Below are 97,905 nucleotides of genomic sequence, written 5' to 3' on the forward strand. Positions count from 1 at the left end.
CTCAACCGAGGCGCGCATTCTACAGCGTCCTCTGTATCTGTCAAGCGGTTATTTCAACAAGTTTTCAAAGTTTCCTTTGCAACTTCAACCACTTGCGCTTCGATCAACTTCGCGTTGCTCGTTAGCGGGAGGCGGATTCTACAGCACCCGAAGGCAGTGTCAAACTCTTTCTCGAACCGCTATCGATCAGGCTGCGACCGAAGCACTTCCAAAGCCACTCCAGAACCTGATAAACATTTGTAAACTATTGATCTACAAGGCTTTTTCAGTTCCGTCTGCGCCGGAAGTGGGGCGAATTATAGAGACATTAAATCGCCCGTCAACCGTTAATTTGGTTTTCAGCAAAAACAACCTTCTCGAACACTTCTTCTATATAGAAAAGCGCTCCAGATGCGCAATATATTGCTCACCCGTCAATTATTGAGCATTATACTGCCCTCACCACCCCGATCACCCTGGATACACAACTGAAATGACCGATAAGCACCGCCTTGCTTCCATCATCTTTCCCTTGGGATTGCTGATGATTGCGATGGCTTCGATTCAAAGCGGCGCCTCACTGGCCAAAAGTCTTTTCCCAGCCGTAGGGGCACAGGGAACGACCACGCTCCGACTGGTCTTTGCCAGCCTGATCCTTCTGGTCATATTGCGCCCCTGGCGAGCACGCCTCACCGCAAGATCGCTACGCACAGTGGTCATTTACGGCATTGCCCTGGGCGGGATGAACTTCCTCTTCTATATGTCACTGCAAACCATCCCGCTGGGCATTGCCGTAGCCCTTGAGTTTACCGGGCCACTGGCTGTTGCCCTGCTCTCTTCGCGAAAAGCCATCGACTTCCTCTGGGTTGTGCTGGCCGTCATCGGTCTGCTGTTGCTCATCCCGGTCGGCCAGTCGAGCACCAGTATTGACCTGCTCGGCGCGGCCTATGCGCTGGGGGCCGGAGTGTGTTGGGCTCTTTATATTCTGTTCGGCCAGAGAGCCGGAGCAGACAACGGGATTCAGACCGCCGCACTGGGGGTCATCATTGCTGCAATCTTCATTGCTCCGATTGGAGTGGTACACGCCGGCTCGGCGCTGCTCGACATTTCGCTCATACCCGCCGCCCTGGGTGTCGCGATTCTTTCGACCGCGCTGCCTTACAGCCTGGAAATGGTTGCACTGACCCGCATGCCCGCACGGACTTTCGGAATGCTGGCAAGCCTTGAACCGGTCTTCGCCGCCTTGTCAGGCATCCTTTTCCTCAGTGAGCACCTGACCCTGGTTCAATGGCTGGCCATTTTGGCCATTATTCTGGCATCCATCGGCGCGACGCTCACATCAACCCCCGGCAACCCACAATTAGTACCTGCCGATTGAGCCTGTAAGAAAATGGACATTAATTTGCGCGACAGAGCACTAGCATTTGTCACGCGCATGAGCCATGTTTACGCCTTTGTGGTTTCCCGTTTCGCAGATACTGCCATCGGGACATCACGTTACGAAGTCATTATGTGATCACAAGAACTCAGGCCAGACGCTGGCTTTGAATAATGACCAGTTAAGGAAGGGCATGAAATACATCTTTATCGTACTAGCGTTACTCGCCGTGGCCGGATGCGCTGCAACATCCCCCCCTGTCAAGCAAGGCAAGCGCGGTATCCACATCAATTGCTCGGGCCTGTCTTCATCCTGGGAAAAATGCTACGAATTGGCGACCAACGCCTGTGAGTCCAAAAACTACAAGGTTATCGCCAAATCCGGCGACGCGGTAGAAGATCCGGGCGATTATCCATTCGGCCTGAACCCGGCAGGCTACACCAGCCGCAGCATGATCATCGTCTGCAGGAAAAGCTCGCCAATAGGCGAATCCGCGTCGAAGCCTTAAAGGCTTCGACACATCAACACAGATATCAGACCGCTGCCGTACGCACCTGTAGCCACTGAAGCGAAGCACCCTGCAACAGCGGGCTCAAGCGTTCATTGACGTGGGCATGGTAATCGTTGAGCCACTTGCGCTCATCCACACTCAGCAGTGAGATTTCCAGGCAGCGAGTATCGATCGGGCACAGGGTCAGTGTCTCGAACCTGAGGAACTCACCGAACTCGGTCTTGCCCGCTTCCTGGTTGATGACCAGATTCTCGATCCGCACTCCCCAACGCCCCGGCCGGTATGTACCTGGCTCGATTGACGTGATCATTCCCGGCAGCATTGCCGTCTGTGGCGTGGGGGCTGCCTGATAGGCAATAACCTGCGGCCCTTCATGCACATTCAGAAAATAACCGACACCGTGCCCGGTACCATGGCCGTAATTGACTTCGTCGGCCCATATCGGAGCCCGGGCAATGGAGTCCAGCAACGGCGACAGGATGCCCTTCGGAAAGTGCGCGCGTGACAAAGCAATCACGCCCTTGAGCACTCGCGTGCAATCCTGCTTCTGCTCGGCACTTGGCGTACCTACCGGCACCATGCGCGTAATGTCGGTAGTACCGCCCAGGTATTGCCCGCCGGAGTCAATCAGCAACAGACCGTCTCCCTCGATCTGCGCATACTCTTCTGCAGTCGCACGATAATGCGGCATCGCCCCGTTACCGTTGAATCCGGCGATGGTAGCGAAGCTGGGCGACACATAGCCGGGACGTCGCTGACGAGCTTCGGTGAGTTTCTCGTCGATGGTCAGCTCACTGATGGGCTCACGGCCGGAGGCTGCTTCAAGCCAGGCAAAAAACTCGCACAACGCCGCGCCGTCCTGCTCCATGACATGGCGGATATGCTGGGTGTCGGCTTCGGTTTTCTGTGATTTGAACAAGGTGCTCGGATTCAGCCCTTCAATCAGCGTCACTTCACTGTCCAGGTAATCGAGCAGGCCACAGGTCACACGCGCCGGGTCCACCAGCAGCCGCGCATCCTTGGGAACCTCACGCAATGCTGCACCGATCTGTGTGTACTCCAGCAGGTTGATGCCATCACGCACAAGGCTGAGGCGCACATCATTGCCCACCTTGTCCGAAGCCACGAACAAAGTGACGCTCTGCGGCCCGATCAGTGCAAAAGAGATGAAGACAGGATTATAGGAAACGTCTGTGCCACGCAGGTTGAACAGCCAGGCGATGTCATCCAGGGTCGCAATGAAATGCCAGTCGGCGCCACGCTCAACCATGGCCTGGCGCAATCGGGTCAGCTTTTCGCCACGGGGAATCGAGGCATGCGGAGGCAGATGCTCAAACACGGGATTCGCAGGCAAGGCCGGACGGTCTTTCCATAGCTCATTGAGCAGGTCCATGTCCGTACGCAACCTGGCTCCACGCGCATACAACTTGCTGGCCAGACTGCGGGAAGAAGCAACGGCCAGCACGGCACCATCGACTGCAACGACACTTTCAGAGCCAGCCTGTTCGGCGAGCCACTCCAGAGGGCCTTGCTGACCGGGAAGCAGCTTGACCAGTTCTATACCGCTGCCCGCCAACTCCTTGGTCGCCTGTTCCCAGTAACGACTGTCAGCCCAGACACCGGCAAAGTCCTGAGTGATGATCAACGTCCCCACGGAGCCATGGAAACCGGAAAGCCATTGCCTTCCTTGCCAGTAGCCGGGCAGATATTCGGAGAGATGGGGATCGGCCGATGGCACCAGATAGGCATCGATCTGTTCCCGACTCATCAAGGCGCGCGTCTGCGCCAAACGTTCTGCCACTCCTGTGGATTGCGTACTCATTGACTCTCCTGACCCGATTTAATCGCTATATCGGGTCAGATAATGGAGCACCAATCAAGACTGAGCAACCGCCCAGAATGCAGGCTGGATCAATGAAGCACGAATCAGCTCGGCAGCGCGGTCGATATCCTGCTCGCTGGTGAAACGCCCCAGGCTCAAGCGAATGGTCTGGCCCGCCGCCTGTGCGCTGTGCCCAAGCGCCAGCAGCACGTGCGAAGGTGTGTTCTTCGCGGAGTTGCAGGCCGACGTGGAAGAAAAAGCCAGGCCGTTGCCAAGGGCAGCAATATTGAGATCGTTCTTGCCGAAGGTCAGGCTCAAGGTGTGCGGGATACGTTGAGCAGGGCTGCCATTGATTCGTACACCCGCAATATCAGCCAGGTGATCACGCAGACGCAGGCTCAAGCGCTCGATATGGGCGATCTCCTCCTCAAGAGAGTCAGCCGCCAGCGCGAAGGCTGCGCCCATTCCGGCAATCTGGTGGGTCGCAAGGGTTCCCGAACGCAGGCCGTATTCATGGCCACCGCCATGGATCTGGGCCAGGACACGCTGCTCGGCACGTGGGCCGACATACAGTGCGCCAATACCTTTGGGGCCATAGATCTTGTGCGCCGAAAACGACATCAGGTCCACTGCAAGCCCGGCAAGGTTGATCGCCAGCTTGCCAGCGCCTTGAGCGGCATCGACATGAAACAAAGCTCCGTGCTCGCGAACCCGTTTGCCAATCTCGGCGATGTCGTTGACGGTCCCCAGCTCGTTGTTGACCAGCATCAAGGACACCAGGAAGGTATTGTCGCGCAGTGCCGCACTGACAGCCTCAGGGGTGATCAGGCCATCGGCGTCGGGCGCAAGGTAGGTGACTTCGTAACCGCCGGCCTCCAGTTGCTGGGCGGTATCGAGAATGGCTTTATGTTCGATCTGGCTGGTAATGATATGCCCGCCGGATCTTGCCGTGCGCAACGCATGCTCCTGGGCAACGCCCTTGAGCGCCAGGTTATTGGACTCGGTCGCACCGGACGTCCAGATAATCTGCCCGGCCTGCGCCCCTACCAGCCCAGCCACCTGCTCGCGAGCGTATTCGACTGTCAGGCGCGCCTGTTGGCCATATGAATGAGAACTGGAAGCAGGATTACCGAAATTGCCCGTTAGCCCCAGACACTTGACCATCACCTGAATCACGCGCTCGTCCACAGGTGTGGTGGCAGCGTAATCGAAATACAGCGCAGAATTTTGCATGTACAGCCCTCTGAATTGCCCAGCCCGGCATCCCGAACTGCTTACATGATCGACATATCCCTTCGATCCGGTCCAAACCCTGAGATGCCATTCTCAAAGCCCGCTACGTTACAGATCACGGGGTCCATGATGCATGAAAGCATATAGAACCAAAAATTATAAATTATTATTTATATATTCTTTTTAAGAATAAAAAGGTATAGCCTTCCAGATGCAGATTGTCCGAGACGACCTATGCTCAGCGCTTCGGTCAGCTCTGTAAAAACTTTACACCCTCTGTTCTGTAAACACGCCTAAAAAATGACACCGCCCCCTTATGAGGCACGTGCTGTTTTTTTGACCCTGTTTGAAATCAACAACTTAATTATTTCATGAAACTGTTTATCAACTATTTAACAGAAAGCTGACGAAATAATTTGACAGAATGGCTGACGCTACCAATATATAGGACTGTCAGACCCATCCTGGACTTTACGTAAATGCCACAGAGCAAAACGCAGGATCGGGTCAAGCCGTAACATCTGTTCTGCCCACACGACGTTAGTTGTTTCCACGGAGCCTTGTTCTGGCCCCGCTGGATGTCTGTTGACTCATGCCCTCCTTGAATTTACTGAACGTGTTCGGTGTGGCGGTAGCTTTGTCTGAAGCAATCGTTTCACTGGAACAGATTCGTTCAATCAGGCCAGCGTGGGTGTCATTTGCATCAGTACTCCAGCTCGAATCCACAGATTCGGGCGGTAGCGTGCCCAGACATCAAGTAACTCTACAAACCAGGCCAGCAGTTTCGCTTTTGGTTTTTCGCCACCACCTGAACAAAGGTGTAACTGAAATGCCACTTCTACCCGCATTCGATGCACAGCACGTTCAACAGTTGGCCAACGATATAGATGCAAATGGATTTACTACCCTCAAAAACATATTAAGCAGCACCGACCTTGAGCAACTGCGGGACTTTACCGACAGCCGGGCCGCGAAACACCCGGGCGAGTACTTCGCCTATCACGGTGAAACTGCACTGGGCGAAAGCTTGCTGGCCAGCCTCTGGTCAGACCCTGAATTCAAACAGCTGATGGCCGGCCTCTACCGGCATGCTGCCCGGCAGGAAAGCCCAAGCGAGCAGATATTCCCTGTATTGCGCTGCATCCAGGGCTCTCAGGGAATACGCGAGTCCAACTGTTTTCACTTCGACGCCAGCCTGGTCACCGCATTGATTCCGATCTACATCCCGGTCGACGGTGAAGAATGCGGCGACCTGATGCTGTTCGCCAACGCGCGCAAACTGCGCAGTAACGTCGCGCGTAATGTCGTCGAGAAAGCACTGTTGCAGAACCGCTTCAGTCGCTGGATGACCTGCATCGCCATCAATCGGGGCTGGCTCGCTCCGAAAGTGTTGAAACTGGAACCCGGCAATATCTATCTGTTCTGGGGCTATCGCTCCTTGCACGCCAACCAGCCATGCAGTCCAGGGTTGAAACGAGCCACAGCCATCCTGCATTTCGGCGATCCCCACAGCGGCAGCACAGCCACCCGCCTGATCCTGGGTATCAACCAGGGTCGGGCGGCACGTGTCAGCGCCCAGACCAGCGTCTCCCCTCCAGAAACGACCGCCCGCCAGCCCTGATGGCTGGCGCTCATGTCCGCAACATCACGATTCGACGAACAGACATGGAGGTTTCGATGATTAACGTAACCAAGACTTACCTGGGTGATATCGACAAGTTCAAGGCGTATGTCGAGGGTATCTACGCACGAGGCTGGCTGACCAATCACGGGCCACTGGTAGGCGAGCTGGAGAGCCGGCTCAAAGACTACCTGGGGGTCAAGCACATCATCCTGACCAACAATGGCACCCTGGCGTTGCAAGTCGCCTATCGCGCCCTTGGCCTGAGCGGCAGCGCCGTGACCACGCCTTTCAGCTTTGTCGCGACCACCAGCTCTCTGCAATGGGAAGGTATCCGGCCGATCTTCGCGGATATCGACCCCCATACCTGGAACATCTCGGCCCGGCACATCGAAAGCTGCATCACCGACGACACCAGCGCGATTGTCGGCACCCATGTGTTCGGCAACCCTTGCGCAGTCGATGCAATCGAGCAGATAGCCCGCAAGCACCGGCTCAAGGTGGTCTATGACGGCGCCCATGCATTCGCGGTGCGCCATGCCGGTCAGTCCGTGCTCAACCGGGGCGACATCAGCACCCTGAGCTTCCATGCGACCAAGCTGTTTCATACCATCGAAGGCGGCGCGATCATCACCAACGATGACGAACTGGCCAGACGCGCCTACCTGCTGTGCAACTTCGGTATCGCCGATGTCGACAAGATCGACGGCATTGGTATCAACGCCAAGCTGAATGAGTTCTCGGCAGCCATGGGGCTGTGCATTCTGGACAATATCGAGAACATCCTCGAAGAACGCGCCGAAATCGCCCATCGCTACAGCTCGCGCCTGGAAAGCTATCTGGATCTTCAGCAGCCCGAAGCCGATAGCGAGTTGAACCACAGCTACTTCCCGGTAGCCCTGCAGGACGAACAGCACCTGCTCAAGGTGCGTACTGCGCTCAACGCCCGCAGTATCAACCCGCGTCGCTATTTTTACCCGTCTCTGGACACCCTTGAATACCTTCAGCCACAACCAGGGCAACCCGTATCACGGGCCTTGAGCGAGCGAGTGCTGTGCCTGCCCATTTACCCAGGCCTGCCGCGTGACGATCAGGACAGGGTCATTCATACCCTGATCGAAGAATGCAGCCTGGGCAACGTGAGCTACCAAAGCCCCGCCATTGCTCAGGTCATCTGATGCCCATGTTCAGCAAACGCTCCGTCATCGGTAATACCGCGCTGAATTACGCCGGGCAGGCTTATGTGATGCTGGTGGGAATTCTGATCATGCCGTTCTACCTCGGCCATCTTGGCGCCGAGGCGTATGGCCTGATCGGTTTTTTCACCGTCATGCAGGCCTGGCTGCAATTGCTCGATGCCGGTCTTTCACCCAGCCTTGTGCGTGCCGTAGCCCAGCATCAGGGAGCGCCAGCCAGCGAAAGGCACCAAGGACGGATACTGCGCTCGTTCGAGATCATGTTTCTGCCGCTGGCGCTCCTGAGTGCCCTGGCTGTCTACGCCGCCAGCCCATGGATTGCGATGCACTGGCTCAATGCCCAGGAGTTGCAGCCCCAGACGCTCATCAACTGCATCGGCCTGATGGGCGTGGTCATCGCCCTGCGTCTGTATTCGACGCTGTACAAGAGTGGAATCCAGGGGCTTGAGCAACATGCCTGGCTCAATGCCGTAAACATCATCATCGCGACCCTGCGTTACTTCGGCGGGCTGTTGCTGGTGAGCAGCTTCTCTCAGGACCCGCAGGATTTCTTTGAGTTTCAGGTCGTTGTCGCCGCACTCGAAACCCTGATATTCGCTACCAGAGCCTGGCGTCAGATGCCGGTTGCACACTGGCTTACCGGCATCGACTGGCAACTGGTCAAACCGATCATTCCATTCGCCGCCAGCATCTCCCTGAGCAGCGTGCTGTGGATCGTGCTGACCCAGATCGACAAGGTGCTGCTCTCGGAAATACTGCCCCTGGATCAATACGGATATTTCTCGCTGGTGGCGCTGATTACGACCGGCATCATGATGCTGACCAACCCGCTGGTGCAGGCTTTGCTGCCGCGCCTGACGGTACTGGTGGCCGAAGATCGTCATCAGGACATGCATGCCTTGTTTCTGGCGGCCAACCGTTTTGTCTGCACGTTTCTGTTTCCGTTGGCCGCCATTGTCGCAGTGCATGCAGAACCGCTGATCTATGCCTGGACCGGCGATCAGGCCGCCGCTCAATGGGGGCGTTCGGTTCTGTGCTGGTACGCACTGGGCAGCGCAATCATGGCAGCCAGCGCTTTCCAGTTCTATCTGCAATACGCCTATGGGCAGATGAGATTGCACATCTGGTACAGCGTCATTTCCGCCGTGATCACGGTGCCCGTCATGTTTGTCGCGATTCATTACCAGGGAGCCTACGGCGCAGCGCTGGCCTTCTTTTCCCTGCGGGTCGTGTCGTTCGCGATCTGGCCAATGATCGTTCACCAGCATCTGGCCCCAGGCATTCATGGGCAATGGCTGCGCGACATCCTGCGAATCAGTGCGATGACCGCCATCGGGCTGATCTGCAGCGAGCCGGTGTTTCGCATGATCTCTGAGCAAAGCCGCACAACCGTGCTTCTGGGGCTCGCCGCCAGTGGCTTCATCACCCTGACGCTGGTAGCGGCAAGCTACAAACCGCTGGCGATGAGGATCTACATCTTGTTCAGCAAACCGAGTACATGAGCCATGGATGCCACTGTAAAAAATACGCGCCCTGCCAATGCCGAACCGTTATTGAGCATCATCTGCCCGGCTTACAACCAGGAAGCGTTCATCACCCAGACGCTGGATGGCTTCCTGTCTCAGCAGACGAGCTTCAGCTATGAAATCCTGATCAATGACGACGCCTCCACCGACGGTACCGCGCAGATCATTGCGCAATACGCCAAGCGCTACCCGACGATCATTCGCCCGTTTTATCAGGAGGAGAATCAGTACCGCCAGGGCAAACCCTGTGTCCCGGAACTGTTCGCCAAGGCTCGCGGCCGCTATATCGCCTATTGCGAAGCCGATGATTACTGGACCGATCCGCGCAAGCTGCAATTGCAGGTGGACTTTCTCGAAAGCCATCCCGATTACGTCATCACCTATCACGACGCCATAGCCTTCGATGAGCACGGCCAATATGGCATCCAGTTGCAAGGCAGTCTGCGGGCCGACGCCACGGCCCTAGAGTTACAGATGGCGCGGCGGATCTCCACGTTGACGGTCTGCTTTCGCAATGTGTTCTCCAGCATGCCGCCCGAACTCAAACCGCCGATTGCCCCCCTCAACGACCTGTGCTGGTGGTCGTTGCTGGGCGCTTTCGGCAAAGGCAAGTTCATCGCCGAGATCAAACCCGCCGCTTACCGGCTGCACCCCGGCGGGATCTTTTCCATGCGCACCAACAAGCGAAAGATCCACATGAGCCTGCTGACCTGTTCAAGCCTGGCCAACTACTACAACCGGCTGGGTAATCAGCAGTTGTATGAGCACTTTCTGATGCAAGTGGTCAGCCTTTCGCTGTCGGCTCTGGTGCCTCGCAACAAGTTTCAGGCGCTGCTGATGGTGGCACGCAACTTCATCGTCAACTTGGGCAAGAGGCTGATGCCTTCAAGCGGCAAGCACCATGTTCAGTAATGTGCTGGTGGTCTGCGTGGGCAACATCTGCCGCAGCCCCATGGCCGAAGCCCTGTTCCGCCACCGCCTCTCTTCACCCGGCGTACTGATCCATTCGGCGGGGATCGGCACGATGCCGGGCTCGTCCATCGATCCACTGGCAAAAACCGTATTGCAGGCTCATGGCGTCCCGACGCGCCGCCATGAAGCCCGTCAGGTGAGTCGGCAACTGCTGCGTCAGGCAGATCTGATCCTGCTGATGGAGCAGCCACACATTCTCAACATTCTGAAACTGGCGCCGGAAGTACGTGGCAAGACGTTTCTGATCGGCAAGTGGCAACAAAAGCAAGAAATAGCCGACCCCTACCGGGGGCCCCAGTCAGCCTTTGAAAAGACCTATGAGCATCTCTCGCGATGCGTCGACGACTGGCTTCCTTATCTTCAGTCAGGAGAAACAAGATAAATGACCGTCATGAACCGTTCTTCCCTGGATTACTACCAGGACACCCGGGTCGATTTGGCAACTATCTTGCGCATGCTGTTCGACCACAAGGGACTGATCATCTGGATCGTCAGCCTGTTCTTCATGGTCGGCCTGGCCTACGCGATTCTTGCCACACCGATTTACCAGGCCAACGCCATGATCCAGATCGAACCCAAGAAAGTCGGGATCGAAGGCACACCGGAGGTCAGCAACAAACCCATGTCGGTTTCCCAGGCCATGACTGAAATCGAGCTGATCAAGTCACGGGCATTGCTGGGCAAGGTCGTCGACGACTTGAAACTCAATCTGATCCAGAAGCCCAAGGTTCTCCCGGTATTTGGTCCTTACCTGTATCGCACCTTCAAACCGGAATACGAAGGTGCTCTGGCAGAACCTCTGCTGGGGCTGGATCAATACGCCTGGGGCGGCGAGAAGATCGACGTCTTTCAACTGGAGGTCCCCGAAGACCTGCTGGGCGAAGACCTGACGCTGATGGCAGGCAAGCCCGGCACCTTCTCTCTGTATGACAAAGACCACAACCTGTTACTCAACGGTGCCACCAATCGGACCGTCGAAGGCCACGGCGTAAAGATTCAGGTCGCGAATCTGCTGGCGCGTCCAGGCACGGAGTTCACCGTCTCACGGCTGCGGACTTTGAGTGCGGCACTGATTTACCAGAATCGCCTGAAGATCACCGAAGCCGGCAAGGACTCGGGGATCATTTACCTGTCCATCGAGGACGAGGACGCCAAACAGGCTAATGAAATCCTCAACGAAGTCAGCCGCCTGTACGTCCGGCAGAACGTCGAGCGCAGTTCGGCCGAAGCCGCACAGCGCCTGGAGTTCCTGCGCTCGCAGTTGCCGATGGTACGCAAGCAACTGGAAGAGTCGGAAGTGGCCTTGAACAACTTCCAGACCAGCGCCAAGTCGGTGGACCTGAGCATCGAAACCAAAGGTGTGCTCGATCAAGTGGTCAAGCTCGACTCGATGATGTCGGAACTCAAGCTCAAGCGTGTAGAGCTGGAACGGCTCTATACCCGTGAACATCCGACCTATCGCAGCCTGATGAGCCAGATGACCCAACTGGAGCAACAGAAACAAGGGCTGCTTAAAAAGATCGAAGCGTTACCCCTTACCCAACAGGAACTGCTGCGTCTGACCCGTGACATGCAGGTCACCAGCCAGACCTACACCCTGATGCTCAACAAGAGCCAGGAGCAGGACATTCTGCGTGCTGGCAGCATCGGTAACGTGCGAGTGATCGACAACGCCGACACCAACGTCGAAAAGCCGGTCAAGCCGATGAAAAAGCTGATCGTGCTCATCGCTACGCTGCTCGGGGCACTGGTGGCCATCACCATCATATTTGTTCGCCAGGCGTTCTATCGCGGCGTGGAAAGCGCAGAGTTCATCGAAAACATCGGCATGCCGGTCTACGCCTCGCTCCCCTACTCCCGCCAGCAGGAACGCCTGGAGAAAAACCTGCAAAGCCGCTCCACCAGCAAGGAATCGAAGCTGCTGAGCATCGCCGCACCGACCGAACTGGCCATAGAGTCTCTGCGCAGCCTGCGTACCAGCCTGCACTTCGCCATGCTCGAAGCCCGCAACAACGTGCTGATGATCTCCAGCCCGTCTCCCGGCGCAGGCAAGTCGTTTGTCTCAAGCAACCTGGCAGCGATCATCGCCCAGACCGGCAAGCGAGTGCTGCTGATCGATGCCGACATGCGCAAGGGTTATCTGCACCGGGTATTGGGCCTGCAACCCAAGCACGGCCTGTCCGACACCCTGGCTGCGCGCCTGCACTGCACCGAAGTGATCAACCATACCCAGATTCGTCATCTGGATTTCATTTCATGCGGGTTCGCAGCCCCCAACCCTTCGGAACTCTTGATGCATGACAACTTCAGCAAAATGCTCAACGAGCTTTCACCGCTGTATGACCTGATCCTGGTCGATACCCCACCCATCCTTGCGGTAACCGATGCAACCCTGGTGGGTCGCCAGGCTGGCACCTGCCTGCTGGTCGCGCGTTTCGGCCTGACCACGATCAAGGAGATCGAGGCCTGCAAACGCAGGCTGGGTCAGAACGGCATTCTGATCAAAGGTGCCATTTTCAATGCCGTGGTGCGCAAGGCATCGAGTTCCGATTACGACTGCGCCGCTTACGGCTACAGCTACAACCCGGTTCAAAAATGAAATAACCCAAGCAGCCCCATCACTCACGCCATCCACCTAAAGGAGTTACACATGGCCAGGACCATAGCAATGATGCAGCCATACCTGTTCCCCTATCTGGGTTACTTTCAGCTCATCGCAGCCGCAGATGTCTTCGTCCTGGGCGACGATCTGCAATATATCCGGGCAGGCTGGGTCAATCGGAACCGGATCCTGAGCAACGGCGAAGCCAGACTGATTACCTTCCCGCTGAAAAAGGACAACTTCGCGCTGCCGATCATGAAGCGTCATCTGGTCGATAACTTCAGCGACGAAGCCAACCGCATCATCAGCCTGATTACCCAGAGCTATCGCAAGGCACCCTACTTTGCAGAGGTGATGCCGTTGATCGAGCGCCTGATCCGCTTCCCGCAGCAGAACCTTGCCCTGTATGCCGAACACTCCATCCGCGAATTGTGCGCGTACCTGCAGATCATCACGCCGATCCTGCGCGGCTCCGATCTGAAGCTCGTGTCATGCACAGACAAGCAGGACCGGGTCATCAATATCGCGCACACCTTCTCGGCAACCACCGTCCTCAACCCCATTGGCGGCATGGAGCTGTACGACCGCGATCACTTCGCACACAACGGCTTGCTGCTGCGTTTTTTCAAGATGGACCCGATCGTCTATTCGCAGTCTGCCCACCCTTTCGTGGCCAATCTGTCGATCATCGATGTGCTGATGTTCAATAGCCTGGAGCGCATTCAGGAGTTGCTGAGACGTTACAGCGACAACGAAATCGTGGCCGCGAACGACCCTTACATCCAGATCGGGACGGAAGCGGTATCGACCCTGTCTCCACAACATGCAGTGGAGTGACATCATGCCTACATCCCAAAGCCCCGCACGCTGGTACCTGATCCAGACCAAACCCCGGCAGGAAGGCCGGGCGCAGGAGCACTTGCAACGCCAGAATTTCGAGTGCTATCGACCGCTGACCGCCAGCGACAACAGAAAGCGCATCGGCAAGGCCGAAGAAGAGTTGTTTCCGGGCTATCTGTTCATTCGCATGCATCAGGTGCATGACAACTGGTACCCGATTCGCTCAACCCGCGGAGTGGCGCGCATCGTGACGTTCGGAGGTCATCCGGTGCCGGTTCAGGATCATCTGATCGAACAGATTCGCCAGCGCCTGCTGATCCCCAAGCCCAGAGCGATGTATGCCCAGGGTGACCATGTGTTGGTGACCACTGGCGGTTTCTGTGATGTCGAAGCGATTTTCCTGGCCGCCGACGGGACCGAGCGTGCAGTGATCCTGCTCAACCTGCTGCAACGCCAGCAGAAAGTGGTGATCCCCCTCAGCAGCCTGTCGCCGATGCAGGCCAGGGCCTGAACCCAACCGCCGTCGCGGCCAAGGCCCCTCCCACAGAATGATGTGGGAGGGGCCTTGGCCGCGACAGGGCAAAACGGCATCGGCCGCCATCCCCCCCCCGACCAACCCCGGAACCTCACCATGATCAACCGAACCACACTGGTGACGCTCACCTATGGTGACCGTTTCAAATACCTGCACACGCTGGTCAGTCGCTCGCTGGAAAGCCCGCAGATAGAGCGTGTCATTATCGTCAGCAATGCTTCAGTGGCACCTCTGGAGTCCTTGAGCAACAAATGGCCCGGCCAGGTACAGGTGATCTATCTGCCCGACAACACCGGCTCGGCCAATGGTTATGCAGTGGGAATAAAAGCTGCGCTGGATGCCGGGGCCGAGTACATCTGGCTGATGGACGATGACAATGCTCCGACCATCCATGCCATTTCGATCCTGCATAAGTACCTGCATCAGCGTGAACAGATCGATGGCAAGGACAAGGCTGCGGTGCTGGGATTTCGTCCGACCCACCAGGCCGACATTGCCTCTGGGGTGCCGCAGCGTTTCGCCATCCAGCGGCGCTCGAGCTTTTTCGGTTTTCATATCGCGCAACTGCCCTACAAGATCTGGCGGCGCTTGCCCTGGGGCCGGCCTCAAGCCCTGCAAGGCACACCACTCATGGTGCAACTGCCCTTTGCAACCTACGGCGGCTTGCTGGCCCATCGCAGCCTGTACCAGAAGATCGGGCTGCCGCTGGATGCCTTGAAGCTGTATGCCGACGACAGCGAATACACCTGGCGCATCACGGCAGGTGGCGGGCGGATTTTCCTGGTGCCCGAAGCCTTGCTCGATGACCTGGAAGACTCCTGGAACATCAAGGCCCGCAGCAGCAATATCTATGAAAACTACCTGCTGGGCGGCTCGGACCTGCGTGCGTATTACGGTGCGCGCAATCAGGCCTGGTTCGACAAGAATATCTGGGCTTCCTCATCGCTGCTCTATCGGCTCAATCGCTGGATATTCTTCTGCCTGCTGAGGCTGATTGCCCGCCGCTGCGATGCCGAAAAACGCCTGAACCTGATCGAAAAAGCCATACGTGACGGAGAAGCCGGCGTGCTGGGCCTGAACAGGACGTATCCACTATGAAGATCCTGTTCATCAGCAGCCTTTATGCCCCGGATATCGGTGGTGGCGCCGAGATCATCCTGCAACGCATGGTCGAAGGCCTGCAGCAACGCGGCCATGGCGTGACAGTGCTGTGTACGACCGCCAAGGCCGGGCTGCACATGGATGCGCTCAACCAGATCAAGATTTATCGCGCAGGCCTGCACAACACCTACTGGCATTTCACGGCACAACGGCCAGGACGCCTGGCCCGACTTGGCTGGCACCTGCGTGATCGCTACAACCCCGGCATGCGCGACCATGTAAAGCGCGTACTGGAACTGGAGCAGCCCGATCTGGTGATGTGTCACAACCTTACGGGCTGGTCAGTCTCGGCCTGGGATGAAATCAGCCTGGCTGGTCTTCCGGTCGTGCAGGTCTTGCATGACATGTACTTGCTTTGCCCAAGCAGCACCATGTTCAAGAAAGGCCATAGTTGCCAAAAACAGTGCGGGCTCTGCACGCGGTTTCGCACAGGCCACGACGAACGCTCCTCGCAAGTGGACGCGGTGGTCGGCGTCAGTCGCTTCCTGCTCAACAGCATGCAGGAAAAGGGATATTTCAGGGGCGCTAAAAGCCATGTCGTCTATAACGCCAGCCCTTGCCCGCTCAATGATCCGCAAGCCCGTACAACTGAGCCCGATGCCCCGCTGCGCTTCGGTTATATCGGCACCTTGTCGGACCCCAAAGGCGTCGGCTGGCTGATCGATCAATTCCAGCACCTGCCGTTCAACGCCACCTTGCAGATCGCCGGGCGCGGGCAGATCAATGACGAGCAACGTTTCAAGGCGATGGCTACATCCCCGAACATCAGTTTTGTCGGTTACCAGAACCCCGAGGCGTTCTACAGCCAGATCGATGTCGCCATCGTGCCGTCCCTGTGGAACGAGCCGTTCGGCATGGTCGCCGTGGAAGCCTGTGCCCACTCCCGCCCGGTCATCGCCAGCCGTATGGGCGGTCTGACCGAGATCATCAAGGATCAGTTCAACGGCCTGCTGTGCAGCCCCGATGACCCGGACTCGCTGGGGCTGGCCATGCTCAAACTGCATCAGCAGCCCAGGCTGCTGGCACGCCTTGGCGCTCAGGCACGTAGCAGTGTCGCCGGTTTTCTGAGCCTGGAACTGATGCTGGACCAGTATGAAAGCATCCTGATCCAGACCCTGCAGGACCGGATCACATTGCCCCGGCTGCACTCCTTGCCCGATACCGCGTAGTGACATCCATCGGCCCGTGCCCCACTGAGCAAGTGCTCCGGACCGTGCCTCTTCATTGAGACAACCCATGTCAAAAACACCTGCATCCTGTTGGCGAAAACTGTTGATGGTTTTCCTGCCGTGGCTGCTGTCGATCCGTATTGCACAGGGAGAAGAGACTTTCATCATTGGTGTCGACACCCAGTTGATGAATGACAACGGCTCTTCGGCCAAGGTCTTGAGACTGCTGGAGGAAGCAGGGGTCAATTCGGTCAGGGACGACGCCTACTGGACCACGGTCGAACCCCGGCGCGGCTTTATGCGGATCGATCCGGCCTGGCGAGAGTACTTGAGCAAGACTCAGGAACACCACCTGAGACCCTTGCTGGTGCTGGGTTACGGAAACCCGTTTTACGAAAACTATGCCAAGCCTCGCCAGCCGCCCGTCAGCCTGGCATTCGGCAACTACGTCAGCTTTGTCAGCCGGGAGCTGGCCGACAGCGTCGATCTCTACGAAATCTGGAATGAGTGGGACCGGGACAACCCGGTCGATGCCTGGGCCACCAAGGACTACAACAATCTGATCGAAGAAACCGTCACACGCATCCGTAAACAGAAACAGCCGGTGACGATACTGGCCGGTGCGGTGACCAGCCTGGGCATGGACCTCGGGTTCGCCGACAGGCTGATCCAGAACGGCCTGCTGAATCAGGTCGACGGGCTGTCGTTGCATCCTTACGTGCATTGCCGCCACGAAGAACGCCACACGCCCGAACGCTGGATCGCCTGGCTGCGCTGGATCGATGCCGATCTCAGAACCCTGGCAGCGCGCCCCGTGCCGTTGTACCTGACGGAAATGGGCTGGCCCACCAATACCGGCAAATGCGGCATCAGCGAACAGACCCAGGCGGCCTTTCTGGCCCGAAGTTTTTTCCTGGCCCAGACCGTGCCGGACATCAAGGGGCTGTGGTGGTACGGCCTGATCGACAGCGGTCGGGACGGCAATGACCCGCAGCAGAACTTCGGCCTGCTCAAGTATGACCTGAGCCTCAAACCGGCCTACCTGACGCTCAAGGCCATCAGCAGCACGATTCTCGAATACCGCTATGACGCCGACAAAAGCCGCGAACTCGACAGCACCTATCTACTGAGATTCGCCAAGGGTGCAGAACAGATACTGGTGGCCTGGACCACCGGCGTACCGAGGCTGACCCACGTGGAAGCCAGCAGCATGCAGCACGGCACCGTGCGAATGATCGACAGTGGCCAGCCCGAAAAGGGCCAGTTCGACACCGATATCCCCTGGAACTGCAATGACTCGCGCTGTTCGGCCCAGGTTCCCATCGATGAGTTTCCAAAAATAATCAGTCTGGGCACAAGACCAGCGCTATTCGCTCACGACGCACACTGAAGGGATAAATCACTTTGTGGGAGGCAGCTTTCTGGCGACTTCAGACGCAGTTTATCTGCCGGTTTTCAGGCCTTTTTCGCCAGCAAGCTGCCCCCCACAGGTTTTGTTTGTGCCTCAACTGATCAGCATCAGTACGTCAAGCGAACACACACCACCCACTACCTTGCAGGATGCACTTAATGATTTTTATCAATGCCCGATTTCTTACCCAGGAAATAGGCGGGGTTCAGCGCTTCGCAGAGCAGTTATGCCTGGCACTCAAGGAAATACGCAACGATGTGGTTTTTGTCTCTCCGCACGGAATCAAGCGCCATGAAAGCGCCAAGGCGCTGGAAGTGCGTTGCATCGGTCGCAATAGCGGCCATCTGTGGGAGCAGTTCGACCTGCCGCTGTACCTGCGCCGCCAAGGCAGCCCGCTGTTGCTCTCGACCTGCAGCACCGGGCCGATGTTGTACAGCAATCAGATTGCAACGCACCACGACATCACCTATGCACGCTTCCCGCACAGCTACACGCGAATCTTCAGGACCGTCTACCGGATCATCACCCCGATCATGCTTTCGCGAATCAAGACCCTGGTGACCAGCAGCAGTTTTTCCAAGGGCGAGATTTCCAGGTTCTACGGCTTCCCGGAAAAGAAAATCCTGGTCCTGCCCGCAGCAGTCAGCGAGTCGTTCACACCTCAGCCTCCCACTGAAGACGTCGGTAAATACCTGCTGGCAGTCTCCTCCCCCAGTGCGCACAAGAACTTCCATCGCATGATCCAGGCCTTCATGAGCCTGCGCGGCCATGAAGATGTCCAGCTGCACATCGTCGGCGGTGCCCATGGTGTATTTGCAGACCCGGACCTGCAACGCCTGGCCTGCCGGGACCCGCGTATCCGCTTTCTGGGACGGCTCAGCGATGCCGAACTGATCAGTCAATATCAGGGCGCAACCGCCTTCGTGTTCCCGTCACTGTACGAAGGCTTCGGGATTCCACCGCTGGAAGCGCAAGCCTGCGGTTGCCCGGTGTTGGCAGCCAATGCCGCATCGATTCCTGAAGTGCTGCAAGCCAGTGCCCTGTATTTCGACCCTCTGGATGTCAGCCACATGGCTGCCGCCATGCAGCGTGTGCTGATCGATGAACCGCTGCGCAAGGCATTGCGTACCCAAGGCTTGCACAACGTGACGCGCTTTTCGTGGGAAAGCTCGGCCAAGCGTCTGTCACAACGCATCGATGCCCTGCTGGGCTCATGCCCTCAACACGCCGCCAATACCCGCTCCGTGTCGGAATCCCCTTCGGGAAAAAGCTGAATCTCAATAAAACTGCCACGCCAAGACGCGATCAGCCTGCGCCTGAAGTAGAGCGAGCTACAGAGCAAGGAATCTCCATGAGAATTGCTATCGTCCACGACTGGCTGGTGACTTATGCCGGTGCCGAGCGCGTGCTGGCTTCACTGATAAACATCTGGCCAGAAGCCGACCTGTTTGCGGTCATCGACTTTCTCAGCGACGAAGACCGCGCCCATCTGGGCGGCAAGGTCGCCAGGACCACCTTTATCCAGAATCTGCCAGGAGCCAGAACCCGATATCAGCGCTATCTGCCATTGATGCCGCTGGCCATCGAGCAACTGGATCTGTCGGAGTATGACTTGATCATCAGCAGCAGCCATGCCGTGGCCAAGGGTGTGCTCACCGGACCGGACCAGTTGCACGTCAGCTATATCCACTCGCCGATTCGCTATGCCTGGGACCTGCAGCATCAATACCTGCGCGAATCGGGCCTGAACAAGGGCCTCAAGGGCAAACTGGCGCGCCTGGTGCTGCACTACATACGTATGTGGGATCAACGCACTTCAACCGGCGTCGATGATTTCATCGCCAACTCCCGCTTCATTGGCGCCAGGATCCGCAAGGCGTACCGCCGTGAATCCACCGTGATCTACCCGCCAGTGGACACACAGAATTTCACCTTTCAGGAAGGTACTCGACAGAACTATTACTTCACCGCCTCACGCATGGTGCCCTACAAGCGTTTGCCGATGATCATCGAAGCCTTTGCCGCCATGCCGGACAAGCAACTGGTGGTGGTGGGCGATGGCCCGGACATGGCCAAGGCCCAGGCCATCGCCAGCAAGGCACCCAACGTCCGGCTGCTGGGTTTCCAGCCAGCGGCCGTACTGCTTGAACACATGCGCGCTGCAAAGGCTTTCGTGTTCGCGGCCGAAGAGGATTTCGGCATCAGCCCGGTGGAGGCTCAGGCCTGCGGCACACCGGTGATTGCCTTCGGCAAGGGCGGCGTGCTGGAAACCGTCCACGGGCTGGACCAACCTCACCCCACCGGCGTGTTCTATCGGCAGCAGAACGTGGCATCGCTGATCGCCGCCGTGGCCGAATTCGAGTCCGCGCAATCGCTCATCAGTGCCCAGGCCTGCCGTGCCAACGCCGAGCGCTTCTCGGTCCGGCGTTTTGAACAGGAAATGCTGTCGTTCGTCGAGAGCCGCCTGAGCGCCACGCAGTTGACCCAACTGCCGACCCGGCACTGGCTGAATCCGAACAGTGCGAGCCTGATCAACAGCGAAGTGTCGCCCCGAGTCGTTCCAGCCGAATCCGTTTGAGCGAGCCCACTAAATGCGCACCCCAGTCCGCGGCATCCTGCATGCCCACCAATCAGCCTTGTCAGTGGCTCATCGTCTGCTGGATCTGACAATCATTGTGCTGATCGGCTATTGGCAGAGTCAGCAACAACCGGCCGCCAGCAGCGCCGAAGTCTGGTTCCAGATCATCCTGGCCGTGCTGGTTTTCCATTGGCTGAGCGAGTTTCACCAACTCTATGGATCATGGCGCGGCGAACGCATCCTGCGGGAGCTGGCCAAGGTCTTCAATTACTGGGCACTGACGTTCGTTATTCTGCTGTCCGTAGACTATTTGCTGCTCAGCAGTTTCCGGATGCCCGATAACAGCCACATGACCTGGTTCGCGCTGGTATTGGCAGCCTTGTGCGGTTACAGGCTGCTGATTCGCAGGGTCCTGCACGGTTTGCGGCGTCACGGTTTCAATACCCGGCGCGTAGCGATTGTCGGCACCGGCCAGGTCGGAGCCCGTCTGGCACAGTCCATTTCCAGCGCGCCGTGGATGGGCCTGAATCTGCTGGGCTTCTACGACTCGCAACCCCGCCAGATGGAACTCAACAACAACGATCATCATGTACCGGTGCTGGGCAATCTCGAACAACTGGTCGACGACGCCCGAGAAGGCAGGATCGACAAGGTTTACATCACTCTGGCATTCAGCGGTGAGCCACACCTGCGTGAGCTGATCACAGGTTTGAGCGACACCACCGCCTCGGTGTACCTGATCCCGGATGTCTTCATGTTCGAGCTGCTGCACGCGCGCAGCGAAAGTATCAATGGCCTGGCCAGCATCAGCATTTTCGACTCGCCCATGGATGGCGCCTGGAGCCTGGTCAAACGGGCCGAGGATATTCTGCTGTCGATCCTGATTCTGCTGTTGATTGCCCTGCCCATGTTGCTGATTGCCATTGCGATCAAGCTGACGTCACCTGGCCCGATCCTGTTTCGCCAGCGGCGCTACGGCCTGGACGGGCGACCGATCATGGTCTGGAAATTTCGCAGCATGAGTGTTCAGGAAAACGGGGCAGTCGTGCGTCAGGCCACACGCAACGATGCGCGCATCACACCGCTGGGGGCTTTTCTGCGCCGGACATCCCTCGATGAACTGCCGCAGTTTCTGAATGTGCTGCGCGGCGACATGTCCATTGTCGGCCCCCGCCCCCATGCCGTCGCGCATAACGAGCAATACCGCAAGCAGGTCAGCGGCTACATGCTGCGGCACAAGGTCAAGCCGGGCATTACCGGCTGGGCACAGATCAATGGCTGGCGCGGCGAAACCGACACGCTGGACAAGATGCAGAAACGTGTCGAATTCGACCTGGAATACATCGAGCACTGGTCGGTCTGGCTGGATCTCAAAATCATCCTGTTGACCCTGTTCAAAGGCTTTCTCAACAAGAACGCCTTCTGACCGGTTCGACAGACCTTACCCCAAACGAAACGAAAGGATTCCGGGCGCCCATACCCGGAGGGAGGTATGTGCACGCACAAGACATGAACCCGCAGAGAAATGTTGAACAGGGATGCAATGAAATCATCGTGGTGCCAGACGCACCGTCAGCAAGGAACACTCATATGAATCGAAACCTGGTTGTTGTGCTGCTCTCCAGTCTGATCTTGCAGGGATGCGTGTTTGCCCCCGGCCAACACATGACCCCGGGCGATATCACGGCGGATGACCCGAATGGCCCCAAGGCTCAATTGGTCGATATCACCCCCAAAAGCCTGCAACAACAGCAGCAACGCATAGCGTCCAATAGCGTGACGTTACCCGCCGAGCTGCTGAACTATAAAACCCCGGAATATGCGGTCGGTCCGGGCGATACCTTGCTGGTGACGGTTTTCGAGCACCCGGAACTGACCGCTCCAGGTTCACAGGACCAGCTCGACGCCAACACGCGAGAAGTGCTGAGCGACGGTACGCTGTTCTTTCCCTATGTCGGCAAGATCAGGGCCGGTGGCAAGACTGTCAGCCAGATTCGCGAACAACTGCGCATGGGGCTTGCGCCGCAATACACCGAGGTCAAGGTCGATGTGAAAGTGCTGCGCTATAACAGCCAGCGCGTACTGCTCTCGGGCTCGTTCAAGACTCCCGGCCCGCAATCGATCACCAATATTCCCTTGAGCCTGGTGCAAGCAGTCAGCACCGCCGGTATCGACCTGACCGACGCCAACCTTGCCGGGTTGACCCTCAGGCGCGATGGCCGGGACTACTTGATCGATATCGACTCGCTCAACCGCCAGGGCTCGCAACTGAGCAAGATATTCCTCAAGGATGGCGACTACCTGCACCTCAACAGCAACTCCAAAAACAAGATCTATGTGCTGGGAGAAGTGCGTAACCCGCAGGTCATTTCTTTCGGCACCACCAGCGTGACACTGCTTGAAGCCCTGGGCAGCTCCGGCGGCCTGAGCCCGGAAACCGCCAATGGCGACGCGGTCTACGTGATTCGCGGCGTCGAGAACCAGGCCAATGCGGTGTCCACGGTCTATCACCTGAAAGCTGAAAAACCCACTGCCTACCTGCTGGCTCGCCAGTTTGAACTCCAGGCTCAGGATGTGGTGTTTGTCGGGCCTGCCAATATCACGCGATGGAACCGCTTCATCAGCCAACTGCTTGGCTCGGCCAGTGTGGTACAGACAGGCGCAGCATTCAGGAACTGAAACCCGGCCAGAAGACGTCCCTGCACCGACCCGTGCGGGGATTTTTTTGCCCGAAGAAACTGTCTGTACAGCAACAGTGGATCAGCACTTGCCTGCTGATTCAGCATCAAAGGGCTGTACCTTTGTCATCGATATAAAAATAAATCCTTTATTTTCAACAGCTTGATAAAAATACAAGGCTGGCACACATGCTGCTTTGCAGGTATACGCTTATCGCAAGGAATTCAGCATGTTGGTCGTTTCGCTTTCAGGCAGCCCCTCCCCCAAATCCCGCTCCGGCGTCGTCCTGGCCCATGCCGGTCGTTGGCTGGAAAATCAGGGCGTCAATGTCACGACGCTTCGCATCCGTGACTTCAAGGCTGAAGACCTGCTCTTCGCCCAGTTCGACAGCCCGCAAGTCCAGGATTTCATTGAAGCCGTCCGCCAGGCCGACGGCCTGCTGATCGGTACGCCGGTCTACAAGGCCTCGTTCTCCGGCGCCCTCAAGACACTGCTGGACCTGCTGCCCGAGCGTGCTCTGCTCGGCAAAGTGGTTCTGCCATTGGCTACCGGCGGCAGCATCGCCCATATGCTGGCCGTGGATTACGCCCTCAAGCCGGTGCTTTCCGCGCTGAAATCACAGGAAGTGCTGCACGGCATCTTCGCCATCGATAGCCAGATCAGTTACAGCGATAACGAGCTGGGCGGTGAGCTGGATGAGATTCTTACCGAACGCCTGCGCGAAGGGCTGGAGCATTTCCTGCTTGGCTTGCAGCATCGGCTCCAGGCCCGCAGAAAACAGCAAGGCGGGCATTTGCAACTGGCGTTGTAAGGTCCCTCTTCGCGAATGAATTCGCTCCTACAGATCCAAGTTCTGTGTACAGACTGTGTGGGACCGAATTTATTCGGGAAGCATTTTTTCTTCAGGTAAAGATGCGGCGGGTGTACAGACCCCTTCCCGGACCCCTTTGCGGACAAATCTGGTCCCACCTGGTCACGAACTAATGTTCAAGCACCAACGGATACAGCGACAGCACCAGCAACGCCGCCATCACGCCATTGAAGATCCGCAGGCCCAGCGGGTTGCGCAGAACGTTGCGCAGCAAACTGCCGAACCCCGCCCAGATGCCGACGCAAGGCAGACCGATCAGTGCAAATACCGACGCGATGACCAACACGTTGATGAAATAGCCTTCCATCGGCGTATAGGTACTGATCGCACCAATGGCCATGACCCAGGCCTTGGGATTGACCCACTGGAATAACGCCGCGCCCAGAAAACTCAAGGGTTCGCCACGCTGTTCAGTGGAATCGGAGGCTGGCCCCGAGGTCGCGATTTTCCACGCCAGATAAAGCAGATAGGCCGCACCCACATAACGCAGGATGGTGTAGAGAACAGGCCAGGTCTTGAACAGGCTGCCCAGACCAAAACCCACCGCCACTATCAGCACGAAAAAGCCGATACTGATCCCCACCATATGCGGCAGAGTGCGCTTGAAACCGAAGTTCACGCCTGAAGCCATCAGCATCATGTTGTTTGGGCCGGGTGTCACAGAGGAGACAAACGCAAACAGTGCGAAAGCCAGCAGAAGATCGAAAGAGAGAAGCATCAAGCTGTCCGGGGAGTGGTGAAATCAAGCGATCACCCTAACGGAGCATCATCTGCAAACAAACGGACAGTGGGTGAAACTTTTATCGGTACAGTTTCAATAAAATTCGGTTATCGAAAAATTGTCATTCCACCTTCAGCCGCGACGGCCATCCAGCAAGGCACCACGCTCAACGCTCACTTCACCTTCTTTATCGAACTGACGGACCTGCTGAATGGCGGGATCAGCCATCAGTTGCGCTTTACGGGCCTGGTATTCGTCGAACGACAGACCACGGCGGTTCAAGTCTTCAAGTGCCAGTTGATGAGTTTCTTCGACGGTGTAAGGACGCAACTCGACGGAGTGATGAGTGGAACAGCCGCCCAACAGCACAGCACTGAAGAACACGACAAGACCAAGAGCAAAGAAATGATTCATGGGAGCCTCCAGACTGACTCGTTTTCGGGAATGAACAAAGGTTAATCCCCGGCTCCCTCAGGCAAAAATCATCCGTCGTGATAGTAGCTATCGACTTTTGCGGAATGCTGAATCAAGACCTCACGCAACGCATGGGCGGCCGCTGACAGCTTGTGATCGGCCAGCATCATCAGACCGATGCGCCGCTCGATACGCGGCTCGACCAGAGCAATGCAGCGAGCGCCCAGTTCCTGCATCTGCTCGATGCACAACGCGGGCACCGCACTGACGCCCAGCCCATTGGCGACCATTCGCCCGATGGTGGACAACTGATGGCTCTCGAAAGCGACCGAAAGCTTGCCGTGCTGCGCAGCAATCGCCTGCTCCAGCAGCAGGCGCACGGCCGAAGGTCGTTGCAGGGCGATGAAGTCCTCGCGCAGCAGCTCGCGCCAGGTCAATTGCTTGCGCTCGGCCAGCGGCGAATCGGCTGCAACCACGGCGACAAAACGATCCATATAGAACGGCGTGAATACCAGCGAATTGCTCGACTCGGGCTCGAAACCGATGCCCAGCTCGACCCGACGATGGCGCACCATTTCCACCACCTGCTCGTTGATCACGTCATGCACTGCCACGTTGACCCGCGGATAGCGCCCGCGAAACACCTTCAACGCGCCCGGCAACAGATTGCCCGCGAACGCTGGCATCGCCGCCACCGACACTTTGCCCATCTGCAACGTGAAACGCTGACGCAGCAGCTCTTCGGTGTTGTCCCAGTCAGCCAGCAACTGACGCGCCAGTGGCAGCAGGGTTTCGCCTTCCGGGGTCAGGCTGACCGTGCGCGTGGTGCGCGTGAGCAGTTGCCCGCCCAGATCATCTTCCAGGCTCTTGATGGTCAGGCTCAAGGCCGGCTGCGACAGATGCAGTCGCTCTCCGGCCTGGGCAAAGCTCAGGCATTGGGCAACTGCCAGAAAAGCCCGAAGCTGTTTGACGTTCATATATTTGCTTTTATTATCAATTGATCAGAAAAACAAAATTAACAAATCACTGACCGGGAGAGAAGATGCACTCACACGGCCCCCTGTCGATGAACAATAAAAAGGCGGATCATCATGGCTGGACTCGATAAACGTGTCGCGACCTACGAAGAGGCCCTTGCCGGCCTGACCGATAACATGACGGTGCTGTGCGGCGGCTTCGGCCTGTGCGGTATCCCTGAAAACCTCATTGCGCAGATCAAGCGCATGGGCATCAAAGGCCTGACGGTGGTTTCCAACAACTGCGGTGTCGATGGTTTCGGCCTCGGCATCCTGCTGGAGGATCACCAGATCCGCAAAATGATCTCCTCCTATGTCGGTGAAAACGCGCTCTTCGAGCGGCAGTTGCTCAGCGGTGAGCTGGAAGTCGAACTCACTCCCCAAGGCACCCTGGCAGAAAAACTCCGCGCAGGCGGCGCTGGCATCCCGGCCTTCTACACCGCCACCGGTTACGGCACGCCCGTTGCCGAAGGCAAAGAAACCCGCCAGTTCAACGGGCGCAATGTGATTCTGGAAGAAGCCATCACCGGTGACTTCGCCCTTGTCAGGGGCTGGAAAGCCGACCACTTCGGCAACGTGATCTATCGCCATACCGCGCAGAACTTCAATCCGGTGGTTGCCACGGCAGGCCGGATCACCGTGGTCGAAGTCGAGGAAATCGTCGAGCCGGGCGTGCTGCTACCCACACAGATCCACACGCCCGGCATTTATGTCGACCGCGTGATTCAGGGCACCTTCGAGAAACGCATCGAACAACGCACCGTCAGGAAGTCCTGAGCAAATCGTATTCCCGGGCGTTTCCTCAGGCAGGAAGCGGCGTACAACAAAAAGAGATTTCAGACCATGGCACTTTCCCGCGAACAAATGGCTCAACGTGTCGCCCGTGAACTGAAAGACGGTTACTACGTCAATCTGGGCATCGGCATTCCGACGCTGGTCGCCAACTACGTCCCGAACGATATCGATGTGATGTTGCAATCGGAAAACGGCCTGCTGGGCATGGGCGAGTTTCCCACTGAAGAAACCATCGATGCCGACATGATCAACGCAGGCAAGCAAACAGTGACAGCGCGCATCGGCGCTTCGATTTTCTCCTCGGCCGAATCCTTCGCCATGATCCGTGGCGGTCATGTGGACCTGACGGTGCTGGGCGCTTTTGAAGTGGATGTCGAAGGCAACATCGCTTCATGGATGATCCCCGGCAAGCTGGTCAAGGGCATGGGTGGCGCGATGGATCTGGTGGCGGGCGCCGAGAACATCATCGTCACCATGACCCATGCCTCCAAGGACGGCGAATCCAAGCTGCTGCCGCGTTGCAGCCTGCCACTGACCGGTGCCGGTTGTATCCGGCGGGTGCTGACCGACCTTGCGTATCTGGAAATCGAGAACGGTGCCTTCATCCTGCGCGAACGTGCGCCAGGAGTCAGCGTGGAAGAGATCATCGCCAAGACGGCCGGCAAGCTGATAGTGCCGGATGATGTGATCGAAATGACATTCTGAAAGCCTTGGTTCACGCCACACGACCACGACAAACAGACCCGACTCCTTATACCGCAGGCCGCTCTCTTACAGCGGCCTGCTGCATTATTGCCTGGCAATACATGCAACTTAGTTAGTAGCACATTGCTACTGATGTCATTTCTATCCCCTCATTGAAAATACTTGTCTAAAGTGTCATGACCGGAGCGCGAAAACATCGCCAGAGGCCTGACCATGTCGGCTTTCAGAACAACGGACTTGTATCTCCTGCTCCTCTGCTACATCGCAAGCTCACCGAAAAACATTGTTGCCGGCCCTGTTTGTTGAGTTTGAATACCAGACCGGTAAAGACTGTCATCGGTCTCACGAATACAGCCCATTACAAACAAGAATTGGCTTATCCCCATCCATAAAAGTAAAACTGACCAGAAGAGGAACCCACTTGATGAATGTATTAACCGCTATTGCTCTGAGTCTGGCCGCTGGTTTTGCAGTTCCCTTGCAGGCGGGCACCAATGCCAGGTTGGGCACATTACTGGGACACCCCTTATGGGCTACGACTGTTTCGCTTTTGGTCAGCTTGATTGCGGTCTTCGCCGCCCTGTTGATATTCAAAGTTGAAAAGCCGAGCACTACGGCTTTACAAAGTGCTCCCTGGTGGGCCTGGTTAGGTGGCGTGGCCGGTGTTTTCTACATCACCATCGCACTGCTGATGGCACCTCGACTGGGAACTTTAAACTTCATGATGGCGGTTATTATCGGGCAGCTTGTGATTTCGTTATTGATTGATTACTTCGGTCTGGTCGGCCTCCCCCGCAGACCGGTCAACATTCAGAAGTTGTTCGGTGTTTTCATTGTCATTATCGGCTTCTTGATTACCACACGCAGTTAATCCGAGGCCCAGGATTTTCACCACATAAAAGGAAGTTAACAATGGCCGGTCAATCCGCAGCATACGATTCAATTGGCGAACGCTTCGAAGCGTTTACAGACAGCGCATCACAGCGTTCCGTCGAGACCCAGACGTTCTTTCACATGATGGGTGATGTGAAAGGCAAGTCCGTACTGGATCTGGCCTGTGGCTTCGGCTTTTTTGGCCGGGAGCTGTATCGCCAGGGAGCCAGCAAGGTAGTGGGGGTCGATATTTCCTCCTCGATGATCGAACTGGCTCGCAAGGAGTCCGAACGTAACAATGAGGCCATCGAATACATGGTTTCCAATGTGGCGGACATGGGGACATTGCCCCAGGCCCCCTTTGACCGGGTCAGCGCGGCCTGGCTGTTCAACTATGCGCAATCGATCGACGAACTGGAAAAAATGTTTGCGGTGGTGGCAAAGAACCTCAAGCCCGGTGGCAGGCTGATTGCCTATACCGTTGATCCTGGCTTTCAACTGGCACAGGGGAACTTCACCAAATACGGCGTCCATGTGCTCAACGAGCAGCCTCACAAGGGCGGCTTCCGTTGTGATGCAGAGTTCGTAACCCAGCCACCCAGCGCCTTCACCTTCTACCGCTGGAGCCGCGAGGCTTACGAGACCGCACTGTCCAAGGCCGGTTTTTCCACCTTCGAGTGGCAGAAGCCGATCATCTCAAAAGCCAATCGTGACAAATTCCCCGCCGGTTACTGGGATGACTTCGAGCGCAACTGCCTGCAGACCGGTCTGGTCTGTACACGCTAGCGATCCGACTCGCAGCCCCTCAGACGGGGCTGGCGATACTCCGTGATTCCCGCAGGAGGCACGTCTCAAATGGCGACAAATCATTCATTCACTCACTGGCCAGTCTTTGAAGGGCCGCTTACCCCTCAGATGACCGACAGGTATCTGATGGGGCTGCCCGAGCACTTTCAGCAACCCCGGAACATGTCGCTGCCCTTGGCGACCTGGAAACTGCTGGCTCAAGAGCCCACGGAGCGGCTGATCGAGCGCCTTGAGGATCCCGAAGCCACGCTGCAGGTCCGACTGGCAGCTGGCAAGTTGCTCGCGCAGACCGTGGACACGCGCATCAACGTATTCGACCCGCAGATGATTGATATCAGGGGCGGTAAGGTGTCAACAGGGCTGGCGGCCGATGAGGTCGATTCGGTCATGCAGGAAATGAGCGGGCTTGGCCTTGATCGATCCTGGATCGAAAAGGAAGTGCCCCGCCACGCGGTGACACTCCAACCTTACCGTATCGCCAGGTTTCCGCTCACCAACCTGGAATACCGGGCGTTTCTGGAGGACTCGATGCAACCCCGGATCCCGGATAACTGGCCTTTCGGGCAGTTTCCAACGGATCGGGCCAATCATCCGGTATTCGGCTTGACCGTCGAGGATGTCGAGGCCTACATCGACTGGCTCAACAGCCGTACCGGGCGTCAATTCCGCCTGCCACTGGAAGCGGAATGGGAATACGCCGCGGCCGGCCCCGGGAATCTGGTCTTTCCGTGGGGCAACAGCTTCCTGCCCGACCATTGCAATACGGCAGAGCTGGGGCTGTTCACTACATCCCCCATCGGCGCATTCAGCCAAGGTGCCTCCGCATTCGGCTGCATGGACATGGCGGGCAATGTCGAGGAATACGTCGCCGACGATTACGCCCCCTACCCTGGCGGTCAGGCAATCGAAGACGATCTGGTTACCGTTGTGGGTACTCATCGCGTCGCCCGGGGCGGGAGCTTCACCCGCTTCAGAGATCTGGCACGTAATTGCCGACGCCACGGCAAATACCCTCGAGCCATCTATGTCATGGGATTTCGCCTTGCAGAAACACCTTCGGCGTGAACCATTGCCCAAGTACACCCATAAAAAAAATAGCCTCATCACACAGTAAGAAGGTCAATCATGAAAACTGTCAAAGTGCGTAATAAAGTTGATATCCCTCTTAATGAAGGTCAATGCCCTGGCACGTTTTTCACCTTTAGCGGCCTCGATCCGAAACATGAGCATATTTTGATAAAGCTGGGACCCGACCGCCCGGAAAGTCCACTGGTACGTATCCACTCCGAATGCCTGACCGGGGATGTCTTCAGTTCCCAGCGCTGCGATTGCGGGCCTCAATTGACCGAGTCCATCAATCGCATGCATAAAGAAGGTGGCTATCTTATTTACTTGCGTCAGGAAGGCCGCGGCATCGGCTTGTATGCCAAACTTGAAGCTTATCGACTTCAAGACACGGGCCTGGATACATTTGAAGCCAATACGCACCTCAGTTTCCCGGAAGATGATCGGGACTTTTCTCTGGCAGCCAGCATGTTGAAAGCCGTGGGTATTACTGATTGCCGTATTATCACCAACAACCCCGAAAAAGTGTCGGCTCTGGAATCAAACGGCATACATGTTTCAGACGTCATTCCGACCGGCGTATTCATCACCGAACATAACCGAAACTATCTACAAGCCAAGATCGACAAGAAACAACACCGTATCGCCATTAGCAACTGACTGACTCTTTCTTACCGTCTGCCTTATACACAGGCTGACAGCGGCTGACTGAAATTCGAGTTTCCTACTTATCTAAAGGATATAGATCATGCGCCATTTCGGACCTATCAGCGGTATCAACGCTTTCAAAGATCGTTATGTAGCCACCGCGGGTTACGACAATCAGGTCATCTTGTGGGATGCCAGAACCAAAACTCCCATACAGCGTGTGCTGCATGACCACCTGGCCAATCAATGCGCATTCAATGCCGACGGTACGTTACTGGTCAGTGCCAGCAGCGACTACACGGCTCGCGTCTGGGAAGTGCCAGGCCTGCGCCTCAAGGCCGTGTTGATCGGGCATGAAGATGACATCGAGATGGCCGCGTTCTCGCCGGATGGCCAAACCATCGCGACCAGTTCACGCGATCACACGTTGCGTCTGTTCGATCTGCAAGGGCAGACCAGACACATCCTCAAAGGCCACAGTGCCGATGTGATTTCGGTCAGTTGGTCAGCCGACGGCCGTACACTGGTTTCAAGCAGTGACGATGGCTCGATTCGCCGCTGGTGCGCCCAGAGCGGTGCCCAGCTTGAACTCATCGATCTGGGCGGTGTGGAAACCGACACCGTTGCCCTGTCTCGGGACGGGATCATCTTCGCGGGTGACGATGAGGGCAAGGTTTCCCTCATCGATGCAAGCGGCACTCACCTGCACCCGGCCCATGCTGCCGGAATCAAACGCATCATCTGGGATGACGAGCAGCGTCTGCTGGTCAGCCTGAGCTACGACCGTTGCGTCATACTCTGGCACCTGGATGAGCACAACAATCTGGTCAAGACCGCACAGACTTCCCTGCCCAGCATCATCTGGCCACGCAGCTGTACGCTGCTGGGAACCGACCGCATCGCCTTCGTGACCTTTGGTTCCCGATACGCGACCTGGAACTTCAAGACCCAGGTCTGGGACCTGGATGGTATCGAGCCTGCGATCAGCCTGAATGCCGTGGCTGTCGTCAACGATGACATCTACAGCATTGGCGATGCCGGCATCCTGCACATCAATGGTCAGGCCAGCACTCACGCCGGCAGCCTCTGCAACTTCCTGCTGCCCTTCGGCGAAAGCGTTCTGACAGGCGGGCAGATGGGCACCGTCTTCGACGCCCGTACCGGGGACACGCTCTATCAGCATCGCTCTCCACTCAACTGCGGCACTACGTTCGAGAAAAACGGCCAGTTGCATGCGGCTATCGGGACGTACACCGGCGAAGCGCTTGTTTTTGCGCTGGAAGCCGGCCAGCCCCGCTTCGTCACCTCGATACAACTGCATGAGAATGCCATCAAGGGTATCGCTGCCGACGAGACGTTTCTGTTCAGCGTATGCGCCACTGCCGCGGCGGCTTTTCACCGGATCAGCGACTTCGGCCTGGAGCGCTACCTGGACAAGGCTCACGCCCGTATTTCCAACGGCTGCACCCGTATTGAAGATGGTTTTGCCAGCATCGGCAGGGACCTCAAGCTGCGCCTGTGGCGCAACGGTCAGGATGAGGTCTACGACACGCCTCACCAGCACTCGATCAAGTGCATCGCCATTTCCCCTGATCACACGCAGATCGCAACAGGCAGTTACGGCGGAACAGTGGCCATTTTCGATGTCGCCAAACGTCGCTGGGTGGCTGTAGAGAAACCGACGGCCAGCGGTATCTCCTGCATTTCCCACAACATCGACGGCACAGGCTTTCTGGCCAGCGCCTATGACGGGCGTATTTACCCGATCAACGTCCACGCCGGAGCACAGGCGCAGGTATGAACCACTTCACTGAATGCGACTTCCAGCACATGCAGCATGCATTGTCGCTGGCCGCACGTGGCAGTCACTCCACATGGCCCAACCCTCGGGTGGGCTGTGTGATTGCCCACGGAAACCAAGTGGTTGGCGAAGGCTGGCATCGCTGCGCTGGCGGGCCGCATGCCGAAGTCTTCGCGTTGCGTCAGGCCGGGGCACTGGCAAAAGGTGCCACGGCCTATGTGACGCTGGAGCCCTGCAGTCACGTAGGACGAACCGGCGCCTGCCACCAGGCCTTGATCGACAGTGGAATTGCCACGGTTGTCGTTGCCCATGAAGACCCTTTCGAGAAGGTCAACGGGCGCGGAATCGCGCAACTCCGTGAAGCCGGTATCGAGGTCAAGGTGGGGTTGTTCAGGACAGCGGCACGGGAACTCAATCGTGGTTTTCTGTCCAGTGTCGAACGACGAAGACCCTGGGTGCAGCTCAAGCTGGGCATGAGCCTGGATGGTCGCACGGCGCTGAGCAACGGTCGCTCGCAATGGATTTCCAGTCATCAGGCACGCAGCGATGTACAACTCTGGAGGGCGTCCAGTGCAGCTATCGTGACCGGCAGTGGCACTGTACTGGCTGATGACCCGCTGCTGACCGTACGCCATCTGTCTTCACCGGCAGCCTTGCCTCCGGTCCGGGTCGTGCTCGACAGCAAGGCCCGGGTGCCCGGCAACGCACGAGTATTCAACAGCCTGGCGCCCAGCCTGCATGTGGTCGGACTGGACGCTTCACCGGCTGAGTCCACAACCACGGGCAACGAAGTGTTGCGTTTGCAAAGTGACGAGAACGGAGTGGATCTTGCGCAGTTGATGCAAGTGCTCAGCGAGCGCGGCCTGCACGATGTATTCGTGGAGGCCGGCCCCACTCTGGCCGGTGCGCTGCTCAAGGCCGGCCTGGTGGACGAACTGCTGGTCTACATCGCACCACGTCTGCTGGGTGATATCGCCCGGCCGATGGTCCATCTACCGGAGTTGACCAGCCTTCATGACAGTCTGAATTTCAGTCTGTACGAAGTGACCAGCATCGGACCGGACCTGCGCTTGCGACTGCGCCCGGATCAGAACGAGACAGTGCGATGAGCGGCCGCCTGTGCGACCTGCTCACGTAGCCATTGATGCGCAGGGTCTTCGTTGAACCGGTGATGCCAGATCTGTACGAACGGAAACGGCGGAATGGTCAATGGAGGTGTGAGTTGTATGAGCGAATCGTCAAGAAGTGCCTCATCCAGCGTACGTGTGGCCACGGTGAGGATCAGGTCGGTATTGCTGATCATGCCTGGCGCCGTACGCCAGTGCGGCACACTGACGGCGATGCGTCGGTGCAGGCCCTGAGCACGCAACAGCGTGTCTACCTCACCCACGCTCCCATCCATGGAAACGGATATATGCGGACGCAACAGGTAATTTTCGAGATCGAGCGTTCCACCCGGCGGCAAGGTGTTGCGGTCGAGCAGGCACGAAAAGGTTTCCTCGAAAAGCGTAGCCTGGGCGATGTCGGTCGGCAGGTTGGGAAATACGCCCAGCGCCAGATCGATCTTGCCTTGAGCGACTTGCTCAAGCATTCCGTGACGGCTGCTCTGAGTGACGACCAGCGTTGTATTGGGCGCTTCCCGGCGAAAACGGACCAGCAATTTGGGCAAGACAATTGCCGCGCCGTAATCCGACATGGCCAGATTGAACGTGCGCCGGGACGTGGCGGGCTCAAAGGCAATCGAGCTGCCAAACAAGGCTTCGATCTGACTCAACAGATTCTTGAGAGGCGCCTGGAGGCTGATTGCCAGAGCACTCAGGAAGACCTCATTGCCCTTCCTGATCAGGATCGGATCATCAAGCAGACTGCGCAACTTGCTCAAGGAGTGACTGATGGCCGGCTGACTCAGATGCAATCGTTCGCCCGTGCGAGTGACATGCTTTTCTGTCAGAAGGGCATCGAGAATCACCAACAGATTCAAGTCGATATTACGCAATAAAACAGTAGCCATCCTTAGCCTTCCAACTTCGGGAGAGAGGGTGCTTCCTTGATTCCATAAGGAGAGCGAGATATGCCGCGACTCAACAGGATCATTGAGACCGCGCTTTATGTGAAAGATCTTACAGAAGCCAAGAATTTTTACTACAAGACCCTTGGGCTCGAAGTGATGGTGGAAAGCAACGTACTGGTTGCACTGAACGTTGGCGGGGCGAACGCCCTGCTGCTGTTCAAGCAAGGCGCCTCACTGGAGACCAAGCACCTGAGTGGCGGAGAAATCCCGCCTCATGATGCTCAGGGCCGAATCCATGTCTGCTTTGCCATCGACTCTGCGGATATGGCTCCCTGGACCGAGCGACTCACCCAGGCAGGCATTCCCATAGAAGGCCGGACCCAATGGCCAAAAGGCGGGTCGAGCATCTATTTCCGAGACCCGGACGACCATCTTGTGGAACTCCTCACGCCGGGTTGCTGGCCGATCTACTAAAAGCCATTCAAGGAAAATCCCAATGATTGATGTCGGTGCAGCGAAGCGCCACCCTCTCATCCTCCTGTTGTTCTCGGGGCTGATCATTCTGGGCGGCCTCTGGACATTTCGCACGAGCACGGCCCAGCCAGTGGACACTGCTGCGGTGAAGCCTGTGAAGGTAGCGGTTGCCCAGGTCGACAGCGCACCGTTCACCGACTATCTGGAAGCCATCGGCGAGCTGGAGGCTTTCCAGGAAGTCAGCGTACCTGCCGAGGTTGGTGGACGTATCGTCGACCTGCCCATCCGCTCAGGGCAACAGGTCGAGCGCGGTCAGGTGCTGGTGCGTCTGAACGATGCACGCCAGCGTGCAGACCTGGTGCGCCTGCAAGGCAAGATGAAAAACAGTCAGGCACGTCTGCAACGCGCACGCCAGCTCACCTCCCTCGATGCGATGTCTCGGCAGGAAGAAGGTGATGCACAAAGCGAATATCTGGCTGCAAAGGGGGCCTTGCAGGCACTCGAAGCCGAAATCGATCAGCTCACCATCAAGGCGCCCTTTGCCGGCACTCTGGGAATTCGCCAGGTGCATCTGGGCCAATATGTCACGCCAGGACAAACCCTGATCAATCTGGTGGGCAACGAGGGTTTCTACGTCAACTTCAGCGTGCCGGAACATGCCCTGCCCCACATCCAGCCCGGCCGGCCGCTGGAGGTCATACTCGACGCCCTGCCGGACCAACCGATAACGGGCATGGTCACGACACTGGACCCCATTCTTGACCGCTCGCGCATGATCAACGTTCAGGCACGCCTGCAACAGCCGCCCGAGACGGCACTGCCGCGCATGTTCGCGCGTGTGAAAGTGCCCCAGGCGCAGACCAGAGATGTGTTGACCGTACCGGAAACGGCAATCACCTATAACGCCTATGGCGAAGAGATCTATGTGCTTGAATCGGGACCGGATGCCCCGCAGGTCCCCAAAGTACGTCGGGTAGCAGTGAAGACCGGCGAACGCCGCGATGGTCGGGTCATCATCGAGCAGGGTGTGCTGCGCGATGACCGCGTGGTGGTTTCGGGGCAGTTGAAGCTCAGTGACGGTGCCGTGATCGAACCGGTGGGCAAGAGCGTGCTCGACACTTCGGCCTCGCACCGGCATGACACCTTCAAGGGAGCTGAGCTGTGAAGTTCACGGATGTCTTTGTCAAACGCCCAGTGCTTGCACTGGTGGTCAGCCTGTTGATCGTACTGGCCGGGCTCAAGGCCTATCAGGACTTGACGGTTCGTCAGTATCCGCTTCTGGAAAGCTCGACCATCAGCGTGAGCACCGAGTACCCCGGCGCACCGGCCGAACTGATGCAGGGGTTCGTGACCCAGCCTCTGAACCAGTCCCTGGCCTCGGTCCAGGGCGTTGACTACGTCAGTTCGTCATCGGTGCAGGGACGCAGCCTCATCACCTTGCGTCTGGGGCTGAACCAGGACTCAGGCAAGACCTTGAGCGAGGTGATCGCCAAGGTCAATCAGGTCAAGTATCGCTTGCCCGAACAAGCCTATGACCCGGTCATCGAACGTTCCGCCGGGGATGCCACAGCCGTGGCCTACGTAGGCTTTTCAAGCGACCGCATGAGCGTGCCCGCGTTGAGCGATTACCTTGACCGGGTTGTTCAGCCACTGTTTTCCGGCATTGACGGCGTGGCCAAAGTCCAGACATTCGGCGGCCAGCGCCTGGCCATGCGGCTCTGGCTGGACCCCGTACGACTGGCTGGCCACGGCATCAGCGCCGAAGATGTCGAGCGGGCGATCAAGGCCAATAACTTCCAGGCAGCGCCAGGCCAGATAAAAGGCCAGTACGTTGTCAGCTCGATTCAGGTCAACACTGACCTGAGCAGCCTGAAAGACTTTCGCGACATGGTCATCAGCAATCATGCAGACCGTTTATTGCGCCTGCGCGATGTGGGCAGCGTAGAGCTGGGGTCGGCAGCCTACGAAACCAGCGCTCTGATGGACGGCAAACCCGCCGTGCATCTTGGCCTTTATGCGACACCGGACGGGAACCCGCTGTCGATAGTTGCAGCCATCAGGCAACTGCTGCCCGAAATCGAAAAGACTTTGCCACCGGGAGTGCAGGTAGCCCTGGCCTTTGAAACCGCAAATTTCATCCACGCCTCTATCGTCGAAGTGATCGAAACACTTATCGAGGCCACGCTGATCGTCGTGCTGATCATTTATCTGTGCCTTGGGTCGGTACGCAGCGTACTGATCCCCATTATCAGCATCCCGCTGTCAATGCTCGGTGCGCTGGGACTCATGGCGCTGTTCGGGTTCAGTATCAACCTGCTGACCCTGCTTGCCATGGTGCTGGCAATCGGGCTGGTAGTGGACGACGCCATTGTGGTCATGGAAAACATTCACCGCCACATCCGCGAAGGCCGCACGCCCTGGGAGGCTGCGCTGGTGGGCGCACGGGAAATCGCCTCTGCAGTCATTGCCATGACCATTACCCTGGCGGCCGTCTACATGCCGATCGGGTTGATGGCGGGCCTCACAGGCACACTGTTCAAGGAGTTCGCCTTGACGCTTGCCGGCTCGGTGCTGGTGTCCGGAGTCATTGCGCTGACCCTGACTCCCGTCCTTTGCACCCGGCTATTGCCATCCGGACAGAACGAAACGCGCATGAGTCAGCGCGCCGAGGCTTTTTTCAGGCATCTGTCCCGACGTTACCAACGGGCACTGATCACCTCGCTTCGCCTGCGTGGCATCGTTCTGGCCTTTGCAGCGCTGGTCCTGGTCAGCCTGCCCTGGCTGTATGGCATGGCCGCCAAAGAGCTGGCCCCCAACGAGGATCAGGGCAATCTGCTGCTGGCGATCAAGTCACCGCAAAACGCCAGCCTCGATTATGTGGAGCGCTATGCCTACCAGTTGAGCGACATCATGAGCCAGCTGGACGAAACATCCAGCACCTGGATCATCAACGGTACCGATGGGGTGGCAGCCAGTTTCGCCGGCGTCAACTTCGCTTCGTGGGATGAGCGCACACGCAGCGCCGTACAGATCCAGAGCGAGTTGCAGCATGCGGTGGATGCTGCCGAAGGCAATGCCGTCTTTGTATTCCAGTTGCCAGCCTTGCCGGCATCAAGCGGAGGTCTGCCCGTGCAGTGGGTCATTCGCACGACCCAGGACTATCGCGTACTGCACGAGACAATGGAGGATCTTAAACAGCGGGCGCGTGACAGCGGGCTGTTCGCGGTGGTCGACAGTGACCTTGCGTTCAATAATCCGGTAGTCCGGGTGCGCATCGACCGCAGCAAGGCCAATAGTCTGGGCATTCGCATGCAGGACATCGGTAACACCCTGATGGTGCTGATGGGCGAGAACTACACGAATCGTTTCGGGCTGCAAGGGCGTTCCTATGACGTCATCCCCCAGAGCTCGGCAGGCCAGCGCCTGACACCTCAGGCCCTCAACAATATCTACGTCAGTACCGATCAGGACCGTCAGATACCGCTTTCCAGTGTGGTCACCCTGGAACGTGACATTCAGCCCAATGCACTCAAGCAGTTCAATCAGCAGAACGCTGCGACCTTCCAGGCCATTCCGGCACCGGGCGTCAGCCTGGGACAGGCTGTGGCGTTTCTGCAGGCACAAGGCGAAAGCCTGCCGGCCGGTTTCAGTCAGGACTGGCAGGCCGATGCCAGGCAATTCATTCATGAAGGCAACTCATTGCTGATCGCCTTCCTGTTTGCCCTTGTGGTGATTTTCATGGTGCTGGCCGCTCAATACGAAAGCCTGATCGATCCGCTGATCATCCTGATCACCGTGCCGCTGTCGATCTGCGGAGCACTGATTCCACTGGCCATGGGGCTGGCAAGCGTAAACATCTATACCCAGATCGGCCTGGTCACCCTGGTGGGGTTGATCAGCAAACACGGGATTCTGATGGTGGAGTTCGCCAATGAGTTGCGGGTGCTCAGAAGTTGCACGGCGGCTACAGCGATCGTGCAGGCATCGCGCATTCGCCTAAGGCCGATCCTGATGACCACGGCGGCGATGGTCGTGGGTCTGATCCCTTTGTTGTTCGCCAGCGGAGCGGGCGCCAACAGCCGCTTTGGCCTCGGTCTGGTGATCGTTGTCGGCATGCTGGTGGGCACCCTGTTCACGCTGTTCGTGCTGCCATCCATTTACACAGTGTTGTCGCGTGTTCACACACCGCATGGCAGCCGGGATACGTTGAACACCCAAGCGGGTCCAGTCGCCAGCAAGCTGCCTCCCACGGCCCTCTGACTGGCTTGCAACACTTAACGCATGCAGAGCCAATGAATTCCCGCCGAGGGTTTCAGGTAGAAAAACGGGCAAGGTCGGCAAGGCCTTGTCCATGACAGGATTTGCTAGCCTTGAGCGTGGAGGCTCGCTGGCGATCCGACTGGCCTGGATGCCCGTACGACAAATCAGAGAGCCCTCCTCCCATAACAATAATCAGAGGTACTCTCCACGTGGCCACTCATATAGAAGAAAGCCGCTCCGCCCGCTTTGCCCTGCGCTGTGCCGCCTGGGCCGAGCGCTGGTTCCCCGACTCCTGGGTCTTTGCCGCACTGGCGGTAGCCATCGTCACTCTTGCGACACTGGCCATCGGCGCCAGGCCGGCCGAAGCGGCCAAGGCGTTCGGTGACGGTTTCTGGAGCCTGATTCCCTTCACCATGCAGATGGCTTTCGTGGTCATTGGTGGCTATGTGGTCGCCAGTTCACCGCCTGCGGTACGTCTGATAGACCGGCTTGCACGTATCCCGAAAAACGGCCGCTCCGCCGTGGCCTGGGTGGCACTGATTTCCATGCTGGCTTCGTTGCTGAACTGGGGACTTTCGCTGGTGTTCGGCGGGTTGCTGGTGCGTGCCCTCGCCCGTCGCACCGACCTGCGCATGGACTATCGCGCCGCTGGCGCTGCGGCTTATCTCGGGCTCGGCGCAGTCTGGGCACTTGGCCTCTCGTCATCGGCGGCACAACTGCAGGCCAACCCTGGCAGCCTGCCGCCGTCGATTCTGGCGATCACTGGCGTGATCCCCTTCACCGAGACTATTTTCCTCTGGCAGTCAGGCGTCATGCTCGCAGCACTGGTGGTCATTTCACTGATCGTCGCCTATGCCACGGCGCCCGGCCCGAATACCGCCAAGGATGCCAAGGCCTGTGGCGTTGACCCGGCCTTCAATCTGCCGCCCTTGCCACCACGCTCACGGCCCGGCGAATGGCTGGAATACAGCCCGCTGCTGATCATACTGATGGTTTTGCTGGGTGCAGGCTGGCTGTTCAACGAGTTCTCGACCAAGCCTGCAATTACCGCGATTTCAGGGCTGAACACCTACAATTTCCTGTTCATCATGCTCGGCGCACTCCTGCACTGGCGCCCGCGCAGCTTTCTGGATGCCGTAACCCGCGCAGTGCCAACCACCACGGGCGTGCTGATCCAGTTCCCGCTCTATGGCTCGATCGCCGCATTGCTGACCACCGTCAAAGGCAGCGATGCCCAGACCCTGGCGCACTATATCTCGACCTTTTTCACCAGCATTGCCACCCACGACACCTATGCCGTACTGATGGGCATCTACTCAGCGGTGCTGGGATTCTTCATTCCGTCGGGGGGCGGCAAGTGGATCATCGAGGCACCCTATGTGATGCAGGTCGCCAATGAACTGCAGTATCACCTTGGCTGGGCCGTGCAGATCTACAATGCGGCCGAAGCCCTCCCCAACCTGATCAACCCGTTCTACATGCTGCCACTGCTGGGTGTGCTGGGGTTGAAAGCTCGCGACCTGATAGGCTTCTCGTTCGTGCAATTACTGGTGCATACGCCGCTGGTGCTGGTCTTGCTGTGGGCGCTCGGCACAACGCTGACCTATATCCCGCCGATGATGCCGTCACCATAATCGGCCACCGGAACCAGGCCCAGCAACTGGCGCAACTCATGAGCGCGCTCTGTCCCCAGAGCCGTCTCATAGCAACGCTGGGCCTCTTCCCACAAGGCCTGGGACTCAAGCAGTTTATCCACGCCGCTCTGGGTCAGGCGCACCCGGCGGCTGCGCCTGTCGTCGGGGTCCACCTCAACGGCGACAAACCCTTCACGCTCCAGTGGCTTGAGATTCTGGGCCAGGGCCGAACGGTCCAACACCAACAACATGGCCAGTTCAGTCATGCTCAGGGCCTGATTACGGGCGATCTGCATCAGGATCGAGCGTTGCGTCGAACGCAGGCCGCAAGGCGCCATGATCGCGTCATACAACTGGCAGATACGCCGACTCGCCCGGCGCAGGCTGGTGGCATGACAGATCACCTGAGCCGGGATCTGCAAGCCTTCGGGGATACGCAACACGGCAGGCTGGACCGTTTTCTCGTTCATGAGGGCTCCACACAAAAGCGGCTTTGTGGCTGAAAGAACGCAATGCTGGCATATCCCCGCAGATTCAGACAGAGCCAGAGGGCTGAATCATTGTTTCAGTTTATCTATGCCTCGAAAGCATAGTCCCGCTCGACCTTGCAAACTCTGGTGGTACAGGCCTGATACCAGTGAGCGCGTCCCAGCTCTCGCACCTGTGCATGTTCGATGTGCTGCTTCCACGCCAGGATCGCTTGCTCATCGGTCCAGTAGGAAACGGTAATACCCAAGCCGTCTTCGCCGCGTGTCGACTCCACCCCCAGAAAACCCGGTTGCTCCCTGGCCAGTTCGACCATCCTGTGGGCGGCCACTTCATACTCATGGGCTCCTTGCAGCGTGCGCAGCGACGTGAAGATCACCGCGTAATAAGGTGTTGGAAAGCGGGCGGCGATCATGGGCATGCTCCTTCTACGCGATGGGCACAGGCTCGAACGAAAGTTGTAACCAGCGCGGGAACCACGCCCTGCAAGGCAGCCCGCTCCGGCTGGAACAGCGTGGCGACAAAAAACGGATGGCCTTGCAGCTCGATACTGCGGATATCCCCTTCAGGTCCGCGGCCACTGACCTTCAGCGTATCGCCAAACATTGAGGTTGCCAGTTCAGGGCGCAAGCCATAGCTGCATCGATAGCGTTCAGCGATTTCAGACACACCGTAAGCCTTGGCGATCAACGAATCAGGTACGAGATGAATGGGAGCCGTGGCCTCAACCAACGAACAACTCAAAGGCGTAATGATGGCGTGAGGTGAATCCGGTGAGGTTTCGCCATGCTCGGCATCCTGCCAGCCCAGGTGATTGCGTGCATATTCGATCAAGGCATGCTGAAATCCGCCACAGGTGCCCAGAAAGGGTATCTGCCGCTCACGCGCAAAACGGATAGCATTCAACGCGCCCTGCATATCCCGATAAGGACTGGCGGGTACGCACCAGATACCGTCGAAACCGGCGAGGATTTCGCCCTCACCGATCCCCGGTGTCGGCAGCCATTGATGTTGCACCTGAACACTGACAACCTCGGCCACCATGTTCAGCGCCAAAGGAATTGCCTGATGCGCTGGCACTTCTGCATCGAAATCCCCCACCAGACCGATTCGTAGCGTCTTGCCTTTCCCGTCCAGCATGTCCATCTCCCCCCATGTAATGTTGGGGGGACTATAGGCGTGCCTGAGCGCAATCAGAATTGGCACTCAGGCAAGTATTCATTGCCTGAGTGCATATTCAACTCCTCAGGCATGAACAGGCGTCAGAACCGGCTGCCCCGAGAAAAACGCCAGCAGGTTCTTGTTGACCATCAAGACCATATCCTTCGATGCCTCGGGGGACAGACCGCCGACATGGGGCGTCAGCACGACGTTATCCAGAGCCTTGAAGACATCCGGCACGTGCGGCTCGTCATCGAAAACATCCAGGCCTGCACCGGCGATCCGGCGCTGTTGCAAGGCCTCGACCAACGCTTGCGTATCGACGACGCTGGCCCGGGCGATATTCACGAGATAGCCCTGCGGCCCCAACGCATCGAGAACCTGAGCATCGATCAAATGCAGCGTGCCATTGCCGCCCGGTGTCGAAATGATCAGGAAGTCCGAAGCGGCCGCCAGTTCGAGAGCAGTCGCATACCACAGGTAATCCACATCATTGCGCGCGTTACGGTTGTGATACTGGATAGACATGTCGAATGCCTGAGCCCGCCTGGCAATGGCCAGCCCGACCGCTCCGAGCCCTACAATCCCCAGGCGCTTGCCGGCAAATGACGGGCACGTGACCTTGCGCCACTCACTGCGCCGCACAGATGCATCGTTCTGAGGGATATCACGCACGATCGACAGCAACAGCGCCATCGTATGGTCAGCCACGGTCGGCGCATTGACCCCGGCGCCATTGGTCACGGTAATGCCGCGTGCCTGGGCAGCCGCAAGGTCGACCTTCTCATAACCGGCACCCGACACACAGATGATCCGCAAATGAGGCAGCGCGTCCATTTCCTCGGCAAACAGCCCCAGAGGCCCGCGGGTCATTACAGCGGAAATTTCATGGCCATGCTCAGCAATGGCCTCGGCACGCAAAGCGGCCGTGGGCGCACGGATCAAGCGAAAACCGCTGCTCTCCAGAATCGGCAAATATTCATTAACGCTCTCGACCAGTACCAGTACCGTCGTCATGCACTTTTCCTTAACGGGTCATGAAAAGACTGACAGTAACGCGACTTGGGAAGATTGGGCAGAGGAGATGCTCTGTGTAGTCTTAAAAATCAATTCATGCAGGAAAAGATCTGAGGTTGCCAGCGTTGGCTCATACGCGATTTGAATCGTCATCCCATTTCCTGTAAATGCTGTTAATGCTTCACGCTGTGGCTTCGTCATGACCCTTCATGCAAATAAGGAACAAGCAGATCATGCAAGGATTTTCCCTATTCCCGTCTCACAAAAAACCTTTGAACCGTTTGTTGGCAACCGCACTTATGGCGGGTGTGATGCTGTCGGCAGGTACGGCATCGGCAGCCGATGCTCCGGGCAAGGTGATAAGTGAGAAGAACGGTTTGCCCTGGCCTGCGGTCATTGCGCACCGCGGGGCGTCGTACGATGCGCCGGAAGAAACCATCCCGGCCTACACCCTGGCACGGGATCTGGGCGCGGACTATCTGGAAATGGACCTTCAGCGTACCAAGGACGGGGTATTGATTGCCCTGCATGACGACACACTCGACCGCACCACCAATATCGCCCAGGTATATCCGAAACGCAGCAAGGACCCGGTCAGCAGCTTCACATTGGCTGAACTCAAGGAGCTGGATGCCGGCACCTGGTTCAACAAGGCCTATCCGTCACGCGCCCGCGACAGTTACGCGGGCCTGCAAATTCTGACCCTGGATGAAGTGATCGATATCGCCGAAGGTGGCGCGAACAAACCGGGCCTGTATATCGAAACCAAAGTCCCTGCCCAGTTTCCGGGCATCGAAGCCGACCTGAAGAAAGCCCTGGCCAAGCGCGGCTGGCTCAGCCCGCGTCCGGCAGCGGCGGCAGGTCATGTGAATGTCGCCCAGACACCGGGGCGCGTAGTGTTGCAGACCTTCGACAAATCCAGCCTGGTACTGCTGCAAAAGGAAATGCCCAAGGTTCCCAAAGTGCTGCTGCTCTGGATTGGTGAAGGCTCGATAGAGCCCAAATCCAACGTACCTTTCAAGGACTCGGGCTTCAAGGACAAGGCCAGCTATTACGCCGCACAGGAAATCAAATCCCAGGAAGAATTCGTGGCCTGGATCGACTGGGCCAAGGCCCATGGTGCCATCGGTACTGGCCCATCCTCGCAGCTCACCGATGGCGGCGACCAGAGCTACATGGATCTGGTCAAGCCATGGATGAACAACGTCACCCACGACAAAGGCATGGTGGTTCATCCCTATACCGTGGATGAAGCGGTGGACTTCAAGCAGATCAGCGCTGCGGGGGCCGATGGCTTCTTTACCAACCGCACCACGGAACTCCTGAAGTTCTATGGCCGTCCTGCCAAAGACAGCATCGATGCGATTCTCAAGCGTAACGGCTACTGATCGAACCACAGACTGCGCCACTCAATGATGTCTGAACATTACAAACAGACATCATTGAGAAAGAGTTCAACGGCGACCTTGTGTCGACTCTGGTGTAAGCTCGTGCGCTGCTGGTTATCCCATCGAGAGGCTTATGCAGTCCAACTTCCGACGCTCGTCCCTGGCAGCGCTTCGCGGTTTTGCCTTGTCCGGCGATGCCATCACCATCGTTCCTTCTGCCGCTGACTATCGACGCTGCCTGCTGGAGAAGATCGCTTCTGCCACCCGGCGCATCTACATCATCGCCCTGTATCTGCAACAGGACGAAGCCGGCCAGGAAATCCTCGACGCTCTGTATGCCGCCAAGGCCGCACGCCCCGAGCTGGACGTCGTGGTGCTGGTCGACTGGTTTCGCGCACAACGGGGCCTGATCGGAGCGGGTCGCCAGGCAGGAAACTCGGCCTGGTATCAGGCGCAGAATCTGGAATACGACGAGGAAGTCCCGATCCATGGCGTGCCGGTGCAGACCCGTGAACTGTTCGGTGTGTTACACCTCAAGGGCAGCGTGATCGACGACTGCGTCATCTACAGTGGCGCCAGCATCAATAACGTCTATCTGCACAAACTCGACAAATACCGTCTGGATCGTTATCACCTGATCCAGAACAAACAACTGGCCGACAGCTTCGTGGACATGGTGCAGCGTGAAATCCTGCCTTCGCCTGCCGTTCACCGCCTGGACCTGCAATCACCTCCCGACTCCCGCAGCTTGCGTGGCGAAATCAGGGCTTTTCGCAGCAACCTGAAACGTGCCGCCTACGAAACCAGTGCAGGCGACAAGGAAAACGGCGAGCTGCGCATCATGCCTCTGCTGGGCGTCGGCCCGCGTAATCCGCTCAACCGGGCCATTTGCGACCTGATCGCCGCCAGCAAGACACAACTGACGATCTGCACGCCTTACTTCAACATGCCGGTGGCGGTGACCCGGGAAATCAATCGCGCTCTCAAGCGTGGAGTGAAAGTCGACATCATCATCGGCGACAAGACCGCCAACGACTTCTTCATCCCTCCAGAAGAACCCTTCAAGGTCATCTCAGCCCTGCCCTATCTGTATGAAATCAGCCTGCGCCGTTTTGCCCAGAAGCATAAGAAGGCCATCGCCCAGCACCGGTTGAACCTGCATCTGTGGAAGCATGGCGATAACACGTTCCACCTGAAGGGTGTATGGGTGGATGATCGCTATACCTTGCTGACCGGCAACAACCTCAACCCTCGCGCCTTCAACCTGGACCTGGAAAACGGCCTGCTGATCGATGACCCGAAAGGCCAATGGATCGAACCGCGAGCAGAAGAGATTCAACAGTTGATGCAAAACACACGGCGGGTCGGCCAGTACGACGAGCTGGATACACTGGCCCATTACCCTGAAGGCGTGAGCAAGTTCCTGCGCAGGGTCAGCCGGGTCAGGATCGAGCGTTTGCTGTACCGGATTCTGTAAGTAGCGGCTTTCACGACTGAAGTCGCTCTCATCAGGCATAAACGCAACGTCATGAATTAAAACGCTTTTCTTTAGGAGCGTGTTTGTCCTGGGCAGCATTCCGACGATCGGCTGCGTAGCCGTCGTAGATTTTGCGAGCGCTGCGCACTCGATCGCGGACAAGTCCGCTCCTACATCGCCCTCTGTTTACTGCGCGACAGCGCGGTGCCAAGGCGGAGGGTGATCTCCTACAGAATTCGTAGGAGCGAATTCATTCGCGAATCGTCAGCCCACCAACGCAATCAACTGCTGCCTCTGCGCATCGGTCAGCATCGGGCCGAATCCCGCCCCGGCATTCTCGGCCATGTAGCGCGGGTTGCCGGTGCCGGGAATCACGCAGGTCACTGCGGGGTTGGCCAGCAGGAACTTGAGCGCCAGTTGCGGCCAGCTGTTCACTTCCACCTGTGCGGCCCATGCAGGCAAAGGCTTTTCCTTGAGCCGCGAGAGCAGACCGCCGCCACCGAACGGTCGGTTGCAGATCACCGCCACTCCACGTTCCCGGCACAGCGGTAGCAATCGCTTCTCGGCAGCACGATCATCCAGCGCATAGTTGATCTGCAGAAAATCCAGCGGCTCGGCCTTGAGTACAGCCTCCACTTCGTCATAAGCCGACGAGGTGTAATGGCTGATCCCTATGTAACGAATACGCCCTTGCTCCTTCCATTCTCGCAGGGTCGGCAGATGCGTCCTCCAGTCCACCAGATTGTGGATCTGCATCAGGTCGATGCGTTCGGTCTGCAATAACCTGAAAGACTCCTCCATCTGAGCAATGCCCTCCTTGCGTCCGCGAGTCCAGACCTTGGTCGCCAGAAAGGCTGGCGAGCGCGGTTCGTGAATGGACAACAGCTCGCCTGTCGTCTGCTCGGCACGGCCATACATGGGCGAGCTATCGATGACGCTGCCTCCCGCCGTAAACAGTGCATCGAGCACGGCACGCAGTTGCTTGTAGGCAGGGCTTGAGGTCGCGACATCGAAACCACGATAAGTGCCCAACCCGACCACGGGAATGGGTTCGTTACTGGAGGGAATCGTTCGGGTCAGCATAGTCTTGCCTTCCTGGGTCAGCTTCGAGGGTGAAGACGGAGAGGGAATGGTCGGCGGCTTATCGCCCGCGGCGGCGGTATCGAACGCCATCGCTGCTGCGGTACCGGCAGCCAGAGTGAGCAGCCGCCTGCGAGTGAATCCGGTCGATGAGTTCATGGCGTTCTCCTGGTGCATCCACATCTTCTGCGTGATGCGCTGCCTGTTTTAGCTATCAGTGACGCTCCTTGCCCACTTGCGCGCCACTGATAACGCTGTACGGTTGCTCGCGAGTGATGTCGTACTCGGCAATCGGTCGGGCAATGGCGTCCTTTTCCTTGATCAGCAGCCATTGCTCCTTGTCACCACTGCCTTTGAAGCGCATGCGGACCAGAGCCCAGTCTCCTGTCAGCTTTTCCCCTGTCAGGGTGAACTTGAGCTTGCCTTGCCGGTAGGCCTCTTGCGGATCGCCATGGGGTTGCCAGATGCCACGATCCCAGACAATCACGTCCCCACCACCATATTGTCCCTTGGGAATACTGCCCTCGAAGCTTGCGTAGCCCAGCGGGTGATCCTCCACATGAACTGCCAGACGTTTTTGCGTCGGATCCAGGCTAGGCCCTTTGGGGACAGCCCAGCTTTTGAGCGTGCCATCAAGTTCCAGACGGAAATCGTAATGCAGGTTGCGCGCATCATGTTTCTGGATCACGAAACTCAACGCCCGGGTGCGCGCCTTGCCTTTCTTCTGCAAATCCTGCGCAGGCTCGGAGGTGATTTCAAAGTTGCGCTTGCGGGTGTACTCGCTGACAGGCTTGGCCATGATCAGTTATCTCCAGACCACTCAGGAAGCTTCGCAGGCTTTTCAGGTCGTCGCTGCCTGGCCGTTTTGTCTGGCAACCGGAAATTGCCTTGGGTAGCCGGTGCTCTTGCCATTGCCTGTCTCCCGTTGCTTGTCGTTAAAAGTGACAGGGCTGCGCAGGCAAAAGTTTCGACTCAGTGACGGGCGTTGCAAGTCCGGGAAAACAGAGTGTCTGCCGCTGCCGATGCACGAAATCAACACCTATATTCATTCTGATTATAAAAATATGGTTTTCCGTTCTTTTACGGAATAAATCGCAGCCTTTATAACTGGCACCACTCCCATGCTGTGAGCCAACTGTCTGCGAGGCAACAGTAGGTGCTGTTCAGCTATCAACACTGCCTGATCTTCCCAAGGAATTGTCATGAACGTTTTCTGGTTTCTTCCCACCCACGGCGATGGTCATTTTCTGGGTACGACCAAAGGCGCGCGCCCGGTCACGCTCAACTATCTGAAGCAGGTGGCCCAGGCCGCCGATGACCTGGGCTACTACGGTGTGTTGATTCCTACCGGCCGCTCCTGCGAAGACTCCTGGGTCATCGCTTCGGCGCTGGTGCCGCTGACGGAGCGTCTGAGATTTCTGGTGGCGATTCGTCCGGGAATCATTTCTCCGACGGTTTCGGCGCGTATGGCCGCGACGCTGGACCGACTCTCTGGTGGCCGCCTGCTGATCAACGTGGTCACCGGTGGCGATCCGGATGAAAACCGTGGCGATGGCAGCTTCCTCGATCACAGCGAACGCTATGAAGTCAGCGATGAGTTCCTGCAAATCTGGCGTCGTGTGCTGCAAGGCGAATCCGTGGATTTCGAGGGCAAGCATCTGCGCGTGCAGAACGCCAAGGCGCTGTACCCGCCGATCCAGCAACCTTACCCGCCGCTGTACTTCGGTGGTTCTTCCGACGCCGCCCATGATCTGGCCGCCGATCAGGTGGATGTCTATCTGACCTGGGGCGAACCGCCGGCCGCCGTGGCTGAAAAACTGGCCGATGTCCGCGAACGAGCTGCACGCAAGGGCCGCACCGTCAAGTTCGGCATCCGCCTGCATGTGATCGTGCGCGAAACCAGCGAAGAAGCCTGGAAAGCCGCCAGCACCCTGATCGAACATATCAGCGACGAAACCATCGCCGCCGCACAGAAATCGTTTTCCCGTTTCGACTCCGAAGGACAACGCCGCATGGCTGCCCTGCATGACGGACGCCGGGACAATCTGGAAATCGCGCCTAACCTGTGGGCCGGTGTCGGCCTGGTGCGTGGCGGTGCCGGTACGGCACTGGTGGGCAACCCGCAGGAAGTCGCGGAGCGCATCAAGGAATACGCGGACCTGGGCATCGAGAGCTTTATCTTCTCCGGCTACCCGCATCTGGAAGAAGCCTATCGTTTTGCCGAGCTGGTTTTCCCGCTGCTGCCCGAGCCTTACGCCAGCCTGGCGGGACGCGGCATTACCAACCTTACCGGCCCCTTTGGCGAAATGATCGCCAATGATCTGCCACCGCAGGCCAAGTGATGTCTGTGCAACTGCTGACCTTGCCGCCCTCGCCGGCTCTGGCGACCTCGATCCGGGCCACGGCTCAGGTTTTCGAGGACCCGAAATCCCGGGACTTGCTGGCACACGTGCAGCAAGTGGCGCCCAGCGATGCCAGTGTGCTGATCATCGGGGAAACCGGTACCGGCAAGGAACTGGTTGCGCGGCATCTTCACGAACTCAGTAACCGTCGCGACAAACCTTTCGTGGCGGTCAACTGCGGAGCCTTCTCCGAGTCCTTGATCGAGGCCGAGCTGTTCGGCCATGAGAAAGGTGCTTTTACCGGTGCCTTGAGCGCCAAGTCTGGATGGTTTGAAGAGGCCGATGGCGGCACGCTGTTTCTGGATGAAATCGGCGATCTGTCCATGCCGCTTCAGGTCAAGTTGCTGCGCGTGCTGCAGGAACGTGAAGTGGTGCGCCTGGGTTCGCGCAAGAGCATTCCCATCAATGTGCGAGTGTTGGCCGCTACCAACGTACAACTGGAGAAAGCCATCAATGCCGGGCATTTCCGGGAGGATCTGTATTACCGGCTGGACGTGGTCAATCTGGAGTTGAGCCCGTTGCGCGAGCGGCCGGGCGATATTCTGCCGCTGGCCCGGCACTTCATCGATATCTATAGCCAGCGCTTGAACTACGGCCCGGTGCGCATCAGCCCCGAAGCCGAGCTGAAGCTCAAGAGCTACAGTTGGCCGGGCAATATTCGTGAGCTGGAAAACGTTATCCATCACACCTTGCTGGTCTGCCGTAACGGCATTATCCAGCACGAAGACCTGCGCCTGTCGAACCTGAGGATCGAGCGTCAGGAAGAGACGTCAAGGAGCGAGGAATCGACTGAAGAACTGCTCATGCGCGCTTTTCAAAAGCTGTTTGAAGAACAGGCCGGCGCCCTGCACGAAAAAGTCGAAGATGCGCTGCTAAGAGCGGCCTACCGCTTCTGCCATCACAATCAGGTGCATACCGCCAACCTGCTAGGCCTGACCCGCAATGTCACACGGGCGCACTTGATCCGCATCGGCGAACTGGCCGTCAACAAGCGCCGCCCCGGTGAAAACCTGCAAGGCGAGCAGATGCTGCACCTATCGGTCTGAAGCCAGGGCGGTCAAACGCAAGGCCAGTGCCTTGGCCTGGATCGCCACGTCAGTGACCGCAGTACTTTCCCACCACATGCCCCGCAACGGCGGGCCCATGGCAAACAGACGCGGTGAAAAATGCCCTTGGGCATCACACACCGCGCCATCGGTATCGGCAGCAATCCCCAACGCCAGCGGCCCCGGCTGAATCAAGCCACGGGCCAGCAATTGCCGTGGCAAGGGACGGTCGACCCGACGCCAGTCGTATTCGATCCCGGTGGAGTTGATCAGGGCATCTCCCGACACCAGCGATGACTGGTCCTGGCCGCGGCGCCGGACCTGAATCTGTACCTGACCCGAAGGCTGGGTCTGCACGCCTTGCAGCGAAGCAGCCTCAATGGTCAATCGTCCCTGATGCACCAATTCAGCCAACAAGGCCGCACTCGGCGGCGGCGAGCGATGGTGATGGCTTTCCCACCATGGCCGCACATGCCTGACGAACTGCCGACGCTGGCGATCACTGGCCTGATTCCACAACCTGCCGATATTGGCACGCACTGTATCCAGCGGTGCCTGCCAGTCGATACCGCTTTCGATGGCCAGCTCACACTGCTCACGCACCTTGCGCAGCAACTGCCGGGTACTGCGAATGCTGTGATCCTGACCGAGAAAGTCTGGCCACTCCGGTGGCTGGCGACGCACATGGGGCAACAGGCCGTGGCGGGAAAACACCTTGATCGGGCCGCGATGCCCGGCCTGCTGCAAGGACACCAGCGCATCGACCATGGTGAGCCCGGAACCGATGATCAACACCGTGGCCTGAGGATCGAGCTGGCGCATGGTCTCGACATTCCATGGATCAAGCCCTGCAGCATTCAAACCACTGGACTGGCGTTGTGGCGTGCGCGCAGCGGCGTACATGCCCGTGGCCAGAACCGCATGACGGGCCTTCAACCCGCTTCCATCGGCCAGTGTGACGCTCACGCCCGACTCGTCTGTGAGCAGGTCGACCACTTCCCCGCGTATATGCTCGACACTGGAACCCTGGCCCTGGCCGATCACCTGAGCCTCTCGCAATCGTTGCTGTACATACAACCCGAACACACCTCGCGGCGGAAACAGCACCGGCACCGGAACCGACTGCTGCTGCGCCTCAGGCCAGCCGCCATCGGCCAGGTATTGCGTCAGCCACTGGGTCAGGTCGTCAGGATTATCGGGGTCGGCACTCATGCGGGCAGCGTTGCCATTGAGGGTATGCCCGGGCTCGGTGGCGCTGTAGGCCTCTCCCCTGCCCAGTTCGGTTCGAGGCTCGACGATCAGGATGCGCCGCATGCCGGGCTGACGCAGCAACTGGACCGCCAGCATGCTGCCACTCAAGCCTCCACCGATAATCAGGACATCGGCTATTGCAGGCTGGGTCTTGTCATCGCGCATCGAACATTGCCTCGGGCTGGTTGTATGAGGTCTGGATTTACAACACTACATTGCGAACAAAACGCAGGGTGACTTCACCCTCGTTACGATAACTGTGGGGCTGATTGCTGGGGAACATGAAGAACTCACCGGGCCCCACCTGATGCTGCCTGTCAGGCTCGGCAAAGCCAATGGTCAGATGCCCTTGCACGACATAGACCTGCTCGCTCCAACCTTCAGGGTCAGCCTCCGATGCGTAGATATCGCCGGGTGCCAGGCTGAACTCCCATAGCTCGACCTCACGCCGGGCAAGCGCCTTGGCCAATAACACCGCCTTGCTGCCGGGCAGGGTTCCGGCCCAGGCCAGTTCGTTGATACGGCTGTGATCCGCCAGCTCGGGAGCCTGGATCAAGTCACTGAACGCGACCTCCAATGCCTCGGCCACACGGTCCAGAGTCGCAAGGCTGACGTTTTTCTCACCCGCCTCGATAGCCACCAGCATGCGGCGACTGACGCCGGACTTTTCCGCCAGAGCGCTCTGACTCAGCCCTGCCGTATTTCGCAGGCGGCGAACATTGTGGCTGACATGCTGCAGCACGGGCGCACGTTGGGAGTTTTCTTTGTGCATGATATTGCTCATTCGGACCCTTTGCGCATTATACTGCCCATCTTTTTGCGACGCATTGTGTGTCGCGTACCCCATAGCATGCAAGGCCTCAAGGCCTGGAAACCGTCATGAACACCATTAGCCGCATACCGCGCGTCAGCAAAGCAGAAGCGGTATTGATCCTGATTACTGTCCTGTGGGGCGGCACATTCCTGATGGTCCAGCATGCGCTCACCGTCAGCGGCCCGATGTTTTTCGTGGGGCTGCGCTTTGCTGCGGCGGCCGCCATCGTAGCGCTGTTCTCCATGAAAATAATGCGCGACCTGACCTTGCTTGAACTCAAGGCAGGCGTGTTCATCGGCACATCGATCATGCTCGGCTACGGGTTACAGACCATCGGCCTGCAGACCATTCCCAGCAGCCAGTCGGCATTCATCACCGCATTGTATGTCCCCTGCGTGCCGTTACTGCAATGGCTGATACTCGGACGCCGCCCCGGCCTGATGCCCAGCCTGGGAATAGCCCTGGCCTTTACCGGGCTGATCTTGCTGTCGGGGCCGGAAGGCGCATCGCTGCAATTCAGTCCCGGCGAGGTTGCGACCATCATCAGCGCTGTGGCGATTTCTGCCGAGATCATCCTGATCGGTGCCTATGCCGGCAAGGTCGATGTGCGACGGGTCACCGTCGTGCAACTGGCAACCGCCTCGATACTGGCATTCCTGATGATCGTCCCTACCGGCGAAAACCTGCCGGGCTTCTCCTGGCTACTGGTCATCAGCGCCGTAGGCCTGGGTGCGATGAGCGCAATCATTCAGGTTGCCATGAACTGGGCACAGAAAAGCGTCTCCCCGACCCGCGCCACCGTGATCTACGCCGGCGAACCGGTCTGGGCCGGCATTGCCGGACGGTTGGCGGGCGAACGTTTGCCGGGTATCGCATTGCTGGGCGCGGCACTGATCGTGGCTGGCGTGATCGTCAGTGAAATGAAAGCGCGGGCCAAGGTTCAGGAGCAGGAAGTGGATCAGGAAGAAGGCGTACGGAAGCTGGATCAATAACCTCCGATTCCACGCCCTGTCAGGCTCTCAGGTTTAAAACAGACACTTCTTGTAGGAAATTCCCGTAACCATGGGTTTGGAGATGCGACGTCTGGCACGTATGATGCTTGACATTTCCCTGCAGATTAGAAGCCTATGTCTCTGATAGTTCTACTGCTTCTGCCTTTCATCGGCAGCTGTCTGGCGGCTTTTTTGCCGCACAACGCACGCAACGCTGAATCCCTGCTCGCTGGCGTGATCGCCCTGATCGGTGCCGTGCAGGTTGCGTTGTGGTTCCCGCAGATCGCCGACGGCGGTGTGATTCGTGAAGAATATTTCTGGCTGCCCAGCCTGGGACTGAATTTCGTCCTGCGCATGGACGGGTTTGCCTGGATGTTTTCAATGATGGTGCTGGGCATTGGCACGCTGGTGTCTTTGTATGCGCGCTATTACATGTCACCGGACGATCCTGTTCCGCGCTTTTTTGCGTTTTTCCTGGCCTTCATGGGGGCGATGCTCGGGCTGGTGATCTCCGGCAACCTGATCCAGATCGTGTTTTTCTGGGAACTGACCAGCGTCTTTTCCTTCTTGTTGATCGGCTACTGGCACCACCGTACCGACGCCCGACGCGGGGCCTATATGGCACTGATGGTCACGGGTGCCGGCGGGCTGGCGTTGCTGGTCGGTGTCCTGATGCTGGGCCATGTGGTGGGCAGTTATGATCTGGACCGCGTGCTGGCCTCCGGCGACGCGATCCGTGCTCATGCGCTGTACCCGGTGCTATTGACCCTGATCCTGATCGGCGCGCTGAGCAAAAGCGCGCAGTTTCCGTTCCATTTCTGGCTGCCCCACGCCATGGCGGCACCGACGCCGGTCTCGGCTTATCTGCACTCGGCAACCATGGTCAAGGCCGGGGTGTTTCTGCTTGCCCGCCTGTGGCCTTCTTTGTCCGGCACCGAACAGTGGTTCTGGATCGTCAGCGGGGCCGGGGCCTGCACTCTGGTCCTCGGGGCCTACGCGGCGATTTTCCAGAATGACCTGAAAGGTCTGCTGGCCTACTCGACCATCAGCCATCTGGGCCTGATCACCTTGCTGCTGGGCCTCAATAGCCCGCTGGCGGCTGTCGCGGCGGTGTTCCACATCCTCAACCACGCCACCTTCAAGGCCTCATTGTTCATGGCCGCGGGGATCATCGACCATGAAAGCGGGACACGGGATATCCGGCGCCTCAGCGGGCTGATCAAGCTGATTCCCTACACCGCGACCCTGGCCATGGTGGCCAGTGCCTCCATGGCCGGAGTGCCGCTGCTCAACGGCTTCCTGTCCAAGGAAATGTTCTTTGCCGAAACCGTGTTCATTTCCGCCACAGCCTGGGTGGAAATGGCGCTGCCAATCGTCGCCACGCTTGCCGGGACCTTCAGCGTCGCCTATTCCCTGCGCTTTACGGTCGATGTGTTTTTCGGCCCGGCGGCAAAAGACCTTCCCCTGCTGCCCCACGAACCGCCTCGCTGGATGCGCGCACCGGTGGAGCTGCTGGTGATGACCTGTCTGGTGGTCGGTATTTTCCCGGCCCAATCGGTTGCGCCCCTGCTGGCTGCTGCCGCTCAACCGGTGGTGGGCGGTACGCTGCCCGAGTACAGCCTGGCGATCTGGCACGGCTGGAACGCACCAATGATCATGAGCCTGATCGCCATGGCCGGAGGGATTATCCTGTATCTACTGCTGCGCAAGTCGTTCCGCCAGGAACGCTTTGTCGGCCCGCCACTGGTATCGCGCCTCAACGGCAAGCTGTTTTTCGAGCGCTGCCAGGTGATTCTGATGCATTGGGCTCGCCGTTTTGAGCGTCAGGTCAGCACCCGTCGCTTGCAGCCCCAATTGTTCCTGCTGGTCCTGACGGCGGCCGTGTTTGGCTTTATCCCGATGTATTTCAGCGGCCTGACCTGGGGCGATCGGCCGAAGATTCCGGGCTCCGGAGTGTTTGTCACGTTATGGCTGATCGCGATTGCCTGCGCCCTCGGGGCCGCATGGCAAGGCAAGTATCACCGTCTGGCCGCCTTGATCATGGTCAGCGTGTGCGGCCTGATGACCTGTATCACCTTTGTCTGGTTCTCGGCCCCGGATCTGGCGCTGACCCAGCTTGTGGTCGAAGTGGTCACCACCGTGCTGATCCTGCTGGGTCTGCGCTGGCTGCCACGACGTAACGAAGATGTTGCTCCACCCGTCAGCACGCGCCTCAGCGCCCGCACCCGGCGCATTCGTGACTTGACGCTGTCCGCGCTGGTGGGTGTCGGCATGGCCTTGCTGTCCTATGCCATGCTGACCCGCCAGACGCCCAACACGATTTCTTCGTTCTACCTCAGCCGGGCCTTGCCCGAAGGTGGCGGCACCAACGTGGTCAACGTGATGCTGGTGGACTTCCGGGGCTTCGACACCTTCGGCGAGATCACGGTTCTGGCTGCCGTGGCCCTGACGGTATTCGCCTTGCTGCGTCGCTTCCGTCCGCCGAAGGAAAGTATCGCCCTGCCCGCCCAGCAGCGTCTGCTGGCCCGCGATGTGGTCACGGATCTGATCAACCCGCGCAGCGCGAGCGATACAGCCCTGGGTTTCATGATGGTGCCTGCGGTGCTGGTGCGTCTGTTGCTGCCTGTCGCGTTCATGGTCTCGATGTACTTGTTCATGCGCGGTCACAACCAGCCGGGCGGCGGATTCGTCGCCGGTCTGGTGATGTCGGTGGCGTTCATCCTGCAATACATGGTTGCCGGAACCCAGTGGGTCGAGGCTCAGATGAGTCTGCGCCCTCTGCGCTGGATGGGCACAGGCCTGCTGTGCGCCATCACTACCGGGCTGGTTTCCATGGCGCTGGGTTATCCGTTCATGACCACCCATACCGCCCACCTGGACTTGCCGATACTGGGTGATATCCATTTCGCCAGCGCCTTGTTCTTCGATGTAGGCGTCTATGCCGTCGTAGTGGGTTCGACCCTGCTGATCCTCACCGCTCTGGCTCACCAGTCGGTGCGCAGCCATCGGCCGACTCAATTGCCGAAACCGATTGCCAGCCCTGCTGGCGAATCCGCGACTACACAAGGAGCCGTCTGATGGAAGAAGTCATCGCAGTCGCCATTGGCGTTCTCGCTGCATCCGGTGTCTGGCTGATCCTGCGCCCGCGTACCTTCCAGGTGGTGATGGGGTTGTGCCTGCTGTCCTATGGCGTAAACCTGTTCATTTTCAGCATGGGCAGCCTGTTCATCGGAAAGGAGCCCATCATCAAGGACGGCATCCCTCAGGATCTGCTCAATTACACCGACCCCTTGCCTCAGGCACTGGTACTGACCGCAATCGTCATCAGCTTTGCCATGACCGCGCTGTTTCTGGTCGTGCTGCTGGCGTCCCGCGGGCTGACCGGGACTGACCATGTGGATGGCAGGGAGCCCAAGGCATGAACTGGATGAACCAACTGATCGTTGCCCCCATCCTGCTGCCACTGATGACCGCCGGGCTGATGCTCTGGCTGGGCGAGAAGCACCGGCCACTCAAGGGCCGTATCAACCTGCTGTCGAGCATGCTGGGGCTGGGGATTTCCATCACCTTGCTGTTGTGGGTCCAGCAGAGCGGCACCATGGGTTCGATCGGGGTTTACCTGCCGGGCAACTGGGAGGTGCCGTTCGGTATCGTGCTGGTGGTGGATCACCTGTCGGCAATGATGCTGGTGCTGACCGGCATCATTGCCGTGTGTGCCTTGCTGTTCGCGCTGGCACGCTGGGACCGGGCAGGAGCCAGTTTCCACGCCTTGTTCCAGATTCAGTTGATGGGCCTGTATGGCGCCTTCCTGACGGCGGATCTGTTCAACCTGTTCGTGTTCTTCGAGGTGCTGCTGGCGGCGTCCTATGGTTTGATGCTGCACGGTTCCGGACGCGCACGGGTGTCGGCGGGCCTGCATTACATCTCGATCAACCTGCTGGCCTCGTCGCTGTTCCTGATTGGCGCCGCACTGATCTACGGCGTGACCGGCACCCTGAATCTGGCGGATCTGGCGATCAAGATCCCGCAGGTGCCGGAATCCGACCTTGGCCTGCTGCATGCCGGCGCGGCAATCCTGGCCACCGCCTTCCTGGCCAAGGCCGGCATGTGGCCACTGAACTTCTGGCTGGTGCCTGCCTACTCGGCGGCCAGTGCGCCGGTTGCGGCCATGTTCGCAATCATGACCAAGGTCGGCATCTACACCCTGCTGCGCCTGTGGACGCTGCTGTTTTCCGAACAGGCCGGGCCTTCGGCATTCTTCGGCGGTGACTGGCTGATCTACGGCGGCATTGCAACCATCGTCACCGCAGCAGTGGCAATCATCGCCGCCCAACGCCTGGAGCGTATGGCCAGCCTGAGCATTCTGGTTTCGGCCGGCATCCTGCTCGCAGCCATCGGCTTCGCCCAGCCCAGCCTGACGGCTGGCGCGCTGTTCTATCTGGTCAGCTCGACCCTGGCGCTGAGTGCGATGTTCCTGCTGGGTGAACTGATCGAGCGCTCGCGTTCATCCAATGAAATCGCGCTTGAGGATGATGCAGACCAGTTGCCACGCAATATGGAATCGCTGAACCCGCCGCGGGGCACCAATCTGGATGACGAACAGAAAGCCGTGGTCGGCCAGGTCATCCCCATGACCATGGCCTTTCTGGGCCTGAGCTTCGTGGCCTGCGCTCTGCTGATTATCGGCATGCCGCCACTTTCGGGTTTCATCGGCAAGCTGACCCTGCTCAGCGCCCTGCTCAATCCATTGGGGCTGGATGTGGCAAAGGACGAGGCGATATCCACTCAAAGCTGGATATTCATCAGCTTGCTGATCTTCTCGGGCCTGGCTTCGCTGATTGCCTTTTCCCGCCTCGGCATCCAGCGTTTCTGGACTCCGCTGGAAACTCCTTCGCCCTTGCTGCGCCGCAATGAATGCCTGCCCATCGTGATTCTGCTGGGCCTGTGCATTGCGTTGACGATCAAGGCTGAACCACTGCTGCGCTATACACAGGACACAGCAGCGGCCCTGCATAATCCCACGCAGTATGTGCAATCGGTCATGGCGACACGTCCGGTACCAGGCCCGGTCAGCACACAAGCCGTCTCGCAGGTGCAACCATGACAAAGTACTTTTTCCCCGCCCCGTGGTTTTCCCTGGCGCTCTGGGTGCTGTGGCTGGTGCTGAATCTGTCGATCAGCCCCGGCACCGTGCTGCTGGGGGCCGTATTCGGGTTCCTGGCTCCGCTGCTCATGGCGCCTCTGCGACCGACTCCGGTACGCATTCGCAAACCCGGCACGATCCTGAAGTTTTTCCTGCGGGTGGGCTACGACACAGTAATCTCGAACCTGCAGATATTCATGTCGGTCTGGAACCTGAAACGCCGCCCGCCACGCTCGGCGTTCGTCAAGGTGCCATTGGACCTGCGCGACCCCAGCGGCCTTGCCGCACTGGCGATGGTCACGACTGTGGTGCCCGGCACCGTCTGGTCGGAACTGGCGCTGGACCGCAGCATTCTGCTGATGCATGTGTTCGATCTGGAAGATGAAGCTCAATTCATCGAGCACTTCAAGACAGCTTATGAGCGTCCCTTGATGGAGATTTTCGAATGACTGCACTGCTCGACAATGCCATTCTGCTCAGCCTGCTCATCTTTGCCCTGGCGATGGTGATTACCCTGATTCGTCTGTTCAGGGGGCCGTCGGCACAGGATCGCGTACTGGCTCTGGATTACCTGTACGTCATTGCCATGCTGATGATGCTGGTGCTGGGCATACGCTATGCCAGCGACACCTATTTCGAGGCAGCCCTGCTGATCGCCCTGTTCGGTTTCGTCGGCTCCTTTGCCCTGGCCAAATTCCTGTTGCGCGGAGAGGTGATCGAATGAATTCGCTACAGACCCTTCCCTTCTGGGTGCAGGTCATTACCTCGTTACTGCTGGTTACCAGCAGTGTGTTCGCCTTGACCGGCGCCTTGGGCCTGTTGCGCCTGAAGACCTTTTTTCAGCGTATGCACCCACCGGCCCTGGCCTCCACGCTGGGAGCCTGGCTCGTTGCACTGGCTTCGATCATTTATTTCTCGGCACTGAAATCAGGACCGGTGATTCACGCCTGGCTGATTCCAGTCCTGCTGTCGATCACCGTGCCGGTCACCACGCTGCTGCTGGCCCGTACCGGACTGTTCCGCAAGCGCATGGCGGGGGATAACGATGTTCCGCCGGAAGTCAGTGGCGATCGTCCCGCACGAGACTCAGTGGAAAACTGAAACGCCATTGATCACTTCGCGGGCGGCCCTGCTCGCGAAGACTCACACCCAGGCTTTCGTCACTCGCTGGCCTTGAAGGTCAGCTCACCCTTGCGCCACTTGGCAGCCTTGCCGATGGCCGCTTTCAGGGGCTTGCTCAAACCACCCTGCAATTGTTCATTGGCCGCAAAGACCATGAACACGCCATGACCTTCCTTGAAGACAATCCCGTGGCCTTCGGGAATATCGACATAGGCGTAATCGCCCAGCCCGTAGACGGTGAATTTGATATCACGGAACTTCAATTCGAACTTTCCACCCTCACGACTGGGCAGGACCGAGGCGCGAAAATGGTCGCCCACCTTGAGTTCAAGGCGCGGCTTGTCATCGACTACCAGCGCTGTTTCGGTATCGATTTCAGACATGTAGATGCCATCGGGCGACTGCTCGGTGACATAGACAAAACGTGACTGGAACTGCTTGACCAACTGCGCACGTAGATCACCGAGCACAAACAGAGAATGGGTATCCAGGTTACTTACAGCCAATGTACAAATCCTCGAACATGAAAATAAAGCTGCCTGACAAAGCCAGGACAGTCAAAAAATAAGCATCCATACAAGCCGCTGGAGCGGCTGAAATACCTGCTGACACGCACTGAAACTGCGAGCGATGATTCCATGGTCGCCACCCTGCCGGGCAGGCTGGAGGCGGATTCTACCGACAGACAACGCCAGCGGCATATATACCTTTTGTACAGAGAGATATCAGGGGCAGGAAAAGTGGCGCCATTGGGCACGCGAGACAGAACATTAGCATCTGTCGCAGGATCAATAAAAGGTTCGTCGAACTCTTGTCCATCCTCGGCACTCCGATGAAGGACAAAGCCCCCTCTGTAGCCAAGGAGATGACATGGAACTGCCAACCCACTCGCTGCCCAACCTGTTCTCCCAACTGGGCCTCGACTCGGATGAGGATAGCATCCAGAACTTCATTGCCAACCACTCGCTGCCTGACAACGTGAAACTGATCGACGCCGAGTTCTGGACACCCCAACAGGCCCGATTCCTGAAGGAAGAGCTTCGCGAAGATGCCGACTGGGCTCCTGTGGTCGACGAACTGAATGTGTTGCTGCACAAGAGCCCATGACACCTGCACGTCAATGCCGGTATCCAGCCTGATTCGTATTGGGATACCGGACACGCCCTCCCGGCTCTGGCGCATGCACGAATACGGCATCACTGAAGCTGCCGACCCGGCCTATGATCGCATTCCAGTGCGCCGAGTGATGAATATAGCGCCAGCGCAGCAGGCGCTCTTCCTGCTCGTCCAGGGTATAGGCACCGCCGCGGGCATAGCTGATCAACTTGCGGCAGACACCTTCGAGTTCAGGAGCGAGTCGCAACTCTGCGGTGTCGGGAACCGGCTCGAACGGCACGCCTTCGTCGCAGGCCAGCGCATGCATGACCCGCAGATAAACCCGCGACAAATGCCCGAACACCTGGCGACGTAAACAGGCAGCAGCCACCACCGTCTTGAGCCCGAAAGCGGCAGTATGCGCACGACCATAAGTTTCGCAACACTCCACCTGCAACGAGGCCTGGCGGTCCAGAGGGTCGATCCACTGCCCGGCATCCAGCGCCTGCAAATCTTGCTGTGCCTGTAACCAGGCAGTGCTCGACTCACAGGAGGTGTCCTGGCAGAGCATGCTCATGCGGGGCCGGGTCAACAGCAGTTTTTCTTCCATCTGTGGATGATAACCACCGCCAATATCGGCATGGGCTCCCGGCAGCACGATCTCCCGGCTCCAGTCAGGGGCGATGCTGTTGAGCGCAAAGTTGCGTCGTGACTCATCACGCGCCACCAGATGCAGTACCTGTTGGGCACAGCCCGGTGGCAAATACAGATTGACCCGGTTGCTGGCAGAGTCGCGGACATTGTAGAAATCCCGGAAGCTGCCAATGGCGGCCACTGTATCGAACAGGCCGATAACCTTGAGCCTCACACTGCCACTCTCCCAGCCGAAATCCGCACTCAAGGGGACCTTGCGACTTGCCAGGACCGGCTCAAGCGCCCCCTGAGCCTGCTTCAGGACCTCGTTGATGAAATGCCGGGCCGAGGCCGCGCCGCGACTGAAACCGAAGATATCCAGCTCAAGGGCTTCAATGACACAACCGGGATTATCGAGCGTAAACGCCTTGAGACGGGAACCAAGCTTTTTGATTGCATGCTCGGCCTTGGCGGTAACGCCTGTCGTACCACGGCCAAAACTTTGCCCCGGCCAAAGAGAATCACCGGCTCCGGAAGTTGTTCCCGCGCCACTGATATAAACGGGCCAATAAGCTTTCAACCCCTGCCCATCGTTCCTGGCCACATATTGATGGCGATAAAGTGCAACCAGGCGGGCGATATTACTCAGATCGTTGCTATAACTGCTATTGGGGTCGGTGTGCCTGCCCGAACATTCGACAATGTGTTTATGGGCATTGACCTCCATCATGGCCCGACAGTCAGCCCCTATCTGGCTATTGACGCGATTATTGCCTGTGCCATCGAAGAAAAGGCCTGCACGCACCGTAACACGTAGCACTGCCGTGTCAGAAACCGCAGCCCCCTTATTAACCGTCCATGTATTTTTCATCTTCCATCCATCCGTAGAAAACAACCATTTCGTATGACTGCCATTTAATGATTTTCAATACAATTGATTAAATAGCTTGCTCAGCAACACGAAACAGTCAAGCAACGGAGAGATTTACAGAGCGATCCTACAAACTGGATCAGTACTACTCTAAATAAACAATAAATAAATACCGCAACAAACAAGAAAAATAAAATCTACAAAATAAACATAGAAGTTTTAAACCACTGATCAACTCTCTTTCGTGATCCTCATAAATTACAGGCGCAAGAAAACCGGGAGGCTAAAATAGCCTCCCGGTCTGGTGACACCTCACTCCAGCCTGTGAATCAGGCCTGGCGCTGGTGCTTGTCGATCTGCTCGTGGCGCTCTTGCGCCTCGATGCAATATTTGGTCGTCGGGCTGATCAGCAGGCGCTTGAGGCCAATAGGCTCACCGCTGTCGTCGCACCAGCCAAAGGTGTCATCGGCAATGCGCGACAAGGCCATTTCCAGCTGGGGCAGCATACGCTGATCACGGTCGATGACATTGACCAGCCAATGACGCTCTTCTTCTACCGAAGCAGCATCAGCAGGGTCGGCCGGGGTGTCCAGGCTCTCGATAGCAATGCGGCTTTGCTCGATACGCTCGTGGATTTCAACCTTCATGGCCTGCAACAGCTCGACGAAGAAAGCATGCTGTTCAGCATTCATGTAGTCATCGGCCGGCATGGCCAGCAACTTTTCCTTTGTCATTTATTTCTCTATAAAAAAACGTGCATTGAGGAGCGGCTCAACGTTGCCGTAAAAGCGCCATGATCTCCAAGCGCCACCAGGCACTCAATTTACGAGGGGCGGCAGTCTAAGGCCGGCTTGGCCCGTCGGCAATACAAATGAAGGGTTTTTGTACCACAACTGCATGGATTGCCCCTGAAATCCAGCCTTGAAACCCGCCTGAGAGCCTCTGACTCTGCTTTGAGGATTCAGTTCAAGCACAAAAGGGCCTCAACAGGCCCTTTGCGCTACACATCCACGATCAGCGCTTGGCTTTACGCTTGTTGCGATATTGATCGATTACCACCGCAACCACAATGATCAGGCCCTTGATGATGTCCTGAACATAGGCATCCACGCCGACAAAGGTGAACCCGCTGGCCATGACGCCCAGGATCAGCGCGCCGATGACGGTGCCGGTAATGCGCCCGACGCCACCGGCCAGGCTGGTACCGCCGATCACGGCTGCGGCAATGGCATCCAGTTCATAGGACATGCCCATCCCCGCCTGCCCTGTCGCCGCCCGTGCCGAAGCCACGACACCGGCAAGCCCCGCCAGCAGACCGGCAATGCTGTAGACGATGACCAGATGACGCTTGACGTTGATACCCGAGGTGCGTGCCGCCTGCATGTTGCCGCCGATGGCATAGGTGTACTTGCCGTACTTGGTGTAGCGCAGGGCTATGTGAAAGATCACCGCGACGACCAGGAAGATAATAACCGGCATCGCTCCCTGGCCAATGGCGGTATAGGAATCCGAAAGCATGCTGACCGGCTGGCCTTCGGTGTAGAAACGCGCCAGCCCGCGGGCAGACACCATCATGCCCAGCGTGGCAATGAAGGGCGGGATCCCGGTGATGGCAATGATGCTGCCGTTGATCGCCCCGGCCAGCAATCCGACACCCAGCCCAACGACCACCGGTATCCAGACCGGCAGGTCAGTGAGCGAGGGAAAGACTGCGCGGGAAAAATCCGATGTCTGCGCCAGACTGGCAGCAATCATCGCCGACAAGGCCAACACCGAGCCGGACGAAAGATCGATACCGGTGGTGATGATGACCTGAGTGACGCCGATGGCCAGCAGACCGATGATGGAGACTTGCAGAATCATCAGGACCAGTCGCTGGGAGTTGAGCAGGAAGCTCTGGTCACGAACGATCCAGCCAAACAACTCGAAGATCAGCCCGATGCCGATCAGCACCAGGAAAATACTCAGTTCGGTAGGCAGCCGCCGTTTGCTCTTGGTCGGCGCCAGGGCCGGTTTGTTTTGCAAGATCGCGTTGCTCATTTTGATTACCCTCTTGTTCTTCTTCTGCGCGAGCCCGGCCAGGCGAACTCAGTGAACCAAATGGCCGGAAGCCAGATGCATGACTTTTTCCTGGGTAGCCTCACTTCGGTCGAGGATGCCCATCATTTCGCCTTCATGCATGACCATGACCCGGTCACTCATACCCAGCACTTCGGGCAACTCGGAGGAAATCATGATGACAGCCATGCCTTCGCCAGCCAGGAAAGAAATCAGGCGATAGATTTCTGCCTTGGCCCCCACATCGATGCCACGGGTCGGCTCATCGAGAATCAGGATTCTGGGGTTGGTCATCAGCCAGCGCGCCAGCAATGCCTTCTGCTGATTGCCGCCTGAAAGCGTATCGATGCACTGTTCCAGAGAAGGCGTCTTGACGCGCAGCTTCTTGCACATGTCTTCACACAGCGCTCGCAGAGCCTTCTGCTGGACGAAACCATTGCCGGCGTAGTTGGCCAGAACGGCCATTTCCATGTTTTCCATGACCGACAGGCAGGGAAACAGCCCGGTGAGCTTGCGGTCCTCGGTCAGTAACGCAAAGCCTTTTTCAATGGCCTGATGCGGGTCGGTAATACGCACCGCAACACCATCAAGCTGTATTTCGCCACCCTGGCTGGGTGAGATACCGAACAGGGTTTCGGCCACATTGGTCCTGCCGGAGCCCATCAGCCCGGCGATGCCGAGAATTTCGCCGGCATGCAGGTCAAAGGACACGCCCTGGAATACACCGTCCAGACTCAGGTCACGTACCGACAGCAGCAGGTCGCCAATCGGCTTTTCACGCTCGGGAAAGAGCTGGGTCAGTTCGCGCCCGACCATCATCGAGATCAGGCTGTCGCCGTCCATGCTTTCGGCGCGTTGCAGGCCGATATAGGCACCGTCCCGGAACACCGCCACTTCATCGGCAATTTCAAACACCTCACTCATCTTGTGGGTGATGTAAATGATGCCTTTGCCCTGGGCCCGCAAGTCGGCAATGATCGAAAACAGGTGGGCGACTTCCGTCTCGGTAATGGCAGACGTCGGCTCGTCCATGATGAGGATGTCGGAGTCATAGGAAACCGCCTTGGCAATCTCCACCATCTGCCGCTCGGCAATGCTCAGGTTACCGACCAGCTCCTGCGGGTCGAGCTTGATGCGCAAGCGCTCCAGCAGATCGGCGGTGCAGCGGTACATTTCCCGGTGATCGACCATGTGCAGGCTGTTGAGTTGTTCGCGGCCGATCCAGATATTCTCGGCAATGCTCATGAATGGCATCAGGTTCAATTCCTGATGGATCATCGCGATACCCGCCTGCAAGGCGGCCAGAGGCGTATCGAAGCGGATGGGATTGCCCCGCAGGCGTATCTCGCCGGCGTCGGGCTGATAGATCCCGGCAATGATTTTCATCAGGGTCGACTTGCCGGCACCATTCTCGCCCATCAAGGCCAGCACAGTGCCGGGACGTACCCGTAACTGCACATCATTGAGAGCGATGACGCCCGGAAAGCCCTTGCTGATATTGCTGATTTCCAACAGATAAGGGGATGGAACGTCAGTGGCGACACGATCATCGACACGGGCAGCGGACGGCGTATCGCGCTGGACATGGCGGGTAGCAGTAGCGGAACCGAACATGATCACAAACTCCTCAAGCAACAAGCTGTGGGAGGGGTACGCTGCAAGCCCTCCCTGGCATGTTCACTATTTTGATTTGAAGGTATCGACGTTTTCAGGCGTGATGAGGCGATACGGAATCAAAATGGCCTGCGGCTCGACCTTTTCCTTTTTGGCCAGCTTCACAGAGGCATTGATCGCGCCAATGGCCTGCTCCTTGGCATCCTGAAAGACAGATACCGCCAGATCGCCCCGTTTCACGGCATTCAGGCCATCGGGCGTACCGTCCACACCGGCGACAAGTACACTGCCTGATTTGACGCCAGCCTGTTTCAGGGCCATGGCGGCACCAATCGCCATTTCGTCGTTATTGGCCAGCACCGCGTTGAATGCCCTGCCCTGGGTGATCCAGTCGTTGGTCAGGTCCATACCTTTCTGACGCAACCAGATGCCGGTCTGCTCCTGATCGATCTTGATGTCGGGATACTTGCTCAGCACCTCTTTGATGCCTTTGGTGCGATTCTGCGTCGAGTTGTTGGCCAGGTCCCCCAGCAGGATCATGACGTTGCCCTTGCCGCCCAGTTTTTCGGCGATGTATTGCATTTGCATCCGGCCCGCCTCGATGTCATCGGAGGTCACGGTAGCGACGCCTTCGGGCAACTTGGGATCATCAGGACGGCGATTGACGTACACCAGTGGAATGCCGGCCGCCGTGGCAGATTTTGTGATGCGGGCGGTAGCTGCCGTATCCACGGGGTTTACGATCAGAGCGTCGACTTTCTTGCCGATGAGCTCCTGAACCTGATCGATCTGCTTGTTTACGTCTGCACGGGCATCGACGAACTGCAGCTTTACATCATCAGGCAGGGTCTTGGCGTGGGCGCCCATGTCTTCACGCAGATAGGTCAGCCAGGTGTCATCGAACTGCGACATGGCAACGCCGATCTTGATATCGGCCAGTGCAGTGCCACTGCCCAGCATCAAGGCCAAAGCCAGCGAAGTGAAACGAATCTTGGTCTTCATAAAGGTCTGTCTCCAAATTCTTGTTGTTGTTCAGACTTGGTAACGACGTAGCGAAGAGCGGTTTATTTCGGCAGACGAACACCCGTAGCACCGGGTATGCAGAACAGTTGCGCATCCTTGTGCTGGACGCACATGCCGCGTGCGACGAGCGTAAGAAATCGCTCCATGACAGAGATCCAGAATGACGAGGGGGCAGAACGCTTGGCCTTTAGGCCTCGGGTAGGGGTTTTCATCGACGGTACCTATCTTTGTCTTGTTTTTGTTTGCTTGTTCCCTGTGACCTTCAGACGGATCTGACAACACAGGTGATTCGATAGTCGGCAACCTGAAAACGACTTTATTGGAAAATATTTTCCAATTCAACTCATTTTAGAATTTTATTCTATTTTTTATTTCAACCTCTCCAAATGTCGATTGCAGCAAGCCCCGGCTCTCTCCAGAGAGAACCAGGGCTTGTATGTGTTCACGCAAAAACAGGTTACTTACAAGGCAATCACTCGCCCTTCCTTCGCACTCAAGCGTGCTGCGTCCAGCACAACGGCCGTAGCGACTGCATCGTCAGCATCCACAGGATTGCGACCGTTTGCGTCAATGGAATCCTGCAACTGTCGATAGAACTCAAGCCAGCACCCCTGCTCCGAAGGAACCCGCTCGCGGTGATCACCCTGCTCGAACCAGCCCCAGCGTCGATGCTCCTCGACGCCCCAGCGCTCGCCTTCGGAACTTGGCGTCAGGCCCGCCAGCGCGGCCTCCTCCTGGCCGTCCAGGCCTTCGACGCTGTAGCAACCCTGCGTACCGCTGACCCTGAAGCGCGGCCGCGGAGTGTTTTGCAGGCAACTGCCGGTCAGGTGCGAAACGACACCGTTGGCATGGATCAGGGAAATGAAAAAGGCGTGGTCCGGTGCATCGGGTGCGGAAAACTGCAATTCGGCATATACCCGGCTGGCCGGGCCGAACAGCACCAGTGCCTGATCCACCAGATGACTGCCAAGATCACGCAACAGACCACCACCGCTGGTCTTGCCCACGGACCGTGGTGAATAGCGTTCGATGCTGGACTCAAAAAGGCTGATGGAGCCGAGCACGTCGTTATCGATCAGCTTGCGCACTGTCAGAAAGTCCGAGTCCCAGCGCCGGTTCTGATAGACACTGAGCTGCACGCCCCGCCGCTTTGCCGCGTCTACAAACTCACGGGCCTGGGCAGCGTCATCGGAAAAGGGTTTGTCACTGACGACATTCACGCCCAACTCGATGGCTTCCAGTATCAGGGCGCGTCGGGAAGCCAGCGGCGTGGATATCACCACAGCATCGACACCGGCTGCGACCAGATCGGCCAGAGTATCGAAGGTCGCGACATCGGGATGATCGTTGGTCACTTCCTGCCGCCGCTCGGGTGAGCGGGTAACGACCCCCACAAATGTTGCACCGGGCAAACTCGAGAGCAGCGTTGCATGAAAATAACGCCCGCCCTTTCCGTAGCCCACCAATCCTATTCGCATGAAGTTCTCCTTTTATTGTTGTTATCTCTAACAACACTTTTTCAGCCGTAGAACTCGGGACGAGCGGCCAGGGTCACCGGCACGATTGCCCCACTGCACTGCGCCTCGACGCAGGCGTCGGCGGTCACGGCAGCGGCATAGCCATCCCAGGCTGAAGGCCCACCGACTTTACCGGCATTTACACCATCGATGAAAGCCTGCAATTCGACATCATAGGCCGCGATAAAACGGTCCTTCCAGTCCATCAGGATGGCATTCGACAGCTTGGCTTCGCTGCGCAACTGCACTTGCGAAGGCTCCGGCAGCCTGGCAATACCTGTCTCGCCCACCACTTCACACTGGATGTCATAACCGTACTGGCAGTTGACGAAGACCTCGACGTCGATGCGGGTTCCCCTGGCGGTTTCCAGCAGCACGATCTGCGGGTCCTTCAGGTGCGCCAGCGCCTTGGAGGACTTGCGCGGGAATACCACTTGCACCGAAACGTAATCATCGTCGAGCAACCAGCGCAGCACGTCGATCTCGTGGATCAGGGTGTCGGTGATTGCCATGTCAGTCTTGTAGTTCTCGCCCACGGTCGGGTTACGGTGGGCACAGTGCAACATCAATGGCTCGCCGATCCGGCCGCTGTCGATCACCGACTTCAGGGCACGGTAGCCTTCGTCATAAGGACGCATGAAGCCCACTTGCACCAGACGTTTACCGAACGCGATTTCAGCATCGACGATACGACGACAACCTTCTGCGGTGACCGCCAGGGGCTTTTCGCAGAACACTGGCTTGCCTGCGGCAATCGCCGCCAGCACGAACTCTTCATGGGTCGGCCCCCATGAGGTCACCAGAATGGCCTCGACATCGGGCGCAGCGATCAGCGCATGACCGTCGGCATAGACCTCGGCTGTGATATCCAGTTCACGAACCACATTTGCCGCCTGTTCGAGATTGATATCGGTGACAGCCACCACCTGACTGCCCAGCAGGGTCTTGCTGCAACGCCGGATGTGATCACGACCGATTGCGCCAGTACCGATTACGCCTAATTTCAAAGCCATTGCAGTGCTCCTGTTGAATGTGTTCCGAATGAATAACCGCAATCAATATTGACGGGCCTTGGCCAGTTCCTTGTTGAGCTTTTCGTACACTTGCGCAGTGGTGCCGGTAGTGGATACCTCGGCCACGCCTACCCGCCACCAGGACAGGTAGTTATGGATCATGGTCTTGGGCAGAACCTTGATATCGATCAGGGTCGAAACCGTCTGCCGTTGCGCATCCGCCAGGGCCTCGCGCAGTTGCTCAAGGGTGCTGACCTTGTAGGTCTTGCAACCATAGGCTGCTGCGCTCATGGCAAAGTCCACCGGCACGAAGCCACCATCGAGCAGACCGGTTTCCGGGTTACGGAAACGGAACTCGGTGCCGAAGCTGTTCATGCCGTTGCCCATCTGCAGGTTGTTTATGCAACCGAAGGTCATGTTGTCCAGCAGCACGATATTGATCTTGCGCCGCTCCTGAACCGAGGTCGCCAGTTCCGAGTGCAACATCATGTAGGAGCCGTCTCCCACCAGCGCGAAGACTTCCCGCTGCGGCGCGGCCAGTTTGACGCCCAGTGCCGCATTGACCTCGTAGCCCATGCAGGAATAGCCGTACTCGACGTGATAGGTATCGACTCCGGTACTGCGCCAGGCCCGCTGCAAGTCGCCCGGCAGGCTGCCTGCGGCTGCAACGATGATCGCGTCTTCGGGCAGGCTGTGATTGAGCACACCCAGCACAGCGCTCTGGGTCAGGCAGGAACCGGTCAGCTCGATGAATTCGCGCAGTACGGCCGGGTCCATGTGGTCATTGATTTCAGGAGTGAAATCCTGGGTCTGGTATTCAGCGGCATAAATGCGGTCGACTTCAGCATCCAGCTCGGCCCTGGCACGTTTGGGGGCGTCGCCCCAGGCTGCGTGGTAGTCGCTGGTCTGCAAATCCTGATGCAGGGCCTGCAAGGCTTCCCTGGCATCTGCCAGCACCTGCACACCGTCCAGTTTCTGCACGTCGAAGGCACCGACATTAAGGTTGAGAAACTGCACGTCCGGATTCTGGAACAGCCATTTCGACGCGGTGGTGAAGTCGCTGTAGCGCGTGCCGACGCCAATGATCAGATCCGCTTCCTTGGCCAACTGGTTGGCGGCCAGGGTTCCGGTTTCACCGATGCCACCCATGTTCAGCGGGTGCGCCGAAATAATCGCGCTCTTGCCTGCCTGGGTTTCTGCAAAAGGAATTGCAAAACGTTCGGCAAATGCCTGCAAAGCCTGGGCAGCACCGGAGTAACGCACTCCGCCGCCACAGATCAGCAAAGGCTTGCGCTTGCCCTTGAGCAATGCCAGCGCGTCATCGAGCATGGCCCGGCTTGGCGGGCGGCGGTCGATACGGTGTACACGTTTCTGCAGGAAGCTGTCAGGGTAATCGTAGGCTTCGGCCTGTACATCCTGAGGCAAGGCCAGGGTCACGGCGCCGGTCTCGGCCGGATCGGTCAGTACCCGCATGGCGCTGAGCGCAGCACTCATCAATTGCTCAGGGCGATTGATGCGATCCCAGTATTTGCTGACGGCCTTGAAGGCATCGTTGGTGCTGATGCTCAGGTCGTGGAATTGTTCGATCTGTTGCAGCACCGGGTCAGGCTGACGACTGGCATAGACATCGCCCGGCAGTAACAGCAAGGGAATACGGTTGGCAGAGGCGGTTGCGGCGGCGGTCAGCATATTGGCAGCGCCTGGACCGACCGAAGAAGTGCAGGCGTAAATCTTGCGCCGTAGATGCTGTTTGGCAAAACCGATGGCGGCATGGCACATGCCCTGCTCGTTACGGCCTTGATGAACAACCAGATCGCCGCTGTCCTGCTCCAGCGCCTGTCCGATCCCCAGCACGTTGCCATGGCCGAAGATCGTGAAAACCCCGGCGACGAACTTGCTCTGTACGCCATCGACTTCGACGTACTGGTTATCCAGAAACTTCACCAGGGCCTGGGCCATGGTCAATCGGGTTGTACTCATGCTCGCACCTTTGTTCTTGTGGTTGTCTCTTCGCGAATGAATTCGCTCCTACAGGTTGTGTGGGAGCGGATTTATCCGCGAAGGCAGCATTGGGACAGATGGCTCATGCTCTGCTGGATTGCCTGGGGAATGTTGTCCAGGGCATGAACACTTTCGGCAAACGGCTCGAAGGACAGATGCCCCTTGTAGCCACCGGCCAATAACCGTTCGATCTGCCCGGCGTTGCCCAGGATGTCCGCATCGCCCACCAGAACCCGATGGCCATCGCGAATGCTGTTGAGGGGGGCCTGAGCATCTTCGACACCCGAGATATGCACCAGGCCGGTCATTTCGGGAAACAGCTCCACTTCACCCGCCAGATGATGATGGAAGGTGTCATGTACCAGACGGAACACATCCAGCCCGCCAATCGCCCTGATCGCATCCACCGCCTGACGCTTGAAGCGCAGCGCACATTCCTCAAAGCCCAGAGGCTCGACGAAACCGAGGATCCCGTGTTCGCACAGGATCGGCGCCAGCTCGCTCAAGGCCGTGCGCAGGCCTGTCGCACGCTGTACGGCATTGCGCGTATCGGTGCGGTCGTTGAGCGGGCACATCACCAAGGCTTCGGCGCCACAATCGCGGGCATATTGCGCCAGCTTCGTGGCCTGGGCGCGGCGTTCGTCATTCCACACATCGAACGGATACAAGGCATTGATCGACAAAACACGCACGCCTCTGGAGGCGCATAGTTCGCGAACGGTCTGCGGCGACGTACCGTCTTCGATCTCGATGCCTTTGAGATCGTTGCGGATCTCGATTGCATCGGCCCCCAGTTTCACTGCCAGATCGACGAAATCCGGCAGTGACAAGCGTGGGGCGACCATACGATTCAGGGCAAAACGCAGAGGGTGGCTCATTGTTATTGTTCTCCACAATCCATTGTCTGAAGGTTACTTGGCGGTTGGCATGCTGAATTCAGGGCCTTTGGCGATGCTGTCCGGCCAGCGTTGCATGACACTCTTGTAGCGGCTGTAGAAGCGCAGGCCTTCTTCGCCATAGGCATGGTGATCGCCGAACAGCGAACGTTTCCAGCCACCGAAAGAGTGCCAGGCCATCGGCACCGGAATCGGCACGTTGATGCCGACCATGCCGACCTTGATGGAGCGGGCAAAGGCACGGGCCACGCCGCCGTCGCTGGTGAAGCACGACACACCATTGCCGAACTCATGGGCATTGATCAGCGCCACGGCGCTGGCGAAATCCGGTACGTGGACGATACCCAGCACCGGACCGAAGATTTCTTCCTTGTAGATCTGCATCTGGGGCGTGACGTTATCGAACAGCGTTGCACCGACGAAGAACCCTTGTTCGGCACCTGGCACCTTGAAGTTGCGACCGTCGACAATCAGCTTCGCACCTTCCTTCACGCCCTGATCGATATAGCCCTCGACCTTGGCTTTGTGTACGGCAGTGACCAGCGGCCCCATGTCAGAATCGGCCTGCATGCCATCACCGACCTTGAGCTGGTCGATGCGCGGCAGCAGTTTTTCGATCAATTGCTGGCCGACATCGCCCACCACCACGGCAATGGAGATCGCCATGCAGCGCTCACCGGCCGAACCATAGGCCGCGCCGATCAGAGCGTCAGCGGCCTGATCCAGATCGGCATCGGGCATCACGATCATATGGTTCTTGGCCCCGCCCAATGCCTGAACACGCTTGCCGTGGGCAGTGCCTTGCTGGTGGATGTACTCGGCAATCGGCGTCGACCCCACAAAGGAAATGGCCTCGATGCCCGGATGTTGCAGCAGGCCATCCACAGCTACCTTGTCGCCCTGCACGACGCTGAATACGCCGTCCGGCAAACCGGCTTCCTTCAGCAGACGCGCCATCAGCAGGCTCGCCGAAGGGTCACGTTCCGAAGGCTTGAGGATGAAACAGTTACCCGTGACCAAGGCCAGAGGAATCATCCACAGTGGCACCATCACCGGAAAGTTGAACGGCGTGACACCGGCACAGACGCCCAGTGGCTGACGCAGGTTCCAGTTGTCGATACCGCCGCCGATGTTGTCGCTGAAATCGCTTTTCAGCAGGCTCGGCGCACCGCAGGCGAACTCGACGATTTCAATGCCGCGAACGACTTCGCCACGGGCATCGGACAGCACCTTGCCGTGCTCGCGACAAATGATCTGCGCCAGCTCTTCGTGATGTTTATCCAGCAGTTCCTTGAACTTGAACATCACCCGCGCACGGCGCAGGGACGACTGGTCCGCCCAGGCGGGGAAAGCAGCCTGGGCCGAGGCGACCGCTTCGTCGATGGTCTTGAGGCTGGCCAGGGCAACCCGCGCCTGAACCTTGCCGCTGACCGGATTGAACACATCGCTGTAACGCTCGCCATCACCGTTATTCAACTGGCCGTTGATGTAATGGCCGATAACCGGGGACTCGCTCATCTGACTGACTCCAAATCGAAAGTGGTTTAAAGATCCAGCAACCAGCTGTGCTGCGGGTCGTTATTGAAATGCCAGGCGCGCGTCGGGCCTGCCATCACGTTCAGGTAATACGACTCGTAACCGTACGGCACGCTGACCGGGTGATAGCCTTTGGGCACGGTCACCAGATCGTTGTTTTCCACGGCCATGGCCTGATCGATGCTGCGATCGTCGGTGTACACCCGCTGGAAGACGAAACCCTGAGGCGGGTTGACCAGGTGGTAATAGGTTTCTTCGAGATAGCTCTCGTGGGGCAGGTTATCCATGTCGTGCTTGTGAGGCGGATAGCTGGAGGAGTGCCCGGACGGCGTGCGCACTTCAACCACCAGAAGCGAATGGGCCTGTTCAGTATCCGGCAGGATGTCGCAGACATAACGGGTATTGGCACCCTTGCCGCGAACGCTGCGTTTCATGCTGTCCGGCGTGATAAGGCGCGCCGAGCTTCGCCTGGAGCTGTCACCGGGCGCCTTGCAGACCGCCAGTTGCGCAGGCCCCAGTGCGGTGAAATGTGCCTGACTGTGGGGTGGCAGGTACACGGCGAAAGGCGACTTCTCTTCAAAGACCGAGTGCCGGTCGCCAATGTTTTCCCAACTGAAAGCGCCCTGCCCCAATGCCTCACCGCTCACACTTGCGTGCCCGGTGAGCAACACCACACACAGCTCATTGTCTTCGGCATTGAGGGACAGGCGCTCACCGGTTTCCAGACGGTAAGCGGCGAAGCCTACATACTCCAGCGCACCGTCCTGCAATTCGACGATGTCGCGTCCCTGGGCCTTGCTTTTAGTCAACAGATTCATTGTCCAATCCTCCGTTATCGAGCATCCACCAACAGTTGGCGCAGCGTGTCATAGCCTTTTTTGGCGTAGACATAACTGGGGGCAACAGCAGGGTCCTGCTCGGCTTCAACGACCAACCAGCCGTTGTAATCGGCTTGCAGCAATACCTTGAGCAGCGCCGAGAAATCGATGTCGCCATCGCCAGGCACAGTAAAGGTGCCGTTGACGATGCAGTCCGGGAAACTCCAGAGATTGTTGCGCGCCAGTTGCACAACCGGCTTGCGTACATCCTTGAAGTGAACATGACAGACGCGGTCGATATGTTTGCTCAGCACCTGCAAAGGCTCGCCGCCGCCCATGTAGCAATGGCCCGAATCGAACAGCAGGCCAACTTCAGGGCCGGTCAGTGCCATCAGGCGATCAATGTCCTGAGGCGACTCGACGTAGGCGCCCATGTGATGGTGATAAGCCAGACGCACACCCTGGGAAAGCGTGAAGCGCGCCAGCTCCGTGAGTTTGTCGGCATACTCGCGCCAGGCCGCATCAGTGTGAAAGCGAGGGCGTTCGACAAGGGGAATACGCTGCCCCTGAATGGAATCGGCAACTTCACCATACACCAGCACCGAAGCACCGTTTTGCGACAGCAGTTGTACATGGGAGGTAATGGCTTCGATTTCCTCGGCCACCGAGCGCCGCGCCAGACGACTGGAATACCAGCCTGACACCAGCGCCAGACCGTAAGGGCGCAACACATCGCCCACGCCCTTGGCGTCCTTGGGAAACTTGCCGTTGAGTTCGAAACCTTCGTAGCCGATCTCCTTGCCCTCGCTCAAGGCCGTGCTCAACGGCGTTTCGCCGCCCAGCGCCGGCAAATCGTCGTTGCTCCAGGAAATCGGATTGATGCCGATGCGGATATTGGATGCGGAAACAGACATGGCTGCACCTTTTCTTGTTGTTATCACTGCGTCAATGACGATGGGGTCAGGCGCGGGCTTCGCGCCAGGACTCGATCAACCAGATAAACGTACCCTGCACCTGATTTATCAGGGTAGCGTCGTCGATTTCACCGTTCATCCAGGCACGACTCGGCTCTCTGAAAATCGTCCGGCCAACGGCAAACCCCTTGCAGGTCGTGCTGCGACGCGCCTGGGCAAAACCGACGGCAAGCTGTTCGACCGGAGCATTGAGCCCCAGCAGCACCACACCACGGCAATACGGGTCACGTTCCTGAATCAAGGCATCCAGTTGCTGCCAGACTTCGGCACTCTGCGCTTCGATCTTCCACCACGCAGGATAGATGCCCAGGTTGTACAAACGCTTCAGGGCGCGGTACATCACATCCGGATGAGTCGACGGGTGGTCCTTGGGCGGGATGATTTCCAGCAGCAACTCATGACCACTGACTTGCGACGCTTCGTACAGCCCCTTGATCTGGGCTTCCTGCTCCAGACGCAGAAGTGGCTCATCGTCAGGGTGATACTGAACCAGACACTTGATGATCTGCTCCTGAGGCCAGCTCAGCAGATTGCTGCCAATGGAACGGCCATGCTCGAACGCCAACGGCCTGGAACCCTGCACCTCCACTGGTCGGGCAACCCACCAGTCGCGACCGGTGGCAGCATTGAGAGAGTCCTGGCCGAATCGCTGGTCGGCAAGCAGGCCGACATCGGCGTCGATACCACGCTTGCGCAGGTCGGCTTCGACACGATCGACAGCGGTTATAAAGAGCTGTTTGAGCTGACTGATGCTGCCGGGATCGCGGCCGGCCTGCTGGGCAAGCTCCACCAGTTGCCCGCGATGATCGAAGGCAAAGATGAAGAGCTGCTTCCATTGTTTGCGCGGCACACTGACCTGATGCAGGCGTTGCAAAGCGACATCGCGATCCGGGCGGGTGATCGGCACCGGGCTGTTGAACAGGTAATCAAGCTCCGCCGGTGTCGGCATGGCCGGAGCGCAGGCATGACGCGAAACCACCAGTCCGCCACAGGCATTGGCCAACTGGCAGCAGCGCTCGTCGCTGGCATCCTTGAGCCAGCCACTGAGGTAGCCGGACATGAAGGCGTCTCCAGCCCCCAGCACATTGAGCACTTCGACCCGAACACCAGGGTAAATAGCGCCGTCTTCGAGCCGGGCCGGGATAGCACCATGAATCACGGTGCAGCCTTGCGGCCCGAGCTTGACCACCAGGGTTGCAGCGGTCAGCTCACGCACCACCCGCAATGCACCGAGCAGGTCCTGGGTTCCGCCCGCGATAAGAAACTCTTCTTCCGTGCCGACGATCAGGTCAAAACGCGGCAGGATGCGCTGCACATGCTGGCTGACGTGCTGGTTGGCAACAAAACGGGTTTCGCCATCGGCCTTGCCAGCCAAACCCCACAAGACAGGCCGGTAGTCGATATCCAGAACTCGTTTGACGTTGTGCTTTTCAGCGTAATCCAGCGCCTGGCTGCTAGCCTTGAAGACTTGTTCAGTCGAGAAATGCGTGCCTGTAATCAGCAGAGCCTTGCTGGAGGCAATCTGTGCTTCGTCGATATCCTCGGCGCGAAGGGCCATGTCGGCGCAGTTTTCGCGATAGAACACCAACGGAAATGTTTCACGATCTTTCAGGCCCAGCAGCACCATGGCCGTCAGGCGCTCGGGATCACGCTTGATCGCGCTGACATCACAACCTTCACGAGCCAGTGCTTCAACGAGAAAACGCCCCATGTGATCATCGCCAACGCGGCTTAGCATGGCCGACTTAAGACCCAGACGGGCCGTGCCGAAGGCGATGTTCGCCGACGAACCACCCAGGTACTTGGCAAAGCTTGAGACATCTTCCAGCCGCGCTCCAACCTGCTGCGCGTAGAGATCGACGCCAAGGCGTCCGAGGCAGATCAGATCCAACTGACGCCCACTGACAAAGCGAGTCTGGCCCATGGTGGCTCCTGTTATTTTTATCAGCCTGCATGTCACGCAGCCGGTGCGTGAAATGCCTTTGGTGAGACAGAGCGTAAAACGTCCGGCAGCATCAATCAATAATTATTCTATAATTTTTTAAAGTGGAATATTTTTTCCAAGACGGGATGCATGGAGTGCTGGCACACTTGGCAAGCAGGTGAGATATAGTTCAAGGCTCTGTACGAAAGCAGCCAGATCAATGCGCAATCAACGACACTCGGCAATTTTCGTACAACGCCTGGCGCCCTAAAGAACAAGCAAAAAGGATTGAAATATGAACAGCACCGAGCAGCCTTCCCTGCCCGACACAGGCCTCGATACGCCACCGACCAGTGCCGAAGGTCTGCTGCGGCTGATCACCAATGAATATGACAGCCTGCCACGTCAGCTCAAACGTATTGCCAGCTACATGAGCCAGCAGAGCGACAGGATCATGGTCGATCGCATCAGCGATATCGCCCGTGAATGTGAGGTTCATCCTTCAGCCATCGTGCGCTTCTCGCAGCGCTTCGGCTTCAGCGGCTTCAGCGAAATGCAGGCGCTGTTCCGCGAGGCTTACACCCACAAGACCACGCCGGTACAGAATTACCAGCAACGCATTCGCAACATGATTGCCAACAAGTCGCAGAAAGCCCGCGGCGGCGATCTGGCCCGTGAATGTGTGAATGCCACCCTGTCGGGCCTGGAGCGCCTGGGCGCGGACCTGGACGACGACGAATTCGAGAAGGCCGTGGATCTGGTGGTCAACGCCGACAATATCTACGTGGTAGGCGTGCGACGCTCGTTCGCCGTGGCCGATTATCTGGTCTACAACCTGCAACACACCAACAAGCGCATTCACCTGATCTCGGGGCTGGGCGGCAGTTACCGGGAACAGATGCGCAGCGTGCGCGCCAATGATCTGGTCATCGCCATCAGCTTCACGCCCTACGGCAAGGAAACCCAGCATTGCCTGCGTATCGCCCAGCACAATCAGGCCAAGACGCTGATCATCACTGACAGCAACCTCTCACCTTTGGCCAAGCGGGCCAATTCGGTGCTGTTGGTCAATGAAGGCAGCTCGTTCGCCTTCCGCTCGTTGAGCGCCACACTCTGCCTGTGCCAGGCGCTGTTCATCGCCGTGGCCTATCGCCTGGAATTGAAGGTGGACGAAATTCATGAACAGGCAGGTTTCGAGGACTGAGGCAATATTTCAGGGCGCAGCCTTTATTAGAGAGGCTGCCAGTTATTTGATTGGCGTCAAAAACATGAATACATTCATTTGAATAAAACTTTTCAGTGATCCAACACAAAACAATGCTCGTATTAGCTACAAAGTTGAACATCATTATCATCTGGACGTTTTTTTCATAATCCGTTGTACAACCCCCCGAAGTGCCACCTATAGTGCCATCATCGCAGAAGGATACGCACGAGTGCCCTACGCACCAAAGGCCGAAGGACAGGAAACTTCATTGCAACTTCCTCCTGAGCCAAGCCACCATGCTATTTAACTCAAACAAAAAAGAACTGATCTCCCTCCAACAGACTATTGAGCAACAAGCCTGGCTGTTAAAAGCAATTGATCGCTCTATGGCAACCATCGAATTCGACCTGAATGGCATCGTGCTCAGTGCCAATGACAACTTCCTGAAAACCATGCATTACCGACGCGAAGATGTCGTAGGTAAAGAGCACCGGATATTCTGCCTGCCCGAATACGCGCGCAGTGCGGAATACAGTCAGTTGTGGTCACGCCTGCGCGCCGGAGAATTTGTGTCCGCAACTTTCCGTCGGGTAGCAGGTAATGGTCAGACCGTATGGCTGGAAGCCAGTTATAACCCTGTCAAGGACGAGTCAGGCAAGACAGTGAAAATCGTCAAGTACGCGATGGATATCACGGCCAAGGTCCAGGCGGACAGCGAGGCGAAAAACAAGCTTCAGGCCCTTGATCGCGCCATGGCCGTGATCGAATTCGATCTGGAAGGCCGGATTCTGTGCGCCAACAGCAACCTGACCAACCTGATGGGCTACAGCGAGAAAGAACTGATCGGCAAGAATCACCGCCTGTTGTGCCCTCAGGAAATCAGTAGCAGCAGCGAATATGTCGACTTCTGGAAGCGCCTTAACAAAGGCGAGTTTTTCAGCGGACAATTCAAGCGCGTCAACCGCCACGGTCATGTTCTTTGGCTGGAGGCCAGTTACAACCCGGTTTACGACACCGACGGGAAGCTCTGGAAGATCATCAAGTTCGCCTCGGACATCACCTCACGGGTCGAGCAGTATGAACGTGATGCCAACAGCGCGGCACAGGCCTATCACATATCGGTACAGACCCAGAAAGTCACCGAGCAGGGAACCCAGGTGATTCAGCAGGCCGCTACCGAAATGCGCCAGATCTCGGTGAACATCGAGGACTCGTCGCGCATCATCACGCAACTGGGCGAACGCTCAGAGCAGATCACCACCATCGTCAACACCATCCGCAGCATTGCCGAACAGACCAATCTGCTGGCACTGAACGCTGCAATCGAAGCGGCTCGTGCGGGCGATCAGGGTCGTGGTTTTGCGGTGGTGGCCGATGAGGTTCGCCAACTGGCAGGACGCACCAGCCGCTCCACAGCCGAAATCTCGGAGATGATCGGCGTGATCCAGAACGAAACCCGCCAGGCCATCGACAGCATGGACAACACCCGCAATAACGCCGTCAAGGGTGTCGACCTGGCAGATCAGGCAGGCTCGGTGATTGTCCAGATCAGCGAAGGCACCAGCAATGCGGTCGATGCGGTCAAGATGTTTGCGCGCCAGGATATGGGGCACTGATAGACAGCCGCTACTTCCAAACCATGCGGGGGGGGGGGCCTTGGCCGCGACGAGTTTCATCAGGCGCTTCGTCGCGGCCAAGGCCCCTCCCACGTCATGACAATGTGCTTTCACATCCGCGCTTGATTCTTTGCGCTGAGCTTCTTGGCCTTTTTCTCCAGCACCCCATAGACCAGCAACGCAATCAGCAAGGGCAACAGGAAGTAAATGGCCCGGTAGCCGATCAGACCGGCCAGCAGGCTGCCCTTGGAGAATTCCTGGGCCAGTAAAGTGATGAACACGGTTTCCAGCACCCCGAGCCCTGCCGGAATATGCGTGATGACGCCAGCAATGCTGCTGATCAGCAGCACACCCAGAATCGCCGGATAGAACGCATTGTCCGGTAGCAAGGTGTAAATCACCATCGCCATCAACGACCAGTTCAATGCTCCGAGACAGGCTTGCATCAAGGCCTGCCGGAGTGAAGGCAGGACGATTTCCTGGCCACGCAGGTTCCAGGAACGCCGCCTGGAAAAGCGGCACGCCAGCAGATAGGCAAAGCACAGCACCAGCAAGCCCACACCGATCAACTGCAAGGAAACCGTGCCAACCTCCCAGGCCTTGGGCAGTTTCGGAAACCCCATCGAGAACACGAACCCCGCCAGCAGCATATAACCCAGCCAGTTGGTAATCAGGCTGAAGCTCAGAATCCGGGTAATGGTCGGCACATCCAGCCCAAGACGCGAGTAAAGGCGATAGCGCAGGGCAATTCCGCCGACCCAGGAACTCAGGTTGAGGTTGAAGGCATAGCAGACGAAGGTCACCGGGACGACCTGCTGGATCGACAGTTTATGGCCCGTGTAATAACGCGCCAGTATGTCGAACCCGCAATACGTCAGGTAACTGGCCAGCGCCACCAGTACCGCAATACTCAGGGTGCTGGCCTTGTAGGATTGCAAGGCATGGCTGACTTCCTGCCAGTCGAGGTTCTTGACCAGCATGAACAGCAACACCGGCACCGCAATGAAGAAAAACAGATTCAAGCCACGCTTGGCCCACTTCCATCGGGTCCCGTGACTGCTGCTCGATGATGCATGGGCGACCTGTGTCATGACGATTGCTCCCTGTCCGGCAAATCCTGGCTGACCTGCTGCTCGATGACCCGCGCCTCTGGCATTACATCCCCAGCCCTCAAGGGCTTGAGGCGCACGCCATGGACGGGGAACAACCCGGCGATGGCCGGAAAGTGCCGCAGAAAGTGAAAACACAGAAAAATCATTGGCGCACGCCACCACTGGCCACGTGCCGCACCCTTGAGGTTGATCTGGGTGCTGTGCTCGGCAGCCAGATCGCGCAGATGCTCATGCAGATGTTGATTGAGGGCCGGGTCACGAATGAACAGATTGGCTTCCAGATTCAGCGCCAGGCTCAAGGGGTCCAGATTACTGGAGCCGATGGTGGACCATTCGCGGTCGATCAGCGCGACCTTGCCATGCAGCGCCCGCTGTTTGTATTCATGGATCACGACGCCATCGCGCAGCAGATAGGTGTAAGTCAGCCGTGAACAGACGCGCACGAACGGCATGTCCGGTTGCCCTTGCAGAATCAGCGTGACCTTTACCCCGCGCCGCGATGCATTGCGCAGCTCTCGCAGAAAGCGATAGCTGGGGAAAAAGTAGGCATTGGCAATGGTGATTCGCTGGGTCGCACTCCGAATGGCCTTGAGGTATTGCTCCTCGATATCGGTGGTGTGATTGCTGTTGTCACGTTCGGCCAGCAGCATCCGCGCACTGCCAGCGTATTTCAGCTTCAGGGGAATGGGTTTCAAGGTGGCACGGACCACCGGGTTGAGCATGTGCAGCGCGCTGCGATGGATATCGGCGAGAATCGGGCCACGCACCAATACGGCGTAGTCCTGTTTGGCCGTAAGCCCTGTGTCGGTCATGTGGTCGACGCTGTAGTTGATGCCACCGATGAACCCCAGTTCACCGTCGATCACCACCACCTTGCGGTGCAGGCGCCGGAACAGATTGGTACGCATGCCCATGAAGCGCGGACGCGGGTCGAACAACTGGATCTGGATGCCGGCATCGATCATGGTTTTGACGAATTCGGAACTCAAATCCGAAGTGCCGTAGTCGTCCACCGTGACCACCACCCGCGCACCATTACCCGCGGCTTCGATCAAGGCCTGCTGCAAGCCCTTGCCGATACGGTCCTCGAAAATGATGAACGTCTCGACCAGCACTTCCTTGCGAGCCGCACGGATACACTCGAAAACACGGGAAAAGAAATCCTCCCCGTTGATCAGCAACTCGACACAATTACCGTCGCGCCACTGCCCTCGCTGCTCCCTGGCATCGTTGTTCATAAGGTCACCTCCACCGCCAAGGGTGCATGATCGGAAAGATGGGACCACGGCCGGTTGGACAGCACTTTGGGCCTGTGGCTCGTCGCGTTGCGTACGTAAATCCGATCCAGCCTCAACAGCGGCCAGCGGGCTGGAAAGCTCTTGGCCGGCGCGCCAAAACGCTCGACAAAGACTTCATGCAGCCCTGTGCCTTCAAGCAACGCATCGGCACGCAAGCGCCAATCGTTGAAATCGCCGGCAACGATCACCGGCACACCGGCCGGCAGGCGCTCCATCAACTCGGCCAAAAGCTTGAGCTGTTGCCGCCGATGGCTCTCGAACAGCCCCAGATGCACACAGACCGCATGAACCTGCCCGTAATGCGGGACTTCAAGAATGCAGTGCAGCAACCCGCGCTCTTCAGTACCGTGAATGGAGATATCTAGGTTTTCGTGCTGAACGATGGGGTATTTGGACAGCAACGCATTACCGTGATGCCCTTCCGGGTACACCGCGTTGCGCCCGTAGGCAAAGTCCTTCCACATGCTGTCGGCAAGAAACTCGTACTGCGAAATCGTCGGCCAGTCCTTGATGCGCCGGGCATGACTGTTGTGTTCGCCATGGACTTCCTGCAGGAACACGATATCGGCGGACACAGTGCGCACCGCCTCACGCAGCTCCGGCAGAATGAAACGGCGGTTGAAGATGCCGAAACCCATATGCATGTTCATGGTCAGCACATTCAATGAAATGTTCGCTGATACCGGCGTTATGTTGCCCAAGGGGGGACTGGGACTGGCACTGGTCAAGGCTCGCTCCTTCACGACATTCAAGTCATATGAAGCCGGACGAATGCACAGGTTCCGTCGTTTGTCGAACAGGCAGCCGCAGATTCAACTATCTGCCAAAGACGCAATCGAACATGGACCTCTCCCATGCTTTCAAGGCATGAGGTTTACTTAATGCACAACTAGCCGAAACAGTGTCTGAAGCAGGCTTTCTGAAACCGCCTAAGCTATTCAAGATCAGCCTTGAGACAACATGACAAGGATACCGGCAGTGGATTCACCGTCTTCTGAAAGCTATACCTACCGGGCCAAATGGCTGCATTGGGCCATGGCCGTCCTGATCGTGCTGGCTTATGCCTTGATTCTCAGCCGTACCCAGTTCGGTAAGGGATCGGAATACCGAGTATTCGTCGTCCAGAGCCATTTCTGGGTTGGCATCGCGATATTGGCCCTGGCATTCTTTCGCGTTGCAGAACGCCGTCGCCATCGACCACCGGGTATTACCCCGCCGCTTGAAGGCGTGCTGCGCCTTGCGGCAACCGTGTCGCACTACGCCCTGTATGCATTCCTGTTCGCCCAGCCTGTGCTCGGTCTACTCACGGTCGTGGTTGAAAAAGGCGCGTTGCCGATCCCGCTGACAGATGTGCTGATCCCCTGGCCATTCCCTACTTCGGGCCGTGTAGCCGAGCAGTTCGAGGACCTGCACAAGTTGCTGGCCTCGATCTTTTATTACGTGATCGGGCTGCATGCGACAGCTGCGATCTGGCATCACTTCGTGCGCAAGGACAATACGCTCAAGCGGATGCTGTAGGAGAGGATTAATTGGCCTGTGCAGACTGTATGATTGCCAGCGTTCACTCCCATGGATCAAGGACACCCCATGCGCACCCGGCTGTTGACTGCTCTGACCCTTGCTGTCGGCTCTGTTTTTTGCACTCAGGTTCAAGCCAGCGGCGATGATTCCTGCTACCCGAACTGGACAATCCTCAAGGAGCGTCTGGATGTCTGCAGCAATCTGGCTTTCCTCAGCCCCGGTAACGACAGTCAGGTCAATCTGCGCTTGCTGCTGGCCGATCAGGGTGCGCTGGCGCTGCAACCCCACGCACTGAACAGCGACGATCTGGCGCAGGGTTATGGCCCGGTGCCCTTCCCTCTTTATCGTCTGGGCGCGATCAAAGTCCGGGACGAAGCTGAATCCCCGGAGCAGCCTGTCAGCGCGGCCTTGATTCCATTGCTGGAAAAACTGGGTATCAAGCACGAAGTTACCGAAACTGCTGGTGATGCGTTCCTGCAAGGAGAAGGCAGCCGCTGCCGCAGCAATGCGCAAACCAGCGCTACGGCCTTTATCGAGCAGTTGGTCGCCAGCCCGGCGTTGAACGACAGCGAACGCCGCTCGCTGGCCAATGCCCGCCTGCAATTGCTGACAGTGTGCGGCTGGGACGCCAGCCAGCAGGTCAGCAAGATCCCCGCAGATCTACCGTCCTCGACCGGCAAGGCATTCGCCACGTATCTGCGAGCCGCCAGCGACTTTTACAGCGGCCGTTTTGCCGAGGCATCGACAGGCTTTGCTGCCCTTGCCGAAAGCCCGCAGCCCTGGCTCAAGCAGACCGCGCTGTACATGAGCGCACGCACAGCGTTGAACGATGCCCAGCAAAACGCTTTCAATGAATATGGCGAACGCTCTGCCGAGCAACTGGACAAAGCTGCGCTGCAACGGGCCGAAAGCGGCTTCGAGCGGTATCTGCAAGCCTATCCTCAAGGCGAATACGCCGCTTCGGCTCAAGGCTTGCTGAGGCGCGTTCACTGGCTGGCCAATGATTCCGACAAACTCGCCAGGGATTTCGCCCTGCAACTGACTCAAACCAGCGATGCGCAACGCAACGTTTCTCTGGATGAACTGGTGAGCGAGGTGGATACCAAGCTGCTGACGGTCAACCGGCAGGCGGTGCAGACGCCTTTGCTGATGGCCATCAATGACCTGATGTGGATGCGGGAAAAGTCGACCCCGAAACTGACCGAAGCAGACCTGCAAGCGCAGAAACCGATCTTTGCCGAACAGCCTGCCCTGTATGAGTACTTGCAGGCTGCATTTGCCTTCTATGTCGAAGATAACCCGGCAAAAGCCCTGACACTGCTGCCGAGCGAACCACCGGCCACGCTCGACTACCTGAGCTTCAGCCAGCAGATGCTGCGCGGCCTGGCACTGCAAGCCCGCCAGGACTGGAAAGCCGCACAGGCCTTGTGGGAGCACCTGCTGCCGCTGGCCAAACAGCCGCTGCAACGCGAACAACTGGAACTGGCTCTGGCCATGAGTTACGAGCGAGACGAGCAATTATCCCGAGTCTTCGCAGCGGACTCTTCGATCCAGTCGCAACAGGTACGTTACACCCTGCTCAGACATGTAGCCGATGCCGATCTACTGCGCCAACAGACCACCCAGGGCCCGGACGCCACCGAGCGCAATACCGCGCTGTTCGTCCTGCTCTATAAAGACCTGCTGCGCAATCGCTATGCTGACTTTGCCGAGGACTTCAAACGATTGCCAGCCACGCTTCCCGACGAGAAGCTGGGTTACAGCCTGGGTTATGTATATGAAAAGGGACCCGAACTTGCCCTCTTCCACTGGCAAGGCGACAAGGCCCAGTCCGGCTACACCTGCCCGGGCATCGCCCAGACAGCCGCGGTCTTGCAGGCTGACAGCAAGAGCCCGCAAGGCCTGAACTGCCTGGGCGAGTTCATGCTGCGCAACCAGCTGGACAGCATGCCGCTGGACCAGAAGCGTCACGCCGACAGCCTGGGCGGTACCGCGCCGGGGTTTGCCGGTGAGGCCTTCTCCCGACTCGAAGGCTACAAGCAGGTCATCGCCAACCCCAAGGCACCACGCGACGACAAAGCCTACGCGCTGTTTCGTGCAATCAACTGCTATGCGCCCTCGGGCTATAACAGTTGTAACGGCAAGGATGTCGAACCCGCTGTACGCAAGGCCTGGTTCAAGCAATTGAAAGGCGAATTCGCCGATACCCGCTGGAGCAAATCGCTGCAGTACTACTGGTAAATCGCGATGCGTTTATGGCGTTTTCTGACGCTGCTCTGGCTGCTTGGCCCGCTGCATGCCTGGGCAGCGGTGGATGCCTCGGATTACGACGCCTTCTGGCTATGGGGCGGCGTGACCTCACAGCCGGTGCTGGCAAAAGCCAAGACGCTGTACGTGCTGCAAGGCCAGATCAGCACCTCACGCCGCGACCCGCAACAGCGGGTCAACTTCATCGCACAGGGAATGGCTGTGACCCGACTGCCTCAGGAACAGCTCTGGGTGGTATATCGCGCCCATACCCTGCGCTGGCCAGAGCCGGTCTACCGCCAGTTGCTTGGCCAGGTCGAACGCTGGAGACAGGCAGGTAATACCCTGGTCGGCATCCAGATCGATTTCGATGCCCGCACCCGCTACCTGAATGAATACGTCGACTTCCTGCGCGACCTGCGCCGCCGTCTGCCACCCGAATACCGCCTGAGCATCACCGGCCTGATGGACTGGAGCAGCAACGCCGACGCCCGCTTCATCGGCGACCTCAAAGGCGTGATCGACGAAGTGGTGGTGCAAACCTATCAGGGCCGCCACAGCATCCCCGACTACGCCGCCTACCTGCCACGCCTGAACCGCCTCGGCCTGCCGTTCAAGATCGGCCTGATTCAGGGCGGCGAATGGCAAGCGCCGGGGTATCTGCAAGACAACGAGTGGTTCAGGGGGTATGTGGTTTTCTTGCAGAATCGATAACGCGATAGCTCCTGCAAGATGAGGGTTCGGGGACTACGCTGAAACCTCCACCCTATCTCCCACGTTGCACAGGATCAGGAGAACATCATGACTCAGCATGCAAGCCTCGCCGGTAAAGTCGCACTCGTTCAGGGCGGCTCACGCGGTATCGGTGCCGCTATCGTCAGACGCCTGGCCAAGGAAGGCGCGGCCGTTGCCTTCACTTACGTCAATTCCGAGATCAATGCACTCGACTTGCAGGACAGCATCGGCGCCAACGGCGGCAAGGCACTGGCCATTCGTGCCGACAGCGCCGATGCCACCGCCATTCGCCACGCCGTAGAGACCACCGCCGAAACCTTTGGTGGCCTGGATATTCTGGTCAACAATGCAGGTGTGCTGGCCGTCGGCCCGCTGGATGAGTTCAGCCTGGAAGACTTCGACAGAATCCTGGCCGTCAACGTGCGCGGCGTGTTCATTGCCACTCAGGAGGCGGCCCGCCATATGAGCGAAGGTGGCCGCATCATCAATATCGGCAGCACCAATGCCGACCGCATGCCTTTCGCTGGCGGTGCGCCTTATGCCATGAGCAAGTCTGCACTGGTGGGCCTGACCAAAGGCCTGGCCCGTGATCTCGGCCCGCAGGGCATTACCGTCAATAACGTACAGCCAGGCCCGGTGGATACCGACATGAACCCGGCCCATGGAGAATTCGCTGAAAGCCTCATGGGTTTCATGGCCATCCCGCGTTATGGCAAAAGTGAAGAAATCGCCAGTTTCGTCGCCTACCTTGCTGGCCCGGAGACGGGCTATATCACCGGTGCCAGCCTGACCATCGACGGCGGCTTCAGCGCCTGACCCGGCCCGTAACACATCCACCTCATCGTCCCCTCGCCAGGCAAGGAAGCCGGGGATGAACCTGAAAGCTGCACTTTTTGCTTAACCGCATGAAAATTCTGAAAAAAAGTTTGCGTTCAGAAAACGTTTCGACTACATTAGCGCGCCTCGACAGACACAACAGTCTGAAGAGATACGGTGAAGTGTCCGAGTGGCTTAAGGAGCACGCCTGGAAAGTGTGTATACAAGAAATTGTATCGAGAGTTCGAATCTCTCCTTCACCGCCAAATTAGAAAAACGCGAAGCCCCTGAATTCACAGAATCTCAGGGGCTTCGTGGTTTTCGGCGTTTGAAAAATGCTCATGGGATGCACATGACAAAAACCGCGCTATTGATACTGGCCTTGCTGGTCCAGACAACCGCCCAGGCTGCTGGCGATGCAGAAGCAGGCAAGGCGGTCTTTACCCGACTCTGCTCCGGCTGCCACAAGATCGGCCCCTCGGCGCGCAGCGCATTCGGCCCGCCTCTCAACGGCATCATCGATCGCCAGGCCGCACAATACCCAGACTACAAGTACACCCCCGAGATGCAGGCTTCCGGCATCATCTGGACCCGCGAAAAGCTCAGCGCCTTCATCAAGGACCCCAGCGAAATGGTTCCCGGCACCCGCATGAAACTCTGGTGGATGGGTAACGATCAGCGCATGGAAGACCTGCTGGAGTATCTGGATGCAAATAAGTAGCCCGCTTTTTGTGGGAGGCAGCTTGATGGCGATGCCATGGAACAGCCGCCTCCCATCGACCTGCTTCACTGCCTAAAAGGGCGTGATTGACCTTACTTTTCCGGATTGTAAGGCGGGTAATCATCCTGAGTGCCCTTCTCCTTTGCCGGCGTCTTTGCAGGCTTTACAGGGTCCATTTGCGGATCCTCGGCATCGGGAGATTCCGTGTTGAAATCCGGGTCGTCTGAGTTTCCAGCCTTCGATTTATCGCCTGTCATTGCGTACCTCCAGTCAGATCGGTTTGAGTCTGATACCTGCACGTCAGAAAACCTCAAACCACAAGAGTGCGACACAACAGACCAGCGGTAGCCTCAACCCTGGGCAAATGCTAGCCTTGCGCCTTCAACGGAGAGACTTCATGAAATGGCCTTCACTGGCGCTGGCAGCCGCAGCGCTGAGCTTCAACGGCACCGCCCACAGCGAAATCTTCAAATGCACCTCACCTGAAGGCCATGTGAGCTTCGCATCCATCCCGTGCGCTGAAGGCGACGCCAGCACCTCAGTACAAAGACAAGGCCCGCCCAAGATGCTGCGCCAGGGCGAACCCGTAGACCATGCCCACAAGGTCAACCTCAAAGCCACCGAATTTCTGAAAGTCAGCGGGCGGGCGAAGGTTACTGTCTACGAGACGGAAAGTTACAAGCAATACCAGCGAGACAGACCACCGCCACCGACTGCGGTATCGCAGTGCAAGAGCCCGCGCTATGACAGCCAGTGTTTTGATCCGTCGGGTGGGCTGTCTTCGAAGAAGATGGGGAAATGAGCGGGGCTCGATAAAAGGGATGTATTGATATCGTCCCTTTTTTATCTGATGGATCGTTAGCGTTTTACCTGGGAGATAATAAGTGGCACATAGACAGGGCTGGCGGCAACAGCCTGTGCTTCGTCGATCTAGTCGGCCGAAAACTCGACATACGCCGTAATCTCTCCAAACGGGGCACTCCTCATCGCGTCAGACACAATCACTCCCGGCGAAATTGACTTGTAGCTGTAGTAAAAAAACTCTGCGGGCGTTTGATTATCTGCGGCAACGATCAAGAAATACTTGTCATCTGAGGGAGCGACGCCTGACCACCGGACAGTCATCGAGTTTTCGCCAAGCAGATGGTCAGCTATCAAATCCCCTTTTGCATTAGCCACTGCAACCCGAGGTTTCAGAGCAGTATTGAAAAGCGCAAGGCACATCTTATTGCACATCGTTCGGAGATGAATGGTATAGGCTTGCCCTTTCTTCATCTGAAAATCAAATACCCGATAATTTCCAGGCTCTTGGCCGATGGCAAGGCGTGGATCGGTGGCGCCAATCTGCCACTTTTCGGGAAAAATTTCCCAGCCAATTGGCAGAGGCGTAGACATAGCCTGCTGGATGGCTTGGGGAAATGAGTAAGCGATGGGGGTTGTGGAAGTCTTAAGCTGCTCCAGGTACTCGTGTTTCATGTTGCTGGCACAGCCTGAAAGTAGTAGGGCCAGAATGACTAATTTTAGATATTTAGAGACCCACATTATTAAGCAATCTTCCAATGGAAATACTACAGACATTTCAAGCTCCCCCCATATCTACCCACCTGCAAACTTCAACACCAACCATAACTATCAGATGGCGTTTTCAGCAACATCAGCTATCGATGGAATCGCCCCCCGTAAAATCCTGTATAAATTTTCTACCTCATAAAATTCAGCATTTTCCTTCCTGATAGCTCTATATCTACAAGACAATATCTTCAAGCTAGACGGAGCAGTTCCACAACCAACAAAACATTGACTTTATCGCAAACAGCAGCGCTACAGACCAACAAGAATTCAGCCCCTCCAGAAAAAGGAAATAGGCTTCAAAAACTGTATATGGACTGATGAATATCTGAACAATAGCCTCAGAAAACCTTTACCCACTAATGGAGCTTTTACCCACTGTAATGAATTTGCATTCTTTTGGACTCGTTCGCCCCAAAAGACAACCCACCTCAGATCCAAACTAACACAAGTCAATAGCTTCAGTATATTTTACATCATCCGAACCACGTACCAAAAGTCTAAAAATACTACTTCTAGCGTTTACTGGCAAACCAACATTGTAGACCAACAGAGAAACCAAGTTAAACCTTTATCGCACCAACCATTTCAGGATCAAAATTTTCTGGCCAAATAGTACCATCATTATATATAGCACCAGAAAAAAAAGCGCTTTCTATTCTTTTAACATCAACGTTAGCATCGCATAAATTAGCTCTTACAAAACTGGCACCATAAACATCTACATTTTTCAGACCAGAGAACGAAAGGTCTGCCTCGGTAAAGTCAGCCCCAATTGCTATAGCGCCTGAAAGATCCGCGGTCCTCAGCTGCGCGCAAGCTAGTGTTGCATTCATGAGAGCAGCACCATGCATCACTACTCCAGTCAATATAGAGTGATTAAAAGACGCATTTCTCAAATTTGAGTTTGTAAAATCTGCCCCCGAAACATCCATATTATCAAAAATTGCACGATGAAGCTCCAGTTCACAAAATACTGAACCAGCCAAACTATCCAAAGGAAAGTCCAATACTTCACCTGTTTCAAAGTATATAGTTATCATCTATTCCCCCAATCTGCCAGATCAACATTTATATCTGATATAGGTTTACCCTGTCCAGCTTTGTTGGGTGACAAAGTTCCTGGAGCCACCTCTGGATTTCGCCCTAATATCTTTGCAGCGATATACCGATGATTCCCATCAACAATGACATCACCATCCATCTTAATTGGAGGAGCAACATCTCCCTTAAGTAGACGATCAACATACCTCTGAATCGCAGGCAATGAAACAAAATTTTGACCGCTAATAGTAGAATCACCTTGTAATGCTTTTTGAATTATATCTGGCGTTACATCTGAGCCTTTAGAAACCAAAGGCTCCCGATCTGCTTTTTTTGGAACAGCTACAGGATGCGGCTCACGCACCCCAAGCTCAGCATCCGTCTTATCACTCGTCGAGTTAGCATTCGGTTTGGCCGCATTATTTTTGCTCTGATCAGATCCAGCCTTCTTGGCAGAATTATAGGCAGCCACCCCACCGGCAACAGCCCCAAGCCCCATAAGAGCATCGCGAATCCCTACCATCTGCTCGGGGCTCAGATTGGTTTTGGCCTGGATCGCATCAGCCAACGCCTCACCGGTTGCTCCCGCCGTGGCCATTGCCATTATCCCTTGGAACTCAAGGTTTTCATTGATCAATAGCTGGAGCTTGCCTCTGGCAAGATCAGATGCGTCCCCCAAGGCCTCATAGACTTTACTCAAATCAGCCATGGTGTTGGCCACTTCTTTCGAAGCAGGGGCACAGAGAGAAACTTTAGATTTGCAAGCGACAAGAGCAGCAACTTGTTGCTCCACACTCGTATCCCTGTACTCATCCACAATGGTGTCGCATTCAGCACCAACACAGTTTCGTAGCTTTTTCGCTGCTTCTTCCAACTGAATATGGTTTAGGTAGTTGTATTGGGTAGCATTTGCCGTAACAGCAGCAGCCGCTGATGCATCGCCCCCCGTTACAGCCCCCGTCAAAACACCAATCAACTGAGAAGCAGTCATCAGTTGGCTCACGCCAGCCTGATAAGCCGTGCTGTTTTTATCTAGGCCTGCTGGCAGAAACTTCTCCGCCAACAGCCCCACGAGTGCTTCGTTCGCACCGGCAGCCAATGCACCCGTACGGAAATCCCCCCCCATGGCTTCGGCCATCAATCCGCCAAGCGCAGCATGCATCGCTACTTTCGTGAGTTTGCCGCTGTCATTGATAAGTGCGTAATCGCCGATCTCGTTGGCAGCAACCGCACCGGCAATACTGATACCCGCACTCACAGCGGAACCGGCCAGATTATCCTTGAAGCTACCACCCATGATCGCGGTCTTGAGCGCTGACTCGACAACAACCTTCTGGGTCACAGCGCTAACGCTGGCAAGATTAAAACCCATATTGGCCGGATCAATAGCTGGTACAAGACCTGCCGTCATCCCTGCCAGCGCATAACCTTTGATGCTATTTGCAGAGGTCACGTCCTTGAGAATGGCCCCAAGATCACCCTTATTGTTGATGGCGCTTGTGACTGTCGTCGTTGCTACGCTGCTAGCAACGGCACCGGTAGCCCCCATCAAGCCAAACCCGGCTGGCCCCATCACAAACGACATCAGAATGGCAATTGCAATCTGTGCAGCTGGCCCCAGCCCTGAGTTGTTGTACTTGAAGCTCTCGTGGATTTCCTTGACCTGACGCCAATCCACATCGCCTCGCTTCTCGGCCTCTTTCAGCCAGGCCAGTTGCGGATCGGCCTGGACCATGGCATCAATACTTTGGCTTACACTTTCTTGATTGACCTGTTTGACATCGATCCGAAGGCCATCCACAGCCTTGATGACAATATCGCCCTGAGCCACCAACTCACTCTGGCGCAAGGTTTCGTCGGTTCTGCCCTTGCCTTTCGATGAGAACCAGGTAGCACTGTTCTTGCTCTTGGTATGGCTTTCATCATGAAAGTCCTTCACCCCTTCAAAGGTGATACCCCCACCGCTTTCAATGCTCAGATCATTGCCACTGGTAAGCTTGGCCACCTGATACAACTGGTCGCCACCGCTCTCCAGCGTCAGGTCACCGCCGGAGGTGATTTCGCTGCCGACATTGCGGATGTCGGTTACTTCATCCCGCTTGGTTTTCTTTTTGCCCCAGCTACCTTTGCTCTTCTTGTCGTAGAGGTAGTAGTCACTGTCCTGCGCGGCCAGGATGCTGAGGTTTTCGCCTGCCGACAGGTTGGCGTTTTCGCCAGCGGTGATGCGGCTGGAGATGACGGCCAGGTCCTGGCCTGCGTTCAGGGCAATGCTGCCGCCAGCATTCAGGTCGGCGGAGACCTGTTTGACGTGATCGGTCTGGACGGTGAGTTTCTTGCTTCTGGACAGGGAGTGGGTTTCGTCTGCCGCCGAGCTGATGGTCATGTTCTCGGTCGCGGCCATGGCGATATCGCGTTTGACGTCGATTTCGCTGGCGACAACATTGATATCACGGCCTGACAGAGCCATCAGGTCACGGCCTACACTAACGCTGGAACCCAGTTGCGTGATGCTGGACTGGGTGTTCGCGCCTTGTACCTTCGCTGTTTCGATTTGTGTCGCGCCGATATTCAGGTCACGACCGGCAATCAGGCTGAGGTCGCGACCGGCCTGCAGGGTGCCGCCGATACTCATTACATCGCGCCCGGCCTTGATGGTCAGATCGTTTGCAGATTCAACACGGGCAGCGCTGTCGGCAAAATCCTGATATCCCTCCGCGCCGACAGCGCGTGTCACTGTCCGCTCGTTGATGACATCGCCACGAGTGGCGCTCAACGTCACATCGCGGCCATACAGGATGCCGCCGGCCTTGTTGATCAGGTCGTTGCCGGCTAGCAGGTCGAGACGGTTACCTGCTTCGATCAAGCCTGTGTTGACGAGGTTGTTACCCGCCGTTGCCGACAGGTTATTGGTCGCACGCAATGTACCGACGTTATCGAGATTTTCGCCCGCAGTCAGCGTGACGTCGTTGCCGGCAATCAGAGCACCGGTCGGGGCGAGGCGGTTGTTGGCCTGGGCCAGGTACAGCACGGGCACCAGGACTTTTTCGCCATTCACCTCATGCTCTTCAAGCCACACGATGTCGTGAGTCAGGGCCGCCACTTGCAGTGAGCTCAATGACACGCCCACCGCCAGGTTCAGTTGCTCCTTGCTGGCGATGGCGTTGTCCATCAGGTACTTGAGTTGGGCCTCGTTGGAGGTCTGCCCCGCCAGGAAAGCCTGGCCGGTACGGGCCACGACGGCTTGCTGGACGAGACGCTGTTCGTACAGGCCATCACCGAGACGTCTCGCACTGGCTTCCGGGTCGTAACCCAGATTGGCCAGCAGGTAGTCCGAGCTCATGAACTGGCGCAGTTCGGTCAGAACCGGGTTGGTTTCGATCAGGTATTTATGCGGGTTGGACGGCGCGGCGGTGCCGGGCAAGGCCTGGACACGGGCGACCTGGTTGTTCGGCACAGCCGTCGGCGTGGTTGTACCGTTCTGAGCCGTGGTGTTGCTGGAAGCCACAGGGGTAATGACGGGAACGATTGTCGCGCCTTGACCGGGCAAGGGAGCGGTGCCGTTCTGGCCCAGTACCTGGGTCACATCGGCAACCTGCGTCAGACCTGTGGACCCGGCGCTATGGCCAGTGAGCTGCAGGCGGGTTGCTGAATAGACTGGAGCGCTTGAGTCAAAGGCTGATGCATTGGCGCTCAGCCCCGAGTTCTGACGGACTACGTCAGCCAGTTGGCGAGTGGCTGACGAAACCTGCCCGGCTGTCCCGAACTGAAGAGCTCTGGCCTGGGTATCGGAAACGGTCTGCTCGCGTTGGGCGACAGACACGCTGGCACTGCCAAGCGTCCAGTTTTGGGGCGCAGTGCTGGTTTGAGTGGCGGCGACGTTACTGCCGGTCTGGGCACTCAGGCGGAACAGGCCGTTCTGGCCGGTAGGCAGGCTGAAGCCTGGCAGAGTTAATGGATTGACTTGTTGCTGAGCCAGATCAGGCGACAGTTGAGCGTTGATACTCGCAGTGTTGGGATTAATCTGGCTACCGGTCTGGGTGTTAGCTGCGTTCAAAGCCAGGCTGGAGTAACCCGTATTCTGACGAGTGACTCCATTACCCAGATTTTTGCTGGCAGCGATATTCACAGCGCCACCAGCCTGAATGACAGCGTTGGCGGCTACCCCCGTATTGGTCTGGGTTTCCCAGCTATCATACAGCCAATAAGTCAGAATATGAGCAGGTACCGCATAACCCGAGTTGGGTCGATAAAACGGGTTGGCTTGACCAGTGTCCTGACTTCCCGCATTCAGCGGCACGAGCATCTCCCACCCATCGCCGTCAGACCATGTATCAAAGTAGAGGAACTGAGTCTTAGAGTTGTATTTGGCGTATTCGGCAATTACGCCGCCTTTACTTACCATATCAAGCCAAACATCACTGCCTTCAGCATCGTCGGGGTTACGAAACTGCCGAGTGCGCAGCACGCTCTCGGTCGATGCCCCTTCGTTGTTAAAGTTATCCGTACTGATATCGATCGACGATGCAGCACTGACAGTGCTGTGCTTGTTCTCGAACAGTGACGACTGCACTTTGAGCGCACCGCCAGCATTGATTGAGGAAGAGGCAGAGTCGGCCTGAACTGAACGTGCAATTTCTTCAGTTACGTAATAGAAAAAATCGTAGTGCCGTCCTTTACAGTTAAGGCACTGGTAGGTGATGGTGCCGGAAAGCACCTGCTCGCTAACCGAAAATGCATCCTTGCGGTTGCTGATTGTCGTCCCGTACAACCCCATCGCACCAGAACTCTGCAAGGTGGCAGAAATGTTATCGATGCGGTTGGAGCGGTTGAGCGCTGCATCCCTGGCAACCAGAAGGCCACCCAGGCTGTATACGGTAGCAAAGCGGTTAGTGAAATCACCGACCAGCAAGCGCATATCGCCGCCGCTTGAAATCAGACTCTGATCACCGGAAGAAGCGCCTTCATTGCGCAGTACCTGACTGACCAGATCCAGTTTTCCAGCACTGCCCATCGTGCCGTTATTGGTCAAACTATTTGCGGTGAGCGTCAGGTCCCGAGCGGATGTAATGCGTCCTTGGTTGAGCAAAACACCATCAGATCTGACTTGTACATCAGCAGCCCCAGCAATCCGCCCCGCACCAAGCACCTCCACATTAGCGGCACTCAGGCCAAGCCTGCCGAGGCTGGTAGCTTGACCATTGCTGGCGTACTTGCCCGTCAAGGTCAATTCAAAGGTCCCGTCACTGGCAATAACCCCCTCATTCGTCCAGCTCCCGCCCGTGCCCACAAACGCGCTCGAGGCCAGCAGTTGCCCGCTGGCAGTCTGGTTGAAGGTGCCGACGTTGACCGTCAGGCGCCC

The 97,905-nt window shown here is 57.6% G+C and carries 83 protein-coding genes, 1 tRNA gene and 3 pseudogenes; 52 read left to right on the forward strand and 35 right to left on the reverse strand.

Annotated elements, in window-relative coordinates:
- The first annotated feature begins 472 nt into the window (after nucleotides 1-472).
- Entirely contained in the window at nucleotides 473-1,357 is an 885-nt protein-coding gene (gene rhtA / locus JL015_RS25585; protein ID WP_201020441.1) for a threonine/homoserine exporter RhtA, read from the forward strand.
- 193 nt (nucleotides 1,358-1,550) lie between these two features.
- Nucleotides 1,551-1,865: a hypothetical protein gene (locus tag JL015_RS25590; RefSeq protein ID WP_201020442.1), complete on the forward strand. Its 315-nt coding sequence runs from the start codon at nucleotides 1,551-1,553 to the stop codon at nucleotides 1,863-1,865.
- A 25-nt stretch (nucleotides 1,866-1,890) separates the two neighbouring features.
- On the opposite strand, the gene JL015_RS25595 is transcribed toward JL015_RS25590, so the two are convergent.
- Nucleotides 1,891-3,690 (reverse strand): aminopeptidase P family protein, encoded by a 1,800-nt coding sequence (locus tag JL015_RS25595; protein ID WP_201020443.1) that lies wholly within the window; start codon nucleotides 3,688-3,690, stop codon nucleotides 1,891-1,893.
- A 54-nt stretch (nucleotides 3,691-3,744) separates the two neighbouring features.
- Nucleotides 3,745-4,923 carry a cysteine desulfurase family protein gene (locus JL015_RS25600; protein WP_201020444.1) on the reverse strand — a complete coding sequence of 393 codons (1,179 nt, stop codon included), beginning with the start codon at nucleotides 4,921-4,923 and terminating at the stop codon, nucleotides 3,745-3,747.
- An 829-nt stretch (nucleotides 4,924-5,752) separates the two neighbouring features.
- Here JL015_RS25600 and JL015_RS25605 point away from each other — a divergent pair.
- The 16 genes from JL015_RS25605 to ssuE all read left to right on the forward strand — a co-directional run bounded on the left by JL015_RS25605 (nucleotide 5,753) and on the right by ssuE (nucleotide 24,024).
- Nucleotides 5,753-6,544, forward strand: a complete 792-nt coding sequence (locus JL015_RS25605; RefSeq protein WP_201020445.1) for a hypothetical protein — start codon at nucleotides 5,753-5,755, stop codon at nucleotides 6,542-6,544.
- Between the two features lie 56 nt (nucleotides 6,545-6,600).
- Entirely contained in the window at nucleotides 6,601-7,722 is a 1,122-nt protein-coding gene (locus JL015_RS25610; protein ID WP_201020446.1) for a DegT/DnrJ/EryC1/StrS family aminotransferase, read from the forward strand.
- A 5-nt stretch (nucleotides 7,723-7,727) separates the two neighbouring features.
- The gene (locus JL015_RS25615) at nucleotides 7,728-9,242 is read left to right on the forward strand and encodes a lipopolysaccharide biosynthesis protein (protein WP_201020447.1); all 1,515 of its coding nucleotides are present in this window, start codon (nucleotides 7,728-7,730) and stop codon (nucleotides 9,240-9,242) included.
- 3 nt (nucleotides 9,243-9,245) lie between these two features.
- The gene (locus JL015_RS25620; protein WP_201006621.1) at nucleotides 9,246-10,178 is read left to right on the forward strand and encodes a glycosyltransferase family 2 protein; all 933 of its coding nucleotides are present in this window, start codon (nucleotides 9,246-9,248) and stop codon (nucleotides 10,176-10,178) included.
- Nucleotides 10,168-10,620, forward strand: a complete 453-nt coding sequence (locus JL015_RS25625) for a low molecular weight protein-tyrosine-phosphatase (protein ID WP_201020448.1) — start codon at nucleotides 10,168-10,170, stop codon at nucleotides 10,618-10,620. The genes JL015_RS25620 and JL015_RS25625 overlap by 11 nt, the downstream gene beginning before the upstream one ends.
- The gene (locus tag JL015_RS25630; RefSeq protein ID WP_201020449.1) at nucleotides 10,621-12,837 is read left to right on the forward strand and encodes a polysaccharide biosynthesis tyrosine autokinase; all 2,217 of its coding nucleotides are present in this window, start codon (nucleotides 10,621-10,623) and stop codon (nucleotides 12,835-12,837) included.
- A 51-nt stretch (nucleotides 12,838-12,888) separates the two neighbouring features.
- Nucleotides 12,889-13,677: a WbqC family protein gene (locus tag JL015_RS25635; RefSeq protein WP_201020450.1), complete on the forward strand. Its 789-nt coding sequence runs from the start codon at nucleotides 12,889-12,891 to the stop codon at nucleotides 13,675-13,677.
- Between the two features lie 4 nt (nucleotides 13,678-13,681).
- Entirely contained in the window at nucleotides 13,682-14,191 is a 510-nt protein-coding gene (rfaH, locus tag JL015_RS25640) for a transcription/translation regulatory transformer protein RfaH (protein WP_201006628.1), read from the forward strand.
- Between the two features lie 120 nt (nucleotides 14,192-14,311).
- The gene (locus tag JL015_RS25645; protein WP_201006630.1) at nucleotides 14,312-15,313 is read left to right on the forward strand and encodes a glycosyltransferase; all 1,002 of its coding nucleotides are present in this window, start codon (nucleotides 14,312-14,314) and stop codon (nucleotides 15,311-15,313) included.
- Nucleotides 15,310-16,545: a glycosyltransferase family 4 protein gene (locus JL015_RS25650; RefSeq protein ID WP_201020451.1), complete on the forward strand. Its 1,236-nt coding sequence runs from the start codon at nucleotides 15,310-15,312 to the stop codon at nucleotides 16,543-16,545. Before JL015_RS25645 ends, JL015_RS25650 begins: the two co-directional genes overlap by 4 nt.
- A gap of 67 nt (nucleotides 16,546-16,612) precedes the next feature.
- Nucleotides 16,613-17,935, forward strand: a complete 1,323-nt coding sequence (locus JL015_RS25655; RefSeq protein ID WP_201020452.1) for a hypothetical protein — start codon at nucleotides 16,613-16,615, stop codon at nucleotides 17,933-17,935.
- Between the two features lie 179 nt (nucleotides 17,936-18,114).
- Nucleotides 18,115-19,230 carry a glycosyltransferase family 4 protein gene (locus JL015_RS25660; protein ID WP_201020453.1) on the forward strand — a complete coding sequence of 372 codons (1,116 nt, stop codon included), beginning with the start codon at nucleotides 18,115-18,117 and terminating at the stop codon, nucleotides 19,228-19,230.
- A 77-nt stretch (nucleotides 19,231-19,307) separates the two neighbouring features.
- On the forward strand, nucleotides 19,308-20,534 hold the full coding sequence (locus JL015_RS25665) for a glycosyltransferase family 4 protein (protein WP_201020454.1): 1,227 nt from the start codon (nucleotides 19,308-19,310) through the stop codon (nucleotides 20,532-20,534).
- A 13-nt stretch (nucleotides 20,535-20,547) separates the two neighbouring features.
- Complete coding sequence (locus JL015_RS25670) at nucleotides 20,548-21,960, forward strand: undecaprenyl-phosphate glucose phosphotransferase (protein WP_201020455.1); 1,413 nt, start codon at nucleotides 20,548-20,550, stop codon at nucleotides 21,958-21,960.
- A 164-nt stretch (nucleotides 21,961-22,124) separates the two neighbouring features.
- Complete coding sequence (locus tag JL015_RS25675; RefSeq protein ID WP_201006642.1) at nucleotides 22,125-23,213, forward strand: polysaccharide biosynthesis/export family protein; 1,089 nt, start codon at nucleotides 22,125-22,127, stop codon at nucleotides 23,211-23,213.
- A 229-nt stretch (nucleotides 23,214-23,442) separates the two neighbouring features.
- The gene (gene ssuE, locus JL015_RS25680) at nucleotides 23,443-24,024 is read left to right on the forward strand and encodes an NADPH-dependent FMN reductase (protein ID WP_025259442.1); all 582 of its coding nucleotides are present in this window, start codon (nucleotides 23,443-23,445) and stop codon (nucleotides 24,022-24,024) included.
- Between the two features lie 169 nt (nucleotides 24,025-24,193).
- On the opposite strand, the gene JL015_RS25685 is transcribed toward ssuE, so the two are convergent.
- The 3 genes from JL015_RS25685 to JL015_RS25695 all read right to left on the reverse strand — a co-directional run bounded on the left by JL015_RS25685 (nucleotide 24,194) and on the right by JL015_RS25695 (nucleotide 26,196).
- Entirely contained in the window at nucleotides 24,194-24,802 is a 609-nt protein-coding gene (locus JL015_RS25685) for a LysE family translocator (RefSeq protein ID WP_201020456.1), read from the reverse strand.
- A gap of 135 nt (nucleotides 24,803-24,937) precedes the next feature.
- Nucleotides 24,938-25,219: a hypothetical protein gene (locus JL015_RS25690; protein WP_201020457.1), complete on the reverse strand. Its 282-nt coding sequence runs from the start codon at nucleotides 25,217-25,219 to the stop codon at nucleotides 24,938-24,940.
- A 68-nt stretch (nucleotides 25,220-25,287) separates the two neighbouring features.
- Complete coding sequence (locus JL015_RS25695) at nucleotides 25,288-26,196, reverse strand: LysR family transcriptional regulator (RefSeq protein WP_201020458.1); 909 nt, start codon at nucleotides 26,194-26,196, stop codon at nucleotides 25,288-25,290.
- A 114-nt stretch (nucleotides 26,197-26,310) separates the two neighbouring features.
- On the opposite strand from JL015_RS25695, the gene JL015_RS25700 reads away from it, so the two are divergent.
- The 8 genes from JL015_RS25700 to ribD all read left to right on the forward strand — a co-directional run bounded on the left by JL015_RS25700 (nucleotide 26,311) and on the right by ribD (nucleotide 34,038).
- Nucleotides 26,311-27,012 carry a CoA transferase subunit A gene (locus JL015_RS25700; protein WP_201006648.1) on the forward strand — a complete coding sequence of 234 codons (702 nt, stop codon included), beginning with the start codon at nucleotides 26,311-26,313 and terminating at the stop codon, nucleotides 27,010-27,012.
- Nucleotides 27,013-27,078: 66 nt separating this feature from the next.
- Nucleotides 27,079-27,735 (forward strand): CoA transferase subunit B, encoded by a 657-nt coding sequence (locus JL015_RS25705; RefSeq protein ID WP_201006649.1) that lies wholly within the window; start codon nucleotides 27,079-27,081, stop codon nucleotides 27,733-27,735.
- Between the two features lie 424 nt (nucleotides 27,736-28,159).
- Nucleotides 28,160-28,606, forward strand: coding sequence for a DMT family transporter (locus JL015_RS25710; RefSeq protein WP_201006650.1), 447 nt, complete (start codon nucleotides 28,160-28,162; stop codon nucleotides 28,604-28,606).
- Nucleotides 28,607-28,647: 41 nt separating this feature from the next.
- Nucleotides 28,648-29,394 (forward strand): class I SAM-dependent methyltransferase, encoded by a 747-nt coding sequence (locus JL015_RS25715; protein ID WP_201020459.1) that lies wholly within the window; start codon nucleotides 28,648-28,650, stop codon nucleotides 29,392-29,394.
- A gap of 69 nt (nucleotides 29,395-29,463) precedes the next feature.
- A complete protein-coding gene (locus JL015_RS25720; protein ID WP_201020460.1) occupies nucleotides 29,464-30,480 on the forward strand; it encodes a formylglycine-generating enzyme family protein in 1,017 nt (338 codons plus the stop codon).
- A gap of 60 nt (nucleotides 30,481-30,540) precedes the next feature.
- Complete coding sequence (locus JL015_RS25725) at nucleotides 30,541-31,140, forward strand: GTP cyclohydrolase II (protein WP_201006655.1); 600 nt, start codon at nucleotides 30,541-30,543, stop codon at nucleotides 31,138-31,140.
- An 88-nt stretch (nucleotides 31,141-31,228) separates the two neighbouring features.
- Nucleotides 31,229-32,929 (forward strand): WD40 repeat domain-containing protein, encoded by a 1,701-nt coding sequence (locus JL015_RS25730; protein ID WP_201020461.1) that lies wholly within the window; start codon nucleotides 31,229-31,231, stop codon nucleotides 32,927-32,929.
- Nucleotides 32,926-34,038, forward strand: coding sequence for a bifunctional diaminohydroxyphosphoribosylaminopyrimidine deaminase/5-amino-6-(5-phosphoribosylamino)uracil reductase RibD (gene ribD / locus JL015_RS25735; RefSeq protein WP_201020462.1), 1,113 nt, complete (start codon nucleotides 32,926-32,928; stop codon nucleotides 34,036-34,038). Before JL015_RS25730 ends, ribD begins: the two co-directional genes overlap by 4 nt.
- On the opposite strand, the gene JL015_RS25740 is transcribed toward ribD, so the two are convergent.
- Complete coding sequence (locus JL015_RS25740; RefSeq protein WP_201020463.1) at nucleotides 34,017-34,940, reverse strand: LysR family transcriptional regulator; 924 nt, start codon at nucleotides 34,938-34,940, stop codon at nucleotides 34,017-34,019. The genes ribD and JL015_RS25740 overlap by 22 nt on opposite strands.
- Before the next feature lie 60 nt (nucleotides 34,941-35,000).
- On the opposite strand from JL015_RS25740, the gene JL015_RS25745 reads away from it, so the two are divergent.
- From JL015_RS25745 to JL015_RS25760, 4 genes are all read left to right on the forward strand, one after another.
- On the forward strand, nucleotides 35,001-35,414 hold the full coding sequence (locus JL015_RS25745; RefSeq protein ID WP_201020464.1) for a VOC family protein: 414 nt from the start codon (nucleotides 35,001-35,003) through the stop codon (nucleotides 35,412-35,414).
- 22 nt (nucleotides 35,415-35,436) lie between these two features.
- On the forward strand, nucleotides 35,437-36,579 hold the full coding sequence (locus JL015_RS25750) for an efflux RND transporter periplasmic adaptor subunit (RefSeq protein ID WP_201020465.1): 1,143 nt from the start codon (nucleotides 35,437-35,439) through the stop codon (nucleotides 36,577-36,579).
- Nucleotides 36,576-39,674, forward strand: a complete 3,099-nt coding sequence (locus tag JL015_RS25755) for a MexW/MexI family multidrug efflux RND transporter permease subunit (RefSeq protein WP_201020466.1) — start codon at nucleotides 36,576-36,578, stop codon at nucleotides 39,672-39,674. Before JL015_RS25750 ends, JL015_RS25755 begins: the two co-directional genes overlap by 4 nt.
- A 209-nt stretch (nucleotides 39,675-39,883) precedes the next feature.
- Nucleotides 39,884-41,308 (forward strand): short-chain fatty acid transporter, encoded by a 1,425-nt coding sequence (locus JL015_RS25760; protein ID WP_201020467.1) that lies wholly within the window; start codon nucleotides 39,884-39,886, stop codon nucleotides 41,306-41,308.
- Here JL015_RS25760 and JL015_RS25765 read toward each other — a convergent pair.
- From JL015_RS25765 to JL015_RS25780, 4 genes are all read right to left on the reverse strand, one after another.
- Nucleotides 41,278-41,778, reverse strand: coding sequence for a MarR family winged helix-turn-helix transcriptional regulator (locus JL015_RS25765; RefSeq protein ID WP_201020468.1), 501 nt, complete (start codon nucleotides 41,776-41,778; stop codon nucleotides 41,278-41,280). The genes JL015_RS25760 and JL015_RS25765 overlap by 31 nt on opposite strands.
- Nucleotides 41,779-41,882: 104 nt before the next feature.
- Entirely contained in the window at nucleotides 41,883-42,209 is a 327-nt protein-coding gene (locus JL015_RS25770; RefSeq protein WP_201020469.1) for an antibiotic biosynthesis monooxygenase family protein, read from the reverse strand.
- Nucleotides 42,206-42,940 (reverse strand): CTP synthase C-terminal region-related (seleno)protein, encoded by a 735-nt coding sequence (locus JL015_RS25775; RefSeq protein WP_201020470.1) that lies wholly within the window; start codon nucleotides 42,938-42,940, stop codon nucleotides 42,206-42,208. Before JL015_RS25775 ends, JL015_RS25770 begins: the two co-directional genes overlap by 4 nt.
- 99 nt (nucleotides 42,941-43,039) lie before the next feature.
- A complete protein-coding gene (locus JL015_RS25780) occupies nucleotides 43,040-43,972 on the reverse strand; it encodes a 2-hydroxyacid dehydrogenase (protein WP_201020471.1) in 933 nt (310 codons plus the stop codon).
- 233 nt (nucleotides 43,973-44,205) lie between these two features.
- Here JL015_RS25780 and JL015_RS25785 point away from each other — a divergent pair, with 233 nt between their 5' ends.
- Together JL015_RS25785 and pssA are read left to right on the forward strand one after the other, a co-directional pair.
- Entirely contained in the window at nucleotides 44,206-45,360 is a 1,155-nt protein-coding gene (locus JL015_RS25785) for a glycerophosphodiester phosphodiesterase (RefSeq protein WP_201020472.1), read from the forward strand.
- A gap of 133 nt (nucleotides 45,361-45,493) precedes the next feature.
- Nucleotides 45,494-46,837, forward strand: coding sequence for a CDP-diacylglycerol--serine O-phosphatidyltransferase (pssA, locus tag JL015_RS25790; protein WP_201020473.1), 1,344 nt, complete (start codon nucleotides 45,494-45,496; stop codon nucleotides 46,835-46,837).
- Between the two features lie 264 nt (nucleotides 46,838-47,101).
- On the opposite strand, the gene JL015_RS25795 is transcribed toward pssA, so the two are convergent.
- On the reverse strand, nucleotides 47,102-48,076 hold the full coding sequence (locus tag JL015_RS25795; RefSeq protein WP_201020474.1) for an aldo/keto reductase: 975 nt from the start codon (nucleotides 48,074-48,076) through the stop codon (nucleotides 47,102-47,104).
- Nucleotides 48,077-48,137: 61 nt separating this feature from the next.
- Nucleotides 48,138-48,716, reverse strand: a pseudogene (locus JL015_RS25800) (DNA polymerase ligase N-terminal domain-containing protein); the annotation flags it as partial.
- Between the two features lie 403 nt (nucleotides 48,717-49,119).
- On the opposite strand from JL015_RS25800, the gene ssuD reads away from it, so the two are divergent.
- Nucleotides 49,120-50,259 carry an FMNH2-dependent alkanesulfonate monooxygenase gene (gene ssuD / locus JL015_RS25805; protein ID WP_201020475.1) on the forward strand — a complete coding sequence of 380 codons (1,140 nt, stop codon included), beginning with the start codon at nucleotides 49,120-49,122 and terminating at the stop codon, nucleotides 50,257-50,259.
- The gene (locus JL015_RS25810) at nucleotides 50,259-51,365 is read left to right on the forward strand and encodes a sigma-54 interaction domain-containing protein (RefSeq protein WP_201020476.1); all 1,107 of its coding nucleotides are present in this window, start codon (nucleotides 50,259-50,261) and stop codon (nucleotides 51,363-51,365) included. The genes ssuD and JL015_RS25810 overlap by 1 nt, the downstream gene beginning before the upstream one ends.
- Here the strand turns inward: JL015_RS25810 and JL015_RS25815 are convergent.
- Complete coding sequence (locus JL015_RS25815) at nucleotides 51,354-52,781, reverse strand: FAD/NAD(P)-binding protein (protein ID WP_201020477.1); 1,428 nt, start codon at nucleotides 52,779-52,781, stop codon at nucleotides 51,354-51,356. The two genes, JL015_RS25810 and JL015_RS25815, sit on opposite strands and share 12 nt — an antisense overlap.
- A 37-nt stretch (nucleotides 52,782-52,818) precedes the next feature.
- Nucleotides 52,819-53,388: a helix-turn-helix domain-containing protein gene (locus tag JL015_RS25820; protein ID WP_201020478.1), complete on the reverse strand. Its 570-nt coding sequence runs from the start codon at nucleotides 53,386-53,388 to the stop codon at nucleotides 52,819-52,821.
- A 107-nt stretch (nucleotides 53,389-53,495) separates the two neighbouring features.
- Between JL015_RS25820 and JL015_RS25825 the strand changes: the two genes are divergently transcribed.
- The 7 genes from JL015_RS25825 to JL015_RS25855 all read left to right on the forward strand — a co-directional run bounded on the left by JL015_RS25825 (nucleotide 53,496) and on the right by JL015_RS25855 (nucleotide 60,666).
- Nucleotides 53,496-54,422, forward strand: a complete 927-nt coding sequence (locus JL015_RS25825; RefSeq protein ID WP_201020479.1) for a DMT family transporter — start codon at nucleotides 53,496-53,498, stop codon at nucleotides 54,420-54,422.
- Nucleotides 54,423-54,557: 135 nt separating this feature from the next.
- Nucleotides 54,558-57,500 carry a monovalent cation/H+ antiporter subunit A gene (locus JL015_RS25830; RefSeq protein ID WP_201020480.1) on the forward strand — a complete coding sequence of 981 codons (2,943 nt, stop codon included), beginning with the start codon at nucleotides 54,558-54,560 and terminating at the stop codon, nucleotides 57,498-57,500.
- Nucleotides 57,500-57,844 (forward strand): Na+/H+ antiporter subunit C, encoded by a 345-nt coding sequence (locus JL015_RS25835; protein WP_007251310.1) that lies wholly within the window; start codon nucleotides 57,500-57,502, stop codon nucleotides 57,842-57,844. The genes JL015_RS25830 and JL015_RS25835 overlap by 1 nt, the downstream gene beginning before the upstream one ends.
- Entirely contained in the window at nucleotides 57,841-59,526 is a 1,686-nt protein-coding gene (locus tag JL015_RS25840; protein ID WP_201006685.1) for a monovalent cation/H+ antiporter subunit D, read from the forward strand. The genes JL015_RS25835 and JL015_RS25840 overlap by 4 nt, the downstream gene beginning before the upstream one ends.
- The gene (locus JL015_RS25845) at nucleotides 59,523-60,014 is read left to right on the forward strand and encodes a Na+/H+ antiporter subunit E (protein WP_201020481.1); all 492 of its coding nucleotides are present in this window, start codon (nucleotides 59,523-59,525) and stop codon (nucleotides 60,012-60,014) included. Before JL015_RS25840 ends, JL015_RS25845 begins: the two co-directional genes overlap by 4 nt.
- A complete protein-coding gene (locus tag JL015_RS25850; RefSeq protein WP_025259419.1) occupies nucleotides 60,011-60,289 on the forward strand; it encodes a K+/H+ antiporter subunit F in 279 nt (92 codons plus the stop codon). The genes JL015_RS25845 and JL015_RS25850 overlap by 4 nt, the downstream gene beginning before the upstream one ends.
- Nucleotides 60,286-60,666, forward strand: a complete 381-nt coding sequence (locus tag JL015_RS25855; RefSeq protein WP_201006689.1) for a Na+/H+ antiporter subunit G — start codon at nucleotides 60,286-60,288, stop codon at nucleotides 60,664-60,666. The genes JL015_RS25850 and JL015_RS25855 overlap by 4 nt, the downstream gene beginning before the upstream one ends.
- 59 nt (nucleotides 60,667-60,725) lie before the next feature.
- Here the strand turns inward: JL015_RS25855 and JL015_RS25860 are convergent, their stop codons facing one another.
- Nucleotides 60,726-61,193 (reverse strand): hypothetical protein, encoded by a 468-nt coding sequence (locus tag JL015_RS25860; RefSeq protein WP_201006691.1) that lies wholly within the window; start codon nucleotides 61,191-61,193, stop codon nucleotides 60,726-60,728.
- 364 nt (nucleotides 61,194-61,557) lie between these two features.
- Between JL015_RS25860 and JL015_RS25865 the strand changes: the two genes are divergently transcribed.
- On the forward strand, nucleotides 61,558-61,794 hold the full coding sequence (locus tag JL015_RS25865) for a DUF2789 domain-containing protein (RefSeq protein WP_201006693.1): 237 nt from the start codon (nucleotides 61,558-61,560) through the stop codon (nucleotides 61,792-61,794).
- 10 nt (nucleotides 61,795-61,804) lie between these two features.
- Here JL015_RS25865 and JL015_RS25870 read toward each other — a convergent pair whose 3' ends face one another.
- The 13 genes from JL015_RS25870 to JL015_RS25930 form a co-directional block, all read right to left on the reverse strand.
- Complete coding sequence (locus JL015_RS25870; RefSeq protein WP_201020482.1) at nucleotides 61,805-63,286, reverse strand: T6SS phospholipase effector Tle1-like catalytic domain-containing protein; 1,482 nt, start codon at nucleotides 63,284-63,286, stop codon at nucleotides 61,805-61,807.
- Nucleotides 63,287-63,615: 329 nt separating this feature from the next.
- Nucleotides 63,616-64,020 (reverse strand): TraR/DksA family transcriptional regulator, encoded by a 405-nt coding sequence (locus JL015_RS25875; RefSeq protein ID WP_025259414.1) that lies wholly within the window; start codon nucleotides 64,018-64,020, stop codon nucleotides 63,616-63,618.
- 280 nt (nucleotides 64,021-64,300) lie between these two features.
- Nucleotides 64,301-65,326: an ABC transporter permease gene (locus tag JL015_RS25880; RefSeq protein WP_201006697.1), complete on the reverse strand. Its 1,026-nt coding sequence runs from the start codon at nucleotides 65,324-65,326 to the stop codon at nucleotides 64,301-64,303.
- A gap of 48 nt (nucleotides 65,327-65,374) precedes the next feature.
- A complete protein-coding gene (locus tag JL015_RS25885) occupies nucleotides 65,375-66,958 on the reverse strand; it encodes a sugar ABC transporter ATP-binding protein (protein ID WP_201020483.1) in 1,584 nt (527 codons plus the stop codon).
- 66 nt (nucleotides 66,959-67,024) lie between these two features.
- Entirely contained in the window at nucleotides 67,025-67,960 is a 936-nt protein-coding gene (locus JL015_RS25890; protein ID WP_201020484.1) for a sugar ABC transporter substrate-binding protein, read from the reverse strand.
- A 482-nt stretch (nucleotides 67,961-68,442) separates the two neighbouring features.
- Nucleotides 68,443-69,459, reverse strand: coding sequence for a Gfo/Idh/MocA family protein (locus tag JL015_RS25895; RefSeq protein ID WP_201020485.1), 1,017 nt, complete (start codon nucleotides 69,457-69,459; stop codon nucleotides 68,443-68,445).
- A 41-nt stretch (nucleotides 69,460-69,500) separates the two neighbouring features.
- Nucleotides 69,501-70,511, reverse strand: a complete 1,011-nt coding sequence (locus JL015_RS25900; RefSeq protein WP_201020486.1) for a Gfo/Idh/MocA family protein — start codon at nucleotides 70,509-70,511, stop codon at nucleotides 69,501-69,503.
- A gap of 42 nt (nucleotides 70,512-70,553) precedes the next feature.
- Entirely contained in the window at nucleotides 70,554-72,491 is a 1,938-nt protein-coding gene (gene iolD / locus JL015_RS25905) for a 3D-(3,5/4)-trihydroxycyclohexane-1,2-dione acylhydrolase (decyclizing) (RefSeq protein WP_201020487.1), read from the reverse strand.
- Nucleotides 72,492-72,562: 71 nt separating this feature from the next.
- A complete protein-coding gene (locus tag JL015_RS25910; protein ID WP_201020488.1) occupies nucleotides 72,563-73,390 on the reverse strand; it encodes a TIM barrel protein in 828 nt (275 codons plus the stop codon).
- Between the two features lie 33 nt (nucleotides 73,391-73,423).
- Nucleotides 73,424-74,926 (reverse strand): CoA-acylating methylmalonate-semialdehyde dehydrogenase, encoded by a 1,503-nt coding sequence (locus tag JL015_RS25915; RefSeq protein ID WP_201020489.1) that lies wholly within the window; start codon nucleotides 74,924-74,926, stop codon nucleotides 73,424-73,426.
- 26 nt (nucleotides 74,927-74,952) lie between these two features.
- Complete coding sequence (gene iolB / locus JL015_RS25920; protein WP_201020490.1) at nucleotides 74,953-75,762, reverse strand: 5-deoxy-glucuronate isomerase; 810 nt, start codon at nucleotides 75,760-75,762, stop codon at nucleotides 74,953-74,955.
- A 14-nt stretch (nucleotides 75,763-75,776) separates the two neighbouring features.
- Nucleotides 75,777-76,676 (reverse strand): myo-inosose-2 dehydratase, encoded by a 900-nt coding sequence (iolE, locus tag JL015_RS25925; protein WP_201020491.1) that lies wholly within the window; start codon nucleotides 76,674-76,676, stop codon nucleotides 75,777-75,779.
- A gap of 46 nt (nucleotides 76,677-76,722) precedes the next feature.
- Entirely contained in the window at nucleotides 76,723-78,660 is a 1,938-nt protein-coding gene (locus JL015_RS25930; protein ID WP_201020492.1) for a bifunctional 5-dehydro-2-deoxygluconokinase/5-dehydro-2-deoxyphosphogluconate aldolase, read from the reverse strand.
- Nucleotides 78,661-78,955: 295 nt separating this feature from the next.
- Between JL015_RS25930 and JL015_RS25935 the strand changes: the two genes are divergently transcribed.
- From JL015_RS25935 to JL015_RS28200, 3 genes and pseudogenes are all read left to right on the forward strand, one after another.
- A complete protein-coding gene (locus JL015_RS25935) occupies nucleotides 78,956-79,864 on the forward strand; it encodes a MurR/RpiR family transcriptional regulator (protein WP_201006716.1) in 909 nt (302 codons plus the stop codon).
- Between the two features lie 299 nt (nucleotides 79,865-80,163).
- Nucleotides 80,164-80,937, forward strand: a pseudogene (locus JL015_RS28195) (PAS domain-containing protein); the annotation flags it as partial.
- Between the two features lie 108 nt (nucleotides 80,938-81,045).
- Nucleotides 81,046-81,483 (forward strand): annotated as a pseudogene (locus JL015_RS28200) (methyl-accepting chemotaxis protein); the annotation flags it as partial.
- Between the two features lie 110 nt (nucleotides 81,484-81,593).
- Here the strand turns inward: JL015_RS28200 and JL015_RS25945 are convergent.
- From JL015_RS25945 to JL015_RS25955, 3 genes are read right to left on the reverse strand one after another with little or no spacing between them, the layout of a single operon-like run.
- Nucleotides 81,594-82,574 (reverse strand): lysylphosphatidylglycerol synthase domain-containing protein, encoded by a 981-nt coding sequence (locus JL015_RS25945; RefSeq protein ID WP_201020494.1) that lies wholly within the window; start codon nucleotides 82,572-82,574, stop codon nucleotides 81,594-81,596.
- Nucleotides 82,571-83,833: a cardiolipin synthase ClsB gene (gene clsB / locus JL015_RS25950; protein WP_201020495.1), complete on the reverse strand. Its 1,263-nt coding sequence runs from the start codon at nucleotides 83,831-83,833 to the stop codon at nucleotides 82,571-82,573. The genes JL015_RS25945 and clsB overlap by 4 nt, the downstream gene beginning before the upstream one ends.
- Nucleotides 83,830-84,543, reverse strand: coding sequence for an endonuclease/exonuclease/phosphatase family protein (locus tag JL015_RS25955; RefSeq protein ID WP_081741922.1), 714 nt, complete (start codon nucleotides 84,541-84,543; stop codon nucleotides 83,830-83,832). Before JL015_RS25955 ends, clsB begins: the two co-directional genes overlap by 4 nt.
- Nucleotides 84,544-84,871: 328 nt before the next feature.
- Here JL015_RS25955 and JL015_RS25960 point away from each other — a divergent pair, with 328 nt between their 5' ends.
- From JL015_RS25960 to JL015_RS25985, 6 genes are all read left to right on the forward strand, one after another.
- Complete coding sequence (locus JL015_RS25960; protein ID WP_025259397.1) at nucleotides 84,872-85,411, forward strand: cytochrome b; 540 nt, start codon at nucleotides 84,872-84,874, stop codon at nucleotides 85,409-85,411.
- 69 nt (nucleotides 85,412-85,480) lie between these two features.
- Nucleotides 85,481-87,655 carry an outer membrane assembly lipoprotein YfiO gene (locus JL015_RS25965; RefSeq protein ID WP_201020496.1) on the forward strand — a complete coding sequence of 725 codons (2,175 nt, stop codon included), beginning with the start codon at nucleotides 85,481-85,483 and terminating at the stop codon, nucleotides 87,653-87,655.
- A gap of 6 nt (nucleotides 87,656-87,661) precedes the next feature.
- Nucleotides 87,662-88,375 (forward strand): DUF3142 domain-containing protein, encoded by a 714-nt coding sequence (locus JL015_RS25970; RefSeq protein ID WP_025259395.1) that lies wholly within the window; start codon nucleotides 87,662-87,664, stop codon nucleotides 88,373-88,375.
- An 87-nt stretch (nucleotides 88,376-88,462) separates the two neighbouring features.
- Nucleotides 88,463-89,212 (forward strand): 3-oxoacyl-ACP reductase family protein, encoded by a 750-nt coding sequence (locus tag JL015_RS25975; protein ID WP_201020497.1) that lies wholly within the window; start codon nucleotides 88,463-88,465, stop codon nucleotides 89,210-89,212.
- A gap of 176 nt (nucleotides 89,213-89,388) precedes the next feature.
- Nucleotides 89,389-89,478 (forward strand) — tRNA-Ser (locus tag JL015_RS25980).
- Nucleotides 89,479-89,564: 86 nt separating this feature from the next.
- Nucleotides 89,565-89,933 carry a c-type cytochrome gene (locus tag JL015_RS25985; protein WP_201006734.1) on the forward strand — a complete coding sequence of 123 codons (369 nt, stop codon included), beginning with the start codon at nucleotides 89,565-89,567 and terminating at the stop codon, nucleotides 89,931-89,933.
- Nucleotides 89,934-90,025: 92 nt separating this feature from the next.
- Here JL015_RS25985 and JL015_RS25990 read toward each other — a convergent pair whose 3' ends face one another.
- Nucleotides 90,026-90,190: a DUF6021 family protein gene (locus JL015_RS25990; RefSeq protein ID WP_201020498.1), complete on the reverse strand. Its 165-nt coding sequence runs from the start codon at nucleotides 90,188-90,190 to the stop codon at nucleotides 90,026-90,028.
- A 140-nt stretch (nucleotides 90,191-90,330) separates the two neighbouring features.
- Here JL015_RS25990 and JL015_RS25995 point away from each other — a divergent pair, with 140 nt between their 5' ends.
- Nucleotides 90,331-90,735 (forward strand): DUF4124 domain-containing protein, encoded by a 405-nt coding sequence (locus tag JL015_RS25995; protein WP_201020499.1) that lies wholly within the window; start codon nucleotides 90,331-90,333, stop codon nucleotides 90,733-90,735.
- 128 nt (nucleotides 90,736-90,863) lie between these two features.
- On the opposite strand, the gene JL015_RS26000 is transcribed toward JL015_RS25995, so the two are convergent.
- The 3 genes from JL015_RS26000 to JL015_RS26010 all read right to left on the reverse strand — a co-directional run bounded on the left by JL015_RS26000 (nucleotide 90,864) and on the right by JL015_RS26010 (nucleotide 97,773).
- Nucleotides 90,864-91,511 carry a hypothetical protein gene (locus JL015_RS26000; RefSeq protein ID WP_201020500.1) on the reverse strand — a complete coding sequence of 216 codons (648 nt, stop codon included), beginning with the start codon at nucleotides 91,509-91,511 and terminating at the stop codon, nucleotides 90,864-90,866.
- Nucleotides 91,512-92,065: 554 nt separating this feature from the next.
- Entirely contained in the window at nucleotides 92,066-92,545 is a 480-nt protein-coding gene (locus JL015_RS26005; RefSeq protein WP_201020501.1) for a pentapeptide repeat-containing protein, read from the reverse strand.
- Nucleotides 92,542-97,773: a DUF637 domain-containing protein gene (locus JL015_RS26010; protein ID WP_236250282.1), complete on the reverse strand. Its 5,232-nt coding sequence runs from the start codon at nucleotides 97,771-97,773 to the stop codon at nucleotides 92,542-92,544. Before JL015_RS26010 ends, JL015_RS26005 begins: the two co-directional genes overlap by 4 nt.
- Between the last annotated feature and the right edge of the window lie 132 nt (nucleotides 97,774-97,905).

It is taken from the genome of Pseudomonas cichorii (genome assembly GCF_015471405.1).
Lineage (GTDB): Bacteria > Pseudomonadota > Gammaproteobacteria > Pseudomonadales > Pseudomonadaceae > Aquipseudomonas > Aquipseudomonas serbiensis.

Coding starts and splice junctions, on each gene's coding strand:
- JL015_RS25855 (WP_201006689.1), top strand. CDS start 60,286: ATGAATTCGCTACAGACCCTTCCCTTCTGGGTGCAGGTCATTACCTCG.
- JL015_RS25775 (WP_201020470.1), bottom strand. CDS start 42,940: ATGGACATGCTGGACGGGAAAGGCAAGACGCTACGAATCGGTCTGGTG.
- JL015_RS25770 (WP_201020469.1), bottom strand. CDS start 42,209: ATGATCGCCGCCCGCTTTCCAACACCTTATTACGCGGTGATCTTCACG.
- rhtA (WP_201020441.1), top strand. CDS start 473: ATGACCGATAAGCACCGCCTTGCTTCCATCATCTTTCCCTTGGGATTG.
- JL015_RS25910 (WP_201020488.1), bottom strand. CDS start 73,390: ATGAGCCACCCTCTGCGTTTTGCCCTGAATCGTATGGTCGCCCCACGC.
- JL015_RS25660 (WP_201020453.1), top strand. CDS start 18,115: ATGATTTTTATCAATGCCCGATTTCTTACCCAGGAAATAGGCGGGGTT.
- JL015_RS25720 (WP_201020460.1), top strand. CDS start 29,464: ATGGCGACAAATCATTCATTCACTCACTGGCCAGTCTTTGAAGGGCCG.
- JL015_RS25830 (WP_201020480.1), top strand. CDS start 54,558: ATGTCTCTGATAGTTCTACTGCTTCTGCCTTTCATCGGCAGCTGTCTG.
- JL015_RS25885 (WP_201020483.1), bottom strand. CDS start 66,958: ATGTTCGGTTCCGCTACTGCTACCCGCCATGTCCAGCGCGATACGCCG.
- JL015_RS25780 (WP_201020471.1), bottom strand. CDS start 43,972: ATGACGACGGTACTGGTACTGGTCGAGAGCGTTAATGAATATTTGCCG.
- JL015_RS25995 (WP_201020499.1), top strand. CDS start 90,331: ATGAAATGGCCTTCACTGGCGCTGGCAGCCGCAGCGCTGAGCTTCAAC.
- JL015_RS26000 (WP_201020500.1), bottom strand. CDS start 91,511: ATGTCTGTAGTATTTCCATTGGAAGATTGCTTAATAATGTGGGTCTCT.
- JL015_RS25590 (WP_201020442.1), top strand. CDS start 1,551: ATGAAATACATCTTTATCGTACTAGCGTTACTCGCCGTGGCCGGATGC.
- ssuE (WP_025259442.1), top strand. CDS start 23,443: ATGTTGGTCGTTTCGCTTTCAGGCAGCCCCTCCCCCAAATCCCGCTCC.
- JL015_RS25930 (WP_201020492.1), bottom strand. CDS start 78,660: ATGGGCCAGACTCGCTTTGTCAGTGGGCGTCAGTTGGATCTGATCTGC.
- JL015_RS25875 (WP_025259414.1), bottom strand. CDS start 64,020: ATGACAAAGGAAAAGTTGCTGGCCATGCCGGCCGATGACTACATGAAT.
- JL015_RS25645 (WP_201006630.1), top strand. CDS start 14,312: ATGATCAACCGAACCACACTGGTGACGCTCACCTATGGTGACCGTTTC.
- JL015_RS25870 (WP_201020482.1), bottom strand. CDS start 63,286: ATGAAAAATACATGGACGGTTAATAAGGGGGCTGCGGTTTCTGACACG.
- JL015_RS25825 (WP_201020479.1), top strand. CDS start 53,496: ATGAACACCATTAGCCGCATACCGCGCGTCAGCAAAGCAGAAGCGGTA.
- JL015_RS25665 (WP_201020454.1), top strand. CDS start 19,308: ATGAGAATTGCTATCGTCCACGACTGGCTGGTGACTTATGCCGGTGCC.
- JL015_RS25685 (WP_201020456.1), bottom strand. CDS start 24,802: ATGCTTCTCTCTTTCGATCTTCTGCTGGCTTTCGCACTGTTTGCGTTT.
- JL015_RS25595 (WP_201020443.1), bottom strand. CDS start 3,690: ATGAGTACGCAATCCACAGGAGTGGCAGAACGTTTGGCGCAGACGCGC.
- JL015_RS25785 (WP_201020472.1), top strand. CDS start 44,206: ATGCAAGGATTTTCCCTATTCCCGTCTCACAAAAAACCTTTGAACCGT.
- JL015_RS25880 (WP_201006697.1), bottom strand. CDS start 65,326: ATGAGCAACGCGATCTTGCAAAACAAACCGGCCCTGGCGCCGACCAAG.
- JL015_RS25835 (WP_007251310.1), top strand. CDS start 57,500: ATGGAAGAAGTCATCGCAGTCGCCATTGGCGTTCTCGCTGCATCCGGT.
- JL015_RS25625 (WP_201020448.1), top strand. CDS start 10,168: ATGTTCAGTAATGTGCTGGTGGTCTGCGTGGGCAACATCTGCCGCAGC.
- JL015_RS25975 (WP_201020497.1), top strand. CDS start 88,463: ATGACTCAGCATGCAAGCCTCGCCGGTAAAGTCGCACTCGTTCAGGGC.
- JL015_RS25700 (WP_201006648.1), top strand. CDS start 26,311: ATGGCTGGACTCGATAAACGTGTCGCGACCTACGAAGAGGCCCTTGCC.
- JL015_RS25605 (WP_201020445.1), top strand. CDS start 5,753: ATGCCACTTCTACCCGCATTCGATGCACAGCACGTTCAACAGTTGGCC.
- JL015_RS25945 (WP_201020494.1), bottom strand. CDS start 82,574: ATGACACAGGTCGCCCATGCATCATCGAGCAGCAGTCACGGGACCCGA.
- JL015_RS26005 (WP_201020501.1), bottom strand. CDS start 92,545: ATGATAACTATATACTTTGAAACAGGTGAAGTATTGGACTTTCCTTTG.
- JL015_RS25740 (WP_201020463.1), bottom strand. CDS start 34,940: ATGGCTACTGTTTTATTGCGTAATATCGACTTGAATCTGTTGGTGATT.
- JL015_RS25620 (WP_201006621.1), top strand. CDS start 9,246: ATGGATGCCACTGTAAAAAATACGCGCCCTGCCAATGCCGAACCGTTA.
- JL015_RS25890 (WP_201020484.1), bottom strand. CDS start 67,960: ATGAAGACCAAGATTCGTTTCACTTCGCTGGCTTTGGCCTTGATGCTG.
- JL015_RS25635 (WP_201020450.1), top strand. CDS start 12,889: ATGGCCAGGACCATAGCAATGATGCAGCCATACCTGTTCCCCTATCTG.
- JL015_RS25900 (WP_201020486.1), bottom strand. CDS start 70,511: ATGGCTTTGAAATTAGGCGTAATCGGTACTGGCGCAATCGGTCGTGAT.
- JL015_RS25730 (WP_201020461.1), top strand. CDS start 31,229: ATGCGCCATTTCGGACCTATCAGCGGTATCAACGCTTTCAAAGATCGT.
- rfaH (WP_201006628.1), top strand. CDS start 13,682: ATGCCTACATCCCAAAGCCCCGCACGCTGGTACCTGATCCAGACCAAA.
- iolB (WP_201020490.1), bottom strand. CDS start 75,762: ATGAATCTGTTGACTAAAAGCAAGGCCCAGGGACGCGACATCGTCGAA.
- JL015_RS25970 (WP_025259395.1), top strand. CDS start 87,662: ATGCGTTTATGGCGTTTTCTGACGCTGCTCTGGCTGCTTGGCCCGCTG.
- JL015_RS25675 (WP_201006642.1), top strand. CDS start 22,125: ATGAATCGAAACCTGGTTGTTGTGCTGCTCTCCAGTCTGATCTTGCAG.
- JL015_RS25795 (WP_201020474.1), bottom strand. CDS start 48,076: ATGAACTCATCGACCGGATTCACTCGCAGGCGGCTGCTCACTCTGGCT.
- JL015_RS25725 (WP_201006655.1), top strand. CDS start 30,541: ATGAAAACTGTCAAAGTGCGTAATAAAGTTGATATCCCTCTTAATGAA.
- JL015_RS25655 (WP_201020452.1), top strand. CDS start 16,613: ATGTCAAAAACACCTGCATCCTGTTGGCGAAAACTGTTGATGGTTTTC.
- ribD (WP_201020462.1), top strand. CDS start 32,926: ATGAACCACTTCACTGAATGCGACTTCCAGCACATGCAGCATGCATTG.
- iolD (WP_201020487.1), bottom strand. CDS start 72,491: ATGAGTACAACCCGATTGACCATGGCCCAGGCCCTGGTGAAGTTTCTG.
- JL015_RS25810 (WP_201020476.1), top strand. CDS start 50,259: ATGTCTGTGCAACTGCTGACCTTGCCGCCCTCGCCGGCTCTGGCGACC.
- JL015_RS25615 (WP_201020447.1), top strand. CDS start 7,728: ATGTTCAGCAAACGCTCCGTCATCGGTAATACCGCGCTGAATTACGCC.
- JL015_RS25745 (WP_201020464.1), top strand. CDS start 35,001: ATGCCGCGACTCAACAGGATCATTGAGACCGCGCTTTATGTGAAAGAT.
- JL015_RS25845 (WP_201020481.1), top strand. CDS start 59,523: ATGACAAAGTACTTTTTCCCCGCCCCGTGGTTTTCCCTGGCGCTCTGG.
- JL015_RS25695 (WP_201020458.1), bottom strand. CDS start 26,196: ATGAACGTCAAACAGCTTCGGGCTTTTCTGGCAGTTGCCCAATGCCTG.
- JL015_RS25690 (WP_201020457.1), bottom strand. CDS start 25,219: ATGAATCATTTCTTTGCTCTTGGTCTTGTCGTGTTCTTCAGTGCTGTG.
- JL015_RS25765 (WP_201020468.1), bottom strand. CDS start 41,778: ATGAACGAGAAAACGGTCCAGCCTGCCGTGTTGCGTATCCCCGAAGGC.
- JL015_RS25990 (WP_201020498.1), bottom strand. CDS start 90,190: ATGACAGGCGATAAATCGAAGGCTGGAAACTCAGACGACCCGGATTTC.
- JL015_RS25935 (WP_201006716.1), top strand. CDS start 78,956: ATGAACAGCACCGAGCAGCCTTCCCTGCCCGACACAGGCCTCGATACG.
- JL015_RS25820 (WP_201020478.1), bottom strand. CDS start 53,388: ATGCACAAAGAAAACTCCCAACGTGCGCCCGTGCTGCAGCATGTCAGC.
- JL015_RS25750 (WP_201020465.1), top strand. CDS start 35,437: ATGATTGATGTCGGTGCAGCGAAGCGCCACCCTCTCATCCTCCTGTTG.
- JL015_RS25895 (WP_201020485.1), bottom strand. CDS start 69,459: ATGCGAATAGGATTGGTGGGCTACGGAAAGGGCGGGCGTTATTTTCAT.
- JL015_RS25650 (WP_201020451.1), top strand. CDS start 15,310: ATGAAGATCCTGTTCATCAGCAGCCTTTATGCCCCGGATATCGGTGGT.
- JL015_RS25600 (WP_201020444.1), bottom strand. CDS start 4,923: ATGCAAAATTCTGCGCTGTATTTCGATTACGCTGCCACCACACCTGTG.
- JL015_RS25865 (WP_201006693.1), top strand. CDS start 61,558: ATGGAACTGCCAACCCACTCGCTGCCCAACCTGTTCTCCCAACTGGGC.
- JL015_RS25715 (WP_201020459.1), top strand. CDS start 28,648: ATGGCCGGTCAATCCGCAGCATACGATTCAATTGGCGAACGCTTCGAA.
- JL015_RS25965 (WP_201020496.1), top strand. CDS start 85,481: ATGCGCACCCGGCTGTTGACTGCTCTGACCCTTGCTGTCGGCTCTGTT.
- JL015_RS25610 (WP_201020446.1), top strand. CDS start 6,601: ATGATTAACGTAACCAAGACTTACCTGGGTGATATCGACAAGTTCAAG.
- clsB (WP_201020495.1), bottom strand. CDS start 83,833: ATGAACAACGATGCCAGGGAGCAGCGAGGGCAGTGGCGCGACGGTAAT.
- ssuD (WP_201020475.1), top strand. CDS start 49,120: ATGAACGTTTTCTGGTTTCTTCCCACCCACGGCGATGGTCATTTTCTG.
- pssA (WP_201020473.1), top strand. CDS start 45,494: ATGCAGTCCAACTTCCGACGCTCGTCCCTGGCAGCGCTTCGCGGTTTT.
- JL015_RS25670 (WP_201020455.1), top strand. CDS start 20,548: ATGCGCACCCCAGTCCGCGGCATCCTGCATGCCCACCAATCAGCCTTG.
- iolE (WP_201020491.1), bottom strand. CDS start 76,676: ATGTCTGTTTCCGCATCCAATATCCGCATCGGCATCAATCCGATTTCC.
- JL015_RS25985 (WP_201006734.1), top strand. CDS start 89,565: ATGACAAAAACCGCGCTATTGATACTGGCCTTGCTGGTCCAGACAACC.
- JL015_RS25850 (WP_025259419.1), top strand. CDS start 60,011: ATGACTGCACTGCTCGACAATGCCATTCTGCTCAGCCTGCTCATCTTT.
- JL015_RS25815 (WP_201020477.1), bottom strand. CDS start 52,781: ATGCGCGATGACAAGACCCAGCCTGCAATAGCCGATGTCCTGATTATC.
- JL015_RS25915 (WP_201020489.1), bottom strand. CDS start 74,926: ATGAGCGAGTCCCCGGTTATCGGCCATTACATCAACGGCCAGTTGAAT.
- JL015_RS25705 (WP_201006649.1), top strand. CDS start 27,079: ATGGCACTTTCCCGCGAACAAATGGCTCAACGTGTCGCCCGTGAACTG.
- JL015_RS25955 (WP_081741922.1), bottom strand. CDS start 84,543: ATGAACATGCATATGGGTTTCGGCATCTTCAACCGCCGTTTCATTCTG.
- JL015_RS25710 (WP_201006650.1), top strand. CDS start 28,160: ATGAATGTATTAACCGCTATTGCTCTGAGTCTGGCCGCTGGTTTTGCA.
- JL015_RS25840 (WP_201006685.1), top strand. CDS start 57,841: ATGAACTGGATGAACCAACTGATCGTTGCCCCCATCCTGCTGCCACTG.
- JL015_RS25630 (WP_201020449.1), top strand. CDS start 10,621: ATGACCGTCATGAACCGTTCTTCCCTGGATTACTACCAGGACACCCGG.